Origin of the sequence: Paraburkholderia rhynchosiae (genome assembly GCF_002879865.1) — a bacterium.
GTDB classification, from domain to species: Bacteria; Pseudomonadota; Gammaproteobacteria; order Burkholderiales; family Burkholderiaceae; genus Paraburkholderia; species Paraburkholderia rhynchosiae.
This window is the reverse complement of record NZ_PNXY01000018.1, coordinates 1-114,026: the sequence shown is the minus strand read 5'-3', so window position 1 is coordinate 114,026 and position 114,026 is coordinate 1. Positions and strand designations below refer to the sequence as shown.

The 114,026-nt window shown below is 63.4% G+C and carries 101 protein-coding genes, 1 tRNA gene and 1 pseudogene (1 of these 103 running past the window's edge); 46 read left to right on the top strand and 57 right to left on the bottom strand.

Translation table 11 applies throughout. The annotated features are described in order from the left end of the window. The 8 genes from C0Z16_RS23585 to C0Z16_RS23550 form a co-directional block, all read right to left on the bottom strand. A protein-coding gene (locus C0Z16_RS23585; RefSeq protein WP_013339872.1) for an NADH-quinone oxidoreductase subunit A crosses the window boundary here: on the bottom strand, positions 1-211 show its 5' portion. 149 nt of this gene lie to the left of the window's left edge; the window shows 211 of its 360 coding nt (coding positions 1-211); it begins with the start codon at positions 209-211; its stop codon lies off the left edge, out of view. A 160-nt stretch (positions 212-371) separates the two neighbouring features. Then, a tRNA-Leu gene (locus C0Z16_RS23580) sits at positions 372-456 on the bottom strand. 113 nt (positions 457-569) lie between these two features. Then, positions 570-947: a preprotein translocase subunit SecG gene (gene secG, locus C0Z16_RS23575; protein ID WP_102634475.1), complete on the bottom strand. Its 378-nt coding sequence runs from the start codon at positions 945-947 to the stop codon at positions 570-572. Positions 948-1,028: 81 nt separating this feature from the next. Continuing rightward, entirely contained in the window at positions 1,029-1,805 is a 777-nt protein-coding gene (gene tpiA / locus C0Z16_RS23570; protein WP_102634522.1) for a triose-phosphate isomerase, read from the bottom strand. A gap of 173 nt (positions 1,806-1,978) precedes the next feature. Continuing rightward, entirely contained in the window at positions 1,979-2,995 is a 1,017-nt protein-coding gene (locus C0Z16_RS23565; RefSeq protein ID WP_102634474.1) for an NAD(P)H-quinone oxidoreductase, read from the bottom strand. A 251-nt stretch (positions 2,996-3,246) separates the two neighbouring features. Further along, a complete protein-coding gene (pnp, locus tag C0Z16_RS23560; protein ID WP_175130715.1) occupies positions 3,247-5,394 on the bottom strand; it encodes a polyribonucleotide nucleotidyltransferase in 2,148 nt (715 codons plus the stop codon). 354 nt (positions 5,395-5,748) lie between these two features. Then, entirely contained in the window at positions 5,749-6,021 is a 273-nt protein-coding gene (gene rpsO / locus C0Z16_RS23555) for a 30S ribosomal protein S15 (RefSeq protein ID WP_006048211.1), read from the bottom strand. A gap of 243 nt (positions 6,022-6,264) precedes the next feature. Further along, positions 6,265-7,551, bottom strand: coding sequence for a branched-chain amino acid ABC transporter substrate-binding protein (locus C0Z16_RS23550; protein ID WP_102634521.1), 1,287 nt, complete (start codon positions 7,549-7,551; stop codon positions 6,265-6,267). Between the two features lie 205 nt (positions 7,552-7,756). Here C0Z16_RS23550 and C0Z16_RS23545 point away from each other — a divergent pair, with 205 nt between their 5' ends. The 3 genes from C0Z16_RS23545 (at position 7,757) to C0Z16_RS23535 (ending at position 10,841) form a co-directional block, all read left to right on the top strand. Next, positions 7,757-8,308: a hypothetical protein gene (locus tag C0Z16_RS23545; protein WP_102634472.1), complete on the top strand. Its 552-nt coding sequence runs from the start codon at positions 7,757-7,759 to the stop codon at positions 8,306-8,308. Between the two features lie 234 nt (positions 8,309-8,542). After that, positions 8,543-9,178, top strand: coding sequence for a carbonic anhydrase (locus tag C0Z16_RS23540; protein ID WP_102634471.1), 636 nt, complete (start codon positions 8,543-8,545; stop codon positions 9,176-9,178). A gap of 82 nt (positions 9,179-9,260) precedes the next feature. After that, a complete protein-coding gene (locus C0Z16_RS23535; protein ID WP_102634470.1) occupies positions 9,261-10,841 on the top strand; it encodes a SulP family inorganic anion transporter in 1,581 nt (526 codons plus the stop codon). A gap of 134 nt (positions 10,842-10,975) precedes the next feature. Here the strand turns inward: C0Z16_RS23535 and C0Z16_RS23530 are convergent, their stop codons facing one another. The 6 genes from C0Z16_RS23530 to C0Z16_RS23505 all read right to left on the bottom strand — a co-directional run bounded on the left by C0Z16_RS23530 (position 10,976) and on the right by C0Z16_RS23505 (position 18,135). Further along, positions 10,976-12,523, bottom strand: a complete 1,548-nt coding sequence (locus tag C0Z16_RS23530) for a 2-isopropylmalate synthase (protein WP_102634469.1) — start codon at positions 12,521-12,523, stop codon at positions 10,976-10,978. Positions 12,524-12,961: 438 nt separating this feature from the next. Further along, entirely contained in the window at positions 12,962-13,831 is an 870-nt protein-coding gene (pssA, locus tag C0Z16_RS23525) for a CDP-diacylglycerol--serine O-phosphatidyltransferase (RefSeq protein WP_102634468.1), read from the bottom strand. A 24-nt stretch (positions 13,832-13,855) separates the two neighbouring features. Further along, positions 13,856-14,494, bottom strand: coding sequence for a phosphatidylserine decarboxylase (locus C0Z16_RS23520; RefSeq protein WP_013088924.1), 639 nt, complete (start codon positions 14,492-14,494; stop codon positions 13,856-13,858). Positions 14,495-14,628: 134 nt separating this feature from the next. Continuing rightward, positions 14,629-15,645 carry a ketol-acid reductoisomerase gene (gene ilvC, locus C0Z16_RS23515; RefSeq protein WP_006048219.1) on the bottom strand — a complete coding sequence of 339 codons (1,017 nt, stop codon included), beginning with the start codon at positions 15,643-15,645 and terminating at the stop codon, positions 14,629-14,631. Between the two features lie 122 nt (positions 15,646-15,767). Further along, entirely contained in the window at positions 15,768-16,259 is a 492-nt protein-coding gene (gene ilvN, locus C0Z16_RS23510; RefSeq protein WP_025602412.1) for an acetolactate synthase small subunit, read from the bottom strand. A gap of 112 nt (positions 16,260-16,371) precedes the next feature. Beyond that, positions 16,372-18,135 carry an acetolactate synthase 3 catalytic subunit gene (locus C0Z16_RS23505; protein WP_102634467.1) on the bottom strand — a complete coding sequence of 588 codons (1,764 nt, stop codon included), beginning with the start codon at positions 18,133-18,135 and terminating at the stop codon, positions 16,372-16,374. A gap of 352 nt (positions 18,136-18,487) precedes the next feature. Between C0Z16_RS23505 and C0Z16_RS23500 the strand changes: the two genes are divergently transcribed. From C0Z16_RS23500 to C0Z16_RS23450, 11 genes are all read left to right on the top strand, one after another. Then, positions 18,488-19,051 (top strand): RNA polymerase sigma factor, encoded by a 564-nt coding sequence (locus C0Z16_RS23500; protein WP_006048222.1) that lies wholly within the window; start codon positions 18,488-18,490, stop codon positions 19,049-19,051. After that, positions 19,048-19,476, top strand: coding sequence for a DUF3619 family protein (locus C0Z16_RS23495; RefSeq protein WP_102634466.1), 429 nt, complete (start codon positions 19,048-19,050; stop codon positions 19,474-19,476). Before C0Z16_RS23500 ends, C0Z16_RS23495 begins: the two co-directional genes overlap by 4 nt. A 16-nt stretch (positions 19,477-19,492) precedes the next feature. After that, positions 19,493-20,251 carry a DUF3106 domain-containing protein gene (locus C0Z16_RS23490; protein ID WP_102634465.1) on the top strand — a complete coding sequence of 253 codons (759 nt, stop codon included), beginning with the start codon at positions 19,493-19,495 and terminating at the stop codon, positions 20,249-20,251. Between the two features lie 28 nt (positions 20,252-20,279). Next, the gene (locus C0Z16_RS23485; RefSeq protein ID WP_102634520.1) at positions 20,280-20,810 is read left to right on the top strand and encodes an RDD family protein; all 531 of its coding nucleotides are present in this window, start codon (positions 20,280-20,282) and stop codon (positions 20,808-20,810) included. A 130-nt stretch (positions 20,811-20,940) separates the two neighbouring features. Further along, on the top strand, positions 20,941-21,882 hold the full coding sequence (locus tag C0Z16_RS23480) for a UDP-2,3-diacylglucosamine diphosphatase (RefSeq protein WP_102634464.1): 942 nt from the start codon (positions 20,941-20,943) through the stop codon (positions 21,880-21,882). Between the two features lie 53 nt (positions 21,883-21,935). Then, positions 21,936-22,967: a glycosyltransferase family 4 protein gene (locus C0Z16_RS23475; protein ID WP_102634463.1), complete on the top strand. Its 1,032-nt coding sequence runs from the start codon at positions 21,936-21,938 to the stop codon at positions 22,965-22,967. A 20-nt stretch (positions 22,968-22,987) separates the two neighbouring features. Further along, positions 22,988-23,635, top strand: coding sequence for a diacylglycerol kinase (locus C0Z16_RS23470; RefSeq protein WP_102634519.1), 648 nt, complete (start codon positions 22,988-22,990; stop codon positions 23,633-23,635). Between the two features lie 224 nt (positions 23,636-23,859). Beyond that, positions 23,860-24,573 carry a TetR/AcrR family transcriptional regulator gene (locus C0Z16_RS23465; protein ID WP_102634462.1) on the top strand — a complete coding sequence of 238 codons (714 nt, stop codon included), beginning with the start codon at positions 23,860-23,862 and terminating at the stop codon, positions 24,571-24,573. Positions 24,574-24,585: 12 nt separating this feature from the next. Then, entirely contained in the window at positions 24,586-25,170 is a 585-nt protein-coding gene (locus C0Z16_RS23460; protein WP_102634461.1) for an LOG family protein, read from the top strand. A 66-nt stretch (positions 25,171-25,236) separates the two neighbouring features. Then, positions 25,237-25,983, top strand: coding sequence for an SDR family oxidoreductase (locus tag C0Z16_RS23455; RefSeq protein WP_102634460.1), 747 nt, complete (start codon positions 25,237-25,239; stop codon positions 25,981-25,983). Positions 25,984-26,256: 273 nt separating this feature from the next. Beyond that, a complete protein-coding gene (locus C0Z16_RS23450; RefSeq protein WP_102634459.1) occupies positions 26,257-28,314 on the top strand; it encodes an ArnT family glycosyltransferase in 2,058 nt (685 codons plus the stop codon). A gap of 15 nt (positions 28,315-28,329) precedes the next feature. On the opposite strand, the gene C0Z16_RS23445 is transcribed toward C0Z16_RS23450, so the two are convergent. The 15 genes from C0Z16_RS23445 to C0Z16_RS23375 all read right to left on the bottom strand — a co-directional run bounded on the left by C0Z16_RS23445 (position 28,330) and on the right by C0Z16_RS23375 (position 44,380). Continuing rightward, the gene (locus C0Z16_RS23445; protein WP_102634458.1) at positions 28,330-29,022 is read right to left on the bottom strand and encodes a DUF924 family protein; all 693 of its coding nucleotides are present in this window, start codon (positions 29,020-29,022) and stop codon (positions 28,330-28,332) included. After that, on the bottom strand, positions 29,015-29,428 hold the full coding sequence (locus C0Z16_RS23440) for a group II truncated hemoglobin (protein ID WP_102634457.1): 414 nt from the start codon (positions 29,426-29,428) through the stop codon (positions 29,015-29,017). The genes C0Z16_RS23445 and C0Z16_RS23440 overlap by 8 nt, the downstream gene beginning before the upstream one ends. Positions 29,429-29,451: 23 nt before the next feature. Further along, positions 29,452-31,941 (bottom strand): ABC transporter permease, encoded by a 2,490-nt coding sequence (locus C0Z16_RS23435; protein ID WP_102634518.1) that lies wholly within the window; start codon positions 31,939-31,941, stop codon positions 29,452-29,454. Between the two features lie 107 nt (positions 31,942-32,048). Further along, the gene (locus C0Z16_RS23430) at positions 32,049-32,660 is read right to left on the bottom strand and encodes a DUF4126 domain-containing protein (RefSeq protein ID WP_102634456.1); all 612 of its coding nucleotides are present in this window, start codon (positions 32,658-32,660) and stop codon (positions 32,049-32,051) included. Positions 32,661-32,914: 254 nt separating this feature from the next. Further along, positions 32,915-33,235 carry a quaternary ammonium compound efflux SMR transporter SugE gene (gene sugE / locus C0Z16_RS23425; RefSeq protein WP_102634455.1) on the bottom strand — a complete coding sequence of 107 codons (321 nt, stop codon included), beginning with the start codon at positions 33,233-33,235 and terminating at the stop codon, positions 32,915-32,917. Positions 33,236-33,355: 120 nt separating this feature from the next. Continuing rightward, positions 33,356-34,054: a two-component system response regulator KdpE gene (gene kdpE / locus C0Z16_RS23420; protein WP_102634454.1), complete on the bottom strand. Its 699-nt coding sequence runs from the start codon at positions 34,052-34,054 to the stop codon at positions 33,356-33,358. Continuing rightward, on the bottom strand, positions 34,047-36,896 hold the full coding sequence (locus C0Z16_RS23415; protein WP_102634453.1) for a DUF4118 domain-containing protein: 2,850 nt from the start codon (positions 36,894-36,896) through the stop codon (positions 34,047-34,049). Before C0Z16_RS23415 ends, kdpE begins: the two co-directional genes overlap by 8 nt. A 161-nt stretch (positions 36,897-37,057) precedes the next feature. Further along, positions 37,058-37,636, bottom strand: coding sequence for a potassium-transporting ATPase subunit KdpC (gene kdpC, locus C0Z16_RS23410; RefSeq protein WP_102634452.1), 579 nt, complete (start codon positions 37,634-37,636; stop codon positions 37,058-37,060). A gap of 45 nt (positions 37,637-37,681) precedes the next feature. Then, positions 37,682-39,778 carry a potassium-transporting ATPase subunit KdpB gene (kdpB, locus tag C0Z16_RS23405; RefSeq protein WP_102634517.1) on the bottom strand — a complete coding sequence of 699 codons (2,097 nt, stop codon included), beginning with the start codon at positions 39,776-39,778 and terminating at the stop codon, positions 37,682-37,684. A 63-nt stretch (positions 39,779-39,841) separates the two neighbouring features. Continuing rightward, entirely contained in the window at positions 39,842-41,647 is a 1,806-nt protein-coding gene (gene kdpA, locus C0Z16_RS23400) for a potassium-transporting ATPase subunit KdpA (protein WP_102634451.1), read from the bottom strand. Further along, positions 41,644-41,736: a K(+)-transporting ATPase subunit F gene (gene kdpF / locus C0Z16_RS23395; RefSeq protein WP_102634450.1), complete on the bottom strand. Its 93-nt coding sequence runs from the start codon at positions 41,734-41,736 to the stop codon at positions 41,644-41,646. Before kdpF ends, kdpA begins: the two co-directional genes overlap by 4 nt. Continuing rightward, positions 41,733-41,861 (bottom strand): potassium ABC transporter ATPase, encoded by a 129-nt coding sequence (locus C0Z16_RS38910; RefSeq protein ID WP_102634449.1) that lies wholly within the window; start codon positions 41,859-41,861, stop codon positions 41,733-41,735. Before C0Z16_RS38910 ends, kdpF begins: the two co-directional genes overlap by 4 nt. Before the next feature lie 213 nt (positions 41,862-42,074). Next, entirely contained in the window at positions 42,075-43,049 is a 975-nt protein-coding gene (locus C0Z16_RS23385) for a quinone oxidoreductase family protein (RefSeq protein ID WP_102634448.1), read from the bottom strand. A 74-nt stretch (positions 43,050-43,123) separates the two neighbouring features. After that, positions 43,124-43,513 (bottom strand): methylglyoxal synthase, encoded by a 390-nt coding sequence (locus C0Z16_RS23380; protein ID WP_102634447.1) that lies wholly within the window; start codon positions 43,511-43,513, stop codon positions 43,124-43,126. An 87-nt stretch (positions 43,514-43,600) separates the two neighbouring features. Beyond that, entirely contained in the window at positions 43,601-44,380 is a 780-nt protein-coding gene (locus C0Z16_RS23375; RefSeq protein WP_102634446.1) for an SDR family oxidoreductase, read from the bottom strand. A gap of 255 nt (positions 44,381-44,635) precedes the next feature. On the opposite strand from C0Z16_RS23375, the gene upp reads away from it, so the two are divergent. The 10 genes from upp (at position 44,636) to C0Z16_RS23320 (ending at position 54,936) form a co-directional block, all read left to right on the top strand. Continuing rightward, a complete protein-coding gene (upp, locus tag C0Z16_RS23365; protein ID WP_102634444.1) occupies positions 44,636-45,286 on the top strand; it encodes a uracil phosphoribosyltransferase in 651 nt (216 codons plus the stop codon). A gap of 467 nt (positions 45,287-45,753) precedes the next feature. Further along, entirely contained in the window at positions 45,754-46,482 is a 729-nt protein-coding gene (locus C0Z16_RS23360; protein ID WP_102634516.1) for a YebC/PmpR family DNA-binding transcriptional regulator, read from the top strand. Between the two features lie 232 nt (positions 46,483-46,714). Further along, a complete protein-coding gene (purD, locus tag C0Z16_RS23355) occupies positions 46,715-48,013 on the top strand; it encodes a phosphoribosylamine--glycine ligase (protein WP_102634443.1) in 1,299 nt (432 codons plus the stop codon). Between the two features lie 284 nt (positions 48,014-48,297). Next, positions 48,298-49,221, top strand: a complete 924-nt coding sequence (hemF, locus tag C0Z16_RS23350) for an oxygen-dependent coproporphyrinogen oxidase (RefSeq protein ID WP_102634442.1) — start codon at positions 48,298-48,300, stop codon at positions 49,219-49,221. A 19-nt stretch (positions 49,222-49,240) separates the two neighbouring features. After that, the gene (locus C0Z16_RS23345) at positions 49,241-49,981 is read left to right on the top strand and encodes a nicotinate-nucleotide adenylyltransferase (protein WP_102634441.1); all 741 of its coding nucleotides are present in this window, start codon (positions 49,241-49,243) and stop codon (positions 49,979-49,981) included. A 4-nt stretch (positions 49,982-49,985) separates the two neighbouring features. Next, complete coding sequence (gene rsfS, locus C0Z16_RS23340) at positions 49,986-50,441, top strand: ribosome silencing factor (RefSeq protein ID WP_102634440.1); 456 nt, start codon at positions 49,986-49,988, stop codon at positions 50,439-50,441. Positions 50,442-50,513: 72 nt separating this feature from the next. Then, positions 50,514-50,984 (top strand): 23S rRNA (pseudouridine(1915)-N(3))-methyltransferase RlmH, encoded by a 471-nt coding sequence (gene rlmH / locus C0Z16_RS23335; protein WP_102634439.1) that lies wholly within the window; start codon positions 50,514-50,516, stop codon positions 50,982-50,984. Between the two features lie 176 nt (positions 50,985-51,160). Continuing rightward, positions 51,161-51,790 (top strand): Maf family protein, encoded by a 630-nt coding sequence (locus tag C0Z16_RS23330; protein WP_102634438.1) that lies wholly within the window; start codon positions 51,161-51,163, stop codon positions 51,788-51,790. Between the two features lie 9 nt (positions 51,791-51,799). After that, positions 51,800-53,269 (top strand): ribonuclease G, encoded by a 1,470-nt coding sequence (gene rng / locus C0Z16_RS23325; RefSeq protein WP_102634437.1) that lies wholly within the window; start codon positions 51,800-51,802, stop codon positions 53,267-53,269. A 248-nt stretch (positions 53,270-53,517) separates the two neighbouring features. Further along, positions 53,518-54,936 (top strand): 3-deoxy-D-arabino-heptulosonate 7-phosphate synthase, encoded by a 1,419-nt coding sequence (locus tag C0Z16_RS23320; protein ID WP_102634436.1) that lies wholly within the window; start codon positions 53,518-53,520, stop codon positions 54,934-54,936. 210 nt (positions 54,937-55,146) lie between these two features. Here C0Z16_RS23320 and C0Z16_RS23315 read toward each other — a convergent pair whose 3' ends face one another. Further along, on the bottom strand, positions 55,147-55,647 hold the full coding sequence (locus C0Z16_RS23315) for a GAF domain-containing protein (RefSeq protein ID WP_102634435.1): 501 nt from the start codon (positions 55,645-55,647) through the stop codon (positions 55,147-55,149). Between the two features lie 156 nt (positions 55,648-55,803). Further along, positions 55,804-56,226, bottom strand: coding sequence for a TOBE domain-containing protein (locus C0Z16_RS23310; protein ID WP_102634434.1), 423 nt, complete (start codon positions 56,224-56,226; stop codon positions 55,804-55,806). A gap of 137 nt (positions 56,227-56,363) precedes the next feature. Here C0Z16_RS23310 and C0Z16_RS23305 point away from each other — a divergent pair, with 137 nt between their 5' ends. Both C0Z16_RS23305 and C0Z16_RS23300 read left to right on the top strand, forming a co-directional pair. Beyond that, entirely contained in the window at positions 56,364-58,055 is a 1,692-nt protein-coding gene (locus tag C0Z16_RS23305) for an SH3 domain-containing C40 family peptidase (protein WP_102634515.1), read from the top strand. 173 nt (positions 58,056-58,228) lie between these two features. Beyond that, positions 58,229-58,693, top strand: coding sequence for a VOC family protein (locus C0Z16_RS23300; protein ID WP_102634433.1), 465 nt, complete (start codon positions 58,229-58,231; stop codon positions 58,691-58,693). A gap of 234 nt (positions 58,694-58,927) precedes the next feature. Here C0Z16_RS23300 and C0Z16_RS23295 read toward each other — a convergent pair whose 3' ends face one another. Next, a complete protein-coding gene (locus C0Z16_RS23295; RefSeq protein WP_102634432.1) occupies positions 58,928-59,845 on the bottom strand; it encodes a recombination-associated protein RdgC in 918 nt (305 codons plus the stop codon). A 289-nt stretch (positions 59,846-60,134) separates the two neighbouring features. Between C0Z16_RS23295 and C0Z16_RS23290 the strand changes: the two genes are divergently transcribed. Next, the gene (locus tag C0Z16_RS23290) at positions 60,135-60,455 is read left to right on the top strand and encodes a hypothetical protein (RefSeq protein WP_102634431.1); all 321 of its coding nucleotides are present in this window, start codon (positions 60,135-60,137) and stop codon (positions 60,453-60,455) included. Positions 60,456-60,494: 39 nt separating this feature from the next. On the opposite strand, the gene C0Z16_RS23285 is transcribed toward C0Z16_RS23290, so the two are convergent. Further along, positions 60,495-61,340: a glycosyltransferase family 2 protein gene (locus tag C0Z16_RS23285; protein WP_102634430.1), complete on the bottom strand. Its 846-nt coding sequence runs from the start codon at positions 61,338-61,340 to the stop codon at positions 60,495-60,497. Between the two features lie 329 nt (positions 61,341-61,669). On the opposite strand from C0Z16_RS23285, the gene C0Z16_RS23280 reads away from it, so the two are divergent. After that, positions 61,670-62,992, top strand: coding sequence for an O-antigen ligase family protein (locus tag C0Z16_RS23280; protein ID WP_244201328.1), 1,323 nt, complete (start codon positions 61,670-61,672; stop codon positions 62,990-62,992). Here C0Z16_RS23280 and C0Z16_RS23275 read toward each other — a convergent pair. Next, positions 62,978-64,057 (bottom strand): glycosyltransferase family 4 protein, encoded by a 1,080-nt coding sequence (locus C0Z16_RS23275; RefSeq protein WP_102634514.1) that lies wholly within the window; start codon positions 64,055-64,057, stop codon positions 62,978-62,980. The genes C0Z16_RS23280 and C0Z16_RS23275 overlap by 15 nt on opposite strands. Positions 64,058-64,213: 156 nt before the next feature. Here C0Z16_RS23275 and C0Z16_RS23270 point away from each other — a divergent pair, with 156 nt between their 5' ends. Continuing rightward, the gene (locus C0Z16_RS23270; protein ID WP_102634429.1) at positions 64,214-65,239 is read left to right on the top strand and encodes a glycosyltransferase family 2 protein; all 1,026 of its coding nucleotides are present in this window, start codon (positions 64,214-64,216) and stop codon (positions 65,237-65,239) included. A gap of 150 nt (positions 65,240-65,389) precedes the next feature. On the opposite strand, the gene C0Z16_RS23265 is transcribed toward C0Z16_RS23270, so the two are convergent. Further along, the gene (locus C0Z16_RS23265) at positions 65,390-66,448 is read right to left on the bottom strand and encodes a glycosyltransferase family 2 protein (protein WP_102634428.1); all 1,059 of its coding nucleotides are present in this window, start codon (positions 66,446-66,448) and stop codon (positions 65,390-65,392) included. 310 nt (positions 66,449-66,758) lie between these two features. Continuing rightward, a complete protein-coding gene (gene msbA / locus C0Z16_RS23260; RefSeq protein WP_102634427.1) occupies positions 66,759-68,567 on the bottom strand; it encodes a lipid A export permease/ATP-binding protein MsbA in 1,809 nt (602 codons plus the stop codon). 262 nt (positions 68,568-68,829) lie between these two features. Here msbA and C0Z16_RS23255 point away from each other — a divergent pair, with 262 nt between their 5' ends. Continuing rightward, positions 68,830-69,609, top strand: coding sequence for a glycosyltransferase family 2 protein (locus C0Z16_RS23255; RefSeq protein ID WP_102634426.1), 780 nt, complete (start codon positions 68,830-68,832; stop codon positions 69,607-69,609). Here the strand turns inward: C0Z16_RS23255 and dnaE are convergent. Then, positions 69,603-73,184, bottom strand: a complete 3,582-nt coding sequence (gene dnaE, locus C0Z16_RS23250; RefSeq protein ID WP_102634425.1) for a DNA polymerase III subunit alpha — start codon at positions 73,182-73,184, stop codon at positions 69,603-69,605. The two genes, C0Z16_RS23255 and dnaE, sit on opposite strands and share 7 nt — an antisense overlap. Positions 73,185-73,543: 359 nt before the next feature. Between dnaE and C0Z16_RS23245 the strand changes: the two genes are divergently transcribed. Together C0Z16_RS23245 and gluQRS are read left to right on the top strand one after the other, a co-directional pair. Then, a complete protein-coding gene (locus tag C0Z16_RS23245; RefSeq protein WP_102634424.1) occupies positions 73,544-74,407 on the top strand; it encodes a sulfurtransferase in 864 nt (287 codons plus the stop codon). 271 nt (positions 74,408-74,678) lie between these two features. Continuing rightward, on the top strand, positions 74,679-75,575 hold the full coding sequence (gene gluQRS, locus C0Z16_RS23235) for a tRNA glutamyl-Q(34) synthetase GluQRS (protein WP_102634422.1): 897 nt from the start codon (positions 74,679-74,681) through the stop codon (positions 75,573-75,575). A 127-nt stretch (positions 75,576-75,702) separates the two neighbouring features. Here gluQRS and C0Z16_RS23230 read toward each other — a convergent pair whose 3' ends face one another. From C0Z16_RS23230 to purT, 6 genes are all read right to left on the bottom strand, one after another. Next, positions 75,703-77,166, bottom strand: a complete 1,464-nt coding sequence (locus C0Z16_RS23230) for a DEAD/DEAH box helicase (protein WP_102634513.1) — start codon at positions 77,164-77,166, stop codon at positions 75,703-75,705. Between the two features lie 377 nt (positions 77,167-77,543). Next, entirely contained in the window at positions 77,544-78,980 is a 1,437-nt protein-coding gene (locus C0Z16_RS23225) for an aldehyde dehydrogenase family protein (RefSeq protein ID WP_102634421.1), read from the bottom strand. Between the two features lie 61 nt (positions 78,981-79,041). Further along, on the bottom strand, positions 79,042-80,694 hold the full coding sequence (locus C0Z16_RS23220; RefSeq protein ID WP_102634420.1) for an acetolactate synthase large subunit: 1,653 nt from the start codon (positions 80,692-80,694) through the stop codon (positions 79,042-79,044). Between the two features lie 284 nt (positions 80,695-80,978). Further along, positions 80,979-81,347 (bottom strand): MliC family protein, encoded by a 369-nt coding sequence (locus C0Z16_RS23215; RefSeq protein ID WP_102634419.1) that lies wholly within the window; start codon positions 81,345-81,347, stop codon positions 80,979-80,981. A gap of 22 nt (positions 81,348-81,369) precedes the next feature. Next, a complete protein-coding gene (locus C0Z16_RS23210) occupies positions 81,370-81,582 on the bottom strand; it encodes a DUF6726 family protein (protein ID WP_102634512.1) in 213 nt (70 codons plus the stop codon). Positions 81,583-81,680: 98 nt separating this feature from the next. Then, a complete protein-coding gene (gene purT / locus C0Z16_RS23205; RefSeq protein WP_102634418.1) occupies positions 81,681-82,904 on the bottom strand; it encodes a formate-dependent phosphoribosylglycinamide formyltransferase in 1,224 nt (407 codons plus the stop codon). A gap of 259 nt (positions 82,905-83,163) precedes the next feature. Between purT and C0Z16_RS23200 the strand changes: the two genes are divergently transcribed. Further along, positions 83,164-83,703, top strand: coding sequence for an META domain-containing protein (locus tag C0Z16_RS23200; protein WP_102634417.1), 540 nt, complete (start codon positions 83,164-83,166; stop codon positions 83,701-83,703). A 142-nt stretch (positions 83,704-83,845) separates the two neighbouring features. After that, complete coding sequence (locus C0Z16_RS39365; RefSeq protein ID WP_102634416.1) at positions 83,846-87,496, top strand: FtsK/SpoIIIE family DNA translocase; 3,651 nt, start codon at positions 83,846-83,848, stop codon at positions 87,494-87,496. A 137-nt stretch (positions 87,497-87,633) separates the two neighbouring features. Here C0Z16_RS39365 and C0Z16_RS23190 read toward each other — a convergent pair whose 3' ends face one another. Next, entirely contained in the window at positions 87,634-88,938 is a 1,305-nt protein-coding gene (locus C0Z16_RS23190; protein ID WP_102634415.1) for a lactonase family protein, read from the bottom strand. A gap of 272 nt (positions 88,939-89,210) precedes the next feature. Here C0Z16_RS23190 and C0Z16_RS23185 point away from each other — a divergent pair, with 272 nt between their 5' ends. Next, positions 89,211-89,363 carry a DUF3096 domain-containing protein gene (locus tag C0Z16_RS23185; RefSeq protein ID WP_007175701.1) on the top strand — a complete coding sequence of 51 codons (153 nt, stop codon included), beginning with the start codon at positions 89,211-89,213 and terminating at the stop codon, positions 89,361-89,363. Between the two features lie 259 nt (positions 89,364-89,622). Here C0Z16_RS23185 and C0Z16_RS23180 read toward each other — a convergent pair whose 3' ends face one another. Continuing rightward, on the bottom strand, positions 89,623-89,868 hold the full coding sequence (locus C0Z16_RS23180) for a hypothetical protein (RefSeq protein WP_102634414.1): 246 nt from the start codon (positions 89,866-89,868) through the stop codon (positions 89,623-89,625). A 237-nt stretch (positions 89,869-90,105) separates the two neighbouring features. On the opposite strand from C0Z16_RS23180, the gene C0Z16_RS23175 reads away from it, so the two are divergent. After that, the gene (locus C0Z16_RS23175; protein ID WP_102634413.1) at positions 90,106-91,986 is read left to right on the top strand and encodes a glycoside hydrolase family 15 protein; all 1,881 of its coding nucleotides are present in this window, start codon (positions 90,106-90,108) and stop codon (positions 91,984-91,986) included. A 179-nt stretch (positions 91,987-92,165) separates the two neighbouring features. Beyond that, entirely contained in the window at positions 92,166-93,443 is a 1,278-nt protein-coding gene (locus C0Z16_RS23170; RefSeq protein WP_102634412.1) for a polyhydroxyalkanoate depolymerase, read from the top strand. A gap of 129 nt (positions 93,444-93,572) precedes the next feature. On the opposite strand, the gene C0Z16_RS23165 is transcribed toward C0Z16_RS23170, so the two are convergent. Continuing rightward, positions 93,573-94,205: a TetR/AcrR family transcriptional regulator gene (locus tag C0Z16_RS23165; protein ID WP_020065324.1), complete on the bottom strand. Its 633-nt coding sequence runs from the start codon at positions 94,203-94,205 to the stop codon at positions 93,573-93,575. A 240-nt stretch (positions 94,206-94,445) separates the two neighbouring features. Between C0Z16_RS23165 and rsxB the strand changes: the two genes are divergently transcribed. From rsxB to C0Z16_RS23150, 3 genes are all read left to right on the top strand, one after another. After that, positions 94,446-95,366 carry an electron transport complex subunit RsxB gene (gene rsxB / locus C0Z16_RS23160; RefSeq protein ID WP_102634511.1) on the top strand — a complete coding sequence of 307 codons (921 nt, stop codon included), beginning with the start codon at positions 94,446-94,448 and terminating at the stop codon, positions 95,364-95,366. Positions 95,367-95,386: 20 nt separating this feature from the next. Continuing rightward, positions 95,387-96,031: an endonuclease III gene (nth, locus tag C0Z16_RS23155; protein ID WP_102634411.1), complete on the top strand. Its 645-nt coding sequence runs from the start codon at positions 95,387-95,389 to the stop codon at positions 96,029-96,031. A gap of 157 nt (positions 96,032-96,188) precedes the next feature. Beyond that, entirely contained in the window at positions 96,189-96,623 is a 435-nt protein-coding gene (locus C0Z16_RS23150; protein WP_102634410.1) for a DUF1841 family protein, read from the top strand. A 152-nt stretch (positions 96,624-96,775) separates the two neighbouring features. Here the strand turns inward: C0Z16_RS23150 and C0Z16_RS23145 are convergent, their stop codons facing one another. Next, on the bottom strand, positions 96,776-97,159 hold the full coding sequence (locus C0Z16_RS23145) for a c-type cytochrome (protein ID WP_102634409.1): 384 nt from the start codon (positions 97,157-97,159) through the stop codon (positions 96,776-96,778). A gap of 58 nt (positions 97,160-97,217) precedes the next feature. Further along, complete coding sequence (locus tag C0Z16_RS23140) at positions 97,218-97,586, bottom strand: c-type cytochrome (RefSeq protein WP_102634408.1); 369 nt, start codon at positions 97,584-97,586, stop codon at positions 97,218-97,220. 355 nt (positions 97,587-97,941) lie between these two features. On the opposite strand from C0Z16_RS23140, the gene C0Z16_RS23135 reads away from it, so the two are divergent. From C0Z16_RS23135 to C0Z16_RS23115, 5 genes are all read left to right on the top strand, one after another. Next, positions 97,942-98,784 (top strand): AAA family ATPase, encoded by an 843-nt coding sequence (locus tag C0Z16_RS23135; RefSeq protein WP_102634407.1) that lies wholly within the window; start codon positions 97,942-97,944, stop codon positions 98,782-98,784. Positions 98,785-98,846: 62 nt separating this feature from the next. Continuing rightward, positions 98,847-100,022, top strand: a complete 1,176-nt coding sequence (locus C0Z16_RS23130; RefSeq protein WP_102634406.1) for a vWA domain-containing protein — start codon at positions 98,847-98,849, stop codon at positions 100,020-100,022. Between the two features lie 40 nt (positions 100,023-100,062). Further along, positions 100,063-101,283, top strand: coding sequence for a benzoate/H(+) symporter BenE family transporter (locus C0Z16_RS23125; protein ID WP_102634405.1), 1,221 nt, complete (start codon positions 100,063-100,065; stop codon positions 101,281-101,283). A gap of 480 nt (positions 101,284-101,763) precedes the next feature. Then, a complete protein-coding gene (tal, locus tag C0Z16_RS23120) occupies positions 101,764-102,717 on the top strand; it encodes a transaldolase (protein ID WP_102634404.1) in 954 nt (317 codons plus the stop codon). Positions 102,718-103,076: 359 nt separating this feature from the next. Next, positions 103,077-103,493, top strand: a complete 417-nt coding sequence (locus C0Z16_RS23115; RefSeq protein WP_102634403.1) for a VOC family protein — start codon at positions 103,077-103,079, stop codon at positions 103,491-103,493. 154 nt (positions 103,494-103,647) lie between these two features. Here the strand turns inward: C0Z16_RS23115 and C0Z16_RS23110 are convergent, their stop codons facing one another. The 6 genes from C0Z16_RS23110 to C0Z16_RS23085 form a co-directional block, all read right to left on the bottom strand. Beyond that, the gene (locus C0Z16_RS23110) at positions 103,648-104,787 is read right to left on the bottom strand and encodes an FUSC family protein (RefSeq protein WP_175130717.1); all 1,140 of its coding nucleotides are present in this window, start codon (positions 104,785-104,787) and stop codon (positions 103,648-103,650) included. A gap of 164 nt (positions 104,788-104,951) precedes the next feature. Continuing rightward, entirely contained in the window at positions 104,952-106,502 is a 1,551-nt protein-coding gene (gene mctP, locus C0Z16_RS23105; RefSeq protein ID WP_102634402.1) for a monocarboxylate uptake permease MctP, read from the bottom strand. Further along, positions 106,502-106,741, bottom strand: coding sequence for a DUF3311 domain-containing protein (locus tag C0Z16_RS23100; protein WP_102634401.1), 240 nt, complete (start codon positions 106,739-106,741; stop codon positions 106,502-106,504). The genes mctP and C0Z16_RS23100 overlap by 1 nt, the downstream gene beginning before the upstream one ends. A 462-nt stretch (positions 106,742-107,203) precedes the next feature. Further along, entirely contained in the window at positions 107,204-108,124 is a 921-nt protein-coding gene (locus C0Z16_RS23095; protein ID WP_102634400.1) for a class I SAM-dependent methyltransferase, read from the bottom strand. Further along, on the bottom strand, positions 108,121-108,594 hold the full coding sequence (locus C0Z16_RS23090) for a DNA-deoxyinosine glycosylase (RefSeq protein ID WP_102634399.1): 474 nt from the start codon (positions 108,592-108,594) through the stop codon (positions 108,121-108,123). The genes C0Z16_RS23095 and C0Z16_RS23090 overlap by 4 nt, the downstream gene beginning before the upstream one ends. Beyond that, a complete protein-coding gene (locus C0Z16_RS23085) occupies positions 108,594-109,304 on the bottom strand; it encodes a chorismate--pyruvate lyase family protein (protein ID WP_102634398.1) in 711 nt (236 codons plus the stop codon). Before C0Z16_RS23085 ends, C0Z16_RS23090 begins: the two co-directional genes overlap by 1 nt. A 474-nt stretch (positions 109,305-109,778) precedes the next feature. On the opposite strand from C0Z16_RS23085, the gene C0Z16_RS39600 reads away from it, so the two are divergent. Next, positions 109,779-110,057 (top strand): OmpA family protein, encoded by a 279-nt coding sequence (locus tag C0Z16_RS39600; RefSeq protein ID WP_407070696.1) that lies wholly within the window; start codon positions 109,779-109,781, stop codon positions 110,055-110,057. Between the two features lie 20 nt (positions 110,058-110,077). Here C0Z16_RS39600 and C0Z16_RS23075 read toward each other — a convergent pair whose 3' ends face one another. The 3 genes and pseudogenes from C0Z16_RS23075 to C0Z16_RS23060 all read right to left on the bottom strand — a co-directional run. After that, complete coding sequence (locus tag C0Z16_RS23075) at positions 110,078-111,850, bottom strand: tetratricopeptide repeat protein (RefSeq protein ID WP_102634397.1); 1,773 nt, start codon at positions 111,848-111,850, stop codon at positions 110,078-110,080. Between the two features lie 11 nt (positions 111,851-111,861). Continuing rightward, the gene (locus tag C0Z16_RS23070) at positions 111,862-113,763 is read right to left on the bottom strand and encodes a hypothetical protein (protein ID WP_244201327.1); all 1,902 of its coding nucleotides are present in this window, start codon (positions 113,761-113,763) and stop codon (positions 111,862-111,864) included. 146 nt (positions 113,764-113,909) lie between these two features. Beyond that, a pseudogene (locus C0Z16_RS23060) lies at positions 113,910-114,026 on the bottom strand (IS5/IS1182 family transposase); the annotation flags it as partial.

Sequence of the window (114,026 nt, the reverse complement as noted above, 5' to 3'; positions counted from 1 at the left end):
AAATGATGAAGAGAATGGCGACGAGGTAATAGCGCACATCGAATTTCATGCGCGCATCTTCGAATGCTTCGAAGCCGCACTCGTACGGTGCGTTTTTCTCGGTGTCGGGCTTGTTGGGACCGAGGATCTTGCCGATACTGACCAGTGCTACGCCTAAACCGGTGCCCACAACGAGGAACAACAAGACGGGGAAATAGGCTGCGAGGTTCAAGACTATCCTCAATCGGTTGGTTCTGAATGCCGTCAGGAGCATAGCACCCCTGACGCGAAATCACTTCTGAGACGTACATGCCGCGGATGCAGCGCAAACCGCGCGCCAGAAGTGAAAATGCCAGCCGAAGCGAAGCAAGCGGCTGGCATTAGATAACATTTGGTGCCGACGGCGAGACTCGAACTCGCACAGCTTTCGCCACTACCCCCTCAAGATAGCGTGTCTACCAATTTCACCACGTCGGCACTGTATGCAATCCGGGAAAACAACTTGTAAAACCCGCGAATCGCTTCAAGACTTAGATTGTAACTGCTCCAAACAGTTTGTTCAACGCACAAAAGGCACTTTCCACGAAAATTTATTTCGGGACGTCGGTGCTCGGAACGGACGCAGCCGACGCAGCCAGCGCAGCCGAACCGCCTGCTGGCGCCGAGGCAGCCGAAGCTGCGACCGGAGCAGTGACCGCCGCACCGAGCACGCCCGCAGAAGGCTTTGCACGATATGCGCCGAGGTAGGTGAGGGTCAGCGTAGTTACAAAAAACACCGCTGCGAGCACTGCCGTTGTGCGCGACAAAAAGTTTGCGGAGCCGGTGGCGCCAAACAGGCTGCCCGATGCTCCACTGCCAAAAGCCGCGCCCATATCCGCGCCTTTGCCGTGCTGCAGCAAAACTAGACCGATGACCCCAAGCGCCGACAACAGCTGAACGACGATAATCAATGTTTTCAAATACAGCATTACACTCACCTGAGTCTTTATTTAACCGGGACCCGCGGACCGCGAGGCTCGGGATGGGTCATCCTCGACAAGGCGCCCTGCTTAACCGGCGGCCGTGGTGACAGCCGCCTTGCAGATCGCCAAGAAATCCTGATCTTTCAACGACGCGCCGCCGATCAGACCGCCGTCGATATCCGGCTGACGGAACAATTCTTCCGCATTGTCCGGCTTCACGCTGCCGCCGTACAAGAGCGGCACATCCGTGACGCCAGCGCCTTTGGCCGCGAGACGCGAACGCAAGAACGCATGCACCGCCTGCGCCTGCTCGGAACTCGCACTTTTACCGGTGCCGATCGCCCAGACAGGCTCATAGGCAACAACGATACGCGCCGCTTCTTGCGCCGACAGCTTCCCCAGCACTTCGTCCAGTTGCGCGCCGACTACCTGCTCGGTCGAACCGGCTTCGCGTTCTTCGAGCGTTTCACCGACGCATACGATCGGCGTCAAACCTGCCTCCAGCGCCCGCTGGGTCTTGACTGCAACCAGCTCGGCGCTTTCGCGGTGATACGCACGGCGCTCGGAGTGCCCGACGATCGCGAACATGGCGTGAAAATCCGCCACCATTTGCGCAGCCACTTCACCGGTATAGGCGCCGTGCGTGAAGGCGGAAATATCCTGCACGCCCCACACCACCCGGCTGCTTTCCAGCAACGACTGCGCTTGCGCGAGATACGGGCTCGGCACGCACACGCCGACGCGCACGCCGGCCGGCAGTTCGGCCGCACCTTTTGCCACGGCCTGCAACAGCGTCGCGTTTTCGGCGAGGCACCCGTGCATCTTCCAGTTACCGACTACCAGTTTGGCTCGTTGTGTCGACATCGTCTCGTCTTGCCCCTTGTCGTCTGCTTGTCCTGCTTTGGCGGCGGGCATTGTTTGCGCTTACAATCCGCCTTTCGGATTCATGCGGCGTGCGCAAAACGCGCAATTTTACTGCTTGGGGGAGATCGGGTCAAACGAGCACATAAGCACCGACTCCTACCGAACGACCCGCATCAAGCGTCCTGACCCCAAGTCAGCACAATTTTGCCGACATGTGTGCTGCTTTCCATCAGCGCATGCGCGTCGGCGGCCTGGGCCGCGGGAAACACGCGATGCACCACGGGCTTGATCCGGCCGTCCTGCAGATGCGGCCACACCAGTTCCTTGAGTTGCGCAGCGATTTTCGCCTTGAACTCGATTGGCCGCGCGCGCAGCGTCGAACCGGTTACCGTCAAGCGGCGGCGCAGCACCTCGTTGAGGTTCAACTCCGCCTTCGCGCCGCCCAGCAACGCAATCAGCACGATGCGTCCGCCGTCCGCGAGAGCCGTCAGTTCGCGCGACACGTAGCTGCCCGCCACCATGTCGAGGACCACGTCGACGCCACGGTCGTTGGTTAGCGACTTGATGACTTCGACGAAATCTTCCGTCTTGTAGTTGATGGCACGCTCGGCGCCCAGCGCTTCGCACGCCCGACACTTTTCGTCCGATCCCGCAGTGGCGAACACGCGGAAACCGAGCGCATGCGCAATCTGGATCGCGGTCACGCCGATGCCGCTCGAGCCGCCTTGCACCAGCAAGGTTTCGTTCGACCCGCCCTCGCCTTTGCCGAGCTGCGCGCGATCGAAGACATTGCTCCACACGGTGAAGAAAGTCTCCGGCAGCGACGCCGCCTCGACATCCGACAGACCCGTGGGCACCGGCAGGCATTGCAACAGCGGCGCAACCGCGTACTCGGCGTAACCGCCGCCCGCCAGCAATGCACACACGCGATCGCCGATTTTCAGGCCGAACGGATTGTGCTTCGCGTCGATGTCGCCGCCGACGATCTCGCCCGCCACTTCCAGCCCCGGCAGGTCCGACGCGCCCGGAGGCGGCGCGTAGCCGCCCTTGCGCTGAAACACATCAGGACGGTTGATGCCGGACGCCGCCACCTTGATCAGCACCTCGCCCGCTTTCGGCTGCGGCGTAGGCCGCTCCGCGAGCTTAAGGACTTCCGGTGCTCCGAATTCGGTGATTTCGATCGCTTTCATCTGCGTCAACTCCAAGATTGGATTGCGTTGCACACCCGCGTTCGTCCGCGTTCACCTGCATTGTCGCCGCATCCCGGCAATCAAGCACGAGTCGCGCGAACTTCAGACAAAGCCGCAAATAAAGCCGCCGCGCGAAAGCGGATTGCCCGCTTGCCAGAGCCGGCATCCATCTGCAACGCAATCCACCCTGAACCCATCATGAAAAACGGCCGGCGCGCATTCGCGCTGCCGGCCGTTGTGCCGCTACCGCTTTACTGCGGCGTCGGTTCGCCCTGCGGCGCGCTCGGCGCGCCATCGTTCAGCAACGCCTTCGCCGACAAACGCACACGACCCTTTTCGTCCGTCTGGATGACCTTGACCTTCACTTGCTGGCCGTCCTTCAGGTAGTCGTTGATGTCCTTGATACGCTCGTTGGCGATTTCGGAGATGTGCAGCAGACCGTCCTTGCCCGGCAGAATGTTCACGATCGCGCCGAAATCGAGCAGCTTGAGCACCGTGCCTTCGTACACCTGGCCCACTTCGACTTCCAGCGTGATGTTCTCGATACGCTTCTTCGCTTCGGCCATGCCTTCGCTGCTGGTGCTCGCGATGGTCACAACACCGTCGTCCGAAATATCGATCGTCGTGCCGGTTTCTTCGGTCAGCGCGCGGATCACCGAGCCACCCTTGCCGATCACGTCGCGGATCTTCTCCGGATTGATCTTGATGGTGATCATGCGCGGTGCGAACTCCGACAGTTGCGTGTTCGCGCCAGACACCGCGGAGGTCATCTTGCCGAGAATATGCATACGGCCTTCCTTCGCTTGCGCGAGGGCGACCTGCATGATTTCCTTCGTGATGCCCTGGATCTTGATGTCCATCTGCAGCGCGGTCACGCCTTGCTCGGTGCCCGCCACCTTGAAGTCCATGTCGCCGAGGTGATCTTCGTCGCCGAGAATGTCGGTCAGCACCGCGAACTTGTTGCCTTCCAGGATCAGGCCCATGGCGATGCCGGCGACGTGCGCCTTCATCGGCACGCCGGCGTCCATCAGCGCGAGGCAGCCGCCGCACACCGAAGCCATCGACGAAGAACCGTTCGATTCCGTGATTTCCGACACGACGCGAATCGAGTAGCCGAATTCGTCGGCGCTCGGCAGGCAGGCAGCCAGCGCGCGCTTGGCCAGACGCCCGTGACCGATTTCACGACGCTTCGGCGAACCAACGCGGCCCGTTTCGCCGGTCGCGAACGGAGGCATGTTGTAGTGAAGCATGAAGCGTTCGCGGTACTCGCCTTCGAGCGCGTCGATGTTCTGCTCGTCGCCCTTGGTGCCGAGCGTTGCCACCACCAGCGCCTGCGTTTCGCCGCGCGTGAACAGCGCCGAGCCGTGCGTACGCGGCAGCACGCCGGTACGGATTTCGATCGGGCGCACGGTGCGCGTGTCGCGGCCGTCGATACGCGGTTCGCCGTTCAGGATCTGCGTACGGACGATCTTTGCTTCGATGTCGAACAGCACGTTGCCGACGGTTGCCTTGTCGGCCGCCACGGTGCCGGCTGCTGCCGCGTCCTGCTCGAGCTGCGCCGACGTCGCTGCGTAGACTTCCTTCAGCTTGGCCGAACGCGCCTGCTTGTCGCGGAGCTGATAAGCCGCGAGCAGGTTGGCTTGCGCCAGTTCCGTCACGCGCGCGATCAGCGGCTCATTCTTCGCCGCCGGTTGCCAATCCCATTCGGGCTTGCCGCCTTCGCGGACCAGATCGTGGATCGCGTCGATCGCGATCTGCATCTGCTCATGGCCGAACACCACGCCGCCGAGCATCACTTCTTCGCTCAGTTGCTGCGCTTCCGATTCCACCATCAGCACCGCGCGTTCCGTACCGGCGACGATCAGGTCCAGCGCCGATTCCTTCATTTGCGGACGCGTCGGGTTCAACACATATTCGTTGTTGATATAGGCCACGCGTGCAGCGCCGACCGGGCCGTTGAACGGCAGACCGGAGATGGCGAGCGCCGCCGACGCGCCGATCAGCGCGGGAATGTCAGCGGGAATTTCCGGGTTCAGCGACAGGACGTGGATCACGACCTGGACTTCGTTGTAGAAGCCTTCCGGGAACAGCGGGCGCAGCGGACGGTCGATCAGGCGCGAGATCAGCGTTTCGCCTTCCGACGGACGGCCTTCGCGGCGGAAGAAGCCGCCCGGGATCTTGCCGGCGGCGTAGGTCTTCTCGAGGTAGTCGACGGTCAGCGGGAAGAAGTCCTGACCCGGTTTCGCCGTCTTGGCACCGACCACGGTGGCCAGCACAACGGTGTCTTCGACGTCGACAATTACCGCGCCGCTCGCCTGGCGAGCGATTTCGCCGGTTTCGAGGCGAACGTTATGTTGTCCCCATTTAAACTCTTTGACGATCTTATTGAACATAGTCATTGCTTTCCTCATCGTAATGCCGCGCGGACCAGAAGCGGCGCGGCAACGCCAGGACCGGCGCCGCATGGGAAGAGTAGTGTTATGCCATTCCAGAGAACCACGCCCTACGTTGAGTACGCGCGCGAACCGCTGGAATGACACAAAGCTCCGCCCTGAAGCCCGGCCATGTTCCAATTTTTGCTGCCTTTTCTACTGCTTGCTTTTTCTACTGCTTTACTGCTTCCTGCCCCGCCGCATGAACCTGCACGCCACTGCGGACAACAGGCAGTGCACCTCACATGAAGCACACCGTGCAAAAACAAAATGCCTGTATCAGTGGAACTGACACAGGCATCTTGCTGAACGACTAGCCGATTACTTACGCAGACCCAGCTTCTCGATCAGTGCGCGGTAACGATCCGCGTCCTTACCCTTCAGGTAGTCGAGCAGCTTACGGCGGCGGCTCACCATGCGCAGCAGACCGCGGCGGCTGTGGTGATCTTTCGCGTGTGCCTTGAAGTGAACGGTCAGTTCGTTGATGCGGGTCGTGAGCAGCGCGACCTGAACTTCGGGGGAGCCGGTGTCGTTGGCTGCGCGTGCGAATTGCGCAACGACTTCGGACTTCTTGCTTGTATCAACTGCGGACATGTCGATTTCCTTGAGAACTAGACAGGCGGTCACGGAAGAAAGGCCGTGCCGTGGGTTACCCGTGCGAAACAGCGCCCTATACAACTACTGCCCCTGTACAACCACTGCAACTACAGCTTGTATGACAGCCGGCACCGCAACGGGACGCGTATTGTAGCACAGCCCGAATCGGCCGCGAACCCTGCTGTGCCGGGCCGAACAGCGGGCGCGAAACAACCCGCTCGCCATGCCGGGCACGGTCATTCACGGCCGCTTCATCTTGCAGACGGTCGGCGGGACGGTGCGTTCCGCCGGCAACGCCAGCACCGTGCGGAAGCCGAAACCGGAGCCCTCGTTATCGAAATGCACACCGCGCGTGCCGGCTTTATCCATCTCCATCACGTAGAGGGGCTGGATCAATTGATGGTCATCCGCCCGCATCCACGACGCATGGAAGCCGTTGTCGAATCGGATGCCTTCCAGCGCCCGGGCGACTGCTGCAGGATCGGCGCTCTTCGCGCGGTTCATCGCCGCGGCCAGGGTTTCGATCATCAAGGACATGCGCAATACCGGATAGTCGTCCTGCGCGGCCGGGAAACGGGTGCGAAAGGCCTCGTACCACGCATCGGAAGCCGCGCCGCCCGCATTCGGATGCCAGTCCGCCACGGCGATCACGTGCCCGACGCCGGCCTCGCCCAACGCAGCCGGCGCGCCGAGACTGTTGCCATAGAACGTGTAGAACTTCGTGTCGAGACCCTGCTCGCGCGCCGCCTTCACGAGGAGCGTCAGATCGTTACCCCAATTGCCCGTGATCACGGCATCGGCGCCGCTCGCGCGGATTTTCGCAACGTACGGCGCGAAGTCCTTCACGCGGCCAATCGGATGGAACTCGTCGCCTACCACTGCAATATCGGGACGCTTCGACGCCAGCGCCGAACGCGCGAGGCTGCTGACGTCATGCCCGAAGCTGTAGTCCTGATTCAGCAGGTACACCTTCTTCACCGCCTTGTCGCGCTGAATGACGTCGGCGAGCGCATTCATCCGCATGCCCGCATGCGCGTCGAAGCGGAAGTGCCAGAAGCTGCAGTTGGCGTTGGTCAACGCGGGGTCGTCGGCGGAATAATTGAGGAACAGCTCGCGGTTGCCCGGCTCGCGGCTGTTCTGCTTGTCGATCGCGCCGACGAGCGCCGCCGCGACCGCCGAGCTATTGCCCTGCAGGATGTAGCCGATGTGGCGGTCCGCGGCCGCGCGCAGTTGCGTGAGCGCCTCTTCGGTGCCGCCCTTGCTGTCAAGCACGACGAGTTCCAGCGGATGCGCGCCGTCGGCCAGCTTCACGCCGCCGCGCGCGTTGACCTGCTCCACGCCGAAGCGCAGGTTGCGCTCCACCGCCGCGCCCGCGTTCGCAAACGGACCGGACATGCCCTCGATCAGCGCCAACTGGATGGGCGCGCCCGAGGGATTCGCCGCCCTTTCAGCGGCGACGGCATAGCCCGTCACCGTCACTGAGATTGCCGCCAATGCCGCTGCCGCCGTCCTTTGCCACGTTGCCATCGTCCGTCCCGCCTCAATCGTCGAAGCGCGGATCATAGGTCGTTCGAGACGGAATAAGCAAGCCGCCGAAGCCGTTGTCGTGCTGCTGCGGTACTGTTATTGCGCCGGCCAGCCCGTAGACGGCGCAAATCTTTTACCGCCGCACGTGTCAAAATATTCCGTCTTGATGATAAAAACCGCTACTTAAAAGCCATCGGAGGATTTCATGTTGAACCGCCATCACGTCAAGGCGGCCTCGATCGGGGCGCCGGCTGCCGCGCACATACGGCGCGCGGCGCTGGCCTGCCTGAGCGCATTGGCGCTCGCCGGCTGCGTGCAGCCCTGGCAGCAATATCAACAAGGTGCGGACGAATCGACGATCGTCGCGCGCCTCGGTCCTCCACGCGAAATCTACGATTTGCCTAACGGCGGCAAGCGGCTGATGTGGCCCACGCAGCCGATGGGCGAAACCACCACGGCCGCCGACATCGACGCGTCCGGCAAGATCATCAACGTACGTCAGGTATTGCAGCCGAACGAGTTCTATCGCGCGGAGGTCGGCAAATGGACGAGGAGCGACGTGCTGGTGAATTTTGGCCGCCCGGTGGAGACGTCCTACTTCCCGTTGATGAAGCGCGAGGTGTGGACGTATCGCTACCTCGAAGACAACGTCTGGTACATGATGTTCAGCTTTTATTTCGACGACCAGGGCGTGCTGCGTCTCACGCAAAAAACGCCCGATCCGCTGCACGATCCAGACCGCCGGAACCTGTTCTAGGCGCTGCTGTCATTCACTATGCATGCCTCTCCGAAAGCCGCCCCCAAGGCGGCTTTTTTTTATTTATTGCGCATGACGGCGAATTTTATTTCACACACAAGCGATTAATTTTTGATAGAAAGGCTTTTGTAAGTATCGATCCGGTGCTGGTCCGCTGCCGACTCTGCGGCGGACCACACGGCTCCGCCGTGATTCCTGCACCGGACGATGCGCCCCTTTATGGAGCCGCTATCGATGAATCGTCCCAAACGCCTTCTCGTCGCCAACGTCGCATGGGCGCACGAAACCGCCGAGCGCAACCCTGAGTTTTTCCGCGATCTGGTGCGCGGTCAAAACCCGCATGTGCTGTGGATCGGCTGCTCGGACAGCCGGGTGCCCGCCGAAACCATCACGCATTGCGAGCCGGGCGACCTGTTCGTTCACCGCAACATCGCCAATCTCTTCCATCCCGACGACGACAACTCGGCGAGCGTTCTCGAATATGCAGTGCGCGTGCTCAAGGTCGGTCACGTGATCGTCTGCGGACATTACGGCTGCGGCGGCGTGCGCGCCTCGCTGCTGCCGCCGGATCCGAGCCTGCCGCACGTGAATCGCCGTATCGCGCCGCTCTGCACGCTTGCCAGAACTCATCGCGACGAACTCGGCGGACATGCGAGCGAACGCGAACGCGTCGACCGCCTCGCCGAGTTGAACGTGCTCGAACAGGTGCGTCAGCTACGGGCGAATGCGATCGTGCGGGACGCCGAACCGGCACCGCTCGTGCACGGCTGGATTTTCGCGCTCGAAGACGGACGCATCAAGGTGCTCACGTCCGGCTACGAGGCCGACGACGCGATGACCTGCGCGACAGCCGTTCATAGCGCGGCCTGATGCCAATGCACAGCCAGAGCCGGGTCCTATCCGGTTCAGCCCTCGCCTGTCATCAGGCATCACCCATTACTGCACCGACACTATGAACCTTCGAGCTTTTTTCTCTACGTTTCAGCGCGACGTGCTTGCGGGCACGGTCGTTTTTCTGGTGGCTCTGCCGCTCTGTCTAGGCATTGCAAATGCATCGGGCGTCGAGCCGTTTGCCGGGCTTGTCTCGGGCATCGTCGGCGGGCTGGTCGTCGCCGTGCTGAGCGGCTCGCGCCTGAGCGTCAGCGGCCCGGCGGCAGGTCTCGTCGTGATTGTCGTCGACGGCATCGCGCAGCTTGGCAGCTTCTCCGCATTCCTCGCGGCCGTGCTGCTGTCCGGCATGATCCAGTTCGGCTTCGGGATGCTCAAGGCGGGCCGCTTCGCTGCATATGTACCGTCGCCGGTCATCAAGGGCATGCTCGCCGCTATCGGCATCCTGCTGATCGTCAAGCAATTCCCGCTCGCGCTCGGCCTGTTCGGCGGACAAGCGGCAGCGAATGCGCCCACCGCCGCGCAGGCGGCTGGCACGATCCTGGCGCCGTTCGGTTCGGTCTCGCTGGTGGCGTGCGCGATCACGCTGCTGTCGCTGGCCATCCTCATTGGCTGGGAAACGCGTGCAATGCGCCGCTTTGCGCTCGTACGCATGGTTCCCGCACCGCTCGCCGTGGTGCTGCTCGGCATTGGCGCGACGTTGCTGCTGCACATGCTTGCGCCGTCGATCGCGCCAGCCGCCGAACATCGCGTCGCGTTGCCGCCGCTCGAATCGTTCGCCGCGTTGGGCGTCGCGCTCGAGTGGGCCGACTTCGGGCCGCATTTTGCGCAACTGGTTAATCCCGACGTATGGCGCGTGGCCATTACGCTCGCGATTGTCGCAAGTCTCGAAACCTTGCTGAGCCTCGAAGCGGTCGAGCAGATCGACCCGGAACGACGCCCCGCGCCGCCGGATCGCGAACTGAAAGCGCAAGGCGTGGGCAATCTGATTGCCGGCGCGATTGGCGGCTTGCCGATTACGTCCGTGATCGTGCGCAGTTCCGCGAACGTGCATGCCGGCGCGCAGAGCCGTCTGTCGGCGATCATTCACGGCGTGCTGCTGCTCGTCAGCGTGTTTGCGCTGACGAGCGTCATCAATCTCATTCCGCTTTCCTGTCTCGCGGCGATCCTGATTTTCACGGGGCTGAAGCTCGCCAAGCCGTCACTGTTCGTCGCGATAGCGAAGCAAGGCTTCGCGCCGTTCGCACCGTTTATTGTCACGCTGGTTGGCGTGCTCGCGACCGATCTGCTGATCGGCATCGTGCTCGGCATTCTGTGCAGCGTGCTGCTCGCGCTGTATGCGAATCTGCGCCGCCCGATCGTGCTCGCGCAACACGGCGATCATTACCTGCTGTCGTTTCGCAAGGACGTGTCGTTTCTGGGCAAGGTGCCGCTCAAGCACTATTTGCAGCAGATTCCCGACGGCGCGACCTTGATCGTCGATGCAACGCGCGCCGATTTCGTCGACCACGATGTGCGCGAACTGCTCGACACATTCGTCGCCGATGCGCCGGGCCGCGGCATCGCCGTAGAAGTGCGGCACCAGGTCCGGGCGCAGGCGCGCGCGGCTCGCGGCTGGTCGATGCGACGCGCGGCAACGGAGTAACGTGGCGAGATTGCGGCGTGCGAGCGAAACGCGCACGCCGCACAAAAAAATGCCCCGCGCCATTCAAGGCGCGGGGCTTAGATTTGCTACAAGCGGGAATGCATCAAGCCGCTTTCAATAAGCGCCTTTGCAAGTCACTCAGAGCGCTGTGGATTCAGCTTATCGGCGTTCGAATACAGCTTGTTGAGCGCTGAGATATACGCCTTCGCGGAAGCCGCGACGATATCCGGATCGGTACCCACGCCATTGACGATGCGCCCACTCTTCGACAGGCGCACGGTCACTTCGCCCTGCGCCTGCGTGCCGGTGGTGATCGCGTTCACCGAGTACAGCAGCAACTCAGAACCGCTGCCCACTTCCGTTTCGATTGCATTGAGCGTGGCATCCACCGGACCGTTGCCGCGCGCTTCGCCGGTAATTTCCTTGCCGTCCACCGCGAACACGATCTTCGCGTGCGGCTGCTCGCCGGTCTCCGAATGCTGCGACAGCGACACGAACTTGTAGTGTTCTTTCTGCTGCGCCTCAGCCGATTCTTCGGTGACGATCGCGATGATGTCCTCGTCGAAAATCTCCGACTTGCGGTCAGCCAGTTCCTTGAAGCGGGCGAACGCCGTATTCAACTCGGCTTCGCTGTCGAGCGCGATGCCCAACTCCTGCAAGCGCTGCTTGAACGCATTGCGGCCCGACAATTTGCCGAGCACGATCTTGTTCGCGCTCCAGCCCACGTCTTCGGCGCGCATGATTTCGTAGGTGTCGCGCGCCTTCAGCACGCCGTCCTGGTGGATGCCTGACGCGTGCGCGAATGCGTTCGCGCCGACCACCGCTTTATTCGGCTGCACGACGAAACCGGTAATTTGCGACACCAGCTTTGAAGCCGGCACGATCTGCGTCGTATCGAGGCCGAGTTCGAGCGCGAAATAATCCTTGCGGGTCTTCACGGCCATCACGATTTCTTCGAGCGACGTATTGCCCGCGCGCTCGCCCAGACCGTTGATCGTGCACTCGACCTGACGCGCGCCGCCGATCTGCACGCCGGCCAGCGAATTCGCCACTGCCATGCCGAGGTCATTATGGCAATGCACCGAGAACACCGCCTTGTGCGAGTTGGGAATACGCTCGCGCAGCGTCTTCACGAGATTGCCGTACAACTCAGGAACGCCGTAACCGACCGTGTCTGCGATGTTGATGGTGGTCGCGCCTTCCGCGATCACCGCTTCCAGCACGCGGCACAGGAAGTCCATGTCCGAGCGGCTGCCGTCTTCCGGCGAGAACTCGACGTCGTCCGTAAATTTGCGGGCGAAACGCACCGCCAGCTTCGCCTGCTCGAACACCTGGTCCGGCGTCATGCGCAGTTTCTTTTCCATGTGCAACGGCGACGTCGCGATAAACGTGTGAATGCGGAAACGCTCGGCGGGCTTGAGCGCGTCGGCCGCACGTTGAATATCCTTGTCGTTCGCGCGGGCGAGCGAACAGATCGTGCTGTCTTTAATCAGACCTGCGATTGTCTGAATAGAGTCGAAGTCACCGTTCGAACTCGCCGCGAAGCCTGCTTCGATCACGTCGACCTTCATCCGCTCGAGTTGCTTCGCGATACGGATTTTTTCTTCCTTCGTCATCGACGCGCCGGGCGATTGTTCGCCGTCACGCAGCGTGGTGTCGAATATGATCAGTTTGTCGGACATGTCGAGTCTCCTGCGGAGTCGTTCAATTGTGGGAATCGGATATTGGAATGTGGATGCCGCCGCCGTTAGCGCCGCGAACGACGCTCGACCATGGATGAGGCGGAAACGCGCAACCGGTTAGCGCGACGGTCAACGCGGTCAATGCGCCGGCTTTAAGGTGCGCGGTGCGGCTCGATTGCGGCTCTCGATTGTGCTCATCCCGTAGCCCGGTTCGCCGCCTCTATTGCGCCTGAAAAGCCAACGTGGACGCAGTCATCCAACGACTATAGCGGCATTCCCCCCTGCGTGCAATTAGCGCCAGACCTGCGTGTAGCGCGCCTTGCCGCGAGGTTTTGGCGAGCATCGGGAAACGAAAAACGGCGACCCAAGGGCCACCGTTTCTCATGCTGCATAAGCTCTCAAACTGCGAGCCGCGCAGCGGGGACAACAATCTGCGAGCTACCTGTCGTGCGCCACCGAGCGAGCCGGATTCGCCCTGCCGCGCATCGCCTGATAGCCCCAGAACACGTAGCCGGACAGACCGTACAGCACGAACAGGCCGAACAGCATCAGCGGCGGGTCGGACGACACCAGCACGAACGCCACCACCACCAGCAGAATGACACCGAACGGCACGCGATGCCGCACGTCGAGCGCCTTACCGCTATAGAACGGCGCGTTCGACACCATCGTGACGCCCGCGTAGATGGTCAGCACGAAAGCGACCCACGGGAGCCAGACCAGCTTGAGCGGCACGCGGTTGTCGGTGGCAAGCCACACGAAGCCGGCGATGAGCGCGGCCGCCGCCGGGCTCGGCATACCCTGGAAGAAGCGCTTGTCGACCACGCCGATGTTCGTGTTGAAGCGAGCAAGGCGCAACGCCGCGCCCGAACAGTAGACGAACGCCGCGAGCCAGCCCCAGCGGCCAAGGTCCTTCAGGATCCACTCATACATGACGAGCGCCGGCGCGACGCCGAACGACACCATGTCGGACAGACTGTCGAACTGCTCGCCGAATGCGCTTTGCGTATGCGTCATACGGGCGACGCGGCCATCCATGCCGTCGAGCACCATGGCCACGAAGATCGCGATGGCCGCGACTTCGAAGCGCACGTTCATTGCCTGAACGACAGCAAAGAAGCCGCAGAAGAGCGCCGCCGTGGTGAACGCGTTCGGCAGCAGATAAATGCCGCGCTTTCTCAGGAATTGCTGACGCTGCGCGCGCCGGCTCTCGACGACCGGCGAGTCCGCCGCGATCGGCTTGTTGCGGCGAAACGGCCGCGGCAGCGGTCCACTGGTGCGCGGTCGGCGCGGTTTGAATGCGGCCATTCGGACAACCTCCTTGGTGCCGCTTTACAGTTCAGCGAGGATCGTGGACGACGCCGACACCTTCTCGCCGATCGACACACGCGGACGGCTGCCCACCGGCAGATAGACGTCGACGCGCGAGCCGAAGCGGATAAAGCCATAGCGCTGACCACGCGTAAGCGGCTCACCTGCACGCACATAGCAAAGAATGCGCCGCGCGATCAAACCCGCAATCTGCACGGACGTCACCGTCTGGCCACCGGCCATTTCGATCACGATCGCGTTGCGCTCGTTTTCTAGCGAAGCCTTGTCCACCGCGGCATTCAGATACGCGCCGGGAAAATATTCGACCTTGGAAATCGCGCCATCGACGGGCGAGCGCTGCGAATGGACATTGAATACGTTCATGAACACGCTGATTTTCAGCGCTTCACGATTGGCATACGGATCATGCGCGGTTTCCACTGCGACGATGCGGCCGTCGGCCGGGCATAGCACGGCATTCGCCTGAGTCGGAATCGGGCGCGCCGGATCGCGGAAGAACTGCACGACGAAGATCAGAATCAGCCAGAAGAGCCACGCAAAGCCGAACCCCGCGAAGGCGTGAACCAGTAATGCAACGACGGCCGCGATGGCGATGAACGGCCAGCCTTCTCGCGCGATGATCGGATGTGGGTAATTCATGGATGGCTTCAGTATTTTTGTAAAACCGTAGGATAGCAAAAGCCGCCCGGGGTTCAGCACCCTCGGGCGGCTTTTTGCATTACCGGCGCATGCGGCGGTGCGCCGCGCCGGTATAAGACGATAAGACGGACTTCTTAGTTCTTCGACTGGTCGACCAGCTTGTTCTTCGCGATCCACGGCATCATAGCGCGCAGCTTCGAGCCAACCTGCTCGATCTGGTGCTCGGCCGTCAGACGGCGGCGCGATTGCAGCGTCGGTGCGCCAGCCTTGTTTTCGATGATGAAGCTCTTCGCGTACTCGCCCGTCTGAATGTCGGTCAACACGGCCTTCATCGCCTTCTTCGTTTCAGCCGTCACGATACGCGGACCCGTCACGTACTCGCCGTATTCGGCGTTGTTCGAGATCGAGTAGTTCATGTTCGCGATGCCGCCTTCATAGATCAGGTCGACGATCAGCTTCAGTTCGTGCAGGCATTCGAAGTACGCCATTTCCGGCGCGTAGCCCGCTTCCACCAGCGTTTCGAAGCCCGCCTTGATCAGGTCGACAGTACCGCCGCACAGCACGGCCTGTTCGCCGAACAGATCGGTTTCCGTTTCTTCACGGAAGTTCGTTTCGATGATGCCGGCACGGCCGCCGCCGTTCGCCGCGGCGTACGACAGAGCGATGTCGCGTGCTGCGCCCGACTTGTCTTGCGCAACTGCGATCAGATGGGGCACGCCGCCACCTTGCGAGTACGTGCCGCGAACCGTGTGGCCCGGCGCCTTCGGCGCGATCATGATCACGTCCAGATCGGCACGCGGAATCACCTGGCCGTAGTGCACGTTGAAGCCGTGCGCGAATGCCAGCGCCGCGCCTTGCTTGGCGTTGGCGTGCACTTCCTTCGCATAGACTTCGGCGATCTGCTCGTCCGGCAGCAGCATCATGACGACGTCCGCGCCCTTCACGGCTTCCGCCACTTCCTTCACTTGCAGGCCGGCATTCTCAGCCTTGCTCCACGATGCGCCGCCCTTGCGCAGACCGACCGTGATGTTCACGCCGCTTTCCTTCAGGTTCAGCGCGTGCGCATGGCCTTGCGAGCCATAGCCGATGATGGTGACCTGCTTGCCCTTGATGAGGGAGAGATCGGCGTCCTTGTCGTAGAAAACTTTCATGTCGGTTCCTTGGCTAAATACGGATGATTCAGTGAGATTCAGATACTGCGAATGTTGTGTTGCAAGGCCGGATAGTGACGACCGTGAGGAGCGCTATCCGGCCGGATCGAAACGCTCGCGCGTTACACCTTCAGAATGCGCTCGCCGCGACCGATGCCCGAGCTGCCCGTACGGACCGTTTCGAGAATCGCGGTGGAATCGAGCCCTTCGATGAAGGCGTCGAGCTTGTCGCTCGCGCCCGTCAGTTCGATCGTGTAGGTCTTCTCGGTGACGTCGATGATGCGGCCGCGGAAAATATCCGACATCCGCTTCATCTCCTCACGTTCCTTGCCGACCGCCCTCACCTTGATCAGCATCAGCTCGCGCTCGATATGGGCGCCCTCGGTAAGGTCGACCACTTTCACCACCTCGATCAGGCGGTTCAGATGCTTCGTGATCTGTTCGATCACGTCGTCCGAGCCAATGGAGACGATGGTCATGCGCGACAGCGAACGGTCTTCGGTCGGAGCCACCGTCAAGGTTTCAATGTTGTAGCCGCGTGCCGAGAAGAGACCGACCACGCGCGATAACGCGCCCGGTTCGTTTTCCAGCAGGACAGAAATAATGTGTCTCATGTTTCGCTTCTTCCAGATGTTTTGTCGATGTATGCGAGCGGTTTCGCGCCGCTTCGCCGGCCGCCGCCTTTTTTGAAGGCGCGCATGACGAAGCCGACGCTAGAAACCGTCGTTATAGATCTTCCGAACCCATGAGCATCTCGGTGATGCCCTTGCCGGCCTGAACCATCGGCCAGACGTTTTCAGTGGGATCGGTCTGGAAGTCGAGAAACACCGTGCGATCTTTCAGGCGCAGCGCTTCCTTCAGCGCCGGCTCGACATCGGCCGTGCGTTCGATACGCATGCCGACGTGGCCGTACGCTTCGGCAAGCTTCACGAAATCCGGCAGCGCGTCCATGTACGAATGCGAGTAGCGCTTGCTGTATTCGATCTGCTGCCACTGGCGCACCATGCCCAGATAGCGGTTGTTCAGCGAGATGATCTTGACCGGCGTCTCGTACTGCTTGCAGGTCGAGAGCTCCTGGATGCACATCTGGATCGAGCCTTCGCCCGTGATGCAGAGCACGTCGTCGTCCGGGTGCGCCATCTTCACGCCCATCGCCGCCGGCAGGCCGAAGCCCATCGTGCCGAGGCCGCCCGAGTTGATCCAGCGGCGCGGCTTGTTGAAGCGATAGAACTGCGCAGCCCACATCTGGTGCTGGCCGACGTCGGAACAGACGAACGCATTGCCGTCCGTCAACTCCCACGCCTTCTCCACCACGTACTGCGGCTTGATGATGTCGCTCTTGCGGTCGAATTTCAGGCAGTCTTTCGCGCGCCAGCCTTCGATGTCCTTCCACCAGTCGGCGAGCGCCGCGGTGTCCGGGCCATGCTCGGCCGTCTGCAACTGCTCGATCAACTCCTTCAGCACTTCCTTGACGTCGCCGACGATCGGAATGTCGACCTTCACGCGCTTGGAGATAGAAGAAGGATCGATGTCGATATGAATGATCTTGCGCGGACGCGACGCAAAGTGCGCCGGGTCGCCGATCACGCGGTCGTCGAAGCGCGCGCCGATGGCGATCAGCACGTCGCAGTGCTGCATCGCCATGTTGGCTTCGTACGTGCCGTGCATGCCGAGCATGCCGAGGAATTTCTTGTCGCTCGCGCGGTAGCCGCCCAGCCCCATTAGCGTGTTGGTGATGGGATAACCGAGCAGATCGGCGAACTGGTTCAATTCACGCGATGCGTCCGCGAGAATGATGCCGCCGCCGGTGTAGATGTACGGGCGCTTCGCCGAGAGCAGCAGCGAAACCGCCTTGCGGATCTGGCCGGAGTGGCCCTTCGTAACCGGGTTGTACGAGCGCAGCGAAACATTCTTGAGCGGCTCATACTGGCAAGGCGCTTTCGACACGTCTTTCGGAATGTCGATCAGCACCGGTCCGGGGCGGCCGGTACGGGCAATGTAAAACGCTTTTTTGACGGTGGCGGCGAGGTCGCGCACGTCCTTCACGAGGAAGTTGTGCTTCACGCAAGGACGCGTGATACCGACCGTATCGCACTCCTGGAACGCATCCTGGCCAATCGCGGCAGTCGGCACCTGGCCGCTGATCACGACCATCGGAATTGAATCCATATAGGCGGTGGCGATGCCGGTCACCGCATTGGTGACGCCGGGGCCGGAGGTCACGAGGCACACACCGACCTTGCCGGTGGAACGCGAATAGGCGTCGGCGGCGTGAACCGCGGCCTGCTCGTGGCGCACGAGAATGTGCTGGAACTTGTCCTGCTTGTACAGCTCGTCGTAGATGTAGAGTACCGAGCCGCCGGGATAGCCCCAAACAAATTCGACGTCTTCGTCGGCCAGTGCCTTCATGAGCACGGTGGCGCCGATAGAGTCAGCTTCGTGTTGTGGAGTCGTATCCGACGTGGAGAATTCCGCGCTGGGCATATTCATTCAATTCACCTTTCGAATTTTCGGCAAAAAATTGATCGGGTGCTCTCTGCCGGGCTTGTGGCTCGGGTTCAAGCGGCGCGTCCAGTTGACAGGTGAGCTTCTTGGGCCACACCTCAATGAGACAAGTCACTTATGTTGCGAACCAGCGACGATAGCGGCAGACGCCCCCGCGGTCAAGCAAATATTGCCCGAACGCCCGACCGTGACGCCCCTTCTGACCGGCGCGCCGGTTACGACGATGCAACGCGGCTCACGTTTTGCCCCCGCTTGCGCAAAAGTTTGTTAGCATCCGCGAGTTTTACGACATTTTTCGACCGATTACGCGCACGCTCGCTGCGCCGACCCCCAACGGATGGCATCAGACAAGGAACTCGCCGATTTTTTGGCGGGCGTCGAAAGGCGCGCATTCAAGCAAACGGTCTACGCCGTGCGGGACGACGACGCCTCGCTCGATATCGTGCAGGACGCGATGATCAAGCTCGCCGAAAAATACGGCGACCGTCCGGCGGCCGAGCTTCCGCTACTGTTTCAGCGTATTCTGCAAAATGCGATGCACGACTATTTCCGTCGTGCCAAAGTGCGCAATACGTGGGTGAGTCTGTTCTCATCGTTCGGCAATGCCGACGACGACGAATTCGACCCGCTGGAAACGTTCGAAGCCCAGCAGGGCTCGGCGGGCGCCGAGAGCAACGAGCAGAAGCTCGAACGCGAACAGGTCTTGCAGATGATCGACGACGAGATCCAAAAGTTACCGGCACGTCAACGGGAGGCGTTTCTCATGCGTTATTGGGAAGATATGGATGTCGCCGAGACTGCCGCCGCGATGGGCTGCTCCGAAGGCAGTGTGAAGACGCACTGTTCGCGGGCCACCCACACGCTGGCGCAAGCGCTCAAGGCCAAAGGAATCACGCTATGAGCTCCCTCGAAACAAAAGAATTCGAGTTCGCGCGCCAGGTGCGCCGCGCGCTCGACGAAAACGCCGCCAGCATTCCGCCCGCCACCGTCGATCGACTCGCCGCGGCGCGCCGTGCCGCGCTCGCCCGCAAGAAGCCCGAACCCGTGAACGCGCCGGTGTTTGCGCCCGCTCTGGCCGGCGCCGGCATGCCGGCCGGCCTGCCGGATGGACAACTGCCGCAACGCCGCCGCTCGCCGCTGCGCCGCTTCGCGCTCGCGTGGCCGCTCGCCGCGCTAGTCGTGAGCCTCGTCGGCATTGCCTACTGGGAAGACCAGCAGCGCACGGCCGAGCTCGCCGATATCGATGCCGCCATGTTAAGCGACGACCTGCCGCTCAATGCCTATCTCGACCACGGCTTCAACGCGTACCTTTCACGCGCCCACTGAGCGGGAGACTTTTCGGGTGAGTTACAAGCGCGGCCTGGCCGTTGTTTTCGGATGTGCGATTGCGGCCCTGGTGTCGTTTGCCGCGACCTACCCGCGCTTTTACCCGAACCCGTCGCCCGCCGGCACGCCCGCCGCGGGCAGCACCGTCGCACCTTCGACGCCCGCGCCGACGCTCGCCGTCGAATTACCCAGCCTGCCCGGCAGCAAAAGCCCGCTTGCATGGACGCGCCTGAGCGCTGCCGAGCACGTCGCGCTTGCGCCATTCGAAGCGCAGTGGGACTCGTTCAGCGAAGAGCGCAAACGCAAATGGCTGAAGATCGCGTCGCGTTACTCGAAATTGTCGCCTGAAGCGCAAAAACGCCTACACGACCGCATGACCGAATGGGTGCGCATGACGCCCGATCAGCGGCGCGTCGCGCGCGAGAACTACCAGGTCTCCAAGCAATTGCCGCGCGAAACCCGCCAGAACGCGTGGAAGGCGTATCAGGAATTGCCCGAGGAACTGAAGGAGCGGCTCGCCGCTAGCGAGCGCAAGCGCCGCCCGAGCGTGGTCAGCGCGCCGCCGTCGGGCCGCAGGGAAATCAAGGGCCTTGACCGGCTGGTCAATGCGCGCGAGCGCGGCGCGAGCGGCACCTCCTCGGCCAGCGCAGCGGTCGCGGCGTCGTTGCCGAGCCCGGCCTCGTTGCCGGGCATTCCGGCTACCGGAAGCTTCGTGCCCGCTACGCCGGTGCCCGTTTCACCGGCCGAGGCGCCGTCGATTTTCAACGGTTCCTGACCCGCGCTCCGCCGTGTCCCAATCGCGCGTGACCTCCCGCTCCAAAGCCAATTCGACCTCGGCCGCGCCGGCCGCTTCGCCGGGCGACCCGCCCACGGTGCGACGCCGGCTCGCCGCCCTGCTCTACGAAGCGCTGCTGCTGTTCGGCGTCGTGTTCGTCGCCGGTTATCTGTTCAGCACGCTCACGCAGCAGCGCAACGGACTCACGCACCACAACCTGCTTGCGACGTGGATCGGCTTGGTGGTCGGGCTGTATTTCGTGTGGTTCTGGACTCACAGCGGCCAGACCCTGCCGATGAAAACCTGGCGCCTGCGCGTAGTCACGGCCAACGGCGCGCCGCTCTCGGCCGGCCGCGCGACCGCACGCTACGTGCTCGCGTGGCTGTGGTTCCTGCCGCCGCTGGCGCTGCATCCGCTCCTCGGGCTGCGCGTGCCGCAGACGCTTGTGATCGCCGCGATCTGGTTCGTGCTGTGGGCGGCGACTGGCCGTTTCGGCGCTAGCCGCCAGTTTCTGCATGACCGGCTCGCCGGTACCCGCGTGATCGCCGTCGCGCGCTGAGCATCGCGCGCGCCGCATTCCCCACATCGCCCTTCCCGCCCCGCCGCAGTAATAAGAACTTCTCGTGACTGTCACGGCACAGTCACGCGCCGTAGGCCCAATACGCACACTGCAACTCGACGCGTGAGCCATGGACTCCAAAACGTCCGCGACCTCCCTGTTCCGCCAGACCGGCCCGAGCGTCGACACCGTCGCGTTCCGCCCGGAACCCAGCCATAGCCACGGCTTGCCGTTGCCCGCCGCGCCGCTGCCGCTCGACACCCACGCGGCCCAGCACGACGACGAGCACGCGGAGCCGCATCGCTACCGCACGATCTGGCTGTCGGACATCCATCTCGGTTCGAGTGGCTGCCAGGCGCCGTATCTGCTGGACTTTCTGCGTCACAACGAGTCGGAGTATCTGTATCTCGTCGGCGACATCATCGACGGCTGGCAGTTGAAAAAAGGCTGGTACTGGCCACAGGCGCACAACGACGTCGTGCAGAAGGTGCTGCGCAAGGCGCGCAAAGGCACGCAAGTGGTCTACGTGCCCGGCAATCACGACGAAGCCGCGCGCCAGTTCTGTGACCTCGCGTTCGGCGACATCCACGTGCGCGGCGAGGCGTTTCACACCACGCTCGCCGGCAAGCGCCTGTGGATCGTGCACGGCGATCTGTTCGACGGCGTAATCCAGCACGCGAAATGGCTCGCCTATCTGGGCGACACGCTCTACACGATGATCCTGATCCTGAACCGCTGGTTCAACCGGATCCGCAGCCGGCTCGGCTTTCCGTACTGGTCGCTGTCGCAATACCTGAAGCATCAGGTGAAGAACGCGGTGAACTTCATCTCGTCGTTCGAACGCGTGATGACCGACGAAGCGCGCCGCCGCGGCTGCGACGGCGTCGTCTGCGGACACATCCATAAAGCCGAAATACGCGACATCGACGGCGTGCTCTATTGCAATGACGGTGATTGGGTCGAAAGCCTGTCGGCGCTCGTCGAAACGTATGAAGGCGAACTCAAGGTGATCTACTGGACCGTGATGCGCGCGCCGGAAGCGGACGTGCAAAAGGCCCGGGCGACCGCGTAGTCCTCCTCAACTTTTCTGGGCCCGAATCGATGAACAAATCGAGGAATCAATCGATGAAGATCATGATCGTCACCGACGCATGGGAACCGCAGGTCAACGGCGTCGTGCGCACGCTGAAGAACACCACGCGCGAGCTGACCGAACTGGGCCACCGCGTCGATCTGCTGACGCCGCTCGAATTCAAAACGATCCCCTGCCCGACGTACCCCGAGATCCGCCTGTCGCTGCTGCCGCGCCGTAAGCTCCGCCAGCGTATCGACGAATTCGCGCCCGACGCACTGCACATCGCGACAGAAGGTCCGCTCGGCATGGCTGCGCGCGCCTACGCGATCCAGCACAAGCTGCCGTTCACGACCGCTTATCACACGCGCTTTCCGGAATACGTGCAGGCGCGCTTCGGCATTCCGCTCGCCGCGACGTACAAGTTCCTGCACTGGTTCCATAAGCCGTCGCTCGCGGTGATGGCGCCCACGCCGGTCGTCAAGACCGACCTCGAAAAATTCGGCTTTACGAATGTGGTGCTGTGGACCCGAGGCGTGGACCTGGAGATTTTTCACCCGATGGATTCGAAGGTGCTCAACACCGCGCGGCCCATTTTTCTGTACGTGGGGCGCGTGGCCGTCGAGAAAAACGTCGAGGCGTTTCTGAAGCTGGATTTGCCGGGCTCGAAGTGGGTTGCCGGCGAAGGCCCCGCGCTGGCCGAACTGAAGTCGCGCTATCCGCAAGCGAATTATCTCGGCGTGCTCACCCAGGCCGAACTCGCGAAGGTCTATGCGGCGGCGGACGTCTTTGTGTTCCCGAGCCGCACCGACACGTTCGGGCTCGTGCTGCTCGAAGCGCTCGCCTGCGGCACGCCCGTCGCGGCCTATCCGGTCACGGGTCCGATCGACGTGCTCGGCGACGGCGGCGCCGGCGCAATGAACGAAGATCTGCGCGAAGCGTGTCTCGAAGCGCTGAAGATCGACCGCGCACATGCGCGCGCGTGGGCCGAGCGCTTCTCGTGGGCGGCGGCCTCGGAGCAATTCGCCGCGCACCTCAAGCCGTTGCCGCGCACCTCGTATCGCGAGGAAAGCGCAGCCGCATGAAGCGGCGCGCCGGGTTGCCCATGCGAACCAGATCCTCCCACGCCAGCCGCTCGTCGAATGGTGCTCTACGTGCCGTCAGCGCCGGTAGCGGCCATCGCGATGAGCGGGAAACAGCAAGCGTCGAGCCGTTCGACGATGTCAGCGAATCCGGCGTGCCGCATCATGCCGGCGCGCATGGTCTGAACGGACAGGGTGGCCCGAGCGGCGCGCACGTCGCGAGCGAAACGCAACACGAACCGCTCAGCCCCGACGATCCGTTCGCGCCCCTGCCCTTCAATCCGTACAAGGGCAATCGCGGCCTCACCCGTGCGTGGCACGCGATGAAAAACTCGTTCGCGGGCTTTCGCGTCGCCATTCGCGAGGAGAGCGCGTTTCGCCAGGAACTGACGCTCGCCGCGATTCTGCTGCCGTGCGGCGTACTGGTTCCCGTCGATCCCGTGTCGCGCGTGTTGCTGCTTGGCTCGGTGCTGCTCGTGTTGATCGTCGAGTTGCTGAATTCGAGCGTGGAAGCGGCCATCGATCGCATCTCGCTCGAACGACATGAACTGTCGCGCCGCGCGAAAGATCTAGGCAGCGCCGCGGTGATGGTTGCACTCGGCATGTGCGTGATGACGTGGGCGTTGATCGTCGGGCCGCTCCTCGTCCATTGGGTGAAAGCGTGGCTTTGAAGACGCAGCAACAAAGCTGCGCAACGCAAACGCAAACGCTTGAAAGCGCCGCTTCCGAAATGCCCTACGTCGTCCAAACGAATGAAAACCCTGAGTATCCGCTTGATATTAGAACGCTCGGTTTATAATCGTCCGGCAGTCCCAAAACAGCAACCGCGTCCGGGTGGACGTGCAGCAGCGGCACGCCGCCGCGCGCCAACCCGGCGTAACCAGGGCCGGACGACATGGAAGCCAAACCTCCCCGCCGCACGCGCGAACGGATACTTGAACTGTCGTTGAAACTGTTCAACGAAATCGGCGAGCCAAACGTCACGACGACGACCATCGCCGAGGAAATGGAAATCAGTCCAGGCAACCTGTACTACCACTTCCGCAATAAAGACGACATCATCAACAGCATCTTCAGCCAGTTCGAGCAGGAGATCGAAAAGCGTCTGCGTTTCCCCGACGACCACCGCGCGACCATCGACGAAATGTGGTCTTATCTGCAGTACATGGTGGATTTCACATGGCGCTACCGCTTCCTGTATCGCGATCTGAACGACCTGCTCGCGCGCAATCGCACGCTCGAAACACACTTCAAGCAGATCATCAGCCACAAGGTGCGCTTTGCGAGCCAGTTCTGCGATCAGCTCGTCGCGGACGGCGAAATGGTTGCCACGGCGGATGAACTGCACGTCATCGCGACCAACATCGGCGTGATCGCAACGTATTGGCTGTCGTATCAGTTCGTGATGAATCCGCGCAAATACAACGAGCAGGAAACGATTCGCGCGGAACTGCATCAGGTGAGCGTGCAGATCGTGTCGTTGATGGCGCCTTATCTGCGCGGCCGCTCGCGGCAAATCTTCGACGACCTCGTGTCGGGCAAACTGCCCAAGCGCGAGTTCTACGACTATCTGCCGCCCAAGGAAGGCGCTGCGCCTCGCAACGAATAAGGACGTTTCTCCATGAAGTCGGTGTGTGTGTATTGCGGCTCCTCCAACGGGGCCAAACCGTTGTATGCCGAGGCGGCGCGCGCGTTCGGCCGCGCGCTCGTAGAAGCCGATCTCGCGCTGGTGTATGGCGGCGGCAAAGTGGGCCTGATGGGCGTGATCGCCGACACGGTCATGGCCGAAGGCGGCCGCGCGATCGGCGTGATTCCCGAATTGCTGGTCAACAAGGAAGTCGGCCATAACGGCCTGACCGAGTTGCATGTGGTGCCGGACATGCACCATCGCAAGAAGATGATGGCCGATCTGTCCGATGCGTTCGTGTCGATGCCAGGCGGCGCCGGCACGCTCGAGGAATTCTTCGAGGTCTACACGTGGGCGCAGCTCGGCTACCACCAGAAGCCGGTGGCCCTCCTCGATATCGACGGTTTCTACGATCCGTTGATCAAGCTGCTCCAGCACACGGTGGAAGAAGGCTTCATGCGGCAGGCGTATATCGACATTCTGCAGATCGACGCCGATCCCGCCGCCTTGATCGGCAAGCTGCAACGCTATCAGCCGCCCGCCGCCGACAAGTGGGCGATCAACCGCGAAGCCGTCTGATTCACTGCTGTCGCTGCAAGTCCGACCGCGCTTTCGCGCTGACCTTATCCGATCGTTGAGGTTGCGATGACACGAACCGTTCTGATCACCGGCGGCAGCCGCGGCATCGGCCGCGCGACGGCGCGCCTGCTGGGCACGCGTGGCTGGTCGGTCGGCGTGAACTACGCGCAAAATCTCGCGGCCGCGCAGGAGACTGTCGTCGAAGTCGAGCGTGCCGGCGGATGCGCGCTGCCTGTTGCCGGCGACGTCGCAAACGAGGCCGACGTGATCGCGATGTTCGATACGGTCGAGCAGACGTTCGGCCGGCTCGATGCGCTCGTCAACAATGCGGGTATCGTCGCGCCGTCGATGCCACTCGCCGACATGGACCTCGCGCGGCTCACGCGCATGTTCGACGTCAACGTGCTCGGCGCGTATCTATGCGCGCGCGAAGCTGCGCGGCGCATGTCGACGGATCGCGGCGGAGCGGGCGGCGTGATCGTCAATGTTTCATCGGCGGCGGCGCGCCTCGGCTCGCCGAACGAATATGTGGATTACGCGGGCTCCAAAGGCGCTGTGGACACCTTGACGCTCGGTCTCGCGAAAGAACTCGGTCCGCGAGGCGTGCGCGTGAACGCAGTACGGCCGGGCCTCATCGACACGGAAATTCACGCGAGCGGCGGCAAGCCCGAACGCGCCGCGCAACTCGGCGCGACAACCCCATTAGGCCGTCCCGGCCGTGCCGACGAAGTGGCCGAAACCATCGTCTGGTTGCTAAGCGAGGCCGCATCGTATGTGACCGGCGCGCTGATCGACGTCTCCGGCGGCCGCTAAGGGGGCCGCTAAGAGCCGCTTCGCTCCCCTCGTCCCGCGATTCGCGCGGCGTATAATCTCGCGCCGCGTTTCCTCTTGCTATGAAATTGCCGCCGCTTGAACGCGGCATCGCCTTGACACGCCCGACTGCCGCTGTTAAGCGCCGCCGCGTCTGTAATCAATCGTAATAGTGAGAGATTACAATCGCTGTCGATCGCGCGCTATTGCCCGCGACGCAAGCCAGAACATCCGCACGCGCATCCACGTTGCCGCGTGCGACGACCAGAGATTGTCATGCATGAAAAGCCATCCGGGCCTTGGCGCACGGGGAACTTCGCGGTAGCGGCCGTCGCGCCGGCCAGTCTTATCGACGGCGCGCAGCAGGCAGCGTCCATCGCGTCGGCCGGCTCTGCCGGAAACGACGTCAACCCGCTCGACGACCAGATCGCCGAAGCCGCGGCACCCGCAAGACCCGCGAAACCCACTGGAGCCGCCAGCCCAGCCGCACACGGCGTGGGTTCATCCGCAGCCGGACCCAATGCCACCGATCGCGCGAGCCGCCGCCATGAGCGCTGGCACGCGCTCACCGCCGTCCGCCCGCTCATGTGGCTCGTGGCGCTGGCAATCCTATGCGCATGGCTATTGCCAGGCACTCTCGGTCACGAGCCCTGGAAGCAGGACGAGACCTACACGTTCGGCATCGTCCAGCACATGCTCGACACCGGCGACCTCGTCGTGCCGACCAACGCGGGTCAGCCGTTCGTCGAAAAGCCGCCTGTCTACGACTGGGTGGCCGCTGGCTTTGCGTGGATGTTCGGCCGCTATCTGCCCTTGCATGACGCGGCGCGCCTCGCGAGCGCACTGTTCGCCGGACTGACCGTCTACTACACGGCCCGCGTCGCACGCCGTGCGGTGGATGCGTCGAGCTGGTTCGACCTGCGCGTGATCGGCACGCTTGCGCTGTTCGGCGGCACGCTCGTCGTCGTCAAACACGTGCACGACATGATGACCGACGTCGCGCTGATGGCCGGCGCAGCCGTCGGCTTCTGCGGACTGTTCGAACTCGTGCTCGCGCATCTGCGTGATGACGCCCGGCAAAGCGGCCCGTCTGCCGCCGATGCACACCGCCGTCGCCACGCAATCCTCAGCGGCGCGGCGATGTTCGGCGCGGGCGTCGGCGTATCGTTGCTCGCCAAGGGTTTGTTCGTGCCACTCGTATTCGGCGCGACCACCTGCGCAGTGCTCGCGCTGTATCCGGCGTGCCGCAGCCGCAGCTTCGCCGGCGCGCTCGGCATCGCGATGCTGGTTTGCGCGCCGTTCGCGCTGATCTGGCCGATCTGCTTCTATCTGCGCTCGGAAGCGCTCTTCAAGGTGTGGCTGTGGGATAACAACGTCGGCCGCTTTTTCGGCTTTTCGGTTGCCGAACTCGGCTCCGAAACGGAGAGCCGCCTGTTCGTGCTGCGCACCGTGCTGAGCGTCGGTTTTCCGGCCGTACCACTGGCACTGGCCGCGCTGGCCGGCGGCGCATGGCGGCGCTGGCGCGACCCGCGCGTCGTATTGCCGGCGCTCTTCGCGGGCATCGGCTTCGCCGTGCTGCAAACCTCGGCGACGATCCGCGAACTGTACATCCTGCCGTTCATCGCTCCGCTCGCGTTGCTGGCAATGCAGGGCGTCGAGCGGCTGCCACGGCGTCTGCACGCGACGTGGGACATGACGAGTCGCGTGCTGTTCGGCAGCACGGCAGCGCTCGCGTGGATCGTGTGGTCGATCATGAGCAGTCCGGTGAACACGCACGCGTCGCTGCACCGGCTCGGTCGATGGTTGCCGCTCGATTGGGTGTTGCCGGTCAAGCCCGGTCTGATTGCCGCCGCGTTGCTAATGACGTTCGGCTGGTTGTGGCTGCTCCCCGCCTTCAAGTACACGGGGAAATGGCGCGGCGCGCTGAGCTGGTGCGCCGGCGCGATTCTCGCTTGGGGACTGGTGAGCACGCTGCTGCTGCCGTGGCTCGACTACGCGAAGAGCTACCGCTCGGTGTTCGAGAACCTCAGCGCCGCGCTGGATGTGGAATGGAACGACGGCGATTGCATGGCGAGTACCGGGCTGGGCGAATCCGAAGCGCCGATGCTCGATTACTACGCGGGCATCGAGCATCAGCCGGTTGCGGACACGCGTACGACCGAGTGCACGTGGCTGATCGTGGAGAGCCGCCGCGGCAACGCGCGCATGCCTGCTGGCGACTGGCGCCTCTTCTGGTCGGGCGCGCGTCCCGGCGATAACGACGAGTTGTTGCGCGTATTCGTGCGTACGCCGGCTGCGACAGCGGTTCCGGCTGCGGCCGCGCACAGCAAATAAGAGAAGCGCCGTGCGTTAAGGCTTGGCTGCCCGCCTCTTCGTACGCGACTTAAAGGACGAACCCGGTTCGCGCAAAAAGGCGATTTCCTCGGCTGTGGAGTCGCGCCCCAACACCGCATTGCGATGCGGAAAGCGGCCAAAACGCTCGATGATTTTCGCGTGCCTCACCGCGAACGGGTAATACGACTCGCCGCCCGGCTCCGCGGCCAACGCTTCGTACAGACGCAGCGACTCATGCTGGCTCGCCAGTGTTTCGTCGTGTTCGAACGGCAGGTACGCGAACGCGCGATGATGCACGCCAGGCAACCGGCGATCCGCCCCGCTCGCGACCATCTGTTGCGCAATATCCAGCGCCTTTTGATCCGCCGCGAACGCATGCGCCGTATCGCGATGACAGTTGCGCGAAAACTGATCGAGCACGATGACGAGCGCCAGCGCGCCGAGCGGCGTCGTGGCCCAGGTGTCGAGCCGTGACTCGCGGGCCGCCTCGATCAGGGTTCCGAAACGTTCGCGCAGCATCGCATCGAACGACTCGTCGGCGGCAAACCAGAGCTTGCGCGGCCGGCCGAAGTCCGGCGAATCCGGCGCGCCGAACCAGCAGTCGAGCACGGCGCGCGCTTGCGGATCGAGCGCCGCGTAGTCCGCCGGTGTGGTGCTCGAAGTGCTGCCCGAAGTGCTGCCCACCGCCGCGCCGGCTTCGTCAGCCATTGCGGTTACGCATCCAGTCGGCCGTTTCGAAGAACGACCCGAGCAGGCGCTCCCTCAGCGGCTCGGTAAGCCCGATGTCTTCCATCGCCCAAGCCATGCAGCGCAGCCACTGGTCCCGTTCACTCGAAGCGATCGCGAACGGCAAGTGCCGCGCGCGCAAGCGGGGATGCCCAAACCGGCTGATGTAATGATCCGGGCCGCCGAGCCATCCGCATAGAAACCAGAAGAATTTGTCGCGCGAACCTTCGAGCGACTCTGGATGCAAAGCACGAATTCCCGCGAACTCCGCTTCGAGATCCATCAGGTCGTAAAAACGGTCGACGAGTTCGCGCACGCGCGCTTCGCCGCCGACCAGTTCGAAGGCCGTCGGCTGCGCCGCGGACACTTCGTCATCAAGCTCACTCATCACCACTCACCAACAGAAAATAGTCAGGCGTCGCGCAACGATTGCAACGCGGGACGCGACAATACATGCCGCAAACTGAGCCAGCCGCCCACCGCAGCACAGGCGACGCCCGCCGCGACTCCTGCCGGCAACAGCCACGGATCGAACTCCAGATAAAACTGGAATACGCGAGTCGCCAGCACCCAGCCGATCACCTGCGCGCCCACTGCCGCCATCAATCCGGCGAGCGCACCCACCGCGACGAACTCCGCGATCTGCACCGCGCGCACCTGGTGATGCGATGCGCCGAGCGCGCGCAGCAGCGCGGATTCTCGCATACGCTCGTCGCGCGTGCCGGCGAGCGCGGCGTACAACACGAGCACGCCGGCCGCGAGTGTGAACGCGAACAGGAACTGCACTGCGCCGATCACCTGCTGCAATACGCGCTGCACCTGCGCGAGAATCGGACCGGTGTCGATGGCTGTGAGGTTCGGATAGGCGGCGATCAATCCGTCAATGGTCGAGCGTTTTTTCGGCGGCAAGTGGAAGCTGGTGATGAACGTAGCCGGGAAATCCTGCAAGGCGGCGGGCGGCATCAGCACAAAAAAGTTGACCTTGAACGAACCCCAGTCGAGCTTGCGCACGCTCGTGACCGGCGCGTCGATCTGCAAACCGGTCACGTCGAAACGCAGCACGTCGCCGGGTTTCACGTCGATCAGCTTAGCGAGCCCTTCTTCGATCGAAATCTGCGGCGTCTTCGTGTCGCCGTACCATGTGCCGGCGGAAAGGCGATTGTCCTCGGGCAATTCGGTCGTGTACGACAGATTGAATTCGCGGTCCACTAGCCGTTTGGCGTCGTCGCCCTTGAACGAATCAGGATTGACCGGTTTGCCGTTGATCGCGGTAAGCCGGCCTCGCACCATCGGCGAGAGCACTGTGCCCGGCACGCCGTGCGTGTCGAGATAATGCGTGACGGCTTCGCGCTGATCCGGCTGAATGTCGATGATGAATTCGTTCGGCGCATCCGGCGGCGTCGATTTACGCCAGCCGGCCACGAGGTCGTTGCGCGTCATCGCGATCAATAGCAGGCACATCAGCCCGATGCCAAGCGCGGTGATCTGCAACGCGCTCGCACTGCTGCGCCGCTCGAGCGACGCCAGCGCGTAACGCCAGCCGATCCCCGCATTCACGCGCTCGCTGCGCACCGCACGCGCCGCGCCCCAGAGCGCAAGCCGCGCGACGCACGCAAACACCAGCAGGCCGCCCGCGAAACCGCCAGCGACGATTCCACCGAGCTTCAACTCGCCCGCCGCGACGATCAGCAGGCCGGCGAACAGCACAATGCCGAGCGCGTACGCGGCCCATGCCGTGCGCCCCGCTTCGCCCCACTCGCGGCGCAGCACGCGGACCGGAGGCACGCGCGTGAGCGGCAACAGCGGCGGCAGCGCGAAACCGAGCAGCAGCACGAGCCCGGCGGCGATGCCTTCGAGCGCCGGCCATACCGTGGGGTACGGCAACGCGACATCGATAAGACTGCCAAGCCACGTCAGTAACGCCAGATGGCCGAGATAACCGAGCGCAACGCCCAGCGCGCCGCCGACCACGCCGACGCCCACGAATTCAAGCGTGAACAGCGCACGCAGCGTGCGTTGACTGACGCCGAGACAGCGCATCGCCGCGCAACCGTCCAGATGCCGGCGCATATACCGATGCGCGGCCATTGCGATCGCCACCGCCGCGAGCAGCGCGGTAAGCAGCGAGACGAGCGTGAGGAAATGACTTGCGCGGTCGAGCGTCTGCCGCACTTGCGGCTGGCCATCCTGCAACGACTCGAGCGAGACGCCGCGCATCTTGCCGCCATCCACCCTGCCGTGCGCGAATTGCGCGAAGCGCGCCACCGACGCATCCGCGCCCGCCACCAGCAGCCGGTACGTCACGCGGCTGCCGAATGTGATGAGCCCGGTGGACTGCACTTCGTCGGCGCGCATCATCAGGCGGGGCGAAAAGTTGACGAACGAGAAGCCGCGGTCGAGCTCGCGCGTGATCATCGCACCGATGGTGAAGCTGCGGCTGCCGACCTTCACTGTGTCGCCGACGCGCAGCTTCAGCGCGTCGAGCAACTGCTGATCGACCCAGACGGTGCCCGGAGGGGGAATGGATTGCGCAGGACGATCCGCGACGCCTGGTCCCGCCGCGATCCGCAACGCGCCGCGCAATGGATAACCTGGCGACACGGCCTTGATCGCGGCGAGCCGCGAGACCGGCTGCGCGCCAGTCGAATTGATCATGCTCGGAAAGATCGCCGTAGTCGCCGTGTTCAGGCCAAGCGCCTGCGCGTGCTGCGCGAACTGCGGATCGACCGGATGATCGGCGCGCACGATGAAGTCGGCCGCGATCATGCGCCGCGCGTCGCGCTCGAGTCCCTGATGCAAACGGTCAGCGAGAAAGCCGACGCTCGATAGCGCGGCGACGGCGAGTACCAGTGCGAGCAGCAGCATCGTGAGCTCGCCCGCGCGCCAGTCGCGCGCCGTCATGCGGATGGACTGCCGCAACAGATCGCCGCCGCTAAAGCGTCGCGCCGCGGGTACGGCTACGCGCGCTGTCGTACGTCTGACCTGATCGCTCGTTTGGCTCGTATCGCTCAATCGTGCCGGCTCCTCGCGAGGCGCGACACCATGTGCGTCGCCATGCCGCGAAAACCGCCCTGCACGCCGCGCCATAGCCGCGGCAATACCCAGCCGGCGAGCACGAGGAAGCCAACGATCAGCACCAGAAACAGCAGCGGCACGAACAGCGAGAGCAAAACGCCGCCGAACACGAGACCGTCTTCAGCGGTCGACGTGACGATATTCGACACCGGCTCCGGCGACAAGTTGATCAGCGCGCGCGTGCCCGCTTTCGTCAGATGCGCGGTGCCCGCCAACGTGCCGCCCGCGAGCGCCGCGACCGTCAGCAGTGCGGGATCTGCATGGCCGAGCGCGCCGGCTGCCAGAACGGCGCCCGCCGGAATGCGGATGAAGGTGTGAATCGCGTCCCACAGCGAATCGAACGCGGGGACCTTGTCGGCGAGGAATTCGGTAACGGTCAGCACGCCCGCCACACCGATCACCCACGGCGAGGACAGCGCGGACAACGTGTCGGGAAGATGGATGAGACCGAGGCGCTCGAACACGCCGGCCAGCAGGACCGTCAGATAGAGGCGCAGGCCGCTGCCCCATGAGAGCCCCGCAGCAAGCGAAAGTGATTCAAGCATGGCCGCCTCCAGGCGCGCTGTGCGTGCCGGGCGCTTCGGCGGCCAATCAGCTTAGCCGCCACACTGAAGTCGTCAGACCCGCGCCAAGCCGGCCGCGCCGGGCAGGCCGCGGGCAATTTCAGGTTGGTTTCAATCTCATTATAGCCACGTTAATTCGCAGAACGCAGAGTGGCTCGCAAAATGGCGACTCGGGCCAGACGTCGGCCAGACGCGGGCCGCCGCGCCGCAAAGCCCGGCGCGCCCGCGTTCTAAGGTCAGTGCCCCGACGACAGCTTCAGCCCGATCAGACCGACCACGATCAACGCCGCGCTGGCGACTCGCGCAACCGTCAGCGCCTCGCCCATCATCACGATGCCGAAGATGAACGCGCCAACCGCGCCGATGCCGGTCCAGACCGCGTAAGCGGTGCCGAGCGGCAACTGCCGCATCGCCATTGCAAGCAGGACGAAGCTGCCGAGCGCGGTGATGATGGTGAAGACGGAGGGCCACAGGCGGGTGAAACCGTCAGAGCTTTTGAGACCGGCCGCCCACGCGATTTCGAGCAAACCGGCGATCAACAGAAGAATCCAGGACATGAAACAGCTCCATGATCAGATGGGGCCGTCCCCGTTTGTGAAAAGCGTAAGGCCGTCCTTACGAAGCCGTAATTATAGCGATCCGGCCGCCGTCACGCTGCGAGGCGCGCGCCGCCATCCTCAAGCCACGCCGACGAGCCTGTAACCGACGCCCGTCTCCGTGACGATATGCTCGGGCTGCGCCGGATCGCGCTCGAGCTTGCCGCGCAAATGCGCCATATAGATGCGCAGATAGTGATGGCTCTCGACATGCGAGGGACCCCACACGTCGCGCAGCAGTTGCCGGTGCGTCAGCACGCGGCCGGCATGGCGCACGAGCGTAGCGAGCAGCCGATATTCGATCGGCGTCAGATGAATCGCCGCACCGTCACGCGTGACCTGGCGCAACGCCAGGTCGATGCTCACCGCGCCGAAGCGCACTTGCGGAGATTCGTTCGCGCCGCCCTGATTGCGCCGCCGCAGATGCGCGCGAATTCGCGCCAGCAGTTCCGACACGCCGAACGGCTTGGTCAGGTAGTCGTCCGCGCCGGCATCGAGCGCCGCGACTTTCTCACTCTCCTGCGTGCGCGCCGACAGCACGATCACCGGCATCTCGCTCCAGCCGCGCAATTCGCGGATCACGTCGAGCCCGTCCGTGTCGGGCAGGCCAAGATCCACGATCACGAGATCGGGCTTGCGCGTCGCGGCTTCCACGAGACCCTGCTTGCCGGTCTCGGCTTCGTGCACGACGATGCCCTCGCCTTCCAGCGCCGTGCGCACGAAGCGGCGAATCTGCTTTTCGTCTTCGATCAGAACGACCGTGATACTCGGATCACTCATGAGTTGGTCTGGGAAGCTGATTTAAAAGCGGGTTGGGAGTTGGAGCGTCCGTGGCGTCGTCTTCCAACGCTTCGGGTGTCTCGGGCGGCGCGTCGGGCGGCGTTTCAACCGGAAGTGTGAACCAGAAACGCGCGCCTTCGGCGCGGCCGTCCGCCGACATGCGATTCAATGCGCCGACGCTGCCGCCATGCGCCTCCGCAATCGCGCGGCAGATCGCGAGACCCAGACCGATGCCGGGCTTGGCCGACTCCTTCTCGCCGCGCGTGAACTTCTCGAACACGCGCGCCTCCATGCCGGCGGGCAGCCCAGGTCCATTATCGTCGACGGTGACGCGAACGAACGACTTGCCGTCCGCGTCGAAACGTTGCCCGCCGATGGTCAATGGCGTAGCCGGCGACGTGTATTTCGCTGCGTTCTCGAACAGGTTCGAAAAGAGCCGCTCCATCAGCACCGCGTCGAGATGCAGCAGCGGCAAATCGGCGGCGAGATTAACCTGCACCGGATGCCCCGTCAGCACGCGCCGGCAAGCGCGCAGCGCGGCGCCCACGGTTTCCTCGAGCAGCGTCCACTGCCGGTTCAGTTGCAGACTGCCCGCTTGCAAACGCGCCATATCGAGCAGATTCGTGACAATGCCCGTCATGCGCAGCGCTTCTTCATGGATGGCGTCGACGAGTTCATCGTCGCGCTGCGCCTGGCCCTGTCTCTCATGCACGCGGGATTGCGCGAGCATCGACGAGAAACCGACGATAGTGGTCAGCGGCGTGCGCAGGTCGTGTGAGATAGCGGACAACAGCGAGTTGCGCAAACGTTCGGATTCCATATTGACGAGCGCGTCGCGTGCGATATCCACGTAATGCACGCGTTCAAGCGCGAGCGCAATTTGCGCGGCGAACGCGTCGAGCATGCGTTGCTGCTCGGGTACGTCCAGCTCGCGCTCGTCGCGCAGCACCACGGCAAGCACGCCGCGCGTGCGCATCGGCGCCTTCAGCGGCAGATATAGAGCAGCAGCGGCCGGCAGCGTATCCGTGCCATGTCCGGCCGGCTTCTGGCGATCGTAGACCCATTGACCGACATCGATATCGAGCAATTCGCCTTCGAGCGTAATTGCCTCGTCAGGGTCTTCGATCTTCTGCCTCACCTGGTCGGCGCTGTCCGGCAACAGGATCGCGACGCGCGCGCCGAACACTTCGCTCACGTGCCGGCTGCCGATGCCGACAATCTGTTCAGTGGTCAGCGCCGCGGCCAGTTCGCGCGCCATTGCGTACATCGCGCCGGTGCGCTGCTCGCGACGCCGCGCGACGCGCGCCTCGCGTCGAAGGCTCGACGTGAGATGGCTGATCACCAGCGACGTCAACAACATGCCGAAGAAGGTCAGCAGATATTGCGTGTCGGACACCGACAACGACAAGCGCGGCGGCACGAAGAAAAAGTCGAACGCGGCCACGCTCATGAACGACAGCAGCACGCCTGGCCCGCGCCCGAGCTTCACAGCGGCGAAGATCACGCCGAGCAGATACAGCATGACGAGGTTCGTCAGATCGATGTGGTTGCTCAGTTGGCTCGATAACGCGGTGATGCCCGCACAGATCGCCAGCGCGAAGCCATAGGCGCGCGGCGGCGAGCGTCGTTCACGCGCGGCGCTCAGCGTCTCGCGCCATGCGTTCGCCGTCGTGTTCAGCAAGCGGCGCTGCTCACCGTCGTCTTCGGACGACGACGCGCGAATCAGCGTGAGATCGACATGACCCGCCCGTTCCGCGATGCGCTCGCCAAGCGGCCGGCGCAGCCAGCGCATCAAACCCGTGCGCGTCGACGCGCCCGCCACGAGCTTCGAAACGTTGCGCGCCTGCGCATAACCGATTAGTGCGAGAGCCGCATCGGTGCCGGCGAGCGTCGCGGTTTCGGCGCCGAGTTCTGCGGCGAGCTTCAACGCGTTGAGCGTGCGTTCGCGGCGTGCGTCGGGCAACCGCTGCAACGCGGGGGTTTCGACATACACGGCAATCCAGTCGGCCTTCAGGCTGGCGGCAAGACGCGCCGCCGCGCGCACCAGCATCGGCGCTTCGGGTCCCGGGCCGACGCATACCAGCAAGCGCTCGCGCGCCTGCCAGATTCGTTCGATCGAACGGTCCGCACGATACTCGCGCATTTGCGCGTCGACGCGATCCGCGGTACGCCGCAACGCAAGTTCCCGGAGCGCAATCAGATTGCCTTTGCGAAAGAAGTTACGCACCGCGCGCTCGGCCTGCTGCGGCAAATACACTTTGCCGTCGCGCATCCGGTCGAGCAGTTCCTCGGCGGGAAGATCGACGAGCGTGACTTCATCGGCGCGATCGAACACGCGGTCAGGAACCGTCTCCCAGACGCGGATGCCGGTGATCTGGCCGACCACGTCGTTCAGGCTTTCGAGGTGTTGAACGTTGACCGTCGTAAAGACGTCGATGCCGGCGTCGAGCAGTTCATAGACATCCTGCCAGCGCTTCAGGTGCCGCGCACCCTGCACGTTCGAATGCGCGAGTTCGTCGACGAGAATCAGTTGCGGCTTGCGGGCCAGTGCCGCGTCGAGATCGAACTCGGCGAGCTTGCGGCCGCGGTAGTCGATCTGCGCGAGCGGCAGCACGTCGAGGCCTTGGACCAGCGCCGCGGTCTCGCTGCGCCCATGTGTTTCCGCGATGCCGATCACCACGTCCACGCCTTCGTCGTGGCGGCGGCGCGCCGCTTGCAACATCGCATACGTCTTGCCGACGCCCGCCGACGCGCCGAAAAAAATCTTCAGTTTGCCGCGCTGACGTCTTTCTTCATCGCGCTGCAGTTTGTCGAGCAGTTCGTCAGGATCTGGGCGGTTCATGCTTGGATGTGTTCATCGTCAGGCGAGCGGCGGTGTATGCATGGTGGCACGGCGGCGGTTTGGCAGCAAATCGTTCATGACGATGCGCCGCCTGTGCTTGTAAAAAGACAAGGACGGCATCGCGCACGCCGCCTGTTGGTTAGCGCCGCAGCAAACTTTGATCAACCGCGCTTGATCTCATCAAGCGCGAGATTGAGTTGCAGCACGTTCACGCGCGGCTCGCCGAGAATGCCGAATTGACGGCCAGTCGTATAGCGGTCCACCAGTCCTTGCACATCGTTCTCCGCGAGCCCGCGCGCTTTCGCCACCCGATCGATCTGATAAGCGGCCGCCGCTGGACTGATCTCAGGGTCGAGGCCGCTCCCCGACGATGTCACGAGATCGACCGGCACGGGCTTCGACATATCGGTGCCCGCAGCCTTCAACGCGTCGATGCGGCCTTTCACTTCGTCCAGAAGCGCCGGATTGGTCGGCCCGAGATTGGAGCCGCCCGAAGCCTGCGCGTTGTAGGGCATCGGGCTTGTGGCCGACAGACGTCCCCAGAAGTACTGTGGCGCATCGAACTGCTGGCCGATCAGCTTCGAGCCGACCACTTTGCCGTCCTGCTCGATGAGGCTGCCATTGGCCTGCTCGCGGAATACCGTCTGACCCACTGCGGTCATCAACGCCGGATAAGCAAGCCCGGTGACGGCGCTCAACACCGCGAAAATCACAATCAACGGACGCAACAGATTTTTCATGATGATTATTTCCTCGTAGCCTGCCGATTTTCAAACCGGCCCAATTCAGACCCAGCCGAACGCGGCCAGCACCATATCGATCAACTTGATGCCGATGAACGGCACCACGATTCCGCCCAGGCCGTACACGAGCAGATTGCGTCGCAGTAGAACCGCCGCGCCGAGCGCACGATAACGCACGCCTTTGAGCGCGAGCGGAATCAGCAGCACGATGATCAACGCGTTGAAAATCACCGCCGACATGATCGCCGAAGCGGGTGTTGCCAGATGCATCACGTTCAGTGCATTGAGCGCCGGATAAGTGGTCGCGAACGCGGCCGGAATGATCGCGAAGTACTTGGCGAGATCGTTGGCAATCGAGAAGGTGGTGAGCGAGCCGCGCGTCATCAGCATCTGTTTGCCTATTTCGACGATCTCGATCAGCTTGGTCGGATTCGAATCGAGGTCGACCATGTTGCCGGCTTCCTTCGCCGCCTGCGTGCCGGTGTTCATCGCCACCGCGACGTCCGCCTGCGCGAGCGCCGGGGCGTCGTTGGTGCCGTCGCCGGTCATTGCCACGAGGCGGCCTTCGGCCTGGTGCGCGCGGATCGTCGCAAGCTTCGCTTCGGGCGTGGCTTCGGCAAGGAAATCGTCGACGCCGGCTTCCGCCGCGATCGCCGCCGCGGTCAAGCGGTTATCGCCCGTCACCATCACCGTCTTGATGCCCATTTTGCGCAGCTCCGCAAAGCGTTCCTTGATGCCGCCCTTCACCACGTCCTTCAACTCGATCACGCCGAGCACGCGCGCGCCCTGCTCGCCTTTTTCCGCGACGACGAGCGGCGTGCTGCCGCGCCGCGCGACCTCCGCGACGGCGCTGCTGACTTCGTTCGGAAAGCGGCCACCGTTCGCTTCGACGTAGTTCTTGACCGCATCGGCTGCGCCCTTGCGAATTTCGCGGCCTGGCAGATCGACGCCGCTCATCCGCGTTTGCGCGGTGAACGCGAGGAACACCGCGTGCAACGACGCCATATCGCGTTGCCGGATATTGAAGCGCTGCTTCGCGAGCACGACGATGCTGCGGCCTTCGGGCGTTTCGTCGGCGAGCGACGAAAGTTGCGCCGCGTCCGCGAGCGCTTCTTCGCTCAAACCCGGCGCCGGAATGAACAGCGACGCCTGGCGGTTGCCGAGCGTGATCGTGCCGGTCTTGTCGAGCAGCAGCACGTCGACGTCGCCGGCGGCTTCAACCGCGCGGCCCGATGTGGCGATCACGTTCGCCTGCATCATGCGGCTCATGCCGGCCACGCCGATGGCCGACAACAGCCCGCCGATGGTGGTCGGAATCAGGCACACGAGCAGCGCGACGAGCGCGGTGATCGTCACCACGTGTCCCGCCGAATTCGTAAGGTGAGTGGCTTGCACAGCGAACGCCGAGAACGGCAGCAAGGTGGCGGTCGCGAGCAGCATCACGATGGTCAATGCGACGAGCAGAATGGTCAGCGCGATTTCGTTCGGCGTCTTCTGACGTTTCGCGCCTTCGACCATCGCGATCATGCGGTCAAGAAACGCTTCGCCGGGATTCGCCGTGACGCGCACGACGATCCAGTCGGACAGCACGCGCGTGCCGCCCGTCACCGACGAAAAGTCGCCGCCCGACTCGCGGATCACCGGCGCGGATTCACCGGTGATCGCGGATTCGTCGACAGACGCGACGCCGTCGATCACTTCCCCGTCGGCCGGAATCACGTCGCCGGTTTCGACCAGCACGACATCACCCTTGCGCAAATCCGACGCCGTCACAATACGGATCGGCGACTTCGGATGCGGCTCGTTGAGCTTCTTCGCCATCACGTCTTTCTTCGCGCTGCGCAGCGACGCCGCCTGCGCTTTCGAGCGGCCTTCGGCGAGCGCCTCCGCGAAGTTCGCGAACAGCACCGTGAACCACAGCCACAGGGTGACCGCGAGAATGAAACCCGCAGGCGCCTCGGCCTGACCGGCGAGCGCGGCGACCCAGAGAACGGTCGTCAGAATACTGCCGACGTACACGCAGAACATCACCGGATTGCGGAACTGCGTGCGCGGTGTGAGCTTTCTGAAGGAGTCCACGATCGCCGGGCGCAGCAGCGCCGGATCGAACATGGACCTCGTTGAATTATGTTCAGTCATTGAGTCCTCGAATTTCGCATTGCATTCGCTGATATGCACGTTCGTTGCTTGGCATGAGCCGCGTCAATGCGCGCCCATCATCATCAGATGTTCGACGCCGGGGCCGAGCGCGAGCGCGGGCACATAAGTCAAGGCACCGACCAGCAGCACCGTGCCCAGCAGCAGCACGACGAACAGCGGGCCGTGCGTCGGCAGCGTGCCGCCCGTTACGCCGATGCGTTTTTTAGCGGCAAGCGAGCCGGCAATTGCGAGCACGGGGACGATCGTGCCGAAGCGGCCGAACCACATCGCGATTGCGGTGAGCCAGTTGTAGAACGGCGTGCCCACGGTCAGGCCCGCGAATGCGCTGCCGTTGTTGTTCGCGGCCGAGCTGAACGCGTAGAGGATTTCGGAGAAGCCGTGCGGCCCTGGATTGGCGATGCCCGCCTTGCCGGCTTCCGTCAGCACCGCGATCGACGTGCCGACCAGCACGAGCAGCGGCGTAAGCAGCACGACAATGGACACCATCTTCATCTCGTACGCTTCGATCTTCTTGCCGACATATTCAGGCGTGCGGCCGATCATCAGACCCGCCACGAACACCGCGAGCAGCGCGAACACCAGCATGCCGTACAGGCCCGAACCGACACCGCCGAAAATCACTTCGCCGAGTTGCATCAACAGCAGCGGATAGAGGCCGCCGATAGGCGTCAGCGAATCGTGCGTATTGGCGACCGCGCCGCACGAAGCCGCCGTCGTCGCGACCGTAAAGATGCCCGACTGTGCGATACCGAAGCGCGTTTCCTTGCCTTCCGCGTTGCCGCCCGACTGCATCGCGCTCGCCGATTGATCGACGTGCAATGCGGTGAATGCCGGATTGCCGCCCTGCTCCGCGCCAATTTCGCCGAACATGCAGACGCCGAACGCAATCGTCATCGCCGCGAGCACGGCCACACCCTGCTTGCGGTCCGAGATCATGCGACCGAACACCAGTGCGAGCGCCGCCGGAATAATCAGGATCGAGAAGATCTGCAGGAAGTTGGAGAACGGCGTCGGGTTTTCAAACGGATGCGCCGAGTTACCGTTGAAGAAACCGCCGCCGTTGGTGCCGATCATCTTGATCGCTTCCTGCGATGCGACCGGACCCATCGCGATGGTCTGCGTTTTCAGCGGCGTGTCGACCGTGACCGCGTTGCCCTTCGCGTCCTTCACCGGATTGCCTTGCGCGTCGAGCTTCGGTGCGGCGTAGCTCGTGGTCTGCAAGGTCGGCACGTCCTCGTAAGCCTTGAAGTTCTGGATCACGCCCTGGCTCATCAACAGCGTCGCGAGGATGACCGACATCGGCAGCAAGACGTACAGCGTCACGCGCGTGAGGTCGACCCAGAAGTTGCCGATGGTTTGTGCCGTATGGCGCGCGAAGCCGCGAATCAGCGCGATCACCACGACGATGCCGGTGGCCGCCGAGAAAAAGTTCTGCACCGTGAGTCCGAGCATCTGCGTGAGATAGCCCACCGTTTGTTCGGGCGTGTAGTCCTGCCAGTTCGTGTTGGTCACGAAACTGATGGCGGTATTGAACGCACCGTCGACGGTCATCGCGCCCAGTTGCTGAGGATTGCCGGGCAGCCAGCCTTGCACGCGCAACAGCACATAAAGAAATGCGGCGCCCAGTGCATTGAACGCGATAGTGGCGATTGCGTAATGCTTCCAGCTCATTTCCGTCGACGGATCGACGCCGGCCATGCGATACAGCAGGCGCTCGATGGGTCCGCCGATGCGCAGCACGCGCGAACTGCCGTCCATCACGCCGCGCAGATAATGCGATACCGGCACTGCCGCCGCCAGCAGCACGACGATGAAAAGCGCGGCCTGCAAGACATTGTTCGAGTTCATTCGATGTCCTCCGCGCGCAACAGCGCATAGACCAGGTAGGCGAACAGCAGCGCGGTCGCCGCGCCGGATATCCACAGCATCCAGTTCATGAGCGCGCTCCCTGGTCGTGCGGCAATCGCCGCGACCGCGACAGCATCAACTTCTCGCAGCCGGCAATCAGTGCAAAGGTCAGCGCGGAAAAAAGCGCGATAGCCCCGACGTACAGCACATCCATTTTTGTTCTCCATTGACGGATTTCGGATAGCTGCAACGGTATGCCGAAGTGCGTAAAGGGCTGATTAAAGCTCGCGTCGGCTGTATAAAAATCGCGTAAACGAAGAAGGCCGTTGCATCGTGAGATGCAACGGCCCTGGTGGTGATGAACGGCTTGACCCGGTTCGGCGTTCAGGTCATGGCAGTGAACGCGACACTCGAACGCTAATGAGGCTTACGGGAGCAGAATCGTCGAGCCCGTGGTCTTGCGCGCTTCGAGGTCCGCGTGCGCCTGACCGACATCGGCAAGTGCGTAGCGCTGATTGATGCTCGTCTTGACCTTGCCGGATGTCAGCACGTCGAAGAGTTCGGCCGACATGGCCTCGTAGTCGCTGCGTTTGCCGATGTACGTGAACAGCGTCGGCCGCGTGAAAAACAGCGAGCCGCGTCCGGCGAATTCAGATGAGTCGATCGGCGGCAACGGTCCTGACGCATTGCCGAAGCTCACGAACATGCCGAGCGGCGCGAGACAATCGAGCGAGCCCGTAAACGTGTCTTTACCAATGGAGTCGTACACCACGGGCACGCCCGCGCCGTTGGTGATTTCACGCACGCGTTTCGTAAAGTTCTCGCGCGTGTAGACGATTGCATGATCGCAGCCGTGTGCCTTCGCGATTTCCGCTTTTTCGTCCGAGCCGACCGTGCCGATCACCGTCGCGCCCAGCGCCTTCGCCCACTGGCACACCAGCAGACCGACGCCGCCCGCCGCGGCCTGAATCAGGATCGTGTCGCCGGCCTTCACCGGATACGTGCGGCGCAGCAGATACTGCGCGGTCAGGCCTTGCAGCATCACCGAGGCGGCCTGTTCATCGCTCACCGCATCGGGCAACCTGATGACCTGCGCCGCCGGCAGCACGCGCTCCTGCGCATACGCGCCCGGCGGCCTCGCCACGTAGGCGACGCGGTCGCCCGCTTTCAGATCGCTCACGCCCGCGCCGACCGCGGTGACTTCACCGGCCGCTTCCATACCGAGGCCGCCGGGCAAGGGCAGTGGGTACAAGCCCGTGCGGAAGTACACGTCGATATAGTTGAGCCCGACCGCCGTCTGCCGGATGCGGATCTCGCCCGCGCCCGGATCGCCTACCTCGACGTCGACCCATTTCATCACCTCGGGGCCACCGGTTTTATCGAATCGGATTGCTTTGACCATTCACGTCTCCTTTGGGAATGCCGGCTGATTGTGTGGCCGATGATATGTGGCTAATGAGTTGAGCGCGCGCATCGTCAAACCTGCTGCATGACGCGCAGCGTGAGCGCGTCGAGAATCATGCGCGCCGTCGAGATGTTGGTCGCGCACGGAATGTTGTGCACGTCGCATGCGCGGACCAGCGCGTTGATGTCCGGTTCGTGCGGCTGCGGCGTCATCGGATCGCGCAGGAAGATCACCATGTCCACGCGCCCTTCGGCGAGTTGCGCGCCGATCTGAAGGTCGCCGCCGTGCGGGCCCGAGAGCATGCGCTCCACCGTCAGGCCATGCGCATCGCTAATGCGGCCGCCGGTCGTGCCGGTCGCGATGATGTCGCAGCGCTTGAGCGTATCGACGTATTCGCCGGCCAGTCTGACGATGTCGTCCTTCTTGTGATCGTGCGCGATCAGCGCAATGCGGGTGGTCATGACGTAAGACTCCTGGAACCGTTGTGATTGTCGTTGTAGTCGTTGCTGAGGTGCTGCTCAAAGTGCTGCAGGGCGGAACGTCTGCGTTCAGAACGTGCCGGGATAGGCGCCGCCGTCAATCAGCCAGTTCTGCCCGGTGATGTAGCCCGCATGCACGCTGCACAGAAAGGCGCACGCGCGGCCGAATTCGTCGCGATTGCCGAAGCGTCCGGCGGGGATCGTTTTCATGCGCTGCTGGCGCGCTTCGTCGATCGAAACGTTTTGCGACTTCGCTTGCGCGGCGATGGTGACGGCGATCCGATCCGTGTCGAACATGCCCGGCAGCAGGTTGTTGATCGTGACGCCGGTGGGCGCCATCTTGCGCGCGAGACCCGCGACGAAGCCGGTCAGCCCCGAGCGTGCGCCGTTCGACAGGCCGAGCACGTCGATAGGCGCCTTCACCGCCGAACTCGTGATGTTGACGATGCGCCCGTAGCCGCGCGCACTCATCGTGTCGATGGTCGCGCGGATCAGTTCGATCGGCGTGAGCATGTTGCTCTCCAGCGCGCGAATCCAGTCGTCGTGCGTGAAGTTGCGGAAGTCGCCCGGCGGCGGGCCGCCCGCGTTGTTCACGAGAATGTCCGGCTGCGGACAGGCCGCGAGCGCCGCAGCCCGGCCCTCGGGCGTGGTGATGTCGCACGCGACCGTCTTTACTTCGACGCCGCTTTGCCGGCGAATCTCGGCAGCCGTCGCCTCGAGCGTCCCGGCGGTGCGCGCGACGATTGTCAGGTTGACGCCTTCGGCGGCGAGCGCTTCGGCGCAGCCGCGCCCCAACCCCTTGCTCGCCGCGCAAACCAGCGCCGTGCGTCCTGCGATTCCCATGTCCATGTATGCGTTCTCCTCGCTGGCGTCTTGCCCGATGGTTGCAAAGTTTCCCCCGATTCTAGAAGAATCGGTGCCGGAGTGCGCCGGGCCGCTGCAATCTCCGGTATCTTCGGGAGGTACTCTTTCGGTAAACTTGCGCCGTGGCGCGTGCGCCGGTCGTCGCAAGTTGTTTGCGCCGGCCGCGCGGAGCGCCGAACCGATCCCCGAATCGGCCGAATCGGCCGATTCGACCTTTTAGCCGCCGCTCGCGCCCCCGCCATGACTCAGGACAGCCGTTTCCCCAATCTTTTCATCCTCGATCACCCTCTGATCCAGCACAAGCTGTCGCACATGCGCGACCGGGACACGTCCACGCGGACGTTCCGCGAATTGCTGCGCGAGATCACGCTGCTGATGGGCTACGAAATCACCCGCAATCTGCCAATGACCACGCGCCGCCTGAATACGCCGCTCGTCGAGATCGACGCGCCGGTGATCGCCGGCAAGAAGCTGGCGATCGTGCCAGTGCTGCGTGCCGGCATCGGCATGTCGGACGGCTTGCTCGAACTCGTGCCGTCGGCGCGCGTGGGCCACATCGGCGTGTATCGCGCGGAAGACCACCGGCCGGTCGAATACCTCGTGCGCCTGCCCGATCTGGAAGACCGCGTGTTCATTCTGTGCGATCCGATGGTCGCGACGGGCTACTCGGCCGTGCACGCCGTCGACGTGCTCAAGCGCCGCAACGTGGCCGGCGAGAACATCCTGTTCCTCGCGCTGGTTGCCGCGCCCGAAGGCGTGCAGGTGTTCCAGGACGCGCATCCGGACGTCAAGCTCTATGTTGCGTCGCTCGACTCGCACCTGAACGAGCACGCGTACATCGTGCCGGGTTTGGGCGACGCCGGCGACCGGTTGTTTGGGACGAAGAACTGAGGGTCGCCAGAAAAAGGGCCGACGACACGCGCTTGACGCCGCCGCGGCGCGGTTTCCGTGCAGTTTGCACCGACGTCTGTCTCTGCCGTGCCCCGCCGGCGTGATAAAATTCGAATCCGCTCAAAGGGTGGCTCTGCTTGCGGCAACGCCACGTACATCGCATGTTCCGGCGGGCCACGCAAGTGGACCGGGCGAGCTGACGCGGTATTTGGCGCGCGCCAGCCGCAGCGCCGCGGGCCGGACGCTGGGCCGCACCCTGTATTGCGCTGCGTGTTGTGTCGCGCGTCGACGTCGCCACCGCGCTTCGCAGCCGCCAGCCGGGCCTGGCCCGACGCGGTCGACCTGACAAGACTGAGCACGAATTTGACATCGAGGCGCAAGCTCGCAATCTCACGCACGAGCGCCCGGAATCGCAACGACAATTGCACTATGCGTGCGCCCCGCTGGCGCGCGCGACGGAGAAAGGTATGGCGGGTCATTCGAAATGGGCCAACATCAAGCATAAAAAAGCAGCGGCCGACGCCAAGCGCGGCAAGGTCTGGACGCGGCTCATCAAGGAAATCCAGGTCGCGGCGCGCATGGGCGGCGGCGACATCGACTCCAACCCGCGTCTGCGGCTGGCCGTCGAAAAGGCGTATGACGCCAACATGCCCAAAGACAACGTCAACCGCGCGATCCAGCGCGGCGTGGGCGGCGTCGACGGCGCAACTTACGAAGAAATCCGCTACGAAGGCTATGGCATCGGCGGTGCCGCGGTGATCGTCGACACGATGACCGACAACCGCACGCGCACGGTGGCGGAAGTGCGTCACGCGTTCTCAAAGAATGGCGGCAACATGGGCACAGACGGCTCCGTGTCGTTCATGTTCGATCACGTCGGCCAGTTCCTGTTTGCGCCCGGCACGCCCGAAGACAAGCTGATGGAAGCCGCGCTCGAAGCCGGCGCCGACGACGTCGTCACGAACGAAGACGGCAGTATCGAAGTGCTGTGCCCGCCGAACGATTTCCCCAAGGTGAAGACCGCGCTCGAAGCTGCGGGCTTCAAGGCGGAAGTGGCCGAGGTGACGATGAAACCTCAGACGGAAGTCGAATTCACCGGCGACGACGCGGTCAAAATGCAGAAGCTGCTCGACGCGCTGGAAAATCTGGACGACGTGCAGGAAGTCTATACAAACGCCGCGATCGCCGACGAATGAAGCTGCCTGCCGGCGCGTCACTCCGCCGGCAGGCTTTCACGTTGCTGCTGAGCGGGCGTGGCCGACATCACGCGCGTCAGGTTGTGCCGCGGGTCGCACCGCGCCGCTTTCGTCCGGGTTCGTCGTGCGTTGCGTCCGCCCCATCTGGCGGCGAGCATGGCGTGACCCACTGTTATTTTCACGGCTCGCCACCGCGTGCGCCGTTTATGGTTTTTAAGTCTCGGGGATTCACATGAAGTTACTCGTCGTCGGTTCCGGCGGTCGCGAACATGCGCTCGCATGGAAGCTCGCGCAATCGCCGCGGGTCCAGCTCGTCTACGTGGCGCCTGGCAACGGCGGCACCGCTCAGGACGAGCGTCTGCGCAACGTCGACATCACCGAGCCGGCCGCGCTCGCCGATTTCGTCGAAAAAGAACAGATCGCCTTCACGCTGGTCGGTCCGGAAGCGCCGCTGGCAGCAGGTATCGTCAATCTGTTCCGCTCGCGCGGTCTGAAGATTTTCGGGCCGACTAAGGAAGCCGCCCAGCTCGAAAGCTCGAAAGACTTCGCGAAGGCGTTCATGAAGCGCCATGCGATCCCGACGGCGGAATACGAAACCTTCGCCGACGTCGCCGCCGCGCACGCCTATCTCGACGCGAAGGGCGCGCCGATCGTCATCAAGGCCGACGGCCTGGCTGCCGGCAAGGGCGTGGTGGTCGCGCAAACGCTGGAAGAAGCACACGCCGCCGTCGACATGATGCTGTCGGACAACAAGCTGGGCGACGCGGGCGCGCGCGTCGTGATCGAGGAGTTCCTGAGGGGCGAGGAAGCGAGCTTTATCGTGATGGTCGACGGCAAGCATGTGCTGCCGCTTGCGTCGAGTCAGGACCACAAGCGCCTCTTCGACGGCGACCAGGGCCCGAACACCGGCGGCATGGGCGCGTACTCGCCCGCGCCGATCGTCACGCCGCAACTGCATGCGCGCGTGATGCGCGAAATCATCCTGCCGACCGTGCGCGGCATGGAGAAGGAAGGCATCCGCTACACCGGTTTCCTGTACGCCGGCCTGATGATCGACGCGCAAGGCAATCCGAAGACGCTCGAGTTCAACTGCCGCATGGGTGACCCGGAAACGCAGCCGATCATGGCGCGTCTGAAGGGCGACTATTCGAAGGTGGTCGAGCAGGCAATCGCCGGCACGCTGGATACGGTAGAACTGGAGTGGGACCGCCGCACCGCGCTCGGCGTGGTGCTCGCCGCACACAACTATCCGGACACGCCGCGCAAGGGCGACCGCATCAACGACATTCCCGCCGAAACCGCGGATTCGGTCACGTTCCATGCCGGCACCACGCTCAAGGAAGGCAAGCTGACCACGTCGGGCGGCCGCGTGCTGTGCGTGGTCGGTCTGGCCGATTCGGTGCGCAGCGCACAGTCCGTCGCGTATGAAACGATCAACCAGATCTCGTTCGACGGCATGCAGTACCGGCGCGACATCGGCTATCGCGCGTTGAACCGCAAGCACGACGCCAAGACAGAAGGCAAGCACTAAGCCGCTAGTCCGCTCGCCCGTGTTCCGCGCCAACGGCGCTACACTGCGGGTTTGCGGCGGCGCTTGCCAGGCGCGCCGTCGGTAGCGGTTCAAGGCGGTCAGGGGCTTCGAAGTTCGGGCCCTCTTCCGTTGAAGCCTCGGCGCAACGGCCGCGCAATGGATCACCGCCACGCAGCAACGCCGACCGAACGTCCACGTCTTCGCGGCGGCATCCGCCAAATGCGGCGCGGCTCTACTTACGATGAACCCGCGGCATCCACATGCCGCCTCCAGCACCTGCATTGATGACCGATTCGAGCTACGACGCACAAGCCGTGCGCACCTGGCTGCAAGGCCTGCAAACGCATATCGCCGATACGTTGGGCGCGTTCGACGGCACGCCGTTCGCCACCGACGCATGGCAGCGCGCGCCGGGCGACAAGCTGCGCGGCGGCGGCTGCACGCGAATTCTCGAAGGCGGTAACTTTTTCGAGCGCGCGGGCATCGGCTTCTCCGACGTCGCGGGCGACGCGTTGCCGGGTTCGGCGAGCGCCGCGCGCCCGCAACTGGCCGGGCGCGGCTTCGAAGCAATGGGTGTGTCACTCGTGCTGCACCCGCACAATCCGCACTGCCCAACCGTGCATATGAATGTGCGCCTGCTGATCGCGACCAAGGCTGGCGAAGAGCCAGTGTTCTGGTTCGGCGGCGGCATGGATCTGACGCCGTATTACGGCTATGAAGAAGACGCGCAGCATTTCCATCGCACCTGCCGCGATGCGCTCGAGCCTTATGGCGCGGACCTCTACCCCAGTTTCAAGCGCTGGTGCGACGAGTATTTCTTCCTCAAGCACAGGAACGAGCCGCGCGGCATTGGCGGGATTTTTTTCGACGACTTCTCCGAGCCGGGCTTCGATCAATCCTTCACGATGCTGAAAAGCGTGGGCGACGGATTCCTCAAAGCCTACCTGCCGATCATCGAAAAGCGCCGCAACATTCCGTACGGCCAGGCCGAGCGCGATTTCCAGGCGTATCGGCGCGGGCGCTATGTCGAGTTCAATCTGGTCTTCGACCGTGGCACACTGTTTGGGCTGCAGAGCGGCGGACGCACCGAATCGATCCTGATGTCGATGCCGCCTGTGGTGAACTGGCGCTACAACTGGCATCCCGAACCGGGCACGCCGGAAGCGCGCCTCTATAGCGATTTTCTCGTGCCGCGCGAGTGGGTGTGAGGCCGGCACCGCTCCACACGTGGCTACGACAAAGGATCTTCACCTGAAGCCGAACGCTCATCCCGCTGCACTGCCTCGCCGGATCGGTTTGCTCGGCGGCACTTTCGATCCGATCCACGACGGCCACCTCGCGCTCGCGCGGCGTTTCGCCGACGTGCTGCAACTGACCGAGCTCGTGCTGCTGCCGGCCGGCCAGCCCTGGCAGAAAGCGGACGTGTCGCCGGCCGTGCACCGTCTTGCCATGACGCGCGCGGCGGCGAGCGAGCTGAAACTGCCGGGCGTGACGGTGCGAGTCGCCACCGATGAGATCGAGCACGAAGGCCCGACCTATACGATCGACACGCTGCAGCACTGGCGCGAACGCGAAGGCAACGAGGCGTCGATCGCGCTGCTGATCGGCGCGGATCAACTGGTGCATCTCGACACATGGCGCGACTGGCGGCGCCTGTTCGACTTCGCCCACATCTGCGCGGCCACGCGGCCCGGTTTCGATCTCGCGTCGATACCGCCTGCGGTCGCGAAGGAAATCGACGCGCGCCGTGCCCGCGCCGACGTTCTGCAAGCCACGCCTTGCGGCCACTTGCTGATCGACACGACGCTTGCGTTCAACGTCTCGGCCACCGACATTCGCGCGCATCTGCGTGAACAGGTGAGCCAGCGGCTTGCTCACGTGGGCGGCGAACAACAGGGCGAGGCCGCAAGCCACGTCCCCACCGCGGTGTGGGACTACATTCTTCAACATCATCTGTACCACCGGTAACCTCATGGATATTCGCAAACTGCAACGCGTGATCGTCGACGCTCTCGAAGACGTCAAAGCGCAAGACATCAAGGTGTTCAACACCAGCCACCTGACCGCGCTGTTCGATCGCGTGATCGTCGCGAGCGGCACCTCGAACCGGCAAACCAAGGCGCTGGCCTCGAGCGTCCGCGAAGGCGTCAAGGAAGCCGGCGGCGACATCATCAGCACCGAGGGCGAGGACATCGGCGAATGGGTGCTGGTGGATTGCGGCGACGCGATCGTCCACATCCTGCAACCCGCGCTGCGCCAGTACTACAACCTCGAGGAAATCTGGGGCGACAAGCCGGTGCGCCTCAAGCTGTCCACGCCCGATCCGTTCGGCGGCGCGCGCGCGAGCGAGCCCGACGAAGAGGAAGAGGACGAAGAGGCGCCCGCTGCGAAGAAGCCCGCACGCAAGACGGCCGTGCGCCGCAAGTGAGCAGGGTTTGACCGGCTCACTCGACCGGCTCGCTGTGCTACTGAAGTCCGTGAGTAGACCTGTAGAGCGTCAATGAAACTGCACATTCTGGCCGTCGGTCACAAGATGCCCGACTGGATCGCGACTGGCTTCGACGAATACGCGAAGCGTATGCCGCCGGAGCTACGTATCGAACTGCGCGAGATCAAGCCGGAGCAGCGTTCGTCGGGCCGTCCGGCGGAAAGCGTGATGGCAGCGGAGCGGCTAAAGATCGAAGCCGCGTTGCCGAAGAACGCACGCATTGTCGCACTCGACGAACGCGGCAAGGACTGGACCACAATGCAGCTTGCCGGCGCTCTGCCCGGCTGGCAGCAGGATGGCCGCGACGTCGCGTTTCTGATTGGCGGCGCCGACGGACTCGATCCCGAACTGAAGGCTCACGCCGATATGCTGCTGCGCGTCTCGAGCCTTACGTTGCCGCACGCGATGGTGCGTGTGCTGCTCGCCGAACAGCTTTACCGCGCGTGGACCATCACGCAAAATCACCCCTATCATCGCGCGTGAGCGAACGCGGCCCGTGACGCTGCGCGCGCTTATCGGCGCGCGCTTTCGTCTCGCGATCCAGGCTGCTGCGGTTCCGGCGCGCAAATGCGTTCTTCGCGTGATTCGCGAAGCGCCGCACAACGCTGCGCGAGCACCCGGGCGCGCGCTCATGCCATCCGTTCCAACGAGACCTTTTCATGCCAACGTCCGCCGCTTCGCTGCATCCGCTCGTGTATCTCGCGTCGCAAAGCCCACGCCGCCAGGAGTTGTTGCAACAGATCGGCGTTCGCTTCGAGCTGCTACTGCCGCGCCCCGATGAAGATGCCGAAGCACTCGAAACCGAGTTGCCCGGCGAACGTGCGCACGACTACGTGCAGCGCGTATGCGTGGCCAAAGCGCGAGCCGCGCGCGCCCGCCTGCTGGCCGGCGATCATGTTGCGCGACCGGTTCTGGTTGCGGATACAACCGTTACGATCGACGATGTGATCCTCGGCAAACCGCTCGATGCCGACGATGCCTTTGCGATGCTCACGCGTCTCGCGGGCCGCGATCACGAAGTGCTGACCGCCGTCGCCGTGGTGGATGCCGACGGAGAGTTGTTGCCTGCCGCGCTCTCTGTGTCGACGGTGCGCTTTGCTGCAATGCACCGAGACGCGATTCGTCGCTACGTGGCAAGCGGCGAGCCGCTCGGCAAGGCGGGCGCCTATGGCGTGCAAGGGCGTGCCGCTGAGTTCATCGAGCATATCCACGGGTCCTATTCAGGTATCATGGGTTTGCCGCTTTTTGAAACCGCTGCCCTCCTGCGTGCAGCGCGCATCGACTTCTAGAACAAGACCATGAATGAAGAAATCCTGATCAATGTCACGCCGCAGGAAACGCGCGTCGCGCTCGTCCAGCAAGGCGCCGTCCAGGAACTTCACGTCGAACGAACGTTGTCGCGGGGCCGCGTCGGCAACGTCTATCTCGGCAAGGTCGTGCGTGTGCTGCCCGGCATGCAATCGGCGTTTATCGACATCGGTCTCGAACGCGCCGCGTTTTTGCACGTAGCCGATATCTGGCATCCGCGGATTGCCGGCGAGCCGCAACATCAAACGCCGCATCAGCCGATTGAAAAAATCGTGTTCGAAGGTCAGACGCTGATGGTGCAGGTGGTCAAGGATCCGATCGGCACCAAGGGCGCGCGGCTGTCCACACAAGTGAGCATTGCCGGGCGCACGCTGGTGTATCTGCCGCAGGAGCCGCACATCGGCATCTCGCAGAAAATCGAAAGCGAAGCCGAACGCGAAGCGGTGCGCGCGCGTTTGACCGCCGTGCTGCCCGCCGACGAGAAAGGCGGCTACATCGTGCGCACCATTGCAGAAGATGCGACGAGTGAAGAACTAGCCGGGGATGTCGCGTACTTGCGCAAGACGTGGGCGACGATTCTCTCGCAAGGTCAGCGCATGCCGCCGACGAGCTTGCTCTATCAGGACCTGAATCTCGCGCAACGAGTGCTGCGCGATTTCGTCAACGATGAAACGTCGCGCATTCAGGTCGACTCGCGCGAGACGTATCAGATGCTTGCCGATTTCGCGGCCGAATTCACGCCGGCCGTGTCCGCGAAACTGCATCACTACACGGGTGAGCGGCCGCTCTTCGATCTGTACAACATCGAGGCAGAGATTCAGCGCGCGTTGTCGCGCCGCGTGGATCTGAAGTCGGGCGGCTATCTGGTGATCGACCAGACTGAAGCGATGACCACCATCGACGTGAATACGGGCGGCTACGTCGGCGCGCGCAATTTCGACGATACGATCTTCAAGACGAACCTGGAAGCCGCGCACACCATTGCACGGCAATTGCGGCTGCGGAATCTGGGCGGCGTGATCATCATCGATTTTATCGATATGGAAAACGTCGAGCATCGCGACCAGGTGCTGGGCGAATTGAAAAAGGCGTTATCGCGCGACCGCACGCGCGTGACCGTCAATGGTTTCTCGCAGCTCGGGCTCGTTGAAATGACGCGCAAACGCACGCGCGAATCGTTAGCGCATGTGCTGTGCGAGCCCTGCCCAGTCTGCCAGGGCAAGGGACAGGTGAAGACGCCGCGCACCGTTTGCTACGACGTGCTGCGCGAGATTCTGCGCGAGTCGCGCCAATTCAATCCGCGCGAGTTTCGCGTGGTGGCGTCGCAGCAGGTGATCGATCTGTTCCTCGAGGAAGAGTCGCAGCATCTGGCAATGCTGATGGACTTCATTGGGAAGCCGGTGTCGTTGCAGGTAGAGTCGAATTTGAGTCAGGAGCAGTACGATATTGTGCTGATGTAGGTCGTTGGCGCTTATTCAAAGTTCCCGAAAGACCTGCGGAGGTTTCGTCGGCGGGAGAGCAGCCCGCACGACTATCGTGCGACGATGAGCGATGACAAGGCGAGAGTATGCGGCGTCGCGACTGAAGTACTCACCCGTACCACCCCGACGTGCGACACCACTCTGCCTGGCCAGCCGATTCCCGCACATCTGGGCACACCAGAGCCGCAAACGACACCGCGCGCCTTGCCCTTCCGCCGATTATCGTTATGTCCCTGCCGCCCTTACCTCCTTTGCTCGATGAGACGCTACGCGCAGTCACTCGTCGCTATCGCCTACCGTCCATCACCGCCGCGTCTGCGCAGACGCAACGACCCAGTCCAGCGACGGCACTAGCGCTCGCGATCGAGCAGGCCCGCGCGGCGATGGTCCACGGTGAAGTGCCAGGCGAGGCACTGAAGCGCGCTTTCGTCGAAGCGCTTGCGCGCATGGTTCATCAAGCGATGCGCGCCGAATCCGGAGACCCCGCTTTCCAGGCCATGGTGCTTCGACATCGGGCGGCGCAGGTGCGCGAGTACGCGTCGCTGTCCGCGCACGCCGACCGTGATCGACGTCTGATCCATGCAACCGTCAACGCGATCGCCCATCCGGCCAGGCAGCAACGAACCTTGCCAGGCCGGCAACGTGAGGCGTTGGCTCAACTGCACGCGTCCGCGTCCTCGGCATCATGGACGGAGCTCTACGATACCGTCCCGCGTCTCCTCGATATGCCCGAGATTGCGAACGAACCACAATTCGAGCGCGGTTTGACGCGGCTGGTAGACGGTCCCGAATTGCAACGCTTGCGGCGTCTGGAAGCGTTGGCGGCGGATGAACTCGTACGCCAGTATGTATCGTTATGGGACCGGCATGGCCCTCGCTCGGGAAGCTCCACTGCCGCCGCGCAAGGCTCGGTCTCGCAGCAGCGTGGCGCGGCCGTCGAAGCGTTGGCCGCACAGGCGCTAGAGGCGCTGGCGCGTCGACTCAACGAGACGCAGCCGGGTCTCGCGTCATACCGCGTCGTGACCTCGATGCGTGTCCCGGCTTCGATACCCGCGAGCCCCGAGCGCGCCAAAAGCGAGTGGGACGTGGTCCTGCTAAGGCATGCCGAAGCGGTGCATGAAACAGCGGCCTGGGACGTTTGCCTGCTCGTAGAGGCCAAGGCCTCCGTGGATGCCGCAACAACCGACTTTCCGCGCCTACTGCGCGGACTGCGCCTGCTCGCACATGCGCAACAGCACGTCGCCTATTCATTTGAAACCCAGCAAGGGCCTGTGAGCCTCAACGGCGCCTCGCTAAGCGCATTGACAACCGACGAGGCCGGTCTTACGCGAGCGGTTCTCTATTGCAGCGACGCGCCCGCCGAAGCAACGCCGCGTCTGCTCAGTGCCGCGAGCCGGATGCAGCTGTTATCCGCGGACGCCAGCCTGGAATTCGCGAGCAGCCTCACGGATAAACAACATGCGGATTCTCGCGACCTCGAGCCTGTCTGGCATCAGTTGCTGGAATCGCCCCGGTGGGCCGCAGTTCTCAACCAGTACCCGATGCTGCGCCAGGTACGCGGATTGATGGTTCATACTGAGGACCTGGTCGCCGCGATTAACGGCACAGCTCAAAATGGTCGCCCACCAGGCCACAGCGTCGAATGACTTTGTGCGGGGATCACCTGGTTTTCGCGGGTCGCTGCCACGATTCGCCATGAGCGGATCGAGAGGGAAATGGATCCAATCGCAAACAATCGCGGTGTTATCAGCGGGCAGCGTCGATACTCCCCAATCAAACGAACGTGCCCAGTCAGGCCGCGGCGAGGGTTGCATCGCGCCGGCCTTTTTTGCAGATCGGGTAATCGTGTGCTGCGGTTACGGCGCGCGCGGCAGCGCCGCTTCAATAAACACCGCACACAGCGCTTGCATGCCCTTCGCGTCTTCTTCATCGAAGCGCGCGACAAGCGGGCTGTCTACATCCCATACGCCGATCAGGGTGCCGTCTGGCGCAATCAGGGGCACGACGATTTCGGACTGCGACGCGGAATCGCAAGCGATATGACCGGGAAATTCGTGGACGTCGCGTACGATCTGCGTCTGACGGGTTTGCGCGGCCGTGCCGCAGACGCCCTTGCCAAGCGGAATGCGCACGCACGCCGGCTTGCCTTGAAAAGGTCCGACCACGAGTTCACGGCCATCGTGAAAGTAGAACCCGGCCCAGTTCAGGTCGCTCAACGAATGAAACACGAACGACGAGAAATTCGCCGCGTTGGCGATCCAGTCGGTTTCGTCGGCGAGTAGCGCGCGCGCCTGCGCGACGAGCTCTTCGTAATGCGCGGCCTTGGGCAAATACGAGGTAGAGGAAACTTCGAACATGACGGGTCCGTGATGAAAGCGGAGAGTGGGCAACAAAGCGGTCCAGTGTAAAGCAAGCGGCTGTTTCGTTCATCGGATGCCGCCGGCGTGACCCTTGCTGGCGCGAACGCTACGGCACAAGCGCTGACGCATCACAGCCAGCCCAAAGCACACTCACTATTCGACGCCGACAATCACGCTCGATGCCTTGAAGATCGCCGTCGCCGCTTTGCCCGCCGCGAGGCCGAGGCGCTCGGCGCTCTCGTTGGTCACGATTGCCGCAATCTGCGCGCTGCCCGCGCTGATCGTCACTTCCGAATTCACCGCGCCCTTTGTCACCGACGACACCGTGCCGGCAATGCAATTGCGCGCCGACACCTGGTTCTTCGAGACGTCGACCATTACGATGATCGACGAAGCCTTGACCAGTGCAAATGCTCTCTTGCCGGCGGCCAGGCCGAGCGTCGCTGCGCTGCCGTGCGTGATGATTGCGACGATCTCGAGGCCGTCCGCCGTGCGTAGCGTGACTTCGTCGTTCACGGCGCCGGGCGTGACCTGGATCACTTCACCGGCGAATTGATTGCGTGCGCTCGTTTGCATGTCGTGCTCCTTCTGTATAACGCGCAAAGCGTTGGAGGCGTTTGAGGCGTTGGTTGGCGCTGATTTGCGAATCGATCAAGTGTAATGGAATGCGCGACGCCGTATCATCGTGCCCTTGGACTCTCTTTGTCGAACTCATGCCTGTAGCCGTCCCTTCCCGCCTTGCTCGCGCGTGGCCGAACACCTGGCGCGCCACCGCGTTCTCCGTGGCCTTCGCGGCGCTCGCGTCTCTCGCCGCGTGTAGCAATCCGTCGCAGACTCACGACGCCCACGTTCCCGTCGATGTCATCGCGCTCTTTCCGATCGGCGCTTATGACCAGAACGTCGATCACTGGCTCGAGCCGGATAGTCCCGGCTACGACCGGCCGTTCCTGAGCCCCGCCGACCAGCAGGCGCATTTCCAGGCGCTGTATGCGCGCTACTTCGGCACAGGCACGAGCGCGCCCTCGCCGTGGAACTCCGCATATGTGGCAATGCGCGTCTATCGCCAGCAAGGCGCGGATATTGCCGCGTTGCAGCAGCGCCGCATTGCCAGATTCGACAACACAGGAAAAAGCGGCGCGGCCATCGGTTATGGCGAGAACTTCCGCCCGCACGACAAGGCGTGGATTGACACCATTGCGCAAAACATGAACGTCGCGCAATTCACCGAGGCGCCCGTCTATCGGCCAGCACGGCGCGCAATCGCGACGACCAACCTGATGGTGCGCGAACTGCCGACCACCGACCCGTCGTTCTACGACCATCGGCTGGCCGGCGAGGGCTATCCGTTCGACAATCTGCAAATCTCCGCTGTGCGGCCGGGCACGCCGCTGTATGTGCTCGGAAGCAGCGCCGACGGCGCGTGGCATTACGTGCAGACGCCGGATGTACAAGGCTGGGTTCGCAGCGATGGCGTCGGCATGGCGAGCGAACGTTTCGTCGACACATGGCGCGCCGCGGCGGCAAAGTCGCTCGGCGCCGTGATCGTCGCCTCGGCGCCGGTGCGCGACGGCCACGGCGTGTTCCGCTTCGACGCGCCCGCCGGCACGCTGCTGCCGATCGTGTCGCTAGTGCCGCAAGTGGCGCTCATGCCGGCCAACGCGGCGCGCGGCGTGAAGAAGCCGCCCACTGCGACCGCGCCTGATGCAAGCCCGATAGCGAGCGAACCCGGCATTGCCGCGGATACGCCGCCGTCGCGCGAAATCCTCGTGCCGGCTCGCGACGCGGAGGGCCAGGCGCTCATCCGCACAGCCGCAATCGGCGATGCGCAGATCGCGCCGATGCCGCTCGCCGCCACGCCGCGCCATCTCGCTACGCTGATGAAAACCTTGATCGGCCGGCCTTACGGCTGGGGCAACAGCGGCCTTTACAACGACTGTTCGTCGGAGTTGCAAAGCATCTTCGCGGCGTTCGGCGTCTGGCTGCCGCGCCATTCGTCCACGCAGATGAGCGCCGGGCGCATGATCGACCTATCCGCCTCCACGCCGGCGCAACGGCTCGACTATCTGGCTACGCACGGCGAACCGCTGCGCACATTGATCTACATCGGCGGGCATGTGATGCTTTACATCGGCAATACGACCCGCGACGGGGTCGCCGTGCCGGTCGTCTATCAGGACGTGTGGGGACTGCGCCCGGCCGACAACAGCCGGCGCGCGGTAATCGGCGGCTCGGTGATTCTGCCCCTCTTCGAGCGCATTCCCGAAGATGGCACGCTGCAATCGCTCGCGGCCACGCCGACGTTCCAGCTCAGCATTCTCGGCGCGCCGACCGGCGCTGCAGCGCCTTCGCCCGGCTCAGCGCCCGTTCCCGCCGCACCTGCCGATGAGGACAATCCGGCAGGCTGACAATAAGCCTCGATGCATCGCACGCGGCGCTTCAGACGCACTTGCATGCGTGCCCGAAAATATTTTTTACGGAGTGTCGATCCGGCGGTGGCGTACTCGTCGTAACGTGGAAGGCCTGGCTCGAACAGTCGGACTTTCAATCCACGAACCTGTTACTTCAAGGAGTCGCCGTCATGAGCAGCCCCGCTGTCAAACCGATCCCGGACGGGATGCACTCGCTCACGCCTTACCTGATCTGCGCGAACGCCGCGGAAGCCATCGCGTTCTATACGAAAGCCTTCAACGCCGTCGAACAGTTCCGCCTGCCCGGACCGGACGGCAAGGTGATGCACGCGTGCGTGAAAATCGGCGATTCGATGCTGATGCTCACCGACGAATGGCCCGAGCACCAGACATTCGGCCCGAACCACCTGCAAGGCACGCCGGTGACGATTCACCACTACGTCGAAGATGTCGACGCCATTTTCCAGCAGGCCGTCGATGCCGGCGCGACCGTCAAGCTGCCCGTCACCGATATGTTCTGGGGCGACCGCTACGGTCAGTTGAAAGACCCGTTCGGTCACAGCTGGTCATTGGCCACGCACAAGCGCGATCTCAGCGCCGAAGAAATCCAGCAAGCCATGGCCGCCATGGAATAACGCACGGCCCCTTCGCTAAAAAAGGAGCGATCGAAGGCGTTAATGAAGATGGTAAAGCTCGATGGTGAAGCTCAATGTTGAGCAGTTGGAGCGGGCGTATCGGGGAGTAGATGGGATGGCTGATGTGGGCCAGCGCTGCCGCCTGAAATGTGGCGACGCGCTGGCTCGCGTTTAAGCGACTTGTAAGCGGTCAGCCTGAATGAAAACCGCCGACTCGACCGCCGACCCGCCCCATCAAGCCGCCGCGGCCATCGCGTCGCCCTGCTCCCCACCCAGCGCATCGAGCAAGTCACCCAGCATGCGGTCGAGCTCGGCGGTCATCAGCGTAACGTCGGAGTCGAAGCGTTCGTCGTCGTTCTGCGCGGTCGGATCGCTCGCTTCCTTGAGCACGTCGAGCGGCGCGATGCGCTTGATCGTCAGCGAAGGCGTCAGCACGAACGACACGCGATCGTTCCACGTCATCGCAAGCCGCATGCATTGCTTGCCGGCTTCGATATGACGGCGCATATCTTCGGCATCCAAAGTATGTCCGACGTAACGCACCGTCGCGTTGCCTTCCGTGGGAGAGCGCAACTCGGTGTCCTGATCGAGCGTGAAACCCGCGGGCGCTTCGCCGGCAATCAGCCAACCGGTCATGGCCGCGACCGGCGATTGCGTGACCCGCACCGTGCCGAGCGGCAACTGATCGATCGACTTCACCAGCAGGCCGCGCACTTCGTCGGCGACCGCTTGCGATGCCGCGTCGATGACAAGCCAGCCATTACGGCAATCGATCCACACACGCGTATCGCGGCGAATGCTGAAGGCGCGCGGCAGCAGTTCGTCGGTGACCTGCTCCTTGAGTTCGCGCATCTGTTTGCGGCCGGGTTTGAAGCCCTGCTGCTCTTCCAGTTCCGCCGCGCGCGCCTTCGTCACTTGCGTGACGACCGAGGCCGGCAGCAGTTTCTTTTCGGCGCGAAACGTGAGCAGCATCTGGCCGTTGAGCGCATACACGAGCGAATCGTTATCGCGCGGCGACGCCCAGCCATGGCTCTGCATTTCGACGCTATTGCCGGATGTGAACGCGTGCGGCGCAAGCCACTTTTCCATTTGTTCCGCCGTGACGGACCAGGGTGCGGGAAGACGGTGAAGCTGTAGGTTCTTGAACCACATGGGCGAGGTGTCTCACGGGCAAAGCGCGTCATTCTATATGACAGCGCGAATCGTGCGACGGCTTACGCCAATCGGCCGATGTCCGCCAGATGTTGTGGAAACCAAAGTTGGAAACTTCGCAAGGCGCTGTCATCGCACGGTTCATTTTCAAACGGAGCCGGAGAATCGTTTGAACGGGAGACCCTTGATCGAACGCGGCCGTAGTGGTTTTGCCGCATCCGTTCACGAGCGCGTTTCGCGATGAAATCACCTAGACTTTTCGATATGCGCGACAAAGACGGAGGCGGCTATGGCCGACGAAACCGCACCCTGGCAAACGGTTGAATACGAGGGCTTCGAGATTCACGTGGCGCCCTTTGTGAAAAATGCGCCGGGCGAAACGAATGCGTCGAACGCGGCGGATAACCGCTACACGTATGTGGGCTACGTTTGTCATCCTGGCGCCGACCCGACGATTCCCGGACATGCCGTGCCGTTTCATGCGGACGGCGAGGAAAGCTTCGCAAGCGAGGAAGATGCGCTTTACGAAGGCGTGCATGTGGGCCGCAGCATCGTCGAGGGCACGCATCCGGATCTGACCGTGCTGCCGCTCGTCACAGGCGGTGTTTGATGCCTGAGCGTCGGCGCTTACGCATCATGCAGGCACGCGTCAGCCCAACGCCCGCTTGATGCGAGACTTGAGCAGCGCGCGCCGCAAACGGCCGGTGCGCGGCGGGTCGCCGACCGCCGGCCCGCCTTCCACGGCCGTGCCGCGCCGCAAGTAAAAGCGGTCGAAGGTGGCTTGCGTCATGCCCCACTTGTTGAGGAACTGACGGCGCCCGTCGTTCTTCACGACCTTGCCCGTGCTCTTCTGCTGGAAGTGATAAACGAGGCTGTCGCCGACGCCGAGGAACACGCGGCAACCGGCGTCCCATAATTTCATCGAAAAATCGTTGTCGCTGCTCATGCCGGGGCTCAGTTCGCTGCTATAGCCGCCGAGCTTGTGCCACCAGTCGCGATGCACGAGCGTGGGCGGCCACGTCGCGCCGCGCCAGTCCGCGCGCACGAGCCTCGGTGTAGCGGCGACCAGTTCCTCCGCCCGAAAACTCTCGACGTCGCCACCAAAGTTCTGCACGACCACGCAAGGATTGCCGGAGTTGACCGGTTCGACCATCGTGCCTGACAGCATGAACAGATTGTCGGCGGGCATCTGCGCAAGGCGTTTGACGAGCGCGTCGTCCCAGCCGGGGCAGCAGTACATGTCGTCGTTCATGTAGACGATGTAGTCCCGTGTGGCGCGCGCCGCCGCAATATTGACCGCGTGACAGATACCGATGTTGCCCGGCGACGCCGTGTGTTCGAGCCCCTCGTCGCGCACCCAGGCCAAGGTGCCGTCCGAGCCGTCGTTGACGTGCACGATGATCTGATGCTGGTGCGTCGAATGACGCCGCAGGCTCTCGATCACGAGGCGCAAGTAGGGCAGGTTGTTCCAGGTCGGGATGATGATTGAGAACATCGATTCGGTCCGTTGAGCCGGTGCGGGCGCGGTTCTGCACGCGCGCCGGCCATGAGTTTGGCGGGGATTGTACCGCTCACTCCGGTCCGCACGACAAATGGGGCGCCGCGCCGGCTGCGTATGCGCGCGCCGGGGGCGGCCGGCGGGTCCATGCGCCAGCATCGTGCACCACGTCGTGCACAGGTTCTTAACGAGTGCGCTAGCAAGCATTTTGCAAGGCAGGGGACGGTTATAATCGCGATCGCCCTACCGTCTTAAAAAACGCAATGATGGATCCGGCCCTTCGCAGTTCCACCCGGAACGGTAGTGTTAATACAAACAGTCGCCCTATGATTTTTGCACCCAGTCTGGTCTGGCTCACCGCCGCCCTGCTGTTTCTCGCGCCCGCGGTCAATCTCGTGTGGCGCGGCGGCACGGGTTACTGCTTCTTCGCGATTTTTGCCCTGGCGCTGGGCGCCGCCGTCGCAAATCGCCGTATGCCGGGCTATTTTTCCGGCTTGCGCACCTACCGTTGGTTCACGGTCGGCATGCTGGCGTTTGTCGTGGGAATCGGCGTTCAGCAACTGCTGTTCGGCTACTGGCTGCCAAGACAGTTCGACGCGCTGTCGCGCTTCGTGCTGGCGCTGCCCATCTTCCTGCTTTTGCGGCAACTGCCGTCGCGGCATCTGCGGATGATCGGCTGGGGCTGTGCAGCCGGCGCGCTCGCCGTGGGCGTCTGGGCGCTCGTCGATCAGCCTGCCGGCGGCTGGACCGATGCCAATCGTCTGAACAACTCGTATACGAACGCGATTCCGTTTGGCGACACGGCGCTGCTGCTGGCCTTTTTGTCGGTGTTCACGCTCGGCTGGGACGGTCCGCGGGACTGGCGCGTCGCCGGCGTGCGCCTGCTGGCTCTGGCAGCGGGCGGCTACGCGTCGTATCTGTCGGGCACGCGCGGCGGCTGGCTGGCGGTGCCCGTGTTCGTGGTGCTGCTCGGCATGCAGTATCAGTGGTTCGGGCACAAGAAGCGCCTGCTGGTAGCCACCGTCGCAATCCTGATTGCGGCTGGCGTGCTTCTTTCGACGGAGCGCATTCACAAACGCATCAGCGAAGCAACAACCGATTTTTCGATGCTGCATCAAGGCGAGGATTACACCTCGGTCGGCCTGCGCCTCCAGTTGTGGAACGCGTCGCGGCTGATCTTCACGCATCACCCGGTCTACGGCGTCGGCAAGGGGCACCTCGTGGACGAACTCGGTGTGATGGCCAAACACGGCGAAGTGAAGAGCGAGATCGTCAACGAGCGCGCGCATAGCGACTTTTTCTCGACGCTCGCCGAAATGGGCGGGATTGGCGTGGCATGCCTGCTGCTCTTTTACTACGGATGCTCGGTCTACTTCTGGCGTTACCGGCGCTCGGGCGATGCGACGATCCGCGCCGCCTCGTACGCCGGACTCGCGGTCGCGACGAGCACGGTCATCTTCGGGCTGACTATCGACGTCCTCGTGCCAATCATGGTTACCGTGCTGCTCGCGCTGCTGGTCGCGACCTTCCTCGCCGTGATCGACGCGCGCCAGCGCGAACTGCGCGAGGCCGGCACTGGCTCTTCCGAGGCGACGGATGCGGTGCGAATGTCCGTGCGAATGTCCGTGCGAGATTCAGCGCGTAAATAGCGCAAAAAGCGCGGCGACGTGGGCATCGACGCCCGGGTCGTAGACGAGGCTCGCCAGCGGATCGGCGATCCTCGCGCCGCCCTGCTGCACACGTTCGACCGCCTCATGAATCGCGCGCTCGAAGGTTCCCGCCGACTGGCGCGAGAATTCGATCTTCGCGGCGCCCGTCACGGTCTCCGCCGAACCGACGTTGTCGGCGATCACGAGCGGCGTGCCGCACATGACCGACTCGACGCCCACGAGTCCGAACGGTTCGTACGCCGACGCAACCACGGTGAAATCCGCCGCGGCGAACAGTTTCTCGATCTCGTTGCAGTACCCGACATAGCGAATCGTCTCGCCGGTTTTCGGCACCGGCCGACCGGCGACAACAAGGCACACCGGCAGCGTAGTCTGCGCGAAAAACGCTTCTAGCAGCGGATAGCCTTTGCGCTCGTGGCTCGTCGACGAGAACACGAAGATCACGCGGTCTTCGGGCAAATGGAAGTGATGACGCACGGCCGCGCGTGCCTCTTCGGAAAGCGGCTGGAAGCGCGCGGTGTCGACCGGCGGATAGATCACGTCGATACGTTCGGCCGGCACGCCGTAAAAGCGCTGCAACTCGCGGCTCATCAATTGCGAATGCGCGACGATCGAGCGCGCCTGCGTGTAAACGCGCCGCTCAAGCTCGATCTGCCATTCGTCGCTGCGGCGCGCAGCGCGGCCGGCCGCTTCCAGCGAACCCGGATGCGTGCCGCCGCACAACGCGACGTCGGCATGCGTCGAGTGATTGATCGAAAAAACGCACGCGGGACGGCGCCGCTTCAAGCGCTGTTTCAGACGCCAGTCGAACGCGAGATTGCGCAGCTTGCGCGGGACCCAACGCACGTTCAGCGGCTGCGCGTCGACCCATGCCGCCTCGGGCAGCGCGCGGTCGATTTCGCGGGCGAACAGTGTGGGTCGCAAACCCATCCGATGCAAACCGGCGATCACGTCGCGCGTGTAGCGTTCGGCGCCGCCGCTGTTTTTCAGCGCCTGCGCGGTCAGCGCGATGTCGGTGAGTGTTGGGCGAGTCGGCTCAGACAAGGATCGGGTCTCGGTGAAACGCAGCTGCGGCAGGAGCGCCGCGCGCGCCGGTTTTCGGGGCAGCGGCAATTGTAAAGGATGCGTCGGGAAGCCCGACATGACGCAGCCACCGCGTCACCGATTAAAATCAAGCCCAACTGCACCCTTGCCGACTTCATGACCGATAGCCTGTCGCCTCAATCCCCCACCGCCGCACTGGCCGCGGAACGCCCGCTCGTGTCGATTCTGCTGATCGCCTACAACCAGCAACAGCAAATCGCCGATGCCGTGCAAGGCGCGCTCGCGCAGACCTATCAGCCGCTCGAAATCATCGTTTCCGACGACGCATCCAGCGATGCGACCTTCGCCGCGATCGAAGCAGCCGTGGCGGGCTACAACGGAGCGCATCGCGTGGTGGTGCGACACAACGCGGCCAACCAGGGCATCAGCGCGCACCTGTCGCAACTCGCGCAGATGGCTAACGGAGAGTTGCTGTTCGTTGCCGCCGGCGACGACATCTCGACGCCGGATCGCTGTGAGCGGGTCGTCGATTTCTGGCTTGCGCACGATCGGCGCCCGGACCTGATCGCCGCGGATCTCGCTGACATGGACGAAGCCGGCCACGTGCATGAGCGCGTGAGCCCGACGGAACTGGACCGCTATCGCAGCTTCGACGACTGGCTGAACGCACGCCCCTGGCTCGTCGGCGCGGCGCATACGTGGTCGCGGCGTCTGTTCGAACGCTTCGGGCCGATGCTGCCAGGCGCTGCCGCCGAAGATCAGATCATGGTGCTGCGCGCGATTCTGTCGGGCGGCGCCGTGACCCTGCGCGAGCCGCTGGTGCGCTACCGGCGCGGCGGACTTTCGCGCAAACGGCGTTATGGATCGGTGGACGAGTTGATCGCCCGCATGCGTCAAAGCAACCGTTATGGGCTCGCGGAACTCGCGCAGTTGCAGCGGGACGCAGACATTGCCGGCGTCGGAGAACGGATGCGTGCGGCGATGGCGCCCAAGCTCGCCCGCGAACAGTTCATCCACGCCATGTTCGAGGCCCGGAGCCTCGCGGCGCGTGCCGGGTTGCTCGCGCGCAGTGCAGGTGTGAAGTTGGGGCTGCGGATTCGGATGTTTCTGTACGCAAGCTGTCCGGCGGTCTATGCACCGGGTTTGTGGGTGAAGCGGACGTTGCGAAGGAACCGCAGTTGAAGCCCCCAAAGCGCGGGAGGGCCTGTGTCGATTTATGGTGCCGGAGTCTACGGCCAACGGCGTAGGAGCGAGACGGCAGAGCGTCAGCCATGGCCGGGAAACGGCGCTACGAGCCTTTAGCTACAAGCCTTCAGAGGCGCTTACAAAACCTCAAGACATACTGCCACGCGCGCTGCGGCGGCGGCGCAGCCGCTGGCCGAATGGCGGACAACGCGCGTCCACGCCGAAGCTGAGCACGCTTTTGCGCAAGCGCCGCATCATCTTCAACGCGCGCACGAAGGTCTCGCCGGTATGGCTGATCATCACAAATTCGACTGCGCCGCGCCAATTTGCGATGCCGCGAGAAAAGGCGTTCATGTCTTCGCGCGCCTCGGCCGGCAGTTCCGCGCCGAAACGGCGCGCAAACAGGCGGACCTGATCCGCGATACCGTCGATCTGACGGCGCCTGCTGGCGCCCCGCCGCTCGGCTGCGGCGGCGCCGCATTCGCCGCGCGCGGCGCTGGTCGGCCGCCGGTTGGTCGCGCTCGCGCCCACCGCGTTGCTCTCGTGCTGCCGATATTTCAGATGAGGCGCCGCCACGTGACGAATCTCGCCGAACGACGCAACGACCATCGAGAGCCACCAGTCATGCATCACGATACCTGCCGGAAACGGCAACGCGCGATCGAGCGTCGCGCGGTTCACGAGCATCGCACAGCCCGGTACGTGGTTGCTCAGCAGGAAATCCCGCAGGCGCTCGGCGCGACACGACTTCGCGGTGATGTCGAAGAGCGACTTCGACAAACAGCACAGCGTCGCGTCCACCAGTTCGATATCGCAAAAGGCCAGCGCGGGCGTGTTCCGCCCCTTCGCCTGCTCCACTTGCCGCAGTTCGCGCATCAGATCCGTGAGTTTTTCCGGCGCCCACACGTCGTCCTGATCGGCGAGCGCGATGTACTCGCCGCGGCAGCCCGCCAGCGCCCGCTCGAAATTGCGCACGATGCCGACGCGTTCGCCGCTTGCCACCAGCCGGACCGGAAAGCGTCCGGAGTATGTGGCCAGCAGTTCGGGCGTGCCGTCGGTGGAAGCGTCGTCGGACACCACCACTTCGAGATTCGGCCAGCTTTGCGCCTCCAGCGAAGCGAGAAGCTCCGGCAGATAGGTGTGGCCGTTGTAGGTGGCGAGCGCAATTGAAACCAGCGGTTCGCCAAGGGTGTCGTCGTGATGCATGTAAAAGGGGATCTCCGGCGGCGCGGGACGGTCGGCAGGCCGTCAGAATGCGGTCGGTGTGAGAAAAGCGCAAACAAAATGCGTCGAAAACACAACACTGTCCTCAAAAACCGACTAAAGGACGGTCTGACAAGCCTTGGTAAGGAAGTTCGATGCGAACGGCATATGGACTGGCCGCAAAAAAAGCCGCCTGCGCCCGTCTCCGGGGCGATTGCGGCGTTTGATGACGCTCAAACGGCCAATTTACCGGAATGATTCCCGGAAGCCGGCGAGACGGGCGCGGCACGCCCGCCCGTCCTTCGGGCAATGCTCAAGACGCGGCCCGCTCAGGCGCGTTCTGCTGGAACTGGATGCGGTGCAGATGCGCGTACAGGCCGTTTTGCGCCAACAGTTCGCGGTGGCTGCCGCGCTCGGCGATACGCCCTGCCTCCATCACCAGAATCCGGTCGGCGCGCTCGATAGTCGACAGACGGTGCGCGATGACGAGCGTCGTGCGGCCCTTCATCAGCGTTTCGAGCGCGGACTGGACGTGGCGCTCGGACTCCGAATCCAGCGCGGACGTGGCTTCGTCGAGAATCAGGATCGGCGCGTCCTTGTAGATTGCACGCGCAATCGCGAGGCGCTGCCGCTGGCCGCCCGACAGCATCATGCCGTTGTCGCCCACCAGCGTGTCGATGCCGTTTGGCATGGCCTCGACCGTGTCCCACAGGTTAGCTGCCCGCAGCGCGGCCTTGACCTTGTCACGGTCGGCGGTCTGGCCGTACGCGACGTTGTTGGCCACGGTGTCGTTGAACAGCACAACGTCCTGGCTCACCATCGCGATCTGGCTGCGCAGCGCGTGCAGGTCGTATTCGGTGAGCGCGACGCCGTCGACGAGAATCTCGCCGCCGGTCGGATCGAAAAAACGCGGCAGCAGATTCACCAGCGTCGTCTTGCCGCTGCCGGACGGCCCCGCGAGCGCGACCATTTCGCCCGGCGCGACCTTGAACGACACCTGGTTCAGCGTGTGGCGGTTATGGGTGGCGTTGGTGCTGTACATGAACGAGACGTTGCGGAACTCCACCTCGCCCCGAGCGCGCTCGAGCGGTTTGCCGCCGCCCGCGGGCTCCGCCGGCTCGTCGATCAGACCGAAAATCAATTCGGCCGCCGTCATGCCGCGCTGCAGCGGCTGGTTCACGTCCATCAGATGCTTGAGCGGCGAGATGATCAGCAGCATCGACGTGACGAAGGCGACAAAGCCGCCGACTGTGGTCTGATCCGACGACGACTGCACCACCGCGATCGTGATCACGACGGCGAGCGCTATCGACGCAAGAAACTGCGTCAACGGTTGAGCGAGCCCGCCGGAGACCGTCATGCGCATCGCGTAGCCGCGCAGGCGTTTGCTCATCGACGTAAAGCGGTCAATCTCATACTGCTCGCCGTTATGCACCTTGACGACCTTATAGCCGCCCACCGTCTCTTCGACGATATAGGAAAGCTCGTTGGTGAGCAGTTGATGCTCGCGATTTAACCGTCGCAGGCGGCGATTGATCTTGCCGACCAGCCAGCCGATGCCCGGCAGCAACACGGCGACGATCAGCGTCAGACGCCAGTTCAGATAAAACAGATACCCGAGCAGAAAGAGCACGGTAAGCGAGTCGCGCACCAGCGTCACCATCACGCTCAGCAGCACGTTGAGAATCTGGTTGACCTCGAAAACGATCGCGTTGATCACCGTGCTCGCGGTTTCGCGCTGAAAAAACGCGACGCTCGTGTGGATCATGCGGTTGAACATCTTCAGGCGCAGTTCGAGCAGAATCTTGTTCGACACGTACGCGAGCAGATAGCCGGACGCGTATTGCGAGACACCGCGGATCAGCGCGAGGCCGATCACGGCGACGGGCACGAACCACCTGGCATTGTCGCTGGCATGCGCGCCGAAACCTTTGTCGAGCAGCGGCTTGAGCAGCGCGGGGATTGCCGCGTCGGTGCCGGCGCTCACCGCCATTGCGACGATCGCCCCGATGACGACCCAAAGCAGCGGCTTGATGAACGGCCACAGCCGCCGGAAAACGACGGCAGGCGACGACGCCTCACCTGAACCTATGGGTTTGCTTAACGTTGGCTTCGCGCTCAAGGAATCCTCTGGGAATGCGGGACGAGATTCGCGCTGGCAACCCGTTGCCCGCCGCGCGAAAGTCGAAAAGAAGCATTGTAAACGGTTGGGGTTGACGGTCGGCTGACGTTTTCGCGCGACGTTTGAGGCGGCGTTTGGTGGTTACGGAAGAATCGAACGGGCTGTGTATACTTGCGCGACTCGTTGCGCTTCATCGCGCTTCGTTGCTCAATCTGTTCCGTCATTCCGCCTCCAGGCCATTCCGCAATCAGGCAATTCAGGTATGCAAGAACCCACCCTCGGCGTCGCCATCATCACCAAAAACGCGGCGGCGCGGCTGACCGAATGTCTGCAGTCCGTGGCCTTTGCCGACCAGATCGTCGTGATTGACGGCGGCAGCACCGACGGCAGCGCCGATATCGCCCGCGCACACGGCGCCCGAGTGATCGAACAGACCGACTGGCCGGGCTTCGGCCCGCAAAAAAACCGCGCGGTCGACGCACTCGCCACCACGTGGATTCTCTCGCTCGACGCCGACGAAATCGTCTCGCCGGAACTCGCCTCCGCGATTCGCGCGGCGCTCGCCTCGCCCACTGCCGACGTGTACGCGGTAGACCGTCTATCGAGCTTTTGCGGCCACTGGATTCATCACAGCGGCTGGTATCCGGACTGGATTCCGCGCCTCTTCAAACGCGGCGCCGCGCGTTTCTCCAACGACCTCGTTCACGAACGTCTCGTGTTCGACACACCGGCGCAGCGCCTCGCCGGCAAGTTGATGCACTACTCGTACGAGAACTTCGAGGGCGTGTTACGCAAGCTCGACGCCTATTCGACCGCCGGCGCGCAACAGCGGCATGCGGCAGGCCAACGCGGCAGCTTCGGCAAGGCGCTTGGCCGCGGCGCCTGGGCGTTCGTGCGAACCTACGTGTTGCGGCGAGGCTTTCTCGACGGCCGCGCCGGCTTCATGATCGCGATGTTCAACGCCGAAACCGTGTACTACCGGTTTCTGAAACTCGCGCGGCTTGGAGAAAAACAGCGCTCACAGCCGCGCCCGCATCAATAGACGATCTCGATCGCGCTTCCGGCAAACTGGCCGCGCAGGTCGGCGAGCAGTTCGTCGGTCGGCTTCACGCGCCAGGCGTCGCCCAGACGCATTTCGCCCTCTGCATTTTCGCTGCGGTACACCACCTGAACGGCGAGCCCGTTCGGGATCTGAACCGGCTGACGCTGACGTCCATTGTCGCCGCCGTAGCCGCCACCGCCGCCGTTACGTCCGCCGCCGTTGCCGCCCCGCGATGAAACCGCCGGTGCCGGCGCTGCTTGAGGCTCGTCCTTGCCGGCACTATGAGCTTCAAGTACGCGCCGCAACGCCAGCGCATCCGCGTTGCCGTTCATCTGCACTTTCACGGCCTCGGCATAGCGACAACGCGCGCGGCCCAAGTCCATGACCGTGTCGACCGTGAAGCGAATGCCGCCCGTGAACGCGTCGTTACGCGCCTGGCCTTGCACGACCAGCAGTTCGTCTTCCTTGAACAGTTGCTTGTTCGCTTCGAACGTCTCGTTGAAGACCGTCACTTCGCATTGGCCGGTGCCGTCGTCGAGAACCGCGATCAGCATCTTGCCGCGCTGGGTCATCTGCGTGCGCAGCGACGCGATGATGCCCGCGACCAGCTTGTCGCGCCCTTCTTTCAACTCGCCGATTTTCTGGCGCACGAAGCGGCGCACTTCGTTCTTGTACGCGTCGAACAGATGGCCCGACAGGTAGAAGCCGAGCGCAGCCTTCTCTTCCTGCAGCTTCTTCTTTTCCGGCCACTCAGGTTCGTCGATCAGCTCGTGGCCTTGCGACGGCGCGTCGCCCATATCGAAGAGGCCCGCCTGCAGCGCGTTCGCGCTCGCCTGCTCGGCGGCTTCCATGGCGAGCGAAACCGAAGCGATCAGTTGCGCGCGATTCTGATGCAAGGTGTCGAACGCACCCGCGCGGATCAGCGCTTCAACCGTGCGACGATTGACGACGCGGCGGTCTATCCGGTTGCAGAAATCGAAGATGTCGATAAACGGACCGTCTTCGCGCGCGCGCAGGATTTCTTCGATCGCATTCTGGCCGCTGCCCTTGATCGCGCCGAGGCCGTAGCGGATCGTTTTGGAACGCTTGCCGTCCGCTTCCGCGACCGGCTCGAAACGATACGCCGACAGATTGATGTCCGGCGGCAGCACGGCCATCTTGTTGGCGAGACAGTCTTCGAACAGGATCTTGACCTTGTCCGTGTCGTCCATGGCGAGCGACATATTCGCAGCCATGAATTCCGCCGGATGATGGGCCTTCAGCCACGCGGTGTAATACGCGAGCAGCGCATATGCGGCCGCGTGCGACTTGTTGAAGCCGTAGCCCGCGAACTTCTCCATCAAGTCGAAGATTTCGTCGGCCTTTTCGCCGGTCAGCCCGTTCTTCGCGGCACCCTGACGGAACAGCTCGCGATGCTGGGCCATTTCCTCGGCCTTCTTCTTACCCATCGCACGGCGCAGCAAGTCGGCGCCGCCGAGCGAATAGCCGCCGATGATCTGCGCCATCTGCATCACCTGCTCCTGGTAGACCATGATGCCGTAGGTCTCTTTCAGAACAGGTTCGACACGCGGGTCCGGATACTCGACCACTTCGCGGCCGTGCTTACGCGCGCAGAAGCTCGGTATCAGGTCCATCGGGCCCGGACGATACAACGCGACCAGCGCGATGATGTCCTCGAAGCGGTCAGGCTGCGCGTCCTTCAGCATGCCCTGCATGCCGCGGCTTTCCAGCTGGAACACAGCGACCGTATTCGCTTTCTTCAGGATCGAGAACGACGCGGGATCGTCGAGCGGCACTTGCGCGAGCGACCAGTCTTTCTTCGACGGATCGAGACGGCGGATATAGCGCTCGGCCCAGTCGAGAATGGTCAGCGTAGTCAGACCCAGAAAGTCGAACTTCACGAGGCCGACGGCTTCGACGTCGTCCTTGTCGTACTGGCTCACGACGCCGCTTTCGTCGCCCTGGGTATAGAGCGGGCAGAAATCGGTCAGCTTTCCCGGGGCAATCAGCACGCCGCCCGCGTGCATGCCGACGTTGCGCGTAAGGCCTTCCACGCGTTGCGCGAGTTCGAGCAGCTGATGCACTTCGTCTTCGTTGTCGAAGCGCTCCTGCAACAGCGGCTCTTCCTTCATTGCGTCGGCGATGGTGACGTGCTTGCCTGGCTTGAACGGGATCAGCTTCGCGATGCCGTCCGTAAACATGTAGCCGAGATCGAGCACGCGGCCGATGTCGCGCACCGCTGCCTTCGCCGCCATCGTACCGAACGTCGCGATCTGGGACACGGCGTCCGCGCCGTACTTCTCCTTCACGTACTGGATCACGCGGTCGCGGCCGTGCTGACAGAAGTCGATGTCGAAGTCGGGCATCGACACGCGTTCCGGATTCAGGAAACGTTCGAACAGCAGGTTGTAGCGCAGCGGGTCGAGGTCGGTCACGCCCAGCGCGTACGCGACCAGCGACCCGGCACCCGAACCCCGACCTGGACCCACCGGCACGCCATTGTTCTTCGCCCAGTTGATGAAGTCGGCAACGATCAGGAAGTAGCCCGGAAAGCCCATCTTGATGATCGTGCCGCACTCGAATTCGAGCCGCTGGTAATACGTGTCGCGTTGTGCGGCACGCTCGGCTTCATCCGGATACAACTGCTCGAGCCGCTTTTCCAGCCCCTCTTTCGACAGATGCACGAGGTAATCGTCGAGCGACAGGCCATCTGGCGTCGGAAAGAGCGGCAGTTTCGGTTTGCCGAGTTCGAGCGTGAGGTTGCAGCGCTTGGCGATTTCTACCGTATTGGCCAGCGCCGACGGAATGTCCGCGAACAGCGCGGCCATTTCTTTCTGGGTGCGGAAATATTGCTCAGGCGTAAAGCGCTTCGAACGCCGCGGATTCGCGAGAATGTCGCCTTCGGAAATGCACACGCGCGCTTCATGCGCGGTAAAGTCGTCCGGCGTCATGAACTGCATGGGGTGCGTGGCGACTACCGGCAATTTCAACGACGCCGCCAGCGCGACCACCTGCTGCACGTACTGCTCCCCACCCGGCTGACCGCACCGCTGCAACTCGATATAGAAGCCGCCTGGAAACACCTTCGCCCAGTGCAGCGCGTTGCGTTTCGCCGCTTCCTGGTTGCCCGCGGCAAGCGCGAGGCCGATGTCGCCCTGCTGGGCGCCAGACAATGCGAGCAGTCCTTCGCCGAGCCCGGACTCCAGCCAGCCGGCCTCGATTTCCGCGCGGCCGCGATACTGGTTCGTGAGCGAAGCCTTGCTGAGCAACTCGCAGAGATTCAGGTAGCCGCGCCGGTCCTTGACCAGCAGCAGCAAGCGCGAAGGTTTGTCGCGGTCGTCGGGATTGGTGATCCACACGTCGCAGCCGGCAATGGGTTTGACCCCTTTGCCGCGCGCTTCCTTGTAGAAACGGACGAGGCCGAACGCGTTGCCGAGATCGGTGAGGGCGAGCGCGCCTTGACCGTCTTCGGCAGCTGCCTTGACGACGTCGTCAAGACGCACGATGCCGTCGGCAATCGAGAATTCGGAGTGAACGCGGAGATGAACGAAGCGGGGATCTGACATGGGCGACATTGTAACTCCACCCTTCCGGAGATTTCAGCGCAAAACCTCGCGTTAGCCATCCGGCCAAGGACGCTGGCGCGGCAGTACGATCCATGGGCGTTCGCAAGATTTTTGGAATGTTTCTTTGGGCGGCGCACGGAAATAATATGCGCAAGTTCGCGCGCCGTTTGCGCTAACGCAACCCACTGGCCATTCGGCCGAGTCAGGGAAACTGCCAGCTTGAGGGATAATATGGGTTTCGCCCTATTCGACGTGGCTGCAGCGCAGGACATCGGAAGGGCTTTCGGGCATTCACGCATGCGACCGCCTCACGGCGCATCCCGCGCCCGGTTTGACGCGACGCCGCCACTTATTACCGCTGGACACACATGAGTATCGTCAATCTCGCCGCGTATCATTTCGCGACCATCGAAGACACCGCTGCTTGGCGCCCGCACGTCACGGAGCGCTGTAATGCGCTCGGCTTGCGCGGCACCATTCTGCTGGCGCCGGAAGGCATCAACCTGTTCGTCGCGGGCACGCGCGAAGCCGCGGACGCGTTCATTGTGTACATCCGTCACGATCCGCTCTTCGAGGGCAAGTTCGCGAGCCTGCAATTCAAGGAAAGCCTGTCGGAAAAGCAGCCGTTCACGCGCATGCTGGTCAAGCTCAAGCGTGAAATCATCACGATGAAAAAGCCGGCCATCCGGCCGGAACTGGGCCGCGCGCCGTTCGTCGACGCACCCACGCTGAAAGCCTGGCTGGACCGCGGTCACGACGGCGAGGGCCGCCCGGTCGTCATGCTCGACACGCGTAACGCGTTCGAAGTCGACGTGGGCACGTTCGACAACGCGCTCGACTACCGCATCACTAAATTCAGCGAGTTTCCGGAAGTGATCGAGCAGAACCGTGCCGACCTCGAAGGCAAGACGATCGTATCGTTTTGCACCGGCGGCATTCGCTGCGAGAAGGCCGCGATCCACATGAAAGACGTGGGCATCGAGAACGTGTATCAGCTCGAAGGCGGCATCCTCAAGTATTTCGAGGAAGTGGGCGGCGCGCATTATCACGGCGACTGTTTCGTGTTCGACTACCGCACCGCGCTGAATCCGCAACTTGAGCCGACCGCGACCGCGCAATGCTTCGGCTGCCGCGCGGTGGTCACGCCTGAAGCGCAGCAGTCGCCCCTGTATGTGGCGGGCAAGACGTGTCCGGAATGCCATCCGGAGAGCAAAGCGGCTCGCGCTGCGTGAAAGCGGCGGGGTTTTTTAATGCGCGACGGGCGTCATTGCGCGGGGTGCGCGAGTCGTACTGCGCGTGGGGCCCATTGCGGCCGGACGCGCGGGTCGTGTTGAGCGCGGTATTTGCGGCTGAACACGTCGGTAGTTCCGGCGCGCGGTATTTGCGGCTGAACGCGCCCGTTATTTCAGCGCGCCGCCACTTTGCAGCCGAACGCGTCGATGATATCCAAGGCGCCGCACTTCCGGCTCAACAGAACCTGAACCTACAACGCATCATCGATCCATGAACTATCGCGGACGCTTCGCGCCGTCGCCCACCGGGCCGCTGCATTTCGGTTCGCTGGTGAGCGCGCTTGCAAGCTGGCTCGATGCCCGCGCGCATCGAGGCGCATGGCTCGTCCGCGTGGAAGATATCGACGGCCCACGCACCGTGCCGGGCGCCGCGCAAGACATCCTGGCCACACTTGAACGCTTCGGCATGCGCGCCGACGAGCCGCCGGTCTGGCAAAGCACGCAGATTCCGCGCTATCAGAAAGCGCTGGAACAGTTGAAGGCGGCGGGTCTCGTCTATCCATGCGGCTGCACGCGCAAAGAAATCGCCGACTCGCTGTTGCACGCACATGCGCGCAACACCACACTCGCCTATCCGGGCACTTGCCGCAACGGATTGCACGGCAAGCCGGCGCGCGCATGGCGACTGCGCGTGCCGGACGGGGACGCGGCCATCATCACTTTCGAGGATCGCTGGCAGGGCCAGCAGGTGCAGAATCTCGCCACCGAGGTCGGCGACTTCGTCCTCAGACGCGCGGACGACCAATGGGCGTATCAACTGGCGGTCGTAGTCGACGACGCCGACGCGCGCATCACGCACATTGTGCGAGGCGCGGACCTGATGGACTCAACGGCCAGGCAGATTTACTTGCAACGTTGCCTCGACCTGCCGACGCCTCAGTACTTGCATGTGCCCGTGGTGACGAATGAGCATGGCGAAAAACTCAGCAAACAGAACGGAGCGACCGCGCTCGATTGTGACAAACCACTCGAGGCACTAAGCGCCGCAGCACGGCATCTGGGACTGAATCTGGACGGCGGCGCGAGCGGCGGAACGTACATGACGTTGGAAGATTTTTATTCCGCGGCCATCGCCGCATGGTCGAAGCGAATGAGCTTGACCGTCTGAACACGCGCGGCGCTCAACGCGCCTGAAAGCGCGTGAACTGTAGAAAGCTATTCGCGCAATTTTCGCCAGCCCGAGAAGCCGCAAGGCGCCATAACAGCGCCACAGCAGCGCCAACCCACAAACAAACTTACGACGACGACTTCCGCGGCATACCAAACCCGCCCAGCAAAGCCGCGAGCGGCTGCTTGGAAGACGACTTCTGCGGCGCGGCCCCCGCAGCCTCGGCCTCTTCCACCTTGCGAACCGAAGCAGGCGACGGCTCATAAGGCTTGAGGAAGAAATCGTCCACAGGCTGCGCGCGATGATGATGCGGCCGATCGAAGGAACCCGACGGCGCGCCCGCGCGGCGGCGACTGCCCCGCTCGTCACGGCCCTCGCTACGCTCACGCCTCGGCGCGCGCTCTTCGTGATGATGGCGCACAGGTGCATCCACGGTCAGACGCTGCACATCCAGCGGACGCTTGATCAGCTTCTCGATGTCCGCCAGTTGCTTGCGCTCGTTGGGGCTGCACAGCGACAGCGCGTCGCCGGAAGCGCCGGCGCGGCCGGTGCGTCCGATGCGGTGCACGTAGTCTTCCGCGTTGAAGGGCAGATCGAAGTTGATCACCGCGGGCAGTTCGGCAATGTCGAGACCGCGCGCGGCGACGTCGGTGGCGACCAGCGCCTCGATCTCGCCACGCTTGAACGCATCCAGCGCCTGCATACGCTCGTTCTGCGTGCGGTCGCCGTGAATCGCCGTCGCGACCACGCCGTCGCGCTCCAGACTGCGCGCAAGACGGCTCGCGCCGATCTTGCTGTTGCAGAACACGATCACCTGCTTGAGGCTGCGCTGGCGAATCAATTGAACGACGGCGCCGGTCTTGTCGCCCTCGGAGACTTCATAAACGGTTTGCGTGACATTGGTCGCGGTCGAGTTGCTGCGCGCGACTTCAATGGTTTGCGGATTGCGCAGGTACGTGGCTGCCAGCTTCTTGATTTCACCCGAGAACGTGGCCGAAAACAGCAATGTCTGACGCTCTTTCGGCAGCAGATTCAGAATGCGCTGCAAGTCTGGCAGGAAGCCCATGTCGAGCATCCGATCGGCTTCGTCGAGCACGAGGATCTGTACCTGGCCGAGATTGGCCGTCTTCTGTTGCACGTGATCGAGCAGGCGGCCCGGCGTGGCGATCAGAATTTCGACGCCGCGGCGCAATTGCTCCGACTGCGGATTCATATCCACGCCGCCGAACACCACGGCGCTGCGCAGCGCCGTGTGCTTTGCATACGACTGAACGTTCGCGGCGACCTGGTCGGCCAGTTCGCGGGTCGGCGTGAGGATCAGCGCGCGCACCGGATGGCGGGCGGGCGAGGCGCTCGTGCTCGCCTGCGGCAACAGACGCTGGATGATCGGCAGCGAGAAGCTCGCGGTCTTGCCGGTGCCGGTTTGCGCGGCGCCCATGACGTCGCGGCCTGCCAGCACGACAGGAATCGCCTGCTCCTGAATCGGAGTGGGCGTGGTGTAGCCGGATTCCTTGACCGCTTTCAGGATGTCGGGTGCGAGACCGAATTGATCAAAAGTCGCAGTGCTGGGCGTGACGGCTGTGTCGGACATGGTGGCTTTCGCTAAAAATGCGCTTGGGCGCGTGCGCGCGGCAGCGGTCGGAACCGCAGAAGGCATCAGGATGAAGGCGGAGCCACGGCGTTCCGCACGGGACCCGTCGTTGCGGGAAAGAATGCGGCCGGCTCCGGCCGGCGGAAACACCCGCCGGAAAGGCCGGTATTGTAGCACTTCAGCAAAAACACTCATGGCGCATGCGCCGGCTTTCTGCTTACGCGGCGAAAGCCCGGCGCCGGTTTCACGTGCGCCCGCCGGTAACGCACCGCCGGCCCCAAGGCCTTGCTCGCGAGCGTAGTGCGTCGACACGACAGTTGCATGACAACCTGGCGGCATGTTTCTCAAAGACTGTCCTTAACAACACGCCCGCCGCCTCACCACGTTTCGCGCATCACCATCAGGCGCAATTCGGTCATGTCCTCGATCGCGTAGCGCACGCCTTCGCGCCCGAGCCCGGAGTCCTTGACGCCGCCGTACGGCATGTTATCGACGCGGAACGACGGCACGTCGTTGATCACGACGCCGCCCACTTCGAGTTCGTCCCACGCGCGATGCGCATGCGCGAGCGAATCGGTGAACACGCCGGCCTGCAGGCCGAATTCGCTGTCGTTGACGGTCGCGAGCGCGGCGCCGAAATCGTCGAAACGCTCCAGAATGGCGACCGGCCCGAATGCTTCCTTGCGATACAGGTCGGTGTCGCGCTTGACTTCTTCGAGAAGTGTGGCCTCGAACATCGCGCCCTCCACCTTGCCGCCCGCGACGATCTTCGCGCCCGCCTGCACCGCGCTCTCCATCCAGCCGGCGAGCCGCTTCGATTCCGATTCGGAAATCATCGGCCCCACGAAGGTCTTTTGGTCCTTCGGATCGCCCATCACGAGCGACTTCGTTTTGGCGATCAGCTTCTCGCGCAGCGCATCGTAAATGCTTGTGTGCACCAGAATCCGCTGCACGCCGATGCAGCTTTGCCCGGACTGATAAAACGCGCCGAACGCGAGGCGGTCGACCACATAGTCGAGCTTGCCGTCCTGATCGCCGTCGACGATCGCGGCCGCGTTTCCGCCCAGCTCCAGAATCACCTTCTTCTTGCCCGCGTTTTTCTTCAGTTCCCAGCCTACCGCTGGCGAGCCGGTGAAGGACAGCAGTTTGAAACGCTCGTCCGTGGTGAAGAGATCGGCGCCGTCGCGATGCGCGGGCAGAATCGAGAACGCGCCCTTCGGCAAGTCGGTTTCCGCGAGAATTTCGCCCATGATCAGCGCGCCGACCGGCGTGCGGCTCGCCGGCTTCAAGACGAACGGCACGCCCGCGGCGATAGCCGGCGCAACCTTATGCGCAGTCAGGTTCAGCGGAAAATTGAACGGCGAGATGAACGAACACGGACCGATCGGCACGCGCTTCACGTAGCCGTGGTAACCATTGGCGCGCGGCGAAATCTGCAGATTGACGATCTCGCCGTCGATCCGCACCGCTTCCTCGGCCGCGACCTTGAACGTGTCGATCAGACGCGTGACCTCGCCCTTCGAGTCGTTGATCGGTTTGCCCGCCTCGATGCACAGCGCGAGTGCCAGTTCGTCGTAGCGTTCGCGAAAGCGCTTCACGCAATGTTCGAGCACCGCCTGGCGCTTGAACGGAGGAAATGCGCGCAACGCGGGCATCGCGTCGACCGCGAAGCCAATTGCCTTGTCGATCGCGGCGGCGTCGGCCATTGCGACGCGGGTCGCCACTTCGCCGCTGAATTTGTCGGTGACTTCAAGATCCGTGTTGGCCGCCACCGCTTCGTTCGCGAGGTAGTACGGGTAGGTCTTGTTCAACATGACGCGTTCTCCTTCCGATAGGTGACAGCGGCAGCGCGAGGCAGACAAACACCCGCGCCGCTCACAGCTGCGCGGAGAGCCGCTTGATCTCGCGGTTCAGCACGCGCTCGTTATCCGAATAGTCGATGGGCACGTCGATCACATGCACGCCCGGCGTTGCGAAACAGTCGCGCAGCAAAGGCGCAAACTCGGCCGCGGATTCGATCCGATGCCCCTTCGCGCCATAACTCTGCGCGTACGCGACAAAGTCCGGATTCGCAAGCGTCATGCCGTAGTCAGGGAAATTCATATTCTCCTGCTTCCAGCGGATCATGCCGAAAGCGTCGTCGCGCACAATGAGGATCACCAGATCGAGCTTCAGACGCACCGCCGTTTCCAGCTCCTGCGAGTTCATCATGAAGCCGCCGTCGCCGCACACGGCCATCACCTTGCGGTCCGGGTGCACGATCCTGGTAGCAATCGCGGACGGCAAACCCGCGCCCATCGAGGCCAGCGCGTTGTCGAGCAGCAGCGAATTCGGCTCGTGCGCGCGGTAGTAGCGCGCGAACCAGATCTTGTACATGCCGTTGTCAAGACACACGATGCCGTCAACCGGCGTGGTCTCGTACACGTCGTTGACCAGCCGCACCGGGTACATCGGAAAGCGGTCGTCGTGCTGGCCTTTCACCAGATGCGCCTCGAAGTGCGCCTTGATTTCCTTGAAGCGCGTGAAATCCCAGTGCTCCTGGCGCTCCTTCAAACTCTCCTTCAGTTGCCACACGGCATTGGCGATGTCGCCGACCACTTCGATCTGCGGGAAATACACCGTATCGACTTCCGCGCCGAGGAAGTTGACGTGAATCACCGTTTTCTCGCCGGCCTCGCCGCTGCGCATGAAAAACGGCGGCTTCTCGATCACGTCGTGCCCGACATTGATGATGCAGTCGGCGTGATCGATCGCGCGGTGTACGAAGTCGCCATCGGACAAGGTGGCATTGCCGAGCCACATCGGATGCGATTCGTCGATCACGCCCTTGCCCATCTGCGTGGTAAAGAACGGAATGCCGATCTGGTCGACGAACTCGCGCAGCATCTTCGTCGTGGTCTTGCGGTTGCCGCCCGCGCCGATCATCAGTAACGGATGCTTCGCTTTCGTGATTGCCTCGGCGGCGCGCGCGACCGCTTTTTCCTCCGCGACGGGACGCCGGCTGTAGCTCTTCGGAATCGGCTTGCCGTCCCCCTCTTCATGCGCAACGTCTTCCGGCAGTTCGAGATGCGTGGCGCCCGGCCGCTCCTCTTCAGCCTGCCGGACGGCCTCGCGCACCGCCGCCGGAATATTGGCAACCGACACGATCTGGCGCGTGTATTTAGTGAGCGGCTCCATCATCCGCACCACGTCGACGATCTGGAAATGCCCCTGCTTGCTCGACTTGATCGGCTTTTGTCCAGTGACCATCAGCATCGGCATGCCGCCTAGCTGCGCGTAGGCCGCCGCCGTGACGAAGTTGGTCGCGCCGGGGCCGAGCGTCGCAAGACATACGCCGGTACGGCCCGTGAGACGTCCATAGGTCGCGGCCATGAAACCCGCCGCCTGTTCATGACGTGTCAGGATCAAGCGGATTTTCGAGCGGCGCAGCGATTCGAGCAGATCGAGATTTTCTTCACCGGGGATGCCGAACACGTACTCGACACCTTCAGCTTCCAGCGATTTGACGAACAGGTCCGATGCTTTCATGGAGGGTCTCGCTTGAGGGTACGGACGGGGGCGCAAAGCCTGGCCGTGGGTGAGCGGAAACGGACGATCGGAGACTCAGGCAACAGCGATGACGGAAACGGCGGCAGCGACGACGGCAACAACGGCAACAACGCGAATGCCATGCCGGACAGCTTACTACTCGAAGGGGAATGATGCGCGCAGGCGGGCAATGCCGCGAAGTCTAAGCGTGGAGCGAAGGCAGAAACGGAAGCAGAAGCAGAAGCAAAACCAGGCGGCAACTTCAGGCCGCCGCCGCATGAGGTTCAGCGATTGATGGTGATGCAGTCGGACAGCAGCGGCGGCGCGTCCTCGCCGGCCATGATGTCGTAGAGATCCGCGCGCGGGCCCTTGGTCCACCACGTATAGCTGCCGGCCTGATATTTCACGCCGGACGCCGCGATGGTGTTGACGAACAGCAGTTGCCTGCCCTTCACAGGCACGAGCGCGAAGCTCTGGCCGTTGGCCGTATTCCAATAGGTAACGTGCAGGATCTTGCCGGTTGCGCACGTGTACTTATGCGTTTGACGGTTTCTGGTCTGAACGTCTTCGAGATGCAAGGGCGCCGCGAACGCGCTGCCGTACATGCCCGCCAGAGTCGCCGCGAGGCTCACTGCAACCAGCCGATTCTTCATTGGATGCCTCAGTCGTTGCTGATCAAGGGTCGATCACTTCGGCGCAGGCATCGGTCGGCGCCGCGGCCACGTGTCCGACCACCGGCACGATCTTCAAACCAGCCGACGCAATACGGCACGGCGCGGCCGCGAGCTCGCACCCGGTCAATCCGGCGGACAGTGCGAGCAGCACGCCCACCGCGCCGAGACGGGCGGCCATGCCGCGCCAAGTTTTGCTACCGGATTCCAGCGACATACCCACCTCGACTTCAATGAGCCCGCCATCCATTCGACGAACTCCATTCATTCGGGCTGCGGGCGCCACGGATTTGCCGGGCAGCCACGCAGCGCGCGTCAACGCGCTGACTTCGCCGACACGGGACGCACCGCCGCCGCGGCCTGCTTCGCGCGCGAGCGTGCTTCGTCGGTATTCTCGCCGGTAGCCAGCGCGACACCCATGCGGCGCTTGACGAAGCTCTCCGGCTTGCCGAAGAGGCGCAGGTCCGCATTCGGGACCGCGAGCGCCGCGGCGACGCCTTCGAACGCAATGCCAGTCTCGTCCATGCCGCCGTAAATCACCGCCGACGCACCCGGCGCGCGCAGCGACGTATCTACCGGCAAACCGAGGATGGCACGCGCGTGCAATTCGAACTCCGAAAAGCGTTGCGAGCACAGCGTAACGAGACCGGTGTCGTGCGGACGCGGGCTGACCTCCGAGAACCATACGTCATCGCCACGGACGAAAAGTTCCACGCCGAACAGGCCCCGCCCGCCGAGCGCGGCTGTGACCTTGTGCGCGACTTCGCGCGAACGTTCGAGCGCGAGCGGACTCATCGGCTGCGGCTGCCATGATTCGACGTAATCGCCCGCCACCTGCACGTGACCGATCGGATCGCAGAAGTACGTGGCGACCTGGCCGTTCGACGGATCAACGGCGCGCACCGTCAACTGCGTGATCTCATATTCGAAATCGATAAAGCCTTCGACGATTACGCGGCCGTGATTCACGCGGCCGCCGGCCATCGCGTACTGCCAGGCGGGTTCGACATCGGCGTTGCTCCTGAGCACGGACTGCCCTTTGCCCGACGACGACATTACCGGCTTCACCACGCACGGATAACCGACTTTGACGATGCCCGCCCGCAGTTCGTCGAGCGAATCGGCGAACGCGTACGGCGAGGTGGGCAAACCGAGTTCTTCGGCGGCAAGACGGCGGATGCCTTCGCGATTCATGGTGAGTTGCGTGGCGCGCGCGGTCGGGATCACTTCGGCGAGACCGTCGCTTTCGATCGCGGCGAGCGCCTCCGTCGCGATCGCCTCGATTTCGGGGACGATCAGATGGGGGCGCTCCTGCTCGACGAGCGCGCGCAACGCGGCGCGGTCGGTCATGTCGATTACATGCGAGCGGTGCGCGACCTGGTGGCCCGGCGCATTCGGATAACGGTCGACCGCGATCACTTCCACGCCCAGCCGTTGCAGCGCGATGATCACTTCCTTGCCGAGTTCGCCCGCGCCGAGCAGCATCACGCGCGTGGCGGATTCAGAAAGGGGCGTGCCGATCCGTTGGCCGATCTGCATGGGGTCTCCAGATAAAAGTCGGATGAGGGTGGGATTGGGTAGATCACGATGTTAACATGCGGGCCCCTCGCCGCGCGTTGCTCGCGGCGGCCGCATTTTTATCCGCACACGAAGCGCGCGAAGGGCCACGACGCGGCGCCGGCGGCGCGCTTATGCTCCGCCGCGATCTCGATAAAGGCGCCGCACACGCTCCGGCTCGCGCGCGGTGCGCTGAGTGCGTTACCCTTACGCCTTCGCCAGTTTGAAGAGGAACGACGCCATGCACCCAAGCTTCTCCACGCGACGTCTCGCGCGCATCGCCCCCTACGCGCGCACGGCCCTCGCCGCGTTGAGTATCGCCACGCTGCTCGGTGCCTGCACGATCCCGAAACATCCGGATGCAGAAGCGCCCGCACCCGATCCGTTCAACCCGGCCGTCACCCAATTGCTCGACGATACGAGCTGGGTCCTCACCGCGTGGAAGCAGGCGGACGGCACGGCGCGCACGGTTCCGTTCGCAAGTCTCGGCGCGCCGATCACGCTCACGCTTTCCACGGCGACGGGCCAGCGCCATGCGAGCGGCTTTTCCGGCTGCAACCGCTATATGGGCTCGTACTCGCTGAAGGACGGCAAGCTGAGTTTCGGCACACTCGGCGGCACGCGCATGGCCTGCGCGACGCCGGGCGGACAGATCGAGAGCTCGTATCTGAACGCGCTGACGCATATCGACCGGACTGGCGTGCAGATGCGCGAGCCGCAACAAATGCAACTCGTGCTCGATAACGGCGATACGCTGGTTTTCGAGCGCAGCGCCAAATAGACGGAGCGCGGATTGTCCGGCGCGCCGGCCCGGTTTGCCCCAGGACGCGAGCATACTTGCGTCCGTCTCCGAAGCCGTGGGCTTCGCCGGTTTAAACTCGACGGATTGCGTTTTCCCAATCCGTCATTCGTTGATGTCTAGTATGCACACGGTAGTTTTCGGCTGGTTCGGCGGGTCGGCCGTCTGGTTCCTTCCTCTTTTGTGGAGGCTCGTCAAGTCAATGCTGCCGGGCGGCGCGGGTTTGCGCGGCCCCGGCACGATCCGGCTATGGCTCGGCTTCGTCTGCGTGATGTTGGCGAGCTGCACACTGGAGGCGTCGCTGATCGGCGTGGCCGGCATGAACGCGATGGGCCATGCGCTGACCGCGGGCTTCGGCCGCCTGCTCGGGCATATCGGCACGCCGCTCGCGGCGCTCGCACTGCTCGTCGTCAGCCTGCCCTGGCTGATCGGCTTCCATTGGCGCGAGTTTTTTGCGTGGGCCGACGGCGCATTCGGCCTCGGCCTGGCGTCACGCGGTCTTGCCAAGCGCGACGATGAAGCGCGCCGTCATCGCAGTGTCGACGACGGCGCGTCGTCGCATATTTCCGCTTCCACGAATACGATGGCGCCCCGGACCAACGGGCGTTACTCGCGGCCGACCGTTTGGCGGCCGCCTGTCAAAGGGCGCGCCGCGGGTGGGGCGGGTGTGGGTGGCGTGGGTGCAGGCGTGGTGCAATCCGCCGTGGGTAAGGATGCGACGGCGCGTGCGGCTGGAGAAAGCTGGCGAGCCGGACGAACTGCGCCGCGCAGCCAGCTTTCGCAGGTCGAGCCGGTGTTGCGCACGGGCGGTGCTATGCCGGCGCGGCAGGTCACCGCGCAGATGCAGATGCATGCCGCCGGGGCCAACAAGCCGCCGCGGACGCCTGCGGAACCGGTCGCACCGGTTGGATGGTTGCGTGACACGGCGCCACGCGCGGGTGCGTCTGGCGCGGGCTCGGCAGGGAAAGCCGGCGTAAGCGATGTCGCCAGCGCGGGCGCTGTGTCGCATGGCGGAAGTCGCTCGGCGCTTGAGCCACGGACTGGCGAGGCGTTGGGAATCGGCGCAGGTGTGGCGGGTGCGGGTGCGGGTGCGGGTGCGGGTGCGGGTGCGGCCAGTGCTGGCGCACCGGCGGCGGCAAATTCGCTGTTCCAACGCGCATCCGTCGACGGAAGCTTGCCGGCGACTCGCGCTTCCGCGCCATCGGATCGCGCGACGTCGTCCGGACAAGCGTTGCGGCCCACTCCACGCGCGAACGAAGTCATTGCGCCGTCAGACACTCGTCGGCCGATGTCGCCGGCGCCGAGCTACACGCGGCCAATGGCGCCAACGGAAAACGTCACGCCGCCCGCCAGCGTCCAGGAGACGTTGCGCAGCATCGCGGAAAACGCCGCGCGCTGGACCGACATCGCCGGGGTCAGCCTCGCACGAAGCACCGGCGCGGAAGGTGCCAAGATCGTGGGCGAAAACCTGGCGCCCGTCGCCGAATCCGCTTTGGCAACAGCGAAAGCGTCTGACTCCGCGCCAGCGTCAACGGTGGCATCCACACCGCATGGCGCCACGCCGTCCATCACTCGCACGCCGTTCGAGATGTTTGCGAGCCGATTCCATGAGACGGACGCGCCATCGCACACCTCGTCATTGGAAGAAGACATACCCTCATCAGCGGAAGAGTCGGATGTTCACTCGGACACCGACGCCAGCGCTGCTGCGCACGTGAGCCTGGATCGCGGCACCGAAGTCGAAGAACCCGTCGCTCCGCTCGCCGATCGCCTGCAGTTCAGCGAGCCGCAAAGCGCTCCGTCGACGCCGACGCCACATGTCGCAGGCACGAGCGCGAGTACAAGCACGACCGCAGCAACATCCACGGCCGATGTGCGAGTGGTAGCGCCCCCTACGCTCGCGGACGCAGACGAAGCCCCGGCGCACTCCAACACCGCACATGCTGCCGAAATCGCTGCCGACGTTGCCTCCGCGCCCGAGGAAAGCATCGCGCCGTGGGCATCATCCAACGTAGTTCGTTTCCCCGGCCTGTCGACGCAGACGTCGCAGCAATCGCAAGCGCAACCGCTTGCGCATGACGAACCACCACTCGCCTCCCCACGTCTCAGCGTCCCGACGACCGCTCCAACAACCGAGACATCAGCCCGAACCCCAGGCCTTTCATCCACGCCGCCCGCTTCATCGCCGCTCCAATCAGCCGGCGAGCCCTCTCCCGAGCCGCTGGTCCTGCGCGCGCCGCTGCGTGGCCACAGCCCAACTAGCGGCTTCGAATTCCACGCGCCGGCCGCGTCGATGGTGGAATTGCCCACGCTTGATCTGCTCGCGCGCGCGGACACCGACGTTGAGCCCGTCTCCGAAGAAAAGCTCATCGAAACCGGCTTGCTGATCGAACAACGCTTGCAGGAATTCAAGGTGCCGGTGACGGTGGTCGGCGCGTCGGCCGGTCCGGTCATCACGCGCTTCGAGGTGGAGCCGGCGCTCGGCGTGCGCGGCAGTCAGATCGTCGGCCTGATGAAGGACCTGTCGCGCGGTCTCGGGCTCACGTCGATCCGCGTCGTCGAAACGATTCCGGGCAAGACCTGCATGGGTCTCGAATTGCCGAACGCGAAGCGCCAGACCATCCGCTTGTCCGAGATCCTCGAAGCGAGTGTCTATCAGAACTCCCATTCACAATTGACGCTTGCGATGGGCAAGGACATCACCGGTCATCCGGTGGTCGCCGATCTCGCCAAGGCGCCGCACATGCTGGTTGCGGGCACAACCGGCTCGGGCAAGTCGGTCGCGATCAACGCGATGATCTGCTCGCTGCTCTACAAGGCGACGCCCGAGGAAGTGCGCCTCATCATGATCGACCCGAAGATGCTCGAGCTGTCGGTCTACGAAGGCATTCCGCATCTGCTCGCGCCGGTCGTCACGGACATGAAGCTCGCCGCCAACGCGCTCAACTGGTGTGTCGGCGAAATGGAAAAGCGCTACCGCCTGATGTCCGCGGTCGGCGTGCGCAATCTGCCGGGTTTCAACCAGAAAATTCGCGACACCGAAGCGAAGGGCAAGAAGCTCGGCAATCCGTTTTCGCTGACGCCCGAGGCGCCCGAGCCGCTCGCCCCGCTGCCGCTGATCGTCGTCGTGATCGACGAACTCGCCGATTTGATGATGGTGGCCGGCAAGAAGATCGAAGAACTGATCGCGCGGCTCGCGCAAAAAGCGCGCGCGGCGGGCATCCATCTGATCCTGGCAACGCAGCGGCCCTCGGTGGATGTGATCACCGGGCTCATCAAGGCGAATATTCCGACGCGCGTCGCCTTCCAGGTGTCGTCGAAAATCGACTCGCGCACGATTCTCGATCAGATGGGCGCGGAGTCGCTGCTCGGCCAGGGCGACATGCTGTTCCTGCCGCCAGGCACCGGCTACCCGCAGCGCGTGCACGGCGCGTTCGTCGCGGATGAGGAAGTGCACCGAATCGTCGAATATCTGAAGCAGTTCGGCGAGCCGCAGTACGAGGAAGGCATTCTCGACGGCCCGGCCACCGATGGCGGCGCCGCGCAGGACCTGTTCGGCGATTCGCCGGATGCGGAAGCCGATCCGCTTTACGACGAAGCCGTCGCGTTCGTCGTGCGCACGCGGCGCGCGTCGATCTCGTCGGTGCAGCGGCAGTTGCGCATCGGCTATAACCGCGCGGCGCGTCTCGTCGAGCAGATGGAAAGCGCCGGGCTGGTGTCCGCAATGGGTATCAACGGCAGCCGTGAAGTGCTCGCGCCGGGGCCGGCGGAATAGACGGCTGTCATGGCAAGTTCATTGCTGCCGGCGTATTGAATACGCGTCACGACAGCGAAAACGCCAGCCACCAAACAACGGGCCGCTCCAAGCGGCCCGTTTTTCATTCACCGTGCGCTGACGCGATCAAACATCGCTCACGATGGCGACACGAGCTTGAAATCGACCGGCGAGCCGATCTCGATACGCTTCGGATTCGCTTCGAGCAGACCGCTCTGCTGATCGCGCCGGAACACATACACGGTATCGCTGTTCTGATTGCCGACGATCAACCACTTGCCTGTCGGGTCGATCGCAAACTCACGCGGCGACTTGCCGAGGCTGGATTGATGGCCGATCTTTTTCAGGTGCCCATTGGCGGGATCGATGGAGAAGATCACGATCTCGTTGGCATCGCCGCGATTGGTCGCGTACAGAAAGCGCCCGTCCGGCGACAAGTGGATCGCCGCGGCGCCTACCGCGCCCTTGAAGCCCGGCTCGGTCAGAGAAACGGTCTGAACCTGCGTGAGCTTGCCGTCGTCGTAATTGAACATGCTGACGGTCGCGGTGAGTTCGCTCGTCAGATACGCATGCTTGCCATCGGCGCCGAACACCAGATGCCGCGGGCCGGTGCCCGGCTTTTCCTGCGTGTAGCGCCAGTCGGTCGGCCCGAACAGGCCGCGGCTGCCGTCAGGCGTGTAGCGGTACGAGTACAGCTTGTCAGCGCCGAGATCCTGCGCAAACAGATAGCGGCCGTCGGGCGAAAACACGGTGGAATGCACATGCGAGTTGTCCTGGCGTCCTTTCACGGGACCGCCGCCTTCATGATGCACCGTCAGCACCGACGCGCCGAGCTGGCCGTCCGCCTGCACCGGAAACACGGCGAAGCTGCCGCCCGGATTGGCCGCCACCGAGTAGTTCGCGGTTAGCAGATATTTGCCATCCGGCGACAGGCTCAGGTAGCACGGATCGTTGCCATCTGCCGAAACCTTGTTGAGGAAGCTCAACTGGCCACTGGCGGCGTCGAAGCGAAATGCGCTGACGCCGCCGCGCTGGGTGGCCGGCCCGTTGTCGCCGGGCAGTTCGTTGACGGCGTAGACAAAACGGCGGTCGCGGCTGACCACGAGATACGACGGGTTCACCGTCTGCGCGACCGACACGCGCGTCGCGTCGCCGGTCTTCGTGTCGAAGCGATAGACATACAGCCCCTCGCTCTTGCCGCCGGTGTAAGTGCCGACCAGCATGTCATAGACCCCATCGGCGGGCGCCGGGCCGGCATCTTGCGCAAACGCGGGCGAAGCGACAATCGAGACCATGAGCGCGAAACCTTTTATGATCGAGCGGGCGGCGCGCATTGGAGCGAATGCACGCGCGCGCCGTAAAGTTGAGCCAGCATCGGCATACGAAGAAGGCGGATTAGGACCTGGAGCCGCGCGCATAGCGGCCCGGTGACGACGAAGCATGTGACCTCCTCTACATTGGTTATTTGCATGAATCGGTTGTCATAGTGTCTCTGGTCTGCAGCGCGCTGGCCGAGCGTCGCTCCTGTCGGGCAAGTATAGAAGTGTTGCATCGGATCATGCAGCGAAGCGGCTGGGCAGCGGTCCGTCCGTCGGGCGGCATTCTGTCGGGCACGGACGCTGCATCGGGTAGTCATAGACGCCGCATCGGGTAGCAATTGTCCCGCCTGGCGGGACGTTTCTTCAATCGCGTGTCACCACACTACGGAGTCTTCATGAACGTCACACTCAGCCTGGGCCCGCTGGTTTCCTTGATCGCCGGCATTCTGATTCTGGTGATGCCGCGGCTTTTGAACTACATCGTCGCGCTTTACCTGATCATCATCGGGATCATTGGGATTTTTGGCGTGGGGTCGTCGCACTTCTAGGAGCGGGAGCCGAGTGTCGACTGTCTCGATCAACGCGCAGCCGGGAGCACGACGGCCCGGCTGCGCTCTGTAAAAGGAAGCGTGGATGCAGCGAGTGAGATCGCGGCTCGCGCGCGACAAAGCACAGGCACGCGCGCCGAACCTGGCGCTGCCGGTCATTGCCGCGAGTTGGCAGGAGAAATCAGGCGCCCAGGCGACACAGAACAACCGGGCTGATGTTCGCCGCCCGGATGCCGATTATGCTTGCCAGGGGCCGGAGTCAGCCGTTCGAAAGCTGGTCCAGACGCCAACGCCCCTGCAGCGAGAGCGCGCCGACGGCATAATGGCCGTCACCTTCCTGGTAGCGCCGGAAGCAGGCTCGTTCGATCAGAAAGCTCGCGGCGGTCTGCATGCCATTGCGGCTCAGACCAAGGCGGCCATGATCGAGAGGCAACATTGAATCGTCCGCAAGCTGGCTCGCGGCGGAGAGAATCGTGATGCAGTCGGATTTTGACGGATTCAGCATGGCTTTCGTCCTCGAAACGGCGTGTGCATGCGCGATGAATAAGCCGGTTCGCAAATCAGGAAGATTTTCGAATCGACCAGAATACCGATTGTAGGCACAGGTTTGACATTTACCAACCCGCGTTTTGCCGCATTGCCCGTTGCGCCAAAAAGCATCGCGCGAGTCGGCAAAGAACAACGAACGGGACGCGGCGAACTTTGCCGGTCCTGCTACTGAAACGCATCGATACGCACCTTCATGCCCGCACTCATCGAAGACTATGCGCTCATCGGCGACGGCCACACGGCCGCGCTTGTTTCCCGCGAGGGTTCCGTCGACTGGCTCTGCTGGCCGCGCTTCGACTCCGGCGCCTGTTTTGCCGCGCTGCTCGGCACCCCGGACAACGGCCGCTGGCAGATTTGCCCCGACTCCGACACGCCCGCGACAATCACCCGCCGTTATCGCGGCGAGACGTTGATTCTCGAGACCGACTTCGAAACGCCCGAAGGCGCCGTCACGCTCGTCGACTTCATGCCGCCTGGCAACGGCTGGTCGGAGATGGTGCGCATCGTCGTCGGCAGGCGCGGCACCGTGCGCATGAAGATGGAGCTGGTGCTGCGCTTCGACTACGGCTTTTCGATTCCGTGGGTCGACCGCCTGAAACACGACAGCGGCATCAAAGCGATCGTCGGCCCGGATAACGCCGTGCTGCGCACGCCCGTCGAATTACATGGCGAGAACATGAAGACCGTCGCCGAATTCACCGTCAGCGAAGGTGAGCGCGTGCCTTTCTCGCTCGCTTATGCGGCCTCGCATCTGCGGCTTCCGCCCGCGCGCGATCCGCACACGGCGCTCGCGCGCACCGAAAATCACTGGCTCGAATGGTCGGCGCGCAGCACCATCGAAGGAAGATGGGCCGAGCCGATACGCCGCTCGCTGATCACGCTGCGGGCGCTCGCCTACGAGCCGACTGGCGGAATTGTCGCCGCGCCCACCACCTCGCTGCCGGAACAGCTAGGCGGCACTCGCAACTGGGACTACCGCTACTGCTGGCTGCGCGACGCCACGATCACGCTGCTCGCGCTGATGCGCGGCGGCTACTACGACGAAGCACGCGCATGGCGCAGCTGGCTCGGCCGGGTGATGGCCGGCGCGCCCGACCAGTTGCAGATCATGTATGGTCTTGCCGGCGAGCGGCGTCTGCCCGAATTCGAAGTCGACTGGCTGCCCGGCTATCAGGGCGCGAAGCCCGTGCGAATCGGCAACAACGCGGTCGGCCAGCGCCAGCTCGACGTTTATGGCGAAGTGATGAACGCGCTGCATCTGGCCCGTGTCGGCGGCTTGCAGGCGGACGACACCGCGTGGAACGTGCAACGCGCGCTGCTGCGCCACCTCGACACGATCTGGCAGGAACCCGACGAGGGCATCTGGGAAACGCGCGGCGGGCGCCAGCATTTCACTTTCTCGAAGGTGATGGCGTGGGTCGCGTTCGACCGTGCGCTTGCATCGGCGGAAATGTTCAAGCTCGACGGCCCGCTCGACGAATGGCGCGCCACGCGTGCAAAAATTCATGCGGAAGTCTGCGAGAAGGCGTGGAATCCGGCGCGCAATGCATTTTCGCAGGCCTACGGCAGCGATCAGCTCGACGCCAGCGTGCTACTCTTGCCGCTCGTCGGGTTCCTGCCGCCCGATGATCCGCGCGTGAAAGGCACGTTGGCCGCGATCGAAGCCGATCTGATGCACGACGGCTTCGTGATGCGTTACCGCACGACCGAATACGACGACGGCCTGCCGCCCGGGGAAGGCACGTTTCTGGCTTGTTCGTTCTGGATGGTGGACAACCTGGCATTGCAAGGCCGCCTCGACGAAGCGATCGCCATGTACGAACGGCTGATCGCGCTGTGCAACGACGTGGGTCTGCTGGCGGAGGAATACGACCCGGCCGCGAAGCGGCTGGTCGGCAACTTCCCGCAGGCGTTCTCGCATGTGGCGCTCGTGAACACGGGCCTGAACCTGATGAAGCACGAACAGGCGATGGCGCGGGCCACGGGCCAGCCATCCCATAACGGCATAGATGACGCAAAACTTAAGGCTGCGGCAAGTCCGCATAGCGGCACGGCAACATCGCCAGTACCATGATTCAATGACACTTTTACGGGAGAGCGCCGCCCGATTGCTGCATTGCACAAGCACGCTTGTTTGTATATGATCGAACAGTCTGTCGGCCGACAATAATGTGCCAACAACCAATACGGCCTGCCGCAACGCCACACGCGTGTTTGCGAAGCCCCATGCGAACCGCTTAAAACGGAGCACCCATGCTCTACCAACTGCACGAATTCCAGCGGGCTATGCTGAGCCCGCTTACCGCCTGGGCTCAGGCCGCGTCCAAATCGTTCGCGAATCCTGCCAGCCCGCTGGCTTACGTGCCCGGCGCAACGCGCCTTTCCGCCGGTTACGAACTGCTCTACCGGCTCGGCAAAGATTACGAAAAGCCGGAGTTCAACCTTCATCAAATTGTTAAAGATGGTCACAACATTCCGATCATCGAGCAAACAATCATTGAGAAGCCGTTCTGCCGCCTGATGCGCTTCAAGCGTTTCGCGGACGACAGCGACGCCGTGACCCAACTCAAGGACGAGCCCGTCGTACTCGTGTGCGCGCCGTTGTCGGGTCACCATGCCACGCTGCTGCGTGACACAGTGCGCACGTTGTTACAGGACCACAAGGTTTATCTGACCGACTGGATCGACGCGCGCATGGTGCCGCTCGAAGACGGCGAGTTCAATCTCGACGACTACGTCGCCTACATTCAGGAATTCATCCGCCACATCGGTGCAAAGAATCTGCATGTGATCTCCGTGTGTCAGCCGACCGTGCCGGTGCTCGCCGCCATTTCGCTGCTGGCAAGCCGCGGCGAAGACACGCCGCGCACCATGACGATGATGGGCGGACCGATCGACGCGCGTAAGAGCCCTACGTCGGTCAACTCGCTCGCCACACAGCACTCGTACGAGTGGTTCGAGAACAACGTGATTTTCACGGTGCCGCCAAACTATCCGGGCGTGGGCCGCAAGGTCTACCCGGGCTTTCTGCAGCACACCGGTTTCGTCGCGATGAACCCGGAACGCCATGCGGCTTCGCATTGGGACTTCTACCAGAGCCTGCTGCGCGGCGACGAAGACGACGCCGAAGCGCATCGCCGTTTCTACGACGAGTACAACGCAGTGCTCGACATGGACGCCGATTACTATCTCGACACCATCCGCGTGGTGTTTCAGGAGTTCAGCCTGGCCGAGGGCACCTGGGAGGTGGCGGGTGAACGCGTGCGGCCGCAGGACATCACGAAGACTGCTCTCTTCACGATCGAAGGCGAACTGGACGATATTTCCGGCGACGGCCAGACCTATGCCGCGCATGGGTTGTGCACCGGCATTCCGGAGAAGGACAAGCGTCATTTCACGGCGGAGAAGTGCGGGCACTACGGTATTTTTTCGGGCCGCCGCTGGCGCACGATCATTTATCCACAGCTGCGCGACTTCATCCTCGAGCACAATAAGGCGCCGAAAGTAGCGAAGGAAAAAGCCGAAGTCTGAACGGCGCTTATGTAGCCAATACGAACGGCCTCCTTTGGGAGGCCGTTATTTTTTCAGCTGTATCTAAAGACTCTGTTGAGAAGCGTCTGAAGCGTTCTTAGTTTTGAGAGTGTGACGCGAGGCGTCGGCTTATTTTCGCAACAGATAAGCAAGCAGTAGCTCGGTGTTCATCTGGATCACCTCACTGCGTTCGCTCGCACTGCTGAAATCGCGGCCAAGCGTGGCTTCGAGCGTGAAGCGATTCGACACGATGTAATAGCCCATGCCCGACAGCGTGACATAGAAGCGCAGCGGATCGACGTTGGTGCGAAACAGCCCCGCGCGTTGACCCCGCTCGAGGATGCTGCCGAGCGTGGCAACGATCGGCGAAATCATTTCGCGGATACGCGTCGACTTCTGCATATAACGCGCCTCATGCAGATTCTCGTTATTGACGAGGCGCAGCAATTCGGGATGATCGCGGTAGTAATCCCAAACAAAATGCGCGAGGCGCGTAACGGCCTCAACCGGCGCAATGCCGTTCAGTTCGAGCGTGCGTTCCGCTTCGTTGAGCGCGCTGAACGCGTGCTCGAGCACTGCCGTGAAAAGCTGCTCCTTGCTACCGAAGTAGTAGTAGAGCATGCGTTCGTTCGTCTCCGCCCGGCGGGCGATCTGATCGACGCGCGCGCCGAATAGCCCACCATTTGCAAACTCTTCGGCTGCCGCAAGCAGAATGCGACGCCGGGTGCCTTCAGGATCTCTTTTGATTTTCGGCTGATTCATGGTGGCATTGTCTTCGTGAGCCGCGTTATCCGGATCGCACCGCCGGCCTCTCCTCGGGCCTTGCACCGACAGCACTGAACGGGCTGGTTGGGGGAACACCCTTCTGCGGTCTTTCGAAAAAAGCGCTTCGATTATGGCACATGGATTGCCAATGGCAATTGGGGAAATCGGCGATAATGTGGCATTTAGTTCAAGCTGTGCGGCCGCCCGCCGAGCCCCGCTTGGCCCTATATCGTGACCGTGACAGAGATCAAAACACTCGCAGATCGCATCGAAGATCTGCTTCCCCAGACGCAATGCACCAAGTGCGGTTATCCGGCCTGCCGTCCGTATGCCGAGGCTGTCGCATGCGGCGAAGCCAACTACAACCAGTGCCCGCCTGGTGGCGCCGAAGGCGTCGCGCGCCTCGCCGCCTTGCTCGGCAAACCGGTGATTCCGCTCAATTCCGCCAATGGTGTCGAAAGGCCGCGTCCGCTGGCGGTTATCGACGAACAACTGTGCATCGGCTGCACGTTGTGCATGCAGGCGTGTCCGGTCGATGCAATAGTTGGGGCACCGAAACAGATGCACACGGTGGTCGCCGAACTCTGCACAGGCTGCGACCTGTGTGTGCCGCCGTGCCCGGTCGACTGCATTTCGATGCCGCCGGTCACCGGCGAGTCGACCGGCTGGAATGCATGGAGCCAGGCGCAAGCCGACGCGGCGCGCGAGCGGCATGACCGGCGGGAGGCGCGTCTCGCGCGCGACCGTGAAGCCGCCGAGGCGCGTGCTGCGGCGCGGCGAACCGGCGGCGTGACCGCGCTTGCAACCACTGACGCGTCGTCAAACAACGTTCCCGCAGCCGCAACTTCCGCCGCATCTGCCACCTCTGTCACCGACGACGCCGACGCGAAGAAACGCGCGATCATCCAGGCCGCGCTTGAGCGTGCGCGCAAGAAGAAGGAAGAGCTGGCCGCCAAAGGCCAAGGCCCGTTGAACACCGAGCAGGTAAGCGCGGACGTGCAGGCGCAGATCGACGCGGCCGAAGCACGCCGCCGCCGTCTGGGACTCGCCGGAAAGCCCGCCGAAAAATCCACCGAAAATTCTGCCGAAAATCTCGCCGAAGACGGCGCCAAAACACAGCCGCCGCCAACACCGGCCGGCACGCGCAATCCGCGCTAACTGCTTCCGCCCCGCTCAGCATGAATGCGAATAAACGCCGCGCCATCTACGAGACGCTTCAGAGCATCAACCCGCATCCAACGACCGAACTCGAGTACACCACACCGTTCCAACTGCTGATTGCCGTGCTGCTCTCCGCGCAGGCGACGGACGTATCCGTCAACAAGGCAATGCGCAAGATGTTCCCGGTCGCCAACACGCCGAGGAAAATCCTCGAACTCGGCGAGGAAGGCGTGGCGAACTACATCAAGACAATCGGCCTGTACCGGAACAAGGCGAAGAACGTGATTGCGACTTGCCGCATTCTGCTCGACCAGTTCGGTGGCGAAGTGCCTGAGGATCGGGAAGCGCTCGAAAGCCTGCCGGGTGTCGGACGGAAAACCGCCAACGTGATTCTGAACACCGCGTTCGGCCATCCGACCATTGCCGTCGATACGCACATCTTTCGGGTTGCGAATCGAACCGGGCTGGCGCCCGGCAAAGACGTCCGCGCGGTCGAAGCGGCGCTCGATAAATTCACACCTGCCGAGTTCAAGAAGGACGCGCATCACTGGCTGATTCTGCACGGGCGCTATGTGTGCAAGGCGCGCCGGCCCGAGTGCTGGCATTGCGTGATCGAACCGCTTTGCGAGTTCCGGCCGAAAACGCCGCCGCCCGATCTGTGAACGGGTGCACCGTCAGCGTGCCACGCCGTGGGCGCGTAAAATAGTGCGTCACACGCGGCGCGCGGCGCGCGGCGACCGCGTCATAGCAGCCGCCAGTTGCGGCCCGCCTGCGCCGCGTTCTTCTCTGACACTCCCCATTCAATGCACCGGTCCCACGATGTTCAATCCCAGCCGCGACGAAGTCCGTCAATTTTTCACCCACACCTGGCGCAAGCAACGTCAGGGCGAGATTCTGACGCCGCTCGAAGCGATCGCCGCGGACTGGATCACCGAGCATCCCGAATATCACGCGGACCTGACCGATGCAGATGCGGCCCAGGCTCAGGACTACTCGCCGGAGCGCGGGCAGACTAATCCGTTCCTGCATCTGTCGATGCATCTGGCCATCAGCGAACAGTTGTCGATCGATCAGCCGCCCGGCATTCGTGCCGCGCACGAGCGTCTCGCCGCCCGGCTCGGTTCGACGCACGACGCGCAGCACGCGATCATGGAGTGCCTCGGCGAAACGATCTGGGAAGCACAGCGCACCGGTCTGCCGCCGGACACCGACGCCTATTTGCAGCGAATCGAACGGCGCGCTACACGGGACTGACGGCGGGCGACTGACGGCGCGAGACCGAAAGCGGATTGACGGCGCATCTGGCCACAAACGCACGCTTCAAAAAACACGCCCTGAAAACACAACACCCCGCCGAAGCAGGGTGTCGTTCAGTCTCACACAAACGCGCTTACGGCGCGGCGCGCTTACTTCTTCTGCACCAGATCGCCGTTCAGCGACTCGATATAAGCCGCGATGTCTTTCATGTCGCCCTGCGACAGGCTTTGCACCTGTGCCTGCATGATCGCGTTGTTGCGACCGAGGTGCGGGTTGCCGTTGCCCATCTGATATTGACGCAGCGCCCAGTAAATGTAATCGGCGTGCTGACCGGCGAGCTTCGGATATTCCGGGCTCACCGGTTTGTTGAGGTTCGCGCCATGGCATGCCGCGCAGTTGTGGCTCTCTGAGAGCACCTTGCCGTTGCCGGCGTCAGCCGCCTGCGCGACGCTCGCTGCAAGCAGAGCGAATACCGCCGCTGACGCGCATGCAGCCTTGAACGCCGTGAGGAGTGCCTGTTGGGGCTTATTCATGAATTCTCCTATCCCGCGAATTTAATAGCCGAGTGACTGGATGGATAACCGCAGCCGATCACTTGTCGGGATTGCTCTTCGATGAGGAATTTTGCGCCGCATAGTAGGCAGCGATGTCAGCGATGTCCTGATCCGATAGCGACGCGGTGATCGCGTGCATCGTTTCGAAATGGCGGTCGCCCTTCTTGTAGCCGCGCAGGGCGTTCTGGAGATACGCCTGATTCTGGCCGCCGAGCATGGGCACGCGGTAGACCTCAGGGTAAGCCGTGCGATATTCAGGGATGCCGTGGCAGCCAATACACATCGCGACCTTGCCTTGGCCCGCTTTCGCGTTGCCGACGACATCCGCTGCCTGCGCACTGGCCGCATAGCCCGCGAGCACCGACAGCGCTGCGATCACGACGTGTTTGCCGACGAATTTATTCATAGCATGTAACCTGGCTTGAAGGGAAACGGGCGCCCAAAAAGGCAACGGCCCGCGCCGTTATTCTTATTGGAGCCACGCAGGCCAAAAAAATCGGGCTAATTGTACCGCGACGCCGCGCCAAACGTCCACCGCGCGGGGCCCGCGGCGCGGCGGGCCGCCGCGGGCGGCCGTGGCGAGCGCGCGAGGTTATGGCCGCGGGCCGCGTGCGACAAGCCATTTTGCGGCCCTTTTCCCGCACGTCGCGGGGCCTGGCGGCGCTCGCGCGACCGCGGGTGGAACCTTACGCGAGCCGGTTTCAGGCCAACAGGGCTTCTGACTTATACTGGGTTTTTTTCCGCCCAACGAGCATCTCACCATGCGTTTCGAAGGCTCATCGCAGTACGTCGCCACCGACGACCTCAAACTCGCGGTCAACGCCGCGATGACGCTCAAGCGCCCGCTGTTGATCAAGGGCGAGCCCGGCACCGGCAAGACCATGCTGGCAGAAGAAGTCGCCGCCGCGCTCGGAATGCCGCTGCTGCAGTGGCATATCAAGTCCACCACCAAGGCCCAGCAGGGCCTGTATGAATACGACGCGGTGTCGCGCCTGCGCGATTCGCAACTCGGCGACGAGCGCGTGAAGGATATCCGCAACTACATCGTCAAAGGTGTGCTGTGGCAGGCGTTCGAGTCGGACGAGCAAACCGTGCTGCTGATCGACGAGATCGACAAGGCCGACATCGAGTTTCCGAACGATCTGCTGCGCGAACTCGACCGCATGGAGTTCTATGTGTACGAGACGCACGAGCTGATCCGCGCGAAACAGCGTCCACTCGTCATCATCACGTCGAACAACGAGAAGGAGCTGCCCGACGCGTTTTTGCGCCGCTGCTTTTTCCACTACATCAAGTTCCCCGATCCGGCCACGATGCAGCAGATCGTCGAGGTGCATTACCCCGGCATCAAGAAGGAACTGCTGGGCGCGGCTATGCAGAGCTTTTTCGAGTTGCGCAACGTCGCGGGTTTGAAGAAAAAGCCGTCCACGTCGGAATTGCTGGACTGGCTCAAGCTGCTGCTCGCCGAAGACATTCCGCCTGAGGCGCTGCGCTCGTCGGATCAGAAGCAGATCATTCCGCCGCTGCACGGCGCGCTGCTGAAGAACGAACAGGACGTGAGCCTGTTCGAGCGGCTGATCTTCATGAACCGCAATAATCGTTGAAGCCATGAGCCACCGCGGATGAGCGCCCCGTCCCGCGCACCCGCCGCCGCAGAGGACCCAGCATGCTGATCGACTTCTTCTACTCGCTACGCGCCGCGAAGCTGCCCGTGTCGGTGAAGGAATACCTGACGCTGCTCGAGGCGCTCAAAGCCAACGTCATCGCGCCGTCGCTCGACGAGTTCTATTACCTCGCGCGCATGACGCTCGTGAAGGACGAGCAGTACTTCGACAAGTTCGACCAGGCGTTCGGCGCGTATTTCAACGGCGTCGCGCAGACCTCGGAACTCGCATTCGATGTCCCGCTCGACTGGTTGAAAAAGAAGCTGCAACGCGATCTGTCGCCGGAAGAAAAAGCGCAGATCGAAGCCATGGGCGGCATCGATAAGCTCATGGAACGCCTGAAGCAACTGTTCGACGAACAGAAGGAGCGTCACGAAGGCGGCAACAAATGGATCGGCACGGGCGGCACCTCGCCGTTCGGCAATGGCGGCTATAACCCGGAAGGCGTGCGCATCGGCGGCGACTCGGCGGGCAACCGCACGGCAGTGAAAGTGTGGGAGGCGCGCGCCTATCGCGATTACGACGACCAGGTCGAAATCGGCACGCGCAACATCAAGGTGGCGTTACGCCGCTTGCGCCGCTTCGCGCGCGAAGGCGCGGCCGAAGAACTCGATCTGCCCGATACGATCCGCAGCACGGCCGCGAACGCCGGCTGGCTCGACTTGAAGATGGTGCCCGAGCGGCACAACAAGGTGAAGGTGCTGATGCTGCTGGACGTAGGCGGCTCGATGGACGATCACATCAAGCGCACCGAAGAGCTGTTCTCCGCCGCGAAGGCCGAGTTCAAGCACCTCGAGTTCTATTACTTCCACAACTGCGTGTACGACTTCCTGTGGAAAAACAATCGCCGCCGCCACGCGGAGCGCATGCCGACGTGGGACGTGCTGCACAAATTCACGCCCGACTACAAGCTGATCTTCGTCGGCGACGCGACGATGAGTCCCTACGAAGTGCTGCAGCCGGGCGGCTCAGTGGAATACAACAATGCCGAAGCCGGCGCCGTATGGCTGCGCCGCCTCGCCGATCACTTCCCGCATCATGCGTGGCTCAATCCCGAACCGGAAGGCTTGTGGGCCTACCGCCAGTCCGTCAGCGCGATCCGCGAAGTGCTCGGCCACCGCATGTACCCGCTCACGCTCGCCGGGCTCGAATCCGCCATGCGCATGCTGAGCAAATAGTCCGGTCACGCTCTACCCTCAACGATAAGAAAGCATTTGCATGAGCCGCTCGTCATCGCCTGAATTGTCCCCTGCCGGCGTGCCTCCTGGCCGTTTCAATCCGCTCGCGGACACGTCGCTGTCCACCATCGTCGCGGGCTTCGTCGCGATGATGACGGGCTACACCAGTTCGCTCGTGCTGATGTTCCAGGCCGGCCAGGCCGCGCATCTGACGAATGCGCAAATTTCATCGTGGATCTGGGCCTTGTCGATCGGCATGGCCGTGTGCACGATCGGGCTCTCGCTGCGTTTTCGCGCACCTATCGTGATTGCCTGGTCGACGCCCGGCGCGGCGCTGCTGGTGTCGTCGCTGCCGCATGTGGCTTACGCCGAGGCGATTGGTGCGTTTGTCGTCTGCGCGCTACTGTTGACGGTGGTCGGCCTGACAGGCTGGTTCGATACGCTGATGAAGAAAATTCCTGCGGGCATCGCCGCGGCATTGCTGGCGGGCATCCTGTTCGAGATCGGCATCGAGATATTCCGCGCTGCGCAGTTCCAGACGGCGCTCGTGCTGACGATGTTCTTCACGTACCTGATCGTCAAACGCCTCGCGCCGCGTTATGCCATTCCGATGACGCTGATCGCCGGCACCATCGCCGCAGGCGCACTCGGACTGCTGGATTTCAGTCACTTTCAGGTGGCGCTCGCGCATCCGGTGTTCACGATGCCGGCGTTCTCGCTGGCCGCCTGCATCAGCATCGGCATTCCGCTCTTCGTGGTCGCAATGGCGTCGCAGAACGTGCCGGGCATCGCCGTGCTGCGCGCGGACGGCTATGCCACGCCTTCCGCGCCGCTGATTTCGACAACCGGCATTGCGTCGCTGGTGCTGGCGCCGTTCGGCTCGCACGGCATCAACCTAGCCGCCATCACCGCGGCGATCTGCACCGGGCCGGAAGCGCATGAAAACCGCGACAAGCGCTACACAGCCGCGGTGTGGTGCGGCATCTTCTACCTGATCGCCGGCGTTTTCGGTGCAACGATTGCGGCGCTGTTCGCGGCGTTTCCGCGCGAACTGGTTGTGTCGGTCGCAGCGCTCGCGCTGTTCGGCTCGATCATGAGCGGCCTCGCCAACGCAATGCAGGACGTAAAGCAGCGCGAGGCGGCGCTGGTTACATTTATGGTGACGGCGTCGGGCTTGACGCTGCTGTCCATCGGCTCGGCGTTCTGGGGGCTAGTGGCGGGCGTGCTGACGCAAGTCGTGCTGAACGCGCGGCGGGCATGAGGGGGCGGTGGACGCGGTATGGTGCACGCCGGACGCCGCCCGGCGCGCGGCAGGCGCCGTTGCGTGATGCGGCGTTGGACGAGCGCCGTTGCATGGCGCGACGCACGGCACGGACCGTTGCGGTATGCGGCGATTCGGTGCCTTTGACGCGGCGCATGCTAAGCACCGTTGCATGGCACAGCACTCGCAAGCGCCGTTGCCTCATGCGTCGCATCTAGCGGCGCAGCCGCGCCCGCGCGCTTTAACCTGCGCGGAACCCGACGCCTCAAATCGCTGCCGAATCGCCGTGAACGGATTGCCGCTGCCAACTGTCAATACTGCATCAGACGATCCGCCATAAAATAGAAGCATCCGTCAGCGTTTCCCGGCAACATCGGGACAGTGCTGCAGCGTAACTCGCGGCCGCCGAAGACCGGTTTTTCGGTCCGGCGGCGACCTCATTCTCCTGAACCATGGCGCACGCGCCCTGAAGGCTCGAACATGACAACCGCACTCGATCAACTCAAGCAATACACCACAGTCGTGGCCGATACCGGCGACTTCCAGCAACTCGCGCAGTACAAGCCGCAGGACGCGACCACCAATCCGTCTCTGCTCCTGAAGGCCGTGCAGAAAGACGACTACCGGCCGCTGCTCGAAAAAACGGTGAAGGATCATGCGTCGAAGCCGTTGGGCGCGATCATTGACCAGTTGCTGATCGCATTCGGCACCGAAATCCTCAAGATCATCCCCGGCCGCGTGTCGACGGAAGTGGATGCGCGCCTGTCGTTCGACGTGCAGGCCTCGATCGCCAAGGGCCGCGAACTGATCGCGCTGTACAAGGACCACGGCATCGACCGCGAACGCGTGCTGATCAAACTGGCTTCCACGTGGGAAGGTGTCCGCGCGGCCGAAGTGCTGCAGAAAGAAGGCATCAACTGCAACATGACGCTGCTGTTCTCGCTCGCTCAGGCCGCGGCCTGCGCCGACGCGGGCGCGAAGCTGATCTCGCCGTTCGTCGGCCGCATTTACGACTGGTACAAGAAAAACGCCGGCAGTGCGTGGGATGAAGCGAAAGACGGCGGCGCGAACGATCCCGGCGTCCAGTCCGTGCGCCGCATTTACGCGTACTACAAAAAATTCGGCTACAAGACCGAGGTGATGGGCGCGAGCTTCCGCACGCCTGGTCAGATTCTGGAACTGGCCGGCTGCGACCTGCTGACCATCAGCCCGGATCTGCTGCAAAAGCTGCACGAAAGCACTGAAAAGGTGGAGCGCAAGCTCTCGCCGGACAGCGCGAAGGACGCGGACATCGAGCGCGTGCCGGTCGACGAAGCGTCGTTCCGCTTCCTCGTCAACGACGAAGCCATGGCGACCGAAAAGCTCGCCGAAGGCATCCGTGCGTTTGCAGCGGACGCAGTCAAGCTCGAAAAACTGATTGAAGCGCTGCGTTAAACGGCTCCAGCCGTCGACGCATGCGGCTGCAACCCGTGGCCCCGAACCTCACGGTTCGGGGCCACGGGCGGTTTACGGTGCGTTTTTATGACGGGCCGCTTGGTCTGCCCGCTTGGTCTGCCCGCTTGGTCTGCCCGCTTAGTCAGGCCGCTCAGTCAGGCCACTCAGCAAGCCCCCTTAGCAGACCTGCTGACCCGAGCCGCTGAGCCCGCTCACTGAGCCGCTGCTGCTGAGCGTCTTTTCCTCACGACACAAAGTCACAATTAGCCCAAAACCGTTGCCTAAAATGGTCAGCACGCCTGCGCTCAGTTTGCCGTCCGGCAGCGAGGTGTCACAGTTCCATATTTCGGGAGACGATGATGGAAGTTCAACCCTACGTATTTTTCAACGGCCGCTGCGAAGAAGCGCTCGATTATTACCGTCAGCACCTCGGCGCTCAAGTCACGTCCATGATGCGCTTCAGGGACGCGCCGCCCGACCAGCAAAACCAGCCGCGTGCCGGCGTCGAAGATAAGATCATGCACGCGAACGTCCAGATGGGTTCCACCCAATGGATGGCGTCCGACGGCAATTGCGATCCGGACGCCAAGCCCATGAGCGGCTTCAGTCTGTCGCTGACGGCGGACGATACGGCATCCGCGCAAAAATACTTCAACGCGCTCGCGGACGGCGGCCAGGTCGTGATGCCTTGGGGCGAGACGTTCTGGAGCAAAGGCTTCGGGATGGCAGTGGACCGCTTCGGTCTGATGTGGATGGTGACGCTGCCGCATGACTGAGCTGCGGTGAGCGGCGGTGAACTGCGGTGACAGCCGTACGAGCGGCCGGCGTTTGGCGGCGGCACCCGTAAGCGGCCTATCCGCGACGCAGGTGGCAACCAGTTCCGTCAGCCCTGCTAGCTCCAGCGACCGACAAAATCGTGCGGCACGCCGCCTACGCCTTCTGCAACATCCGCGAATGCCGTTCGATGTTCCAGTTCTGCTCAGTCTCGAGTAACAAGGCGCGCAGCCGATCCACCTGTTCCGCGAGCCGCTGCCCGAGCCAATACGGTCCTTGCAGGTCGAGCGGCAGTTTGAGAGCCGCGCCGCCGAGCGCTGGCGCGAGCGGCGACGCGGCGTGGATTCCGGCCGCCGGAATGCCAAAATGCGTCGCGCGGCCAAAACGCAGGCCACGCGCCGTCGCCAGCAAAATGGCGCGAACCTCGCGCACGTCGGCGCCGCACTGTGCGACATACCTGGCGCGCGCAGCGGCGTCGGCCTGCATCAACGGACCCGTCGCGAGCAGTTCAAGCGAACTCAACACCGAGCGATGCAGCCGCTGAATTTCCTCAAGCTTCGCTTGCGGCACGTCGATCTCCTTCGCGACCGAAGGCATCAACGAACGCAATTGCACTAGGCGCCGGTTGATTTGCAGGAAGCGTTTGATCTGCTCTTCTGCGCTGATCGTCTCGCCTTCCAGCAAGCGCGTATAGATTCGCGCGCATTCGCGCAGATTGGTCGCGAGCCCGTAGCGCCACGAATATGTCGCGTGCAGCGGCAGCGCGAATGAAAACGCCAGCGCGATCACAATGCCGATCAGCACGTTCAGCGTGCGCCAGAGGCCGACGTCGATCACATTGTCGCCATGTCCCGCGACGATGCACATTGTGATGGCCGTCAACAGCCCGATATAGCCGGACGACCCGATCGCGAACCACGCGCAGATCCCCGCGACGATCGACATCAACACGTAGGTGAGCGGCAGCGAGCCGAGCAGATTCTGCTGCAGGATCAGTAAAAGTCCGATGGACGCCCCGAGCAGCGTGCCCGCCGCCCGCTCGGCAGCCTTCTTGCGGATATTGCCGTGGTGCTGCAAACCCCCAATCACCACCAGCAGCGTCACCGACGACCAGATGCCGTGCGGAATGTCGATGCCGGTGGTGGCGAGAATCGAGAACAGCATCGCAAACCCGACACGCAGACTGTGCAGGACCTTCGCGTGTCGATAGCGGTAGTACGGCGACGTGATCGCGCGGACCATGCGGCTCACCGCCGAGCGGCGCGGAATCACGGTACGGGAATCGGCAGAAGCCATGGCGGAGCGAACGACGCTTTGGTAGACAGTCCCGCTATCGTGCCCTGGAGTGCGCCCGAAACACAAACGCCCGCAAACTTTCGTCCGCGGGCATTGTGTTTCTCGCTGTGTTTTTTAGACTTGCCAGCCGGGCCAGCCGGCCCGGCCCAGTCTCGTCGCGAGTCTTAGCTTTCGACCACGTCCAGATAATCTTCCGGACGCGTGCGGTCTTCGGCGCGCTGCATGCCGAACGCGCGCACCAGCAGGCTCACCACGACGGCCACCACCAGGTTCACGATCAGCGACCACACCGCCGCATAGCCCGGAATCGCCATACCGAACAGGTGAATCGGGAAGATCGAACTGGCGAGCTTCAGCGAAGCCGCCATCCAGGTACCGGTCGCGATACCGGCTGCCCAGCCGAGCAGCAAGCCGCGATAGTCGAGCACGCGCGTGTACAGACCGAGCACGATCGCAGGCAGCGTCTGGATGATCCAGATCCCGCCGAGCAATTGCAACTGGATCGCGTAAGTGAGCGGCAGGCCGAGAATGAACGCGACCGCGCCGACCTTGACGATCAGGGAGACCAGCTTCGCGACGTTGGTCTCCTGTTCGTGCGTCATATTGCGGTTGACGAACTCCTTGTGGATGTTGCGCGTGTACAGGTTCGCTGCCGCAATCGACATGATCGCCGCCGGCACCAGCGCGCCGATGCCGATGGCCGCGAACGCCACACCGACAAACCACGACGGGAAGAAGTGCAGGAACAGCGCCGGCACCGCGAAGTTCGGGCCGAACGCCTTGAAGTACGGCGCGAATTCCGGCATGTCCTTCACGCCCGAGGCAAGCGCCATGAAGCCGAGCAGCGCGAGCAGGCCGAGCACCAGCGAGTAAGCCGGCAGCATCGCCATATTCCGGCGGATCGTATTGCCCGACTTCGACGACAGTACCGCCGTGATCGAATGCGGGTACAGGAACAGCGCGAGCGCAGAGCCGACTGCAAGCGTCGCATACGCGCTATAGCCGTTCAGGCTCGACACGTCCGGCGCCTTCAGCAGCAATTTGGCTGGCGGCACGGCGCTGAAGATGTGGCCGAAGCCACCCAGTTGCGGCGGAATCACAATGATCGCGGCGAAGATGGTGATGTAGATCAGGATGTCCTTGACCACCGCGATCATGGCCGGCGCGCGCAGGCCCGACGTGTACGTGTACGCGGCCAGAATCGCGAACGCGATGATCAGCGGCAGATCGCCGACGAAGCCCTTCGTGTCGAAGCCGAGCGCACCGATCACCACTTCGATACCGACCAGCTGCAACGCGATGTACGGCATGGTCGCGAGGATGCCGGTCACGGCAATCGCCAGCGCGAGCATGCGGCTGCCGTAGCGTGCCGATACGAAGTCCGCCGACGTCACGTAGCCCTGACGTTTCGCGATGCTCCACAGTTTCGGGAATACGACGAACGCGAACGGATAGATCAGGATCGTGTACGGCAGCGCGAAGAAACCCGTCGCGCCCGCACCGAATACCAGCGCGGGCACGGCGATGAAGGTATATGCGGTGTAGAGATCACCACCCAGCAGAAACCACGTGACGATAGTGCCGAAGCGCCGGCCGCCCAGGCCCCACTCTTCCAGATGGGCGAGATCGCCGCGCCGCCAGTGGGCCGCGATAAAGCCGAGAATCGTGACGCCGATGAAAAACAGAACGAAGACGAAAGTTGCGATGGCGTTCATTATCGTGCGTCCCCCTGAGGACGGCCCGGCGAGCGCGTCTTGGTCTTGATGTACACGAGCGCCGTGATGACCGCGCTGATCAGCACCCAGAGGAGCTGATACCAGTAGAAGAACGGAAAGTCGAACAGCACCGGTTCAACCTTGTTGTACGACGGCACCCAGACCATGGCGATCCAGGGCAACAGCAACAGCCAGAGCCAGTGCTTGCTGGCTTTTTTCGCGTCGGCGTCGTGAGCCATGACGTCTCCTCTTACCTATTATTGAAATGTTGGCCCGTGTTCGACGGGTGGTAGATCCCCAAAGCGGAGGGCCGCCTCGCGGTAGCAAGCCCGCGGAGGATCGCCCCGCATGGGACACGAGTGCCCCGAAAAGCTTCGAAAGAGTATAGGAGCCGCGAACGTGCGGTCAAGCAGGGACGACCCGAGGCACGGCGCTGGCTGCCGGAGCCGGCGGCACGGTGTTTCAGCGGATGGGCACCGGAGATGAAGTGGCGCGGCGGATAGTCCCGCGCAGCGCGGTTCTGCTGCCTCATCGGGATTGTCGGCCTTATCGCCCTTATCGGCCTTCGAACCAGATGGGGCAACGACGAAGCGCCGCTTCAATGCCGGATAGATAGCGGCTTTGTTCCGTCGCGTGGATGCGACGGTTGCTCGTGGCGAGGCCGGACCGTGGTGGCCCGGTCTCTTCGGCGCTGACCGGAATCAGATGGCGAACGAGTCGCCTGTCTGTCCGGTCGATTCCTGCAGGCCCTTGATCCACTTGCGCGCCGGCAAGCCGAGTTCCGCCTCGATCAGCTTGGCGCGTGCTTGCAGCGCTTTGAACGGCACGTCGAGCGCGGGGCCGGAGAACGCGATCGCGATGCGGTTGCCGTCATGCACTTCCGGCAGCGCGACCACGCGGGCGTCGAACGCTTCGTTCAGCCGCTTCATATTGCGCACGAAGCTCGGATGGTCGCCGAACAGATTCACTGTGACCACGCCCGCATCCGTCAGACACGCGCGCGCCGCACGGTAAAAGCCGACGCTGTCGAGCACAGGGCCGCGCGCGGTCGCATCGTAGATGTCGATTTGCAGCGCGCCGATCGTGCCGTGGTTCGCGCGGTCGTTGACGAAGTCCCACGCATCGGTTTCGTGCACCGTGAGGCGCGCGTCGTCGTGCGGCAGGTCGAACATCGTGCGCGCGGCGACGACGACCGCCGGGTTCACTTCGACCGCCTCGACCTTCGCTCGTTTCAGGAAGCGGTGCGCGAATTTGGTCAGCGCTGCGGCGCCCAGACCGAGTTGAACGATGCGCTTCGGCGTTTCGATGAACAGCAGCCACGCCATCATTTGCTGCGCGTATTCGAGTTCGATGTGATCGGGCTTGCGCAGACGCATCGCGCCTTGCACCCATTCCGTGCCGAAATGCAGGTAGCGCACGCCGCCCTCTTCCGAGAAGGTGACGGGCGCAAAACGGGGCTTGCGCGGTGTTTCGATTTGCGGCGCGTCGTGCAGATCGCCGTCGTGTGAGTCGTACGAGACGCGTTTTTTGTTGCGCACTGCCTGGTGTTTGCCCGCGCCGTCAGCGTTACGGCCGCGGAATGCACGCGCTTCAGCCGACGCGCGCTTGATGAGTTTGGTCATGTAAGGATGTCGCGCCACATGCGCAATTTTTGGTCGAACGAGAGCATAGCATTCGCCGGACTCGACGAAGGCAATACGAGGGTCGTGTAGCCGGCCGCGCCGATCACTGGCGCGAAACGGCCCGCCGTCTTACCGTTGAAGCAGACTTTGTGCAGGCAGGGCGAGTGCTCGCGCAGCGACGCGAAGTCGTTTGGCTGCGCGTTGCGGATCGCCGCATCGAGACTGCCCTCGCGATGGCACGCGGCGAGCACGTCCCACACGCCGATGCCGTGCGAGAGCAGGCGCCGCAGCCGCTCTTCATACGCGAGTTCCGCGAGCGGTTCATCAACGACGGCGCCGAGCAGGCGCCAGAACTGGTTGCGTGGATGCGCGTAGTACTGCGTCGCGGCCAGCGACGCTTCGCCGGGAAAGCTGCCGAGAATCAGCGTATGAGTATCCGCGGCGACAACGGGAGGAAAGCCGCGCAACATCAGCGGCTCCGCTCGCCGGCCGCACGCGTTGCGGGATGCGCGCGCGATGCCGTGTGTTCGATCGGCCTGCCATGTTCGCGCATGCGCGGGTGGCCAGCGTGTGTGGCATCGGAGGTGTGTTCGCTTGAGCAGCTAACGCTGCCCGCCCTCGAGAACGACGCGAGATGCGTCCACAGCGCCGGCAAAAAGCATTCGGTGACCATGAGCGGCTCGCCATGCCGCTCGAACACCGAGCGGCGCGCCACCAGCACATGCGGCGGCGACCCGCCGACTTCACGCGCGGCCAACCGGTACAGCGGATGCCGTTCGGTCACGCGACGGCTCACCAGTGCGGAGCGCGCCACGCTGCTATCGCTATACAGCAGTTCGGCGAGCGGCCGCGTGCGCAACCGCCGCGTAGCCTGCCACACGCCCACGCTCGCGGCGAGAGGCGCAACGCTGTGCGCGGCGACAAACGGCACGTCGTCGACCGACAACACGACCTCGCGCACCCAGACGGGCACACGCACGCGAAGAGCCAGCGCGGCATGCTCATCGGCCCACGGCAACGCCACGCCTTCACGCGTGACGCGCACGGCGACCGCGCCGAGCGCGCGCAGATGCGCGGTCAGCGAACCGCCACGGGTCAACCAGTCTTTCTGCACGGCGCTAAAGCCAGGCAAGGGAGCGACGCGCCAGTGCGCGTCGGCGGCATTGAAACGGATAGGCATGGGTTCGGATTATAACGGCGCGACTGTCGGACCATTCCCCGGCCCGCACGCGCGTTTTCCGGCGGTTTGGCGTCGTCGCGGCATTGGTGCCGAAACCCTCGATCAAATTCCCGATTTCAGAAAGGTCCGATTCTCTGTCGGCAGCGACGCACGATAAAACCTTCGTGCTTTATGAGCCGGCGATTCGTCCGCTGTCGACGGACGCGCCATCTGATCTGATCTGCAAACTAATGAGAGAACAAACATGAAGAAACTTATCGGCCTTAGCGCCTGCGCAATGTCGGTGCTGCTGGTGGCAGGCTGCGCGGCGCCGCTGAACCGCGATACCGAGACGTCGTTGAACAAGGCGGTGGGCATCGAAGTCGCGCCAGTCGCAGATGGCGTAGCCGTCAAGCTGCCCGAGAAAGCGCTGTTCGATTTCGACAAATCGGAAGTGCGCGGCGATGCCAGCGCGGTCGTCGACCGATCGGCTTCTTGCTGCTCAAGCGCAGCAAGAAGCCGATCATCGTCGAAGGCTATACGGACAATATCGGCACACTCGAATACAACCAGCAACTCTCGGAAGCCCGCGCCACAGCCGTGGGTTACGCGCTCGTGGCGCGCGGCGTGACGATGGAGCGGATTCGCACGAAAGGCAACGCGTACAACAATCCGGTGGCAAGCAATGAGACGCCGGAAGGCCGCGCGCTCAACCGCCGCACCGAGATCGTCGTACGCGGCGAAACGATGGAAACATTGATGGGCAAGAAGTAAGCGCGGCCGCTTCTGGCTACTTACACTGAGGTGGCGCAAGGTTCGGATGCGCCGCGCGCATCCGGCTCATCTGCGACATACTCCCGCAGTGCTTGGGCGACCTCGGCCAGCACTGTGTCCCACTGGTTCAACTCGCGCTGTCTGAACAGTCGCATTGACGGATACCACGGACTATCAGCGCGTTCGACCACCCAGCGCCAGTCGGTAAACGTGGGCACCAGCACCCAGACCGGCGTGCCGCACGCGCCGGCCAGATGCGCGACCGCCGTGTCTACCGTGATCACGAGATCGAGCGACTGAATGATCGCCAGCGTATCGGAGAAGTTGTGAATCTCCGGTCCGAGAACATGCATATCGATGCCCTCGGACCACGCCTCGGCATCGTTCTGCACATCGCCCTTCTGCAGCGAAAACCAACGCACGCCCGGCTGCTCCAGAAGCGGCCGCCATTGCTGAAGCGGAATCGACCGGTAGCGATCGAGCACGTAAGCCGGATTGCCGGCCCATACCATGCCGACGCGTTTTCTGAACGGGCCTTGCGCACCGACGGTGCCGAGCGCCTCGACGCGGTCGCGCCAACGCTGCGCCTTCGCAGGCTCGGCGTTCAGATACGGCGCGGCAAGCGGCAACATCGACATGTCAAGGTTCATATGCGCCGGCATTCGGAGCATGCGGCACCAAAAGTCATAGGGGCCCGGCGGCACGGTGGCCCACGCCGCATGCACGCCGGCGGCTTCGCGCGCGATATCGCCGAGCGGCCCCTCGACCCAGACGTCGACCCGGGCGCCACGCCGATGCAGCCAATCGGCCATCCGCAGAAACTGGATCTGATCGCCAAGCCCCTGTTCGCCGACAAGCAGAAACCGGCAACCCAACACCCGCTCGCCTTGCCACTCCGGAAAATCCGGGCGAACGAGATCGTGATTTTCCGGCAGCGCGTCATGCCATCGGTATTGCTTCCAGCCGCGCTCGAAATCGCCGGCGCGAAGCTGCGCTGCGGCGAGGTTGAACTGCATCAGCGCGTGGTCCGGCATGAGCCGCGCGGCTTCGGCGGCGTGCACGTGCATTTGCTGGAAGTCGCCAAGCATGTTGAACGCGAACGATGCGTTGTGATGCAGCCACGCGTTGTGCGGATCGATGGCGATTCCCTGCCTCGCGACGCTGATCGCGTCGGCGAAGCGCTCGGCGCCGTTTAGCGCGAACGCCAGTTCCTGCAGTGCGGCGGCATCCGCGGCGCAGCATGCACGCAGCGTGGGCAGCAAACCGTCGATCTCCGCATCGCGGCGCGCCTTCGACAAAGCCGCGATGAGCATGGACGCGTCCGCCACGTTGGTGGAGTCGAGCGCCCAGGCGCGCAGCCAATAGTCCGCGGCATCGGCGTACTGTTTCTGTTCGGTGCTGATCTCAGCGAGCGCGCGAACCGCATGATGCAACGTGGGCTCAGAGCTGAGCGCCTGAAGATAGTGCTGCCGCGCTTCGATGAATCGCGCGGAGAGCTTCAGGCAATCCGCCAGATTCCGATGCAAGCTGGCGCTGCCACCACTCAGACTCAGCGCTCGATAGTAGAACGCTTCAGCCGCGATCCGGTCGCCGCGCAGCGCGGCGAGCAGCCCGCGATGCTCCCAGATGTCCGCGCGGTCGGGCGCGACGTTCAATGCGCGATCGAGCTGCTCGCATGCCCGGTCGAGCTTTCCATCGCGGAAGTGAGCGAGGCCCAGTTGATGCAATGCGTCGGCATTGGCATTGGCGTCGTTCGACAAAAGCTGGCCGGTTGATGAATCGGAATCGCGCATTGGTATCTCGATCAACCGTTCGCCGTGGAATGCGCGGTCACGTTAGAGTTCCCGCTGGCTGCGCGGGATGCCATCACCGCTTTCAGACGCGCCACCACGCGCTCGACCACCGGCGCCCATTGCCCCGGCTGCGGCTGCCTGAACAATTCAAGCGAGTCGTACCACAGCTGCGTCTCCTCGTTACCCCACGCCCAATGCGACACGTGGTCAAGCATCGCGAACACCGGCCGCCCTAACGCACCACCCAAATGCAGCGGCGCGCTGTCGATCGTCACGAGCGCATCCAACGCACTGAGGTGAGCAGCGGCATCGTCGAACCCGGCGTGGTAATCCGCCGTCATATCCAACACGCGATAGCCCTGCGCGTTGAACACCGCGACATCGGCCGTGCGCCCGGGCGTGAGCGAATAAAACTCGACGTCCGCGAGCGACAGCAGCGGTGCAAGCGCCGCGCGAGCAATAGAGCGCTTTTCGTCGCGACGGTGCGTCGGGCTTCCCGACCACACCAGGCCGACGTGCAGCTTCGCCTCCGGCGCCTGCTTGCACAACCGCTCGCGCCATGCGCTCAGCTTGTTTGCATCGGCGCGCAGATAAGCGTCGCCGCGCACCTGCTCCGGTTGCAGACTCAACACGAGCGGCAGGCTCATCATGGGCAGGCAGTAATCCGGCGCGCCAAGCGGACCATCTTCGATCGACACGCAGTCCTCGTAAAAGCGCGCCAGCAGCGCTTGCAACGACTTGCGCACGCAGAGCACGAGCCGGCCGCCCTCTTCACGCACGCGCGCGGCGAGTCGCGGAACGTAGCGCACCATGTGGATGTCGTCGCCGTTACCCAGTTCGCTGTGCACGACAAGCGTCTTGCCGGCGAGTGACTCGCCATGCCAGCGCGGACACAGCCGCGCCATGACGGAGACGATGTTGTTCGGCTGGCGGTCGTCGCGCGCGAGACGTGCCTCGAAACGCTTCCAGCCGCTTGCCCATGCGCCGCGCCGCAGGTCCAGATCCGCGAGATCGATAGCTGGCGTCACCGCGTGGGGATTGATCGCGAGCGCTTCACGCAGCATTGCCGCGCTTTCGTCGTAGCGCGCCTGCTCGCACAGATACAGTCCGATGGCGGCCAGCACGTCCGCGTTGCCGGGCGACGCTGCGTTCGCGGCACGCATGGTCGCCTCGGCCGCCACCGCGTAGTTGCACTGCCATTGCGCGTGGCTGAGTTGCCAGGCCATCTCGGCGTCAGCAGGATTGCGCGCCAGCGCTTCGCGGCACACGTGCTCCACCGCGGGCCAATCGCCAACCTCACGCAACGCCAATGCAAGTTGCAAGGGCAACACGGGATCGACGGCCGGGTCGAGCACATAGGCGCGCATCAGCGCGGCCCGCCGCTCCTCGCGCGCGGCGGGTCCAGCCAGCGCGTCGAGCGAAATTGCCAGCCACCATGGCGCGCGCGCGTCCTGCGGCACTTGCCGCTGATAGGCGCGCAGCATGTGCGCCGCCGCTGAATGCGCGCCGCAGTCGTTGATTAGCCAGGCCGTCCATTCGAGCGTGGCGGCGAGCGGCTGCGCGGCCACCGCCATGTCGCTGTGATGCCGCGCAACTTCGCCACGGCCAAGCACGTCGGCGAACAACGCAAGCCGGGCATGACGCACGCCGTTGGCTTCCGCTTGGGCCTGCGATGCGCTGTGATACGCCTCTTCAAAGCGCCCGGCGCTCGCATTCAGGTCAGCATGCAATTGCGACGTCACGCCTGCAGCGGCAAGCTCCGCGGCGCGCAGCACGGCGGCGTCGAAACCCTCGTCTCGCAGGATGGACCACAGAAGATGGACTGACTCGACGGGTGTTGTGAGCGTGACCAGAACGGCGGAAGTGGCGGGAGTGGCGGAAGTGGCGGAAGTGGTTATAGCGGAATCGGACATCAAGATTCACAATTTGCCGCGACGCGCGAATGCTTCAATCACGAAAGCGAATTTCGACGCAGGCGGTTTGTACATAAAGTGGCTTAAAGAATCTGATTGATTCTTCAAGCCTCCGAGTTCGAAGCACGCGAGACTAAGAGAATGTTTCAAAAAGAGTCGTCCGAGCGCTGAAGCGTTCGCCAGCAGATCAGGCAACATGCGAGTTTAAGGAGCCCTTCATGGATGTCGGCACGACGCTCATATCGAGTGCGAAGGCGGCGAAA

What these genes read in the sequence shown, in the direction of transcription:
- secG (WP_102634475.1), bottom strand. Translation starts at nt 947, where the DNA reads ATGCTGTATTTGAAAACATTGATTATCGTCGTTCAGCTGTTGTCGGCG.
- tpiA (WP_102634522.1), bottom strand. Translation starts at nt 1,805, where the DNA reads ATGTCGACACAACGAGCCAAACTGGTAGTCGGTAACTGGAAGATGCAC.
- C0Z16_RS23565 (WP_102634474.1), bottom strand. Translation starts at nt 2,995, where the DNA reads ATGAAAGCGATCGAAATCACCGAATTCGGAGCACCGGAAGTCCTTAAG.
- pnp (WP_175130715.1), bottom strand. Translation starts at nt 5,394, where the DNA reads ATGACTATGTTCAATAAGATCGTCAAAGAGTTTAAATGGGGACAACAT.
- rpsO (WP_006048211.1), bottom strand. Translation starts at nt 6,021, where the DNA reads ATGTCCGCAGTTGATACAAGCAAGAAGTCCGAAGTCGTTGCGCAATTC.
- C0Z16_RS23550 (WP_102634521.1), bottom strand. Translation starts at nt 7,551, where the DNA reads ATGGCAACGTGGCAAAGGACGGCGGCAGCGGCATTGGCGGCAATCTCA.
- C0Z16_RS23545 (WP_102634472.1), top strand. Translation starts at nt 7,757, where the DNA reads ATGTTGAACCGCCATCACGTCAAGGCGGCCTCGATCGGGGCGCCGGCT.
- C0Z16_RS23540 (WP_102634471.1), top strand. Translation starts at nt 8,543, where the DNA reads ATGAATCGTCCCAAACGCCTTCTCGTCGCCAACGTCGCATGGGCGCAC.
- C0Z16_RS23535 (WP_102634470.1), top strand. Translation starts at nt 9,261, where the DNA reads ATGAACCTTCGAGCTTTTTTCTCTACGTTTCAGCGCGACGTGCTTGCG.
- C0Z16_RS23530 (WP_102634469.1), bottom strand. Translation starts at nt 12,523, where the DNA reads ATGTCCGACAAACTGATCATATTCGACACCACGCTGCGTGACGGCGAA.
- pssA (WP_102634468.1), bottom strand. Translation starts at nt 13,831, where the DNA reads ATGGCCGCATTCAAACCGCGCCGACCGCGCACCAGTGGACCGCTGCCG.
- C0Z16_RS23520 (WP_013088924.1), bottom strand. Translation starts at nt 14,494, where the DNA reads ATGAATTACCCACATCCGATCATCGCGCGAGAAGGCTGGCCGTTCATC.
- ilvC (WP_006048219.1), bottom strand. Translation starts at nt 15,645, where the DNA reads ATGAAAGTTTTCTACGACAAGGACGCCGATCTCTCCCTCATCAAGGGC.
- ilvN (WP_025602412.1), bottom strand. Translation starts at nt 16,259, where the DNA reads ATGAGACACATTATTTCTGTCCTGCTGGAAAACGAACCGGGCGCGTTA.
- C0Z16_RS23505 (WP_102634467.1), bottom strand. Translation starts at nt 18,135, where the DNA reads ATGAATATGCCCAGCGCGGAATTCTCCACGTCGGATACGACTCCACAA.
- C0Z16_RS23500 (WP_006048222.1), top strand. Translation starts at nt 18,488, where the DNA reads ATGGCATCAGACAAGGAACTCGCCGATTTTTTGGCGGGCGTCGAAAGG.
- C0Z16_RS23495 (WP_102634466.1), top strand. Translation starts at nt 19,048, where the DNA reads ATGAGCTCCCTCGAAACAAAAGAATTCGAGTTCGCGCGCCAGGTGCGC.
- C0Z16_RS23480 (WP_102634464.1), top strand. Translation starts at nt 20,941, where the DNA reads ATGGACTCCAAAACGTCCGCGACCTCCCTGTTCCGCCAGACCGGCCCG.
- C0Z16_RS23475 (WP_102634463.1), top strand. Translation starts at nt 21,936, where the DNA reads ATGAAGATCATGATCGTCACCGACGCATGGGAACCGCAGGTCAACGGC.
- C0Z16_RS23470 (WP_102634519.1), top strand. Translation starts at nt 22,988, where the DNA reads ATGCGAACCAGATCCTCCCACGCCAGCCGCTCGTCGAATGGTGCTCTA.
- C0Z16_RS23465 (WP_102634462.1), top strand. Translation starts at nt 23,860, where the DNA reads ATGGAAGCCAAACCTCCCCGCCGCACGCGCGAACGGATACTTGAACTG.
- C0Z16_RS23460 (WP_102634461.1), top strand. Translation starts at nt 24,586, where the DNA reads ATGAAGTCGGTGTGTGTGTATTGCGGCTCCTCCAACGGGGCCAAACCG.
- C0Z16_RS23455 (WP_102634460.1), top strand. Translation starts at nt 25,237, where the DNA reads ATGACACGAACCGTTCTGATCACCGGCGGCAGCCGCGGCATCGGCCGC.
- C0Z16_RS23450 (WP_102634459.1), top strand. Translation starts at nt 26,257, where the DNA reads ATGCATGAAAAGCCATCCGGGCCTTGGCGCACGGGGAACTTCGCGGTA.
- C0Z16_RS23445 (WP_102634458.1), bottom strand. Translation starts at nt 29,022, where the DNA reads ATGGCTGACGAAGCCGGCGCGGCGGTGGGCAGCACTTCGGGCAGCACT.
- C0Z16_RS23440 (WP_102634457.1), bottom strand. Translation starts at nt 29,428, where the DNA reads ATGAGTGAGCTTGATGACGAAGTGTCCGCGGCGCAGCCGACGGCCTTC.
- C0Z16_RS23435 (WP_102634518.1), bottom strand. Translation starts at nt 31,941, where the DNA reads ATGACGGCGCGCGACTGGCGCGCGGGCGAGCTCACGATGCTGCTGCTC.
- C0Z16_RS23430 (WP_102634456.1), bottom strand. Translation starts at nt 32,660, where the DNA reads ATGCTTGAATCACTTTCGCTTGCTGCGGGGCTCTCATGGGGCAGCGGC.
- sugE (WP_102634455.1), bottom strand. Translation starts at nt 33,235, where the DNA reads ATGTCCTGGATTCTTCTGTTGATCGCCGGTTTGCTCGAAATCGCGTGG.
- kdpE (WP_102634454.1), bottom strand. Translation starts at nt 34,054, where the DNA reads ATGAGTGATCCGAGTATCACGGTCGTTCTGATCGAAGACGAAAAGCAG.
- C0Z16_RS23415 (WP_102634453.1), bottom strand. Translation starts at nt 36,896, where the DNA reads ATGAACCGCCCAGATCCTGACGAACTGCTCGACAAACTGCAGCGCGAT.
- kdpC (WP_102634452.1), bottom strand. Translation starts at nt 37,636, where the DNA reads ATGAAAAATCTGTTGCGTCCGTTGATTGTGATTTTCGCGGTGTTGAGC.
- kdpB (WP_102634517.1), bottom strand. Translation starts at nt 39,778, where the DNA reads ATGACTGAACATAATTCAACGAGGTCCATGTTCGATCCGGCGCTGCTG.
- kdpA (WP_102634451.1), bottom strand. Translation starts at nt 41,647, where the DNA reads ATGAACTCGAACAATGTCTTGCAGGCCGCGCTTTTCATCGTCGTGCTG.
- kdpF (WP_102634450.1), bottom strand. Translation starts at nt 41,736, where the DNA reads ATGAACTGGATGCTGTGGATATCCGGCGCGGCGACCGCGCTGCTGTTC.
- C0Z16_RS38910 (WP_102634449.1), bottom strand. Translation starts at nt 41,861, where the DNA reads ATGGATGTGCTGTACGTCGGGGCTATCGCGCTTTTTTCCGCGCTGACC.
- C0Z16_RS23385 (WP_102634448.1), bottom strand. Translation starts at nt 43,049, where the DNA reads ATGGTCAAAGCAATCCGATTCGATAAAACCGGTGGCCCCGAGGTGATG.
- C0Z16_RS23380 (WP_102634447.1), bottom strand. Translation starts at nt 43,513, where the DNA reads ATGACCACCCGCATTGCGCTGATCGCGCACGATCACAAGAAGGACGAC.
- C0Z16_RS23375 (WP_102634446.1), bottom strand. Translation starts at nt 44,380, where the DNA reads ATGGACATGGGAATCGCAGGACGCACGGCGCTGGTTTGCGCGGCGAGC.
- upp (WP_102634444.1), top strand. Translation starts at nt 44,636, where the DNA reads ATGACTCAGGACAGCCGTTTCCCCAATCTTTTCATCCTCGATCACCCT.
- C0Z16_RS23360 (WP_102634516.1), top strand. Translation starts at nt 45,754, where the DNA reads ATGGCGGGTCATTCGAAATGGGCCAACATCAAGCATAAAAAAGCAGCG.
- purD (WP_102634443.1), top strand. Translation starts at nt 46,715, where the DNA reads ATGAAGTTACTCGTCGTCGGTTCCGGCGGTCGCGAACATGCGCTCGCA.
- hemF (WP_102634442.1), top strand. Translation starts at nt 48,298, where the DNA reads ATGACCGATTCGAGCTACGACGCACAAGCCGTGCGCACCTGGCTGCAA.
- rsfS (WP_102634440.1), top strand. Translation starts at nt 49,986, where the DNA reads ATGGATATTCGCAAACTGCAACGCGTGATCGTCGACGCTCTCGAAGAC.
- rlmH (WP_102634439.1), top strand. Translation starts at nt 50,514, where the DNA reads ATGAAACTGCACATTCTGGCCGTCGGTCACAAGATGCCCGACTGGATC.
- C0Z16_RS23330 (WP_102634438.1), top strand. Translation starts at nt 51,161, where the DNA reads ATGCCAACGTCCGCCGCTTCGCTGCATCCGCTCGTGTATCTCGCGTCG.
- rng (WP_102634437.1), top strand. Translation starts at nt 51,800, where the DNA reads ATGAATGAAGAAATCCTGATCAATGTCACGCCGCAGGAAACGCGCGTC.
- C0Z16_RS23320 (WP_102634436.1), top strand. Translation starts at nt 53,518, where the DNA reads ATGTCCCTGCCGCCCTTACCTCCTTTGCTCGATGAGACGCTACGCGCA.
- C0Z16_RS23315 (WP_102634435.1), bottom strand. Translation starts at nt 55,647, where the DNA reads ATGTTCGAAGTTTCCTCTACCTCGTATTTGCCCAAGGCCGCGCATTAC.
- C0Z16_RS23310 (WP_102634434.1), bottom strand. Translation starts at nt 56,226, where the DNA reads ATGCAAACGAGCGCACGCAATCAATTCGCCGGTGAAGTGATCCAGGTC.
- C0Z16_RS23305 (WP_102634515.1), top strand. Translation starts at nt 56,364, where the DNA reads ATGCCTGTAGCCGTCCCTTCCCGCCTTGCTCGCGCGTGGCCGAACACC.
- C0Z16_RS23300 (WP_102634433.1), top strand. Translation starts at nt 58,229, where the DNA reads ATGAGCAGCCCCGCTGTCAAACCGATCCCGGACGGGATGCACTCGCTC.
- C0Z16_RS23295 (WP_102634432.1), bottom strand. Translation starts at nt 59,845, where the DNA reads ATGTGGTTCAAGAACCTACAGCTTCACCGTCTTCCCGCACCCTGGTCC.
- C0Z16_RS23290 (WP_102634431.1), top strand. Translation starts at nt 60,135, where the DNA reads ATGGCCGACGAAACCGCACCCTGGCAAACGGTTGAATACGAGGGCTTC.
- C0Z16_RS23285 (WP_102634430.1), bottom strand. Translation starts at nt 61,340, where the DNA reads ATGTTCTCAATCATCATCCCGACCTGGAACAACCTGCCCTACTTGCGC.
- C0Z16_RS23280 (WP_244201328.1), top strand. Translation starts at nt 61,670, where the DNA reads ATGATTTTTGCACCCAGTCTGGTCTGGCTCACCGCCGCCCTGCTGTTT.
- C0Z16_RS23270 (WP_102634429.1), top strand. Translation starts at nt 64,214, where the DNA reads ATGACCGATAGCCTGTCGCCTCAATCCCCCACCGCCGCACTGGCCGCG.
- C0Z16_RS23265 (WP_102634428.1), bottom strand. Translation starts at nt 66,448, where the DNA reads ATGCATCACGACGACACCCTTGGCGAACCGCTGGTTTCAATTGCGCTC.
- C0Z16_RS23255 (WP_102634426.1), top strand. Translation starts at nt 68,830, where the DNA reads ATGCAAGAACCCACCCTCGGCGTCGCCATCATCACCAAAAACGCGGCG.
- dnaE (WP_102634425.1), bottom strand. Translation starts at nt 73,184, where the DNA reads ATGTCGCCCATGTCAGATCCCCGCTTCGTTCATCTCCGCGTTCACTCC.
- C0Z16_RS23245 (WP_102634424.1), top strand. Translation starts at nt 73,544, where the DNA reads ATGAGTATCGTCAATCTCGCCGCGTATCATTTCGCGACCATCGAAGAC.
- gluQRS (WP_102634422.1), top strand. Translation starts at nt 74,679, where the DNA reads ATGAACTATCGCGGACGCTTCGCGCCGTCGCCCACCGGGCCGCTGCAT.
- C0Z16_RS23230 (WP_102634513.1), bottom strand. Translation starts at nt 77,166, where the DNA reads ATGTCCGACACAGCCGTCACGCCCAGCACTGCGACTTTTGATCAATTC.
- C0Z16_RS23225 (WP_102634421.1), bottom strand. Translation starts at nt 78,980, where the DNA reads ATGTTGAACAAGACCTACCCGTACTACCTCGCGAACGAAGCGGTGGCG.
- C0Z16_RS23220 (WP_102634420.1), bottom strand. Translation starts at nt 80,694, where the DNA reads ATGAAAGCATCGGACCTGTTCGTCAAATCGCTGGAAGCTGAAGGTGTC.
- C0Z16_RS23215 (WP_102634419.1), bottom strand. Translation starts at nt 81,347, where the DNA reads ATGAAGAATCGGCTGGTTGCAGTGAGCCTCGCGGCGACTCTGGCGGGC.
- C0Z16_RS23210 (WP_102634512.1), bottom strand. Translation starts at nt 81,582, where the DNA reads ATGTCGCTGGAATCCGGTAGCAAAACTTGGCGCGGCATGGCCGCCCGT.
- purT (WP_102634418.1), bottom strand. Translation starts at nt 82,904, where the DNA reads ATGCAGATCGGCCAACGGATCGGCACGCCCCTTTCTGAATCCGCCACG.
- C0Z16_RS23200 (WP_102634417.1), top strand. Translation starts at nt 83,164, where the DNA reads ATGCACCCAAGCTTCTCCACGCGACGTCTCGCGCGCATCGCCCCCTAC.
- C0Z16_RS39365 (WP_102634416.1), top strand. Translation starts at nt 83,846, where the DNA reads ATGCACACGGTAGTTTTCGGCTGGTTCGGCGGGTCGGCCGTCTGGTTC.
- C0Z16_RS23190 (WP_102634415.1), bottom strand. Translation starts at nt 88,938, where the DNA reads ATGCTTCGTCGTCACCGGGCCGCTATGCGCGCGGCTCCAGGTCCTAAT.
- C0Z16_RS23185 (WP_007175701.1), top strand. Translation starts at nt 89,211, where the DNA reads ATGAACGTCACACTCAGCCTGGGCCCGCTGGTTTCCTTGATCGCCGGC.
- C0Z16_RS23180 (WP_102634414.1), bottom strand. Translation starts at nt 89,868, where the DNA reads ATGCTGAATCCGTCAAAATCCGACTGCATCACGATTCTCTCCGCCGCG.
- C0Z16_RS23175 (WP_102634413.1), top strand. Translation starts at nt 90,106, where the DNA reads ATGCCCGCACTCATCGAAGACTATGCGCTCATCGGCGACGGCCACACG.
- C0Z16_RS23170 (WP_102634412.1), top strand. Translation starts at nt 92,166, where the DNA reads ATGCTCTACCAACTGCACGAATTCCAGCGGGCTATGCTGAGCCCGCTT.
- C0Z16_RS23165 (WP_020065324.1), bottom strand. Translation starts at nt 94,205, where the DNA reads ATGAATCAGCCGAAAATCAAAAGAGATCCTGAAGGCACCCGGCGTCGC.
- nth (WP_102634411.1), top strand. Translation starts at nt 95,387, where the DNA reads ATGAATGCGAATAAACGCCGCGCCATCTACGAGACGCTTCAGAGCATC.
- C0Z16_RS23150 (WP_102634410.1), top strand. Translation starts at nt 96,189, where the DNA reads ATGTTCAATCCCAGCCGCGACGAAGTCCGTCAATTTTTCACCCACACC.
- C0Z16_RS23145 (WP_102634409.1), bottom strand. Translation starts at nt 97,159, where the DNA reads ATGAATAAGCCCCAACAGGCACTCCTCACGGCGTTCAAGGCTGCATGC.
- C0Z16_RS23140 (WP_102634408.1), bottom strand. Translation starts at nt 97,586, where the DNA reads ATGAATAAATTCGTCGGCAAACACGTCGTGATCGCAGCGCTGTCGGTG.
- C0Z16_RS23135 (WP_102634407.1), top strand. Translation starts at nt 97,942, where the DNA reads ATGCGTTTCGAAGGCTCATCGCAGTACGTCGCCACCGACGACCTCAAA.
- C0Z16_RS23130 (WP_102634406.1), top strand. Translation starts at nt 98,847, where the DNA reads ATGCTGATCGACTTCTTCTACTCGCTACGCGCCGCGAAGCTGCCCGTG.
- C0Z16_RS23125 (WP_102634405.1), top strand. Translation starts at nt 100,063, where the DNA reads ATGAGCCGCTCGTCATCGCCTGAATTGTCCCCTGCCGGCGTGCCTCCT.
- tal (WP_102634404.1), top strand. Translation starts at nt 101,764, where the DNA reads ATGACAACCGCACTCGATCAACTCAAGCAATACACCACAGTCGTGGCC.
- C0Z16_RS23115 (WP_102634403.1), top strand. Translation starts at nt 103,077, where the DNA reads ATGGAAGTTCAACCCTACGTATTTTTCAACGGCCGCTGCGAAGAAGCG.
- C0Z16_RS23110 (WP_175130717.1), bottom strand. Translation starts at nt 104,787, where the DNA reads ATGGCTTCTGCCGATTCCCGTACCGTGATTCCGCGCCGCTCGGCGGTG.
- mctP (WP_102634402.1), bottom strand. Translation starts at nt 106,502, where the DNA reads ATGAACGCCATCGCAACTTTCGTCTTCGTTCTGTTTTTCATCGGCGTC.
- C0Z16_RS23100 (WP_102634401.1), bottom strand. Translation starts at nt 106,741, where the DNA reads ATGGCTCACGACGCCGACGCGAAAAAAGCCAGCAAGCACTGGCTCTGG.
- C0Z16_RS23095 (WP_102634400.1), bottom strand. Translation starts at nt 108,124, where the DNA reads ATGACCAAACTCATCAAGCGCGCGTCGGCTGAAGCGCGTGCATTCCGC.
- C0Z16_RS23090 (WP_102634399.1), bottom strand. Translation starts at nt 108,594, where the DNA reads ATGTTGCGCGGCTTTCCTCCCGTTGTCGCCGCGGATACTCATACGCTG.
- C0Z16_RS23085 (WP_102634398.1), bottom strand. Translation starts at nt 109,304, where the DNA reads ATGCCTATCCGTTTCAATGCCGCCGACGCGCACTGGCGCGTCGCTCCC.
- C0Z16_RS23075 (WP_102634397.1), bottom strand. Translation starts at nt 111,850, where the DNA reads ATGCGCGATTCCGATTCATCAACCGGCCAGCTTTTGTCGAACGACGCC.
- C0Z16_RS23070 (WP_244201327.1), bottom strand. Translation starts at nt 113,763, where the DNA reads ATGTCCGATTCCGCTATAACCACTTCCGCCACTTCCGCCACTCCCGCC.